Genomic DNA, 115,343 nt, shown 5'->3' with positions numbered 1-115,343 from the left:
CTTCGCTCTACTCCGGATCATACCCCAAGTTAGGCGATAGCCAACGTTCAGCTTCTGCGAGCGTCATATTGGTTCGCTTAGCGTAGTCTTCTACCTGATCCTTTTGCACAGCGGCGACGGCGTAGTATTTAGCCTCAGGGTGTGAAAAGTACCAACCCGAAACAGCAGCACCTGGCCACATGGCGTACGAACTAGTTAGCTGCATACCAATGCGTTTTTCGGTGTCTAATAATTGCCAAATTTTCTTTTTCTCGGTGTGCTCTGGGCACGCTGGGTAACCTGGCGCAGGGCGAATACCTTGGTAGTTTTCGCGTATTAGCTCATCGTTTGCTAGGTTTTCGTTTGGTGCAAAACCCCAATACTCTTTACGTACTTTTTCGTGCAGGTATTCTGCAAACGCTTCTGCGAGCCTGTCGGCAACCGCTTTAATCATTATTTTGTTGTAATCGTCTTGTTGTGCGTCAAACGCATTTGCTAAGTCGTCTTCTTCTAGGCCGCCCGTTACTGCAAACGCGCCAAAGTAATCAGGCGTGCCTTTGGGTGCTATATAGTCGGCTAGGCAGTAGTTAGCAAAGTCGGTTTTTTCGGTTTGCTGACGTAAATGACATGAGGTAGTTAATACTTCTTTGCGTGTTTCGTCGGTGTATATTTCTATGTCGTCCCCAACGCGGTTAGCAGGGAATAAACCAATTACGCCAAGTGGTTGCAAACTGCCTGCTTTTTCAAGGTCGTCGAGCATGTCGTTAGCGTCTTTAAATAAGCTTTGCGCTTGCTCGCCTACTACTTCATCGGTCATTATGCGCGGGTATTTACCAGCGATTGACCACGTCATAAAGTATGGCGTCCAATCTATGTATTTACGCAAAGTGGCGATTGGTACATTTTTAAACTCGGTCACGCCCAGCTTTTTAGGCACTGGTGGTGTGTAGTTATCCCAATCAAGCTTTGCTGCGTTATCGCGTGCGCGCTGGATTGTAACAGGCTTAGAGCGTGGTTTTTTACGCGCTTGTTGCTCGCGTACTTTTACGTATTCAGCTTTAGTTTTAGCTAAAAAGTCAGGTTTAATGTCTTTTGATAATAAATTTGAAACCACACCAACTGCACGGCTTGCGTTATTTACATACACAACGCCTTTGTCATATTGCGGCTCAATTTTTACTGCGGTGTGCGCTTTAGAGGTAGTTGCACCACCAATGAGTAGCGGCAGTTCAAAACCACGGCGTTTCATTTCTTTTGCTACGTGTACCATTTCATCAAGCGATGGGGTAATTAAGCCCGATAACCCAATAATATCGGCTTTTTCATCGATTGCGGTTTGCAGTATTTTATCAGCCGGTACCATTACGCCTAAATCGATTACTTCATAGTTATTACATTGCAGTACAACACCTACAATATTTTTACCTATGTCGTGTACGTCGCCTTTTACGGTCGCCATCACTATTTTACCGTTAGTTGAGCCTTCTTCTTTTTCGGCTTCAATGTATGGGTCTAGGTAGGCTACAGCTCGTTTCATTACGCGCGCCGATTTAACCACTTGTGGTAAAAACATTTTACCTGCGCCAAATAAATCACCTACTACGTTCATGCCGTCCATTAACGGCCCTTCAATTACGTGAATAGGTTTAGCAGCTGCGGCGCGGCATTCTTCGGTATCTTCATCTATAAAGGTAGTAATACCTTTAACAAGCGCGTGCTCAAGGCGTTTTGCAACAGGCCATGTGCGCCACTCTAAATCTTCTACTCGTTCGGCTTGCGCCATGCCCGAGTATTTTGGTGCAAGCTCTACTAAACGCTCGCCTGCGCCTGGGTCTGTGTTAAGTATTACGTCTTCAACGGCTTTACGAAGCTCCTCTGGTATGTCGTCGTAAACGGCGAGTTGCCCTGCATTTACAATCCCCATATCCATACCCGCTTTTATGGCGTGGTATAAAAATACCGAGTGAATAGCTTCACGTACTGGGTTATTACCTCTAAATGAAAACGATACATTTGATACCCCGCCCGACACTTTACAGTGCGGTAAGTTTTGCTTGATACGGCGTGTGCCTTCAATAAATTCTACTGCGTAGTTATCGTGCTCTTCTATACCGGTGGCTACGGCAAATATATTAGGATCGAATATAATATCTTCTGGTGGAAAACCAATGTCTTCTACTAATATTTTGTAGCTGCGGGCACATATTTCATATTTTCGGTCTGCCGTGTCGGCTTGCCCGTCGGTATCAAATGCCATTACAACGGCAGCTGCACCAAAACGTTTTATTATTTTAGCTTGGCGAATAAACGGCTCTTCACCCTCTTTTAGCGATATTGAGTTAACAATGGCCTTACCTTGAATACACTTTAGGCCTGCTTCTATTACTTCCCATTTAGAGGAGTTGACCATAATGGGTACGCGTGAAATATCAGGCTCTGAGGCTATTAAGTTTAAAAACTTAACCATGGCGGCTTTTGAATCCAACATGGCTTCGTCCATGTTTATATCAATAACCTGTGCGCCGTTTTCTACTTGCTCGCGGGCCACTGTTAGCGCGGCCTCAAAGTCTTCTTCCATGATTAAACGTTTAAACATGGCAGAACCTGTTACATTGGTACGTTCGCCGACATTGGTAAATACTGCTATTTGTTGGGTCATGCTGGCTCCTTAATTTAAGTTACAGGCTTCAAGGCCTGATAAACGCATGCGTACTTCAAGCTCTGGCAGTTGGCGTGGTTTAACGCCCGCTAGACCTTTTGCAAAAGCACGAATATGCGCAGGCGTGGTGCCACAACATCCACCTACTATATTAATAAAGCCCGATTTACCCCAATCGATAATTTCGGTTGCCATTTCAGGCGCTTCTAAGTCGTATTCACCAAATTCATTAGGCAAGCCCGCATTAGGGTGTACCGATGTAAAGGTTTCGCACACGCGCGAAAGCTCTTCTACGTATTGGCGCAGTAAATCAGGGCCAAGCGCGCAGTTTAAACCAATCGAAATAGGCTTAATATGGCGAATAGAGTTATAAAATGCTTCGGTTGTTTGCCCAGAAAGCGTACGCCCAGAGGCGTCGGTAATAGTCCCCGAGATCATAACTGGTAATGTACGCCCTGCTTGCTCAAAGGCTTCTTCTACACCAAACGAGGCGGCTTTTGCATTAAGCGTGTCGAATATAGTTTCGATTAGTATTAAATCGGCGCCGCCTTCCATTAATGCAAGGGTAGACTCTACATACGCAGTAACTAGCTTATCAAAGGTAACGTTTCGGTAACCCGGATCGTTTACGTCTGGCGAAATTGAACACGTTTTAGATGTCGGCCCTAAAACACCCGCTACATAGCGTGGCTTTTCTGGCGTTTTAGCTGTAAATTCATCGCAAATTGCGCGTGCTAATTTAGCCGACTCTAGGTTTATTTCACGACTTAGGTTTGCCATGTCGTAATCTTCCATCGAAATAGTGGTCGAGTTAAACGTGTTGGTTTCGATAATATCGGCGCCCGCTGATAAAAAACCACGATGAATATCAGTGATTAAGTCGGGCTTGGTTAGGCTTAATAAATCGTTATTGCCTTTAATTAATACATGCCAGTCTTTAAAACGCTCTGCGCGATAGTCTTCTTCTTCTAGCTTATGATCTTGGATCATGGTGCCCATAGCGCCATCTAAAATTAAAATGCGTTCTTTTAATGCGGCACTTATTTCGGCTTGCTTATTATTTGTAGGCGCGTTATTCGGCATAGTTGTTAGTCCTCACGTCTTGGCTAACTAAATTAATATCATACGGTGTGGTTTGGTACACGTAGTAATTTAACCAGTTCGAAAAAAGTAAAAAAGCATGGCTTTGCCACGTTTTTGAAGGTTGTTTGGTTGCATCATCATCCGGGAAGTAATTTTCGGGTTTTGGTGCATTAGGGCTTTTTTTACAATCGCGCTCGTATTCTGCTTTTAGCGAGTCTGCGTCGTACTCTGGGTGGCCGGTTATAAACACTTGGCTACCCGATTTATTTTTAAGTAAGTAAGCCCCCACTCGCTCAGAACCAGCCAGTACTACTAGCTCATCGCAGGCGTTTATTTTATTTATATCAATGTGACCGTAGCGTGAGTGCGGTACTAAAAAGGTGTCGTCGAATCCGCGAGTCAGTGCGCCGTGATCAAAGTAACACTGGTGAGTAAATACGCCACACAGTTTATCGTCTTTTAAATCGCGCTTTAAATTGTAACGGTGATATAACGCTGCATGCGCTGCCCAACACGAAAATAACGTAGAGGTAACGTGTTGCTCAGCCCAATCAATAATAACCTTTAACTCATCCCAATACGCTACATCGTCGTATTCTAAATGCGCAAGTGGCGCGCCAGTTACTATTAATGCATCGTAATTGTTGTCTTTAACCTCAGAAAAATAACGGTAAAAGGTATCAAGGTGCTCTTCTGAATTACTGCTACTGCGGTGAGTGTCGAGGCGCAGTAGCTCTACGTTTACTTGCAAAGGTGAGTTGGCAAGTAAGCGAATAAACTGAACTTCGGTTTCTACTTTATTAGGCATTAAGTTTAAAATAGCCAAACGCATTGGGCGTATTTCTTGCGTTTTTGCACGACTTTTTGGCATTACAAATACGTTTTCTTGACGTAAACGTGCAATTGCCGGCAACTCGTCTTTTACTGTAATTGGCATACTTTACTCCTGCTCATAAAAACCGAGGCTTAATTATGAACTGAAAGTAAAAAATATCAACCTTTAGATGTATAGATGTCTAAATGAATTTATTCATCATTTGATATCAGTTGCGCAATCATTGAAATTAAAATAATATTCATTAATAAGAATTAATGAAAAGAATTGGGTTCAAACCCTAAACTTCCAGTTAGGTCGTGACCACCGTTAAAAACTGGCTTTAAGAACGAAAGGGTCACGGGTCTTAATTCTATCGCCTAACTCAACAAGAGAACGATAGGACTTTTTAAAAGGAGATGCTCAATGTATCAAAATTTTAAAGGGCAAGACCTGCTATCGCAACGAATGATGGCTTTTGGTGGGCTGTTTACAGCTTTCAGCATTAGTGGTATTGCACCTATACTGGCTGTGCTTCTTGCATTGTTAGTTACTTCTTTCTTAGTAACGATAGCGTAACAAAAGGGATTCCCTACTTCGGTAGGGGCAATCTCATTTAATACATTATAAATTCACTACTTAACTATTCCTATTTGCTTGCACACCTTCTTTAACCTAAAATACGCCCCAACAATCCAGCTAAAATAAAAAAGGTTTCCTCCATGGTTTTACCTGATAAATTTATATTCTCAATGAGTCGAGTATCTAAGGTTGTGCCACCTAAGCGCACTATCTTAAAAGATATTTCGTTGCACTTTTTCCCTGGCGCTAAAATTGGTGTGCTTGGTTTAAACGGTTCTGGTAAATCTACGTTACTACGCATTATGGCCGGTGTTGACCAAGATTTTGAAGGTGAAGCACATCCTCAGCCTGGTACAAAAATTGGTTATTTACCGCAAGAGCCAGTACTGGACGAAAGCAAAACAGTGCGCGAAATTGTCGAAGAAGCCGTTGGCGAAGTTAAACATGCACTTAGCCGTCTTGACGAAGTATACAACGAGTACGCAATGGAAGGTGCTGACTTTGATGCACTTGCAAAAGAGCAAGGCGAGCTTGAAGCGGTTATTCAGGCGCACGATGGTCACAACATCGATAACGTTTTAGAACGGGCTGCTGATGCACTTCGCCTACCAGAATGGGATGCTAAAATTGAGCACCTTTCAGGTGGTGAGCGTCGTCGTGTTGCTATATGTCGATTATTACTTGAAAAACCAGACATGCTTATTCTCGATGAACCTACTAACCACTTGGATGCTGAGTCGGTTGCATGGTTAGAGCGCTTCTTACACGATTACGAAGGCACTGTTGTGGCGGTAACGCATGACCGTTACTTCCTTGATAATGTAGCTGGCTGGATATTAGAGCTTGACCGTGGTGAAGGTATTCCATGGGAAGGTAACTACTCTTCTTGGCTTGAACAAAAAGATGCGCGCTTACAGCAAGAACAAAAATCTGAAAAAGCACGTCAAAAATCAATTGCGCAAGAACTTGAATGGGTTCGTTCAAACCCTAAAGGTCGTCAAGCTAAGTCAAAAGCACGTATGGCTCAGTTTACTGAAATGCAGCAGTCTGATTACCAAAAGCGTAACGAAACTAACGAGATGTTTATTCCACCTGGTCCGCGTTTAGGCGACCAAGTGCTTGAAGTAACTAATCTTCGTAAGAGTTTTGGCGATCGCGTTTTAATTGACGATTTAAGCTTTAGCATGCCAAAAGGTGCCATTGTGGGCATTATTGGCGCGAATGGCGCGGGTAAATCAACGCTGTTTAAAATGATAAGCGGTGAGCAAGAACAAGACAGCGGTAGTATCAGCGTTGGTGAAACAGTACACCTAGCTACTGTTGATCAGTTCCGTGACGGTATGGATGAAAGCAAAACTGTTTTCCAAGAAATATCAGACGGTCAAGACGTATTAAAAATTGGTAACTTTGAGTTTCCAAGCCGAGCGTATGTAAGTCGCTTTAACTTTAAAGGTAACGATCAGCAAAAGTTTGTTAAAGACCTATCTGGTGGTGAGCGTAACCGCTTGCATCTTGCTAAGTTATTAAAAGCGGGCGGCAATGTGTTACTTCTGGATGAGCCAACCAATGATCTGGACGTTGAAACCCTACGTGCACTTGAGAATGCTATTTTAGAGTTCCCTGGTTGTGTAATGTGTATCTCGCATGACCGTTGGTTCCTTGACCGTATTGCAACGCACATTTTAGATTACCGCGACGAAGGTGTAATTAACTTCTTTGATGGTAACTACACTGAATACGAAGAGTGGCTTAAAAAGACACTCGGTGCAGCAGCAGCTCAACCTAAACGTATTAAGTACAAAAAAATTGGCTAATCTTCACTGTAGCTGATTTATTACAGTAACACTAAGCCCTGCATGAGCTATAGTCGTTTCTGGTGTATGAGAAAAAGTCATTGCGATGTAATCTGTTAATTGATCTTGACCAGATCAACAATTAACCAGAGAGACATCGCAATGACTGAAAATGATAATGTTATTTCCATTGAAAAACCAGACAATCCGTTAGAGCAGTTGCTTAAAAGCGGGGCGCAGCAGTTGTTAGCTCAAGCGATTGAGGCTGAGTTGGCTGTTTTATTGGCTCAATACCAGCATGAGACCGTCGAGGGACTTCAGCGGATCGTCAAAAATGGTCACCAGCCTGAGCGTACGATCCAAACAGGCCTTGGTGATATTGAGGTCAAAATACCTAAAGTCAGGGATCGAAAAAAGGAAGGCATTAAATTCAATAGTGCCTTGATCCCGCCTTATCTGAAACGGACAAAAAATATCGAAGAGCTGATCCCATGGCTCTATTTACGAGGAATTTCGACGGGTGATATGCAGCCCGCTTTAGTGTCTCTTTTAGGCGAGCAAGCCAAAGGTTTGTCGGCCAATAGTGTCTCTCGGTTGAAATCCACCTGGGAAACGGAGTATCAGCAGTGGTCTAAACGTTCCTTGGCTAAACGTCGATATGTGTATATCTGGGCCGATGGGATTTACAGTAAAATTCGAATGGATGATAAGCTGTGCTTACTGGTAATTATGGGGGTAGATGAAACGGGCAGAAAGGAGCTATTGGCGGTGGTTGACGGGGTTCGTGAGTCTGAGCAGAGCTGGACTGAAGTGTTAAATCAGTTGCGCTCACAGGGTCTAACAATACCACCAAAATTGGCCATAGGGGATGGTGCGCTGGGGTTTTGGAATGCCCTCACCAAAGTATGGCCAACAACCCAACATCAACGTTGCTGGGTGCATAAAATCGCGAATGTGCTAAACAAAGTGCCGAAATCAATGCAACCTAAAATCAAAGCGAATTTACAAGATATCTGGATGGCAGAGAGTCGAGCTTCTGCTTATAAAGCGTATGATTTATTTGTTAAAAATTACTCAGTCAAATACCCAAAAGCGACGGATTGCTTGATGAAGGATAAAGATGAAATGCTGGCATTTTATGATTATCCTGCTGAGCATTGGATGCACATAAGAACGAGTAATCCGATAGAGTCAACGTTTGCGACGGTAAGGCTGAGAACGCATAAAGTGAAGAGTTGTGGCAGCCGGACAACCACCTTAATGATGGTTTTTAAACTCGCGCAGTCGGCAGAGAAAAAATGGTACCGCTTGCGAGGGTTTAAGTTACTGGCTGAAGTAATTACAGGGGTAAAATTTAAAGACGGCGAAAGAATAACTCAAGATCAAACAGAGCATCAAGATGAGCTCATACACCAGATTTGACAATAACTCGCCCTGCATTTATGCGGGGCTTTTTTATGCCACCAGTATTCTACGCACTTATTTTCTAGCATGTAGAGAATTACCCGCTATGATTAATTTATTATAAAAACAATAAGGCTAAATTAGGATATGCAAAATCGTCGTCAGTTTTCTCGTGTATTATTTTCAACCGATGCACAGGTAATTTTTAATGATCATCAATACCCATGTAAATTGCTTGATATATCTCTACATGGCGCATTGATTAACAAATGCGATGCTTTGACAGGCTGCACCAATAACGATGCAATACTGCGTTTTACACTCCCTCAAAGCGACATAGAAATAAAAATGGAAATAGTTGTGTGTCATATAGAAGCAGATCACATCGGTTTAAAGTGCCGTCATATTGATATAGATAGCATTACTTATCTAAAGCGATTAATTGAATTAAATTTAGCCGATGACGAGCTGCTGCATCGCGAACTCACTATGCTGATTCACGACGCACAATAATAGACTCATTTAGATTAGTTGATTACCATAGGGCAAATTTTTCAACGTGTGAATACATGACTTTAAATCCACACTTACCCTTGGTGTATCATCCTAACTATTCGTTTAGCTTTGATCCAAAGCATCGTTTTGCAATGAGTAAGTTTGCACATTTATATCAGCATGTTGAAGAGCTTGGTTTGATTGGCGATAACCTAGTTGAGCCAATATTAGGCACGCCAGCGTCACTTGAGCTAATACACTGCGAAAATTACATACACGATTTGTGGAACAACCGCTTAGATGAAAAAGCCATGCGCCGCATTGGCCTACCTTGGTCAAAAGAGCTCATGGCGCGCACATTTACAGCCCCTCAAGGCACATTACAAACGGCTCGTTTAGCGCTAAAACATGGCATAGCATGTCACCTTGCTGGTGGGACACACCACGCACATACCGATTTTGGCTCAGGCTACTGCATGGTTAACGACCTTGCCTTTACCACGCAAACTTTAATTGAATCGGGTGAAGTAACTAACGTACTTATTTTTGATTTAGACGTGCACCAAGGTGATGGCACTGCAGCCATGTTGCAGCATCAGGCATACGCTTATACCTGCTCTATACATTGTGAAAAAAATTTTCCGTTTAGAAAATCTGCTAGCGATTTAGACATTGGTTTAACCGACAATATGAAAGACGACGAATACCTCGCTATAGTGGATGAAACCTTCAGTTACTTACTCAAAGAGTTAAATCCGAGCTTGGTACTTTACGATGCTGGCGTTGATATTTGGCAAGGCGATGGTTTGGGTAAATTAGACATTAGCTGGGATGGTATAATTAAACGCGACCATTTAGTGTTAAAACGTTGTCTTGAGCACAACACACCAGTGGCGACAGTAATTGGTGGAGGCTATGATAAAGACCATCTTCGTCTTGCTAAACGCCACGCTATTGTTGTTGAACAAGCGGCTCGCTTTTAGTGTGAAAGAAAAATGTTAAATTCTCGTTCTTATTTAATACATATAATAAAAACGAAAATACTATGAAACAGCTATTTATCGCCATCACACTCATTTTGTTAAGCTTTACAGCGCATGCGCAACAGGAAATAACAAATACCATCCACCCTAAATTACCTACATTAAATTTACAAATGGCCGACGGTTCTATAATTAATACCCACGATTTACTAGGCCAGCCTTATATTTTACATTTTTGGGCCACTTGGTGCCCATACTGTAAAAAGCTGCAACCGGCACTTCAAAAAATTGATGATATGGGCTTAAAGGTCATTGCAGTTAGTTTTAAAGAAGATGAAGATGCTGCTCCCGCCAAAGCTCTTAGCGACAGAGGTTATACTTTTAAAACAGCAATAAAGGCTGATGCGATAGCTAAACAATTAGGGATCAGAGGTACGCCTACTACGTTATTTATTAATAAACAGGGCGATGTGATTTGGCTCACTAACACCTCAAATCCAGAAGATGCAAACTTGCATTTAAATGTACGTACGTTACTTCACTCTATGGAGCTAAAAACAGAGTAATTTACTGCGTTTTTAGCTGACTTGGCGTTAAACCTGTCCAACGCTTAAAAGCACGCCGAAAATTTGGGATGTCATAAAATGCTAGACGCTCAGCAACTTGTTCATTACATTTAGCACGTAAGGTAAGTAGATAAATTGCTTTGTGTTTGTTTTGCTCGTCAATTAGCGCTGAAAAGCCTACTCCGTTAATTTTCAGTTTTCGTTTAAATGTAGCTGAACTCATAGCAAAGTGCTTTGCGGTACACTCTAAATTAGCACTTGGGTGAGAGTATAAATACCTACAAACAGCTTCAATAAAAGTCATGCTAACTAAATTTTTATTATGTAATTGAGACTGCGCTTGCATAAATCGTAATTGACTAGCGCACGGGTTCTTAGCCCTTAACATGGCTTTATTTAATACCCAGCGAGTACATGGCCTATCAAAACTTATCTTTAGCCCTAAATTTTGTTCGTACTCTTGAATATGCCGAGGGCGCTTAAAAGCAAAGTCAAACTGACAATGCGGGTAACTTTCGCTTACTCGTTTGAGTAAACTATAAAAAGCGGTGCTGTATATTTCTAATACGTAGTGGTGCAGCTCTTCATTGAGTCCATGAGCAGGTTGTAAATAAATATAATATTGCCCGCTTTTAATATATGTTTGGCTAAATAATAATGGCGCTAACTGCATTCTTAAATGCGCTAATTGCTTTAGTACTTGCCCTAAATCAGCACTGTACATAAGCGCTTGTACTTCAACTCGCGTATCATTTATTAGCTGGCTACCAAGTAAAAAACCACTGTCGGTACTTTTCATTAACAGTTTAAATTGTGCTAGTAAACGCACCTGCTGAGATAAACTAAACGCATGTTGAAAGTTACATAAATCTTGCTCAAATATTCCCGTACCACGCAATAGTTTATGAAGTTCAATACCTCGACTTTGTGTTAATTCAACAATCGCAATTATAAGCCCTTGTGCACTTACAAACTTATCATCTTGATTAACAAAGGTGTGCACGTTGCGCTACTTTTTGTTGGTGCTTTTTTTGTTGTAACTGACTATGCAATTGGCTTGTTAATGTACCTGTATAATTACGTTCATTACCTTGAATTAAAGCCGTTGTTACATGCTGAAACTTTGCTTTTTTTGAGCCTTCCACTTTAAATGCGCAATATCTCAATGCCCCTTTAATTTGCATCATAAGCTCTTTTGCTTGTTGTTCTGTGGTTTCTGGCATTAACACCATAAAGCAGTCTCCTGCATACCTGCACACAACATCACTTAGTCGGCAGTTCATTAGCAATAACTCGCTCACCTCACGCAGTAACCTATCGCCTTCTTTAAAACCAAATTCGCTATTAAAATGCGAGAAATCGCGTATATCAATAGCACCAAGCCACAAAGGCTGTGTGCTTAAAAGCTGATTTTTTATGGCTAAATCTAAGTACTGCGCTTTATAAAGCCCTGTTACAAAACAGACTTTACTGTGTTCACGCAAGTTAGCTTCACGGCGGCGTAATTGGCAATTTAATACATATTGCTCTTGATGCCAATAATATAACCCCAAGCTAGTTAGTAGCATGCCTATAGGGGCTGGTAAAGACTCAATCCAACTTAGCCATTTGTGTGCTGGGTGCATTAACCACTCATCGAGTAAATCTAAAGTAGCTGAGAACATAAACAACCCTACGCCAATCACTAAATAAGTTGTTACTTTACTGGGGGGCCTTGAAATTAATAACACCGTGATCCATACCAGAGCCATGAGTACAATACCGCCCTCGCCCATAATATCTAGCCATTGAATATCAGCATACGTTTTAAGTACACCTAGATAAACGCTTAAAAAGCAGGCACTGAAAAACATCGCAATAATACAATTAACTAATAATCGGTGGCTGGTAAATGGGTTAAATCGCATTAATTATATCTTCTCTTTGTAGAGTCTATTTTTATGCTAACTCATATCTATATTTGCCAGCAGGGTCATATTAGCTCAACTATATGACAGCAAGATGATCACCATTTTCAAAACCATCTTACACCACATAAAAAACCTCACTTTATAAGGAGTGCTAGTAGCTCATAAAGCCTTTCATAACAGTAAAACACAGCTCACAGTATATGTTTAAAGTAACCCCTGTCACATTTACGTCATAAAATAACTTTAGTTTGCTCGTCATGCCAAAAATCAATGCAGATTTTAACGTTAACAATAAATTAGATATTTCTATATTAGAATCAAAAGCAACTTGAAAGACGGATTTAGACTAGGGGCGAAGCAGCTTTGCTCGGCTTTTACTAAACCTTCTAGGTTACAAGCCTCGCACCGCGATTAAATTGACCATAGATAGAATAAATTTCAATCAAAAAGGTCAGCAGACCCAAGGTCTATAAAGCATGATTTTTAATAAAGAAAAGCTATTTATTACAACACTCGCTTCATGATTTTTTAGAAGAGACTGAGAAAATATAACGCTGTGTTCAGTAAAGGAACCATTATGAATTTTAGATTAAATAAAACACTTAGCTTACTTGCTAGCTGTTTAATGATTAGTGCCATAACCGCCTGTAGTAACGGTGCTGTAAGTGAGAATATAAGCATTGAGAAGCAAATAGTTAGCACTGTAGAGCTTGGTCCAAATCAAAATATGCAAGGCTCACAAGGCGCGTGGCTAAGCAATAATAATTGGTTATTAGCAAGTGAAAGCAAAGGGCTAGTACTTGTAAATAGCCAAACAGATACAAACCAAATAATTGCGCCCGGAAATTTTGAATCTCTTTCAGTTAGGGCTTTATCAAGCAACGCTTTTTTAGTGGCGAGTATTGATAACAACCAAGACAATGTAGCTATTTTTAAACTTAAACATGTAAATAAAACATGGCAGTTATCTGAGCTAACCCGAATCATATCACCACAGGCTCAGCCCGACACAGTTTGTTTATTTGCTAATAATATCACGCAGACAGTTACTGCATTTATAGCCGATGTTCGCGGCTTAATTACCGAAACGGCTATTTTTGATACAGCTAAAAATCAGCCCGTCAATGTCAGTATACGAGAATTTCCTGGCGTAAGTGAAGCTGCGGGTTGTGCTGTAAGTGATATTACAAGCACGTTGTTTATTAGCGAATCCAACGTGGGGATTTGGGCTATAAATGCAAATGCTGAATCGCAAGCGGATAAAAAACCAATTGCGCTTGTTGCACCCTTTGGCGAACTCAAAAATGAACTTGGCGCTCTCTTTGCCTCAAGTGATGGCATGATATGGTTTACAAGCACTGAAAATAGCCTCCTATATGCTTATAACCCAATTAGTAATAAATTAAAACACTGGAGGTTAAATACTAATTTAAACCCTGAATCAGCCGCTATCAAGTACACCAGTAATAATACAGCGACTGCGGTTATTTATAATGATACGACTGGGGCTTATATGCAAAGCCAACTATCCGTGAAAAAAATAGCGGTTCAAAAAAATAGGCAAAACATAACGCAAATACATGCAAATGCACAAACTACACCTGTAAACGCATTTGGTGATGCCGCTGACGATCCTGCCATTTGGGTAAACCCTAGTGATGCTGAAAACAGCCTTATTTTAGGCACTGATAAACGTCGTGGTTTAATGGTTTATAACTTACAAGGCGCATTAATACAGTCGCTTAACATCGGCCGCTTAAATAATGTTGACGTACGTCAAAGTAAAATAATTCATAATAAGACATGGATAACTGCTAGCAACCGGACGCACAACAGCATTAGTGTCTTTACTATTGAGAATAAAAAAACGGTAAAGTACCTGACTGATATTGCTACAAACCTAGATGAAATTTATGGTATGTGTATGTACTCATCACCCACTGGTGATTATGTATTTGTAAATGATAAATCAGGGCTTTTCCAACAATATAAATTACACAACCAAGCCAATAAAATAACGGGTGAACTAGTACGCGAGTTTAATCTGCCAAGCCAACCTGAAGGCTGTAGCACCGATGATGAAACAGCACAGCTATATGCTGGTGAAGAGGATGCGGGTATTTGGTTTATAGGTGCTGAGCCAAGCACCGGAACAACACCTATCATGCTACAACACATTAATAAGCAATTAGTTGATGATGTAGAAGGGATGGAAATTTATCATGCAGATAACGCACGTTATTTAGTTGTTTCAAGTCAAGGCGATAATAGCTATGTGTTATACGAAATAGGTAATATAACTCAAAACACTGAAGTGCCATCACTCAAATTTAGTGGTAAATTTAGCGTCATTGCTGATTTAAACTCAGGTATTGATGGCACATCAGAAACCGATGGACTAACTGTTACAGCAAAACCTTTACCGGGTTACCCTGAGGGTATTTTAATAGTACAAGATGGTTATAATCGAATGCCGCAGCAACCACAAAACTTTAAAATAATTGATTGGCGAGAAGTTAAAAAAGCCATCAGATAACACGCGCTACCTAATCATTTTATAAAGGCTCACTTGAGCCTTTAAATTGATCTTGTAATTAGATAAATATTACATACATTTTTATACTACAATTTAAACTCATAAATTAATTGAGATTATTATGCGCCTACTACTTACTTTATTACTAATTACTATAAGTGGCTTTGTAACAGCGGAAGAAGAGAAAAAAGTAGAACTACCCCCTGTCGATCCTGCTTATAAAGCTAAGCATCCAATGGTGTTAGTTAATAAAGGCTCGTCTATCATCGCGATGAATTTGCCTACCTATAATTCACCTCATGATGTACAAGTTGTTTATAAAATAGGTAACCCCGATGTGGCGTTTTTAGGCTTTGTCAGAAATGCTGAATTAATCACCGTAAAACCACAAGCATTTAATATTCAACATTTAATGCGTGGTGAAGAAATTACGATTATTGCCGATATTTTTGAAGGCGATTACCAACAAGGTGGTAGTTTAATTTACTCACAAAAAGAACTTGTACTAAGTAAACAGTTGTATGCCAGAAAACTAAAGGGGCTAAGTGAATCATCACAATGGCAAGACTACGACATTATTAACCTAGGCGGCACTGAGCGTATTTATATTCATAAAATTCAACAAGCGCCGAGCTATAACCATCTTATTTTTGTCGATTTAGTTAATGCGTGTATGCAAAAGTTCCGCACCTCAAAACGAGTTCCACCTGTAAATGAGCTTACCTATAAATTTGTTAATTGCGGGACACTCAAACCACTTTACTACAATGCAGATGATTTTAAAAAATAGTTACTTATAATCAGTTATAAGCTTAAGCCCCTGCTGCATAACCTCGATTGATTGCCCTGCAAAACCTAAACGAACATGGCTAAGTTGCTCGGGCATTAAACTTCTTACTGAATTAGCAAAATAAAATTCAAATTCTGCTTGTAAATACACGCCCTTACTTTGCATTGCTTGTTTTATATTACTCGTATTTTTATTTAAGTTAACCCACATTGCCATGCCGCCATCAGGCTTTTTATACTCTATTGGTAAACCCTGTGATTGCAGTAACGTTAACGTATTGCCCATTGCTTCATAACGTTGTTTATAGTGCTTAGTCATGCGTTTTAAGTGGCGTTCAAACCCGCCCTCTTGCATAAAATGCGCTACAGCTAACTGCATAACAACATCATTTTTATGATTTACTAACTGCTTCCATGCGATTAACTGTGTTAATACTTCAGGGGCTGCGCAAATGTAGCCAATTCTAGCGCCTGAGAACATAATTTTAGAAAATGTAGATAAGTAAATAATAATCCCAGCGGGATCGTTCCCAGCCATAGGTTGTAATGGCTGACAGCGATAGTGAAATTCGTGATCGTAATCATCCTCTATAATCAGTACGCCATACTCATAACATAATTGATATATTTGCATTCGCCGTGTAGGCGAAAGCGTAACTGTGGTTGGATATTGATGCAGCGGCGTTAAGTACAACATTTTTATTGGATATCGTTTAAGTTGCGCTTTTAAATCATCTACACACAACCCATATTCGTCTTGTTTTATATCTATTAATTGCGCACCACAAGCTGCAAACGCTTTACGTGCTGGCGGATAACCTAAGGTTTCGGCAGCGACAAAATCGCTTTTATTTATAAACGCCTTTGAAATTAAAAATAAAGCTTCTTGTGAGCCATTACATACAAGTAAGTCTGATACTTTTAAACTTCTAGTTTTATGTAGATAATTGCTTATCTGATTTTTTAGCTCACTCACTCCACTTATATCGCCATAATGAAGTTTACTGGTGTCTAAATGATTAAATACATGGCTCATAGAGCGTTTAAATTCTTTATAGGGAAAGCTATTTAAATCAGGAAGTCCACCTGCAAAATTATATACATAATCTTTTAAATTCATTGCCGGAATAGGCATGGCTAATTTTGTAGCAAATTTATAAGGTTTTGGGGTTAAAACTGGCGTGTGCTCACAGTTAGCACTGCTTTGAATTGGCAGTGTTTGAGTGACGCTATACCCAGATCGTTCATGGGACTCTAGCCATCCTTCGTCTACTAGTAACTGCAATGCGTTCATTATTGTATGGCGATTTAACTTATACGCTTGCGCCATAACTCGAGCAGAACTAAGTTTTGCACCAGGTGCAATATCTCCCTTTACGATAGAACCGCGCAGAGCATCTGCAACTTGTAAGTACTTAGCTTTGTTTGAGTTATTAAATTCAATATTAAGCGGTTGCATGTTATCCCTTTATAACTGGTATAGCTAAAAAGCCAATTCTGGTTGTTTTTACCAAACCAAATAAGCGTACATTTGTTGCTCGCAAATAGCAAAGCTTAGAGGCAATATGTTTACTCAACAGGTACATAAAACAAATAAGGTCATACTAGAGCCATTAAATTATGAGCATTTAAACGGCTTATATAAAGCTGGGCAGCATCCAAAAATATGGGAATGGGTATTAAGCAACTATGCAAAAACACCTGAACTGTTAAAGGAATGGTTTACTACTAGTGCACAATTTAATAAAAAAGAACAAATTGTATTTGCCATAATAGACATAGCCAGCAAAGAGGTTGTAGGCACTACACGACTATTTAGATTAGATACACATAACTTAAGTGCTGAAATTGGTCATACATTTATAAGCCATCACTGGCAGCAAACTTATATTAATACTCACACGAAATATTTACTGCTTAGCTATGCTTTTGACGCGTTGAATTTAGTGCGAATAACATTTAATACTCACGAACAAAATCAAAAATCTCGAAATGCAATTACTCGACTAGGCGCCCGATTTGAGGGCGTAGCTTATAAAGACAGACTCCTTAGTGATGGGAGTTACAGAAGCACTGCAAAATTTAGCATTATTGACGAGCATTGGCAGAGTATTAAATTACAGTTAGAGGAGAAGCTTTAATGTACCCACCAATACATTTTCAAGAACATAATATTGAACGTTTACAGGCTTTAGTTAAGCAATTCCCTCTAGCGAGTATTTTAATGCCCTGCTCGCAAAGTGACTTAAATAATATATGCCAAGTACCTGTATTATATGAGCCCTCACGTAATGTATTTATTGCTCACGTAGCAAAAAATAACCCGCTAGCGCAATGTGATAAACAGTCAGTAAAATTACTCTTTAGTGGCGATAACTGTTATCTATCTCCCTCGTATAGTAATAATAAAACACTGCCGAGCTGGCTTTACTCATCAGTACAAGTAACCGCAAAAGTAGATATTATTAAAAGCGATAATGAGAAAGAAAAAATAATGAGGCAATTAACAACCTATTTTGAGCAAGGCTTTACGCCAATGTGGAGTATTGATGAGGTGCCAAAAAATCACCGTGAAGCAATGTATCAACAACTTAGTTTTATAACGTTTACTCCTATTCACTGGCAAGGAAACTTTAAATTAAATCAAAACAAACCAGTCGATGTAAGAGCAGCTATAAAAAACAGCTTAGCAAGTGAAAATAAAGGTAGTATTGCAGCGTTATTTAACTAGCAAAAAACCTTGCTCGCATTCTAATAATTCTTGTTAGGGGCCATTAAAGAGCCCCTTGATTAAAAATCAAACTCAGAAAATTCAAGTAATCTCAGCTAAAATAAGGTTAACTTAAAATTATAATTTACATATCAATTAACCTTTAAACCCGAACTTAATCTAAACAATGAATAGTTAAATAACCCGATTATTAGCAATAGCATTTATTACTCAGGGCCAGACTCTCCATTCAATAGTGGCATTTGATAAGCATCATCCAATTGATAAATATACATACTCACATCAGTAAACACACTATTTCCAGTATCTCTTTGCGGATCAGTTGCAGACTGTGCAGCGTAAACATTGTTGCTCGCTTTCATATAGCCTGACACATTCCAATGTGGTCTTCTGCTATCATAAAAATAATTAGATTCAATAAGTGCTTGCGCCTCATTTGTCGTATTAATCGCGAAATAAGTAATTTCGAGCCAATAATTATTATATAAATGGGCACGTGTTTTACTGCCATCTAATTTAGGATTTCGCCCTGCAGTGTAATTCCAAAAGTTATGATGAAATGTAACTTCTGAATCAGTGACCGCATTAGTATACCAATGCTGGTTACCACATACGAATGGGTTATAGCCGTCAAATTCATTGTGACTTAGCGTAATATTTTTACTGTTTTTGATATCGACATAACCATCAGAAATATTAGAAAAATTAGAAAAATTAACATGGTCAATAACTATATGGCTTGAACTATTCAAACTGATGCCGTCTCCCCCCTCAACCAAATGAGGATTGATATTGTCAATATTGAGGTTTTTAACAATAATGTTTTTACTATTGCTTAGATCTAATGTCGCGCCAATAATTTTAGCATTGTCACCTAAACCGATTAGGGTTTTATTTGATTTAACACTAATGGAAATATCATTACGTACCTTGTTTACGGTCGTATTTGTTGTACCACCTGATGATGTACAACTTTGTCCCGAATTAGGTATACGATAAAATATTTCTCCTGGATCCTGATACTCAGGACACTCAATAGCACATGCTGCTACGGTTGAACCGCCGGTACGACAATCAATGTGTGTATTATTTGGAATTTGGATAATCGTTGTGTTTGACGATACCAATGCTGATTTTAATGCACTACAGCTCGTTACCGTTATTGAAGACCCTCCTGCGCCTCCTGTCGTTGTTGCTAAACCATCACTGCCTGGAAGTGATGCAAAGCCCGTTACATCAATATTTGAATCGTTCGCGCTATCGCAGCTTCCATTGACTGGGTTTAAGTACCAACGTTGCGAACTAACATTTAAATCATCATTTTGATAAATGTTTGCCCCATTATCACTCCCCGCTACCGTAATTGCCTTATCACTAAAAGCGGAACGAATACTAAATGCCCCCGTAGAATCTTGTAACAATCGCCATTGTTGATTTGATTGCCCAGACGCTGCCCACTGAATAATATTGCCACCATTAGCTTGAGAGCGCTCTGATACATCCAAAAACAAGTCACTATGTGAAGCTTTAATTGTCCAAAAACCATTTCCTAAATCATTAAAGATAAATTGCTGATTTGTTCCGCTATTTTTTGCATAAGAGATGATATTAGCACCAGACTCTCTTGATTTTTTATCAACATCAATCGCTTTATCTGAACTAAAGTTAACAATTTGATACCGTTGATTATTTTTTGGTAGAGCTTTACAGTTTTCTGCTTTTGCCTGTGTTGATATTAAACCTAAATTCGGATAATAAGTGCAATTTCTCAGATTAGATGGCCAGCTGTTATAATTCGGCCATTCTCTCGCCAAAGGAAATTGCTTTAATGAAATATAAACAGCTGACACAAGCAGAAAGATACCAGATTTACGCGTTAATAAAAGCAGGAAATAACCAAAAACAGATAGCTGATGAACTCACTCGTTCACCGTCATCTATCTCTAGAGAGTTAAAACGCAATAAAGGGCTTAAAGGCTATCGACCTAACCAAGCCAATAATTTTGCAGAGCAAAGACGCAAGTCATCTTTCAAAGCAAGTAAGTTAACAGATGATGTTACTGACTGGATTAATAAATTGTTGGTTGACGGACTTTCGCCAGAGCAGGTGGCAGGCCGCTTAGCTTTAGAGAAAAAGGTCGTTTTGCATCATGAAACGATTTATCAATATATTTACAGAGACAAGGCTCGTGGTGGTGAACTACATAAGACACTCACTCGTGCATGTAAAAAGTATAAAAAACGCTATGGAAGCTACGATAAACGTGGACAGATAGTTAATCGAGTCAGTATTGATGAACGCCCAAGTATTGTGGATTCAAAGTCTAGGATTGGTGATTGGGAGGGCGATACAGTGATAGGCAAAGGGCGTAAAAATGCCCTTGTTACAATGGTTGAACGTAAAACGTTATATACAGTCGTTCACAGAATTGAAAGCAAGCATGCGAAAATAACAGCCGATGCGCTGATCAAGTGTATGACACCCTATAAAGGTAAGGTTATTACCGTGACTTTAGATAATGGAAAAGAGTTTGCTCACCATGAGCATGTTGCACAAAAATTAGAAGCGGATGTGTATTTCGCTCACCCATATTCATCATGGGAGCGGGGCATAAATGAGAATACCAACGGCTTACTTAGACGCTTCTTCCCCAAGGGAACTGACTTTATGTCGCTAAGTGAAGCAGAAATACAGGCGGCAGTTGATAAGCTCAACCATCGGCCAAGAAAAACAAGAGGGTATAAAACCCCTCATGAGTTATTTACGGGGCAATCAGAAGTTCTGGTGGCTGCATAATGATTGCACTTAATACTTGAATTCAAGATATAAACAAAAACTTAGGCAAAGCAAGAAAATAAAAAAACAATACCACCGGTAGCATAATTGCACAACAAAACCAAACGTCAATATTTTATTAACATTCACTGTCATTATATCTTTTTAAAGTTAGGTTTAAATAGTCAATCTCTACTCAACTATTTTAAACGCTCTTCTTAAATGTGAGTTCTTCCTAACGTGTGTTTTATTTATTCAAACTACGAGGGTCATATTATTTAAAATGGTCTTGAAATCGACTTAAGGTGATACTTGCTCTTAAATTGAAATGATTGAAATAAAGTTCTAGCAAGTTTATTACTAATTACACCTATAAAAACATGCTATAAATATAAAAAAAGGCCCTTTCGAGCCTTTGGATTAACTTTGGAATAGTTAAAAATTTTTAAATTAGGTAAGCGTTAATAGCTGTGGAGCAATACTATGATAGTCAACAGCCATTGCAATACTTAACGCTGTAATATTAATAATTGAAAATGCGAACACTTTACGTGCCCAACTGCTCATATCAATATTACGACGATAACCACGTAGCGCCATTAGCAACCACCAAAAGCTGGTAATACAAGCAACAGCCATAAAAGCAGCACCTGTGTAACCAGTAATTGGCAGTAACATCACCACTAAGGCGTATACAGCAATATAAAGCACAATGTGGCGTTTTGCTTTGTCGATACCTTGCGCTACTGGTAATACAGGAATACCTGCCGCTTGGTAATCTTTAAAGCGAAAAATAGCGATGGCGTAAGAGTGCGGCATTTGCCACAAGCTAAACATGACTAGCAGTATTAATGCGCCCATATCGAACTGTCCTGTTACGGCGCAGTAACCAACTACTGGCGGTACAGCGCCAGAAAGACTACCTACAAAAGTGCCATATACTGAGTTACGTTTCATGTAGAGGCTATAAACCCCTACATAAATTACGTAGCCAAAGGCTGCAAAAAATACCGCGGCTTGAGTGGTGTAAGCAATCAGTAAACCAAAGCCTACAACACCCAATAAAATACCGTGACTAAGTGCAGCAAAGGCCGACATTTCGCCTGTTACTGTTACTCGCGTACGAGTACGCGCCATGGCCACATCTATGTCTCTATCTATAACATTGTTGATAGCACAACCTGATGCAACCACTAGCGACAAACCAATTAATGTGGCAATCATTAACCATGGGTCTATGTCACCGCGCGAGGCAAGTAAAAACCCGCCCGCTACGCTGATCAAATTGCCCATAATAATACCCGGCTTTGTCACTGATAAATAACGACGAAACATCTTCAACTCCTAGTACATCATCATTGCGTTAGATTCATAAATGATCCAAACAGATAACCCAACAACCATTACGATGATCAGGGCACTGAATAGGAATGAGAATGTACTTGCACGACCATCTTCGGTGGTAAAATTAAGGTGTAAAAAGTACTTTAAATGCACCCAAATTTGTACGATTGCTAAAGTAACAATGCTCCAAAGCGTTGTTGCTTTTGAGAAGTCACCTTCCATAACCATATAAAACGGGATAGCAGTTAAAATTACCGATAGTACAAAGCCAATTAAGTAAGTTTTAACACTGCCATGAGATTCATCATGATGATCACTTTGCGTTTGCTTTAACGCATGCGTTTCGCTGTGGCTCATTACATTGCTCCCATCAAATAAACAACGGTAAATACACAAATCCAAACAATGTCTAAGAAGTGCCAAAATAGGCTTAAGCAGCTTAAACGCGTTACGGTTGCTTTACCTAAACCACGTTTAGCAACTTCTATCATCATTATGGTCATCCAAATCAGCCCAGCAGTTACATGTAAACCATGTAAGCCGACCAATGAGAAAAACGATGTTAAAAAGGCACTTTGTTGTGGGCCATTACCATGCACAATTAGGTGATGAAATTCGTATACTTCCATACTAATAAACACTGCACCTAAACAAAACGTAACAAATAACCAAATCAGTGTTAGTGCCTTTTTTTGCCCTTGAGCGGCAATCATGGCAAAACCAAAGGTAATACTACTAATCAGTAGTGCTGCAGTTTCTACTGCTACAAAGTCGAGTTCAAAAATATCTTTACCCGATACACCACCGGCTGTGTTCATAAATAACACAGCGTAAGTGGCAAAAAATGAGGCAAACAGTAGGCAATCGGTCATTAGGTATAACCAAAAACCAAATACGGTATCACCCGAAGTATCGTGGTGCTCATGCGCGTGGGCATGAGCATGAGCATGAGCATCATGCGATACTGATTCTAAATTTGCAGAAAGTGTACTCACGCTTTTAGCTCCTTAATGCCACTTGAATTATACGCAGCTTCAGTGCGTGCAATTTCATCAGGTTGAATATAGTAATCAACATCGCTGGTGTAACAACGTTTGATAAAGATGGCAATTCCACCCACTAGCCCAACAACAGCTAACCACCAAATATGCCAAATCATTGCAAAACAAAATACTGTTAAGCTTGCTGCCATGAACACGCCAGCTGATGTGTTTTTAGGCATATGAATAGGGCTATAGTTTGCTTTACCTTGGTATGCTTGGCCTTTTTCTTTCATGTCGGTCCATGCATCAATATCATCGATGTGTGGAATTGTTGCAAAGTTATAAATTTGCGGAGGTGAACTTGTAGCCCACTCAAGTGTGTGGCCGTTCCACGGATCGCCTGTTGTATCGTCAAGCGCTTCACGGTCTCTAAAGCTCACATATAATTGAATTACTTGGCTAACAATACCAAACATAATAATTACAGCACCGCCTGCGGCAATGTATAACCACATGTTCCAATCTGGATTGTTAGTGTGGTTTAAACGACGTGTCATACCTAAGAAACCAAGTACGTACAACGGCATAAATGCAACGAAGAAACCGATAATCCAACACCAAAATGATGCTTTGCCCCATTTTTCGTTAAGTTTAAAGCCCATTGCTTTAGGGAACCAAAATACAAAACCAGCAAGGTAGCCAAATACAGCACCACCAATAATGGTGTTATGAAAATGTGCAATTAAGAATAAGCTGTTATGCAGTACGTAATCAGCACCAGGAATGGCAAGTAATACACCGGTCATACCGCCTACGGTAAAGGTAACCATAAAGCCAAGTGTCCAAAGTACCGGTATGCTAATACGTAAACGACCTCGGTAAATAGTAAATAACCAGTTAAACAACTTAACCCCAGTTGGTACGGCAATAACCATGGTCATTACCCCAAAGAACGCGTTAACGTTAGCGCTCGACCCCATCGTAAAGAAGTGATGTAACCAAACAATAAAGCCTAGAATTGAGATTGCACCGCTGGCGTAAACCATCGATTTATAACCAAATAAACGTTTACCGGCAAAGGTCGAAATAATTTCAGAAAAAATACCAAACGCTGGTAATACTAATATGTATACCTCAGGATGACCCCATGCCCAAAATAGGTTGATGTACATCATGGCGTTACCGCCCAATTCATTGGTAAAGAAGTGAAAATCGAGGTAACGGTCAAGCGTTAGCATTGCAAGTACAGCCGTTAAAATTGGGAATGATGCTGCAATTAAGATGTTTGCCCACGTACATGTCCATGTGAAAATTGGCATTTTCATTAGGGTCATACCTGGTGCACGCATTTTAAACACGGTTGCTAAAAAGTTTACTGCCGTTAAAAGTGTACCGAGCCCAGATATTTGCAAGGCCCAAATATAATAATCGACCCCCACCCCAGGGCTAAAGGTCAACTCCGAAAGCGGCGGATAAGCCACCCAACCTGTTTTTGCAAACTCACCAAACACAAGTGACAAGTTAATTAAAATTGCACCACTGGCTGTAAACCAAAAACTTAAATTATTTAAAAATGGAAAAGCAACATCGCGAGCACCAATTTGAAGTGGTAATACAATGTTCATTAGACCAATCATAAATGGCATTGCCATAAATATGATCATAATTACGCCGTGGGCAGTAAATATTTGGTCGTAGTGTTCTGGTGGTAAATAACCTGGCGCACCACTGGTAGCAAGTGCCAACTGCGCACGCATCATTATTGCATCAGAAAAACCACGAAACAGCATTATTAGTGCTAAAAGAATATACATTACGCCTAAGCGTTTGTGATCAACAGACGTGATCCAGTCGCGCCAAAGCACGCCCCATTTTTTATACTTTGTAATAAGCCCGGCAATAATAAGCCCAGCTATCGCAATAACCGACATCGTGAACACAAGAATTGGCTCATGAAACGGAATTGCGTCGAGTGAAAGATTACCTAATAACGACATTATTATTCCTCGCCTTGGCTGTGAGATGAAGGCATTGAGTGCTCACTCATTTCATGATGCTTTTTACTCATTTGCCCATGTTCGCCCATTGCATGGTGTTTTTTGTTCATATCGCCATGCGCCTGCATGTATTTCATCACGATGGTATGAAATAAGCCGTCATCAACTTTTCCGTAATATGCTACTGGGTTATTTTCGCTTGCTTTTGCAAGCTCAACATAATTTGCATGAGTCAGGTTATTAGCGCTTGAATTCGCTTTCACATCACTCACCCACTTATCAAAGTCTGCTTGTGTAGGTGTAGCAATGGCATTAAATTTCATGCCAGTGAAACCTGCGCCGCTGTAATTTGCTGAAAAGCCTTTAAACGTACCTGGCTCATTTGCAATTAAGTGAAGCTTGGTTTCCATCCCAGCCATTGAGTATATTTGACTACCCAATTGCGGAATAAAAAATGAATTCATTGTGCTCTCTGAGGTGATTTTATATTCAACAGGTACATTTGCTGGGAACACTAATTCATTAACCGTAGCAATACCTTGCTCAGGATATATAAATAGCCATTTCCAATTTAATGAAACCACTTCAACAGTTAGATGCTTACCTTTACCTTCAATTGGTTTGTAAGGGTCTAGCTCTTGGGTAGACTGCCAGGTAATAACACCTAAAATGATCACAATAACAATAGGAACAGCCCAAACTGCGGCTTCAATTTTATTTGAATGAGCCCATTTTGGCGCATAAATTTCATGAGTTTGTGTGTCTCTATATTTCCATGCGAAATACAAAGTCATCACAATAACGGGAACGACTACAAGCAACATAAGCACGGTTGCGATGATGATTAAATTTTTCTCATCAATGCCTATCTGCCCTTTTGGATCGAGTATCCCGCCTTTACAGCCTGACAACGCCAGCACTGTACTAGCTAAAGCAATATTACAAAGGTTACGAATTAACAAGGGAGTATCCTACAAACCTAGAGTTTCAATTTGCTGCTTAAAATAAAAACCAAAGCAACGATTTTTCAATAAAAACCCAAGTTAACTAGAATTAAATTATAAAAATAAGGGGGCTATTCAAAACCTAGAGCTCATGCCATTAATGACCTAGCAACAAACCCAGCTTTCTAAACGCATTTATATAACGTAATAAAAATTAACTTGGGTGAGTGGTGGTTGGCTGAAATGTGTTTAAAAAACACGGAGCTACTTTGTTTTAGCTAACCTTAATTATTTACAGCAAGAACAAATAATTAAAACCAGCAACAAGATGCAGCGTTACAGGCAACCTGTAAAGCTAGGTGGAGCACGACAACCATGTGAAGAGATCACAGGCTGAAGAACTTTAGCCTCGCTAAAAGCAAAGGCTGCTTTACGGAGGATTATGCCAGCACGACGTGCTGGACAAATATGGAACAATAACCAACAAAGGCCAATAAGTAACTGACTTGATATGATCGGATGAGCTAAAAATTGCGCAAGATTAAGTAACAGTGGCTCTACAATAAACCCATCACTTAATAGCGCTTCAAGCTTGAAGACATCCTCTAATGCACCGCTTAGCAACATTACAGTGTTAAACACTAATAAAGTTATAGCTACACACACGCCCTTGCCTGCTTTATTCAAGCGTTCACACGTCTGCGGCTCGCCAGAGGCAAGTTCCGTAATTGTATGATGCAACGAAAGTGTGTTCAAAGACATTAACCTACTAAAATGACTATAACAAAATTAGAGTAATACAGTTTGCAATGGAGAAATTTAAAAAATATTGCTGTTGTAAACCCTAAAACCAGGTGCTAAATACAATCAAATCCAGCTAGCACATATTTACCTAGCGAAAATTGATCCGTATCAACCGAACTTTCAAAACTTACTGAAAGTTCGAACGTGAGTATAACAAAGAGAATTTTCTGTTCAACTAAAAATCAATTAATTTGAGTTAAGCTTTCGAAGCTATTTTGTTAATAAAAAATAACAATATAAAAAACATTGAGTTAGATTAAATGAAAAACGATTTAAAGAGAAATATTTAATAGAATTATAGGTTTTAGGAGGGAGTAATAATTGTGTCGCACAAATAAAAACAACTCAAGCTAAGTCACCACCGAACTTGAGTTGCCTTTCACACTGACAACATCTTCACACACAATATAAAGATTCTTGGTTTACATTACGTGGCAATTGAAATGAAATAAAAACAACCCAAATTCAGTCACCACCGAACTTGAGTTGCCTTTCACACTGACAACATCTTCACACACAATATAAAGATTCTTGGTTTACACTACGTGGCAATTGTAGGGAATAAAAACAACTCAAACTCGTTCTTTATGGAAGTGAATCCACCGAACTTGAGTTGCCTTTCACACTGACAACATCTTCACACACAATATAAAGATTCTTGGCTTACACTGCGTGGCAATTGAAAGGAAATAAAAACAACCCAAACTCGTTCTTTATGGAAGTGAATCCACCGAACTTGAGTTGCCTTTCACACTAACAACATCTTCACACACAATATAAAGATTCTTTTAAGCGAGGCTAAGTTGCCTCAAGCTTATGACTAGAGCCTTGCTCTGTGTCTATGATTAAACTTTAGAGTGTTAGCTCCAATTTGACAAACGAGAAAAATAAACCTAATAGGTGAAAAAAACTAAACTATATACCTTTATCTAATACATTTAGATTGGATTGCTTTGGAAGCTATGATGTTGAGGCGTTTTACAGACACAAAAAAAGCGCTATAAAGCGCTTTTTAATATTTAAGACAGACTTAAATAATTTGGTTTTCTTTCCAGGCTTGCTCTTTTGCTAAACGGTTTTTGCGTTTATCACATGGATCATCGCAATCACAGGCTTTATCAATACCAACCGAACCTAAACCACCACAGCTGCTTGCCATAGATTTTTTTTGCACGATCATACCAACGGCCATAGCCGAAACTATCAAAATTAGTAAGCCAAAAGTAAGAAGAAAAAGTGACATTGCTTAGCCCCTATTGATCAGCAATAAATTAAGCTCAAAACATTGTTGAGCGACTGCTATTATATACTCAAATAACGTGGAAATAAACAAACCCGCACCATACTATAAATAAGGTTTAAATGCAGGGCTTGAGTAGGTTATTAAACCGTCTTTCGATTTACCTATTAAGTACACGGGTAAATCATGCTGCTCAGCATAAGCTTGCGCTTTATCCATACCCATAACAGTTAATGCTGTCGCAAGACCATCGGCAGTCATAGCACTTGAATGAAGCACGGTTACCGACACTAAGTCGTGCTTAATCGGCATGCCGGTCACGGGATCAATTAAGTGAGTATAAATTTCACCATCCATTTCATAAAAAATACGATAATCACCCGATGTAGCAATACCATTTGTACCTGGCGACAAAATACGGTGTACTTTACGCTCTCCAGGTTGTGCGTCTGGTTGCTCTATAGCAATTACCCAATCTTTATTATTTGGCTTCTCGCCTGCAATTCGTAGCTCACCGCCAATTTCAACCATGTAATTGGTAATATTGTGGCTTTCTAATAACTGCGCCACCTTATCAATACCGTAGCCTTTAGCCGTTGCCGAAAACGATAACTCTAAGCCTGCAACTTTTTTAGCCAAACCTTGAGCTGTTAGCGTAAGCTTATCAACGCCTATATTTTTAATCATACTTACAAGCTCTTCATCGCTAGGACGATTAGTTGGCTTTTTATCTGGGCCAAACCCCCATAAATCAATTAAAGGCCCCATAGTGACATCAAGTGTTTTGGTTGACTCACCCAAGCGAATAGACTCGCTTATAACAGCCCTAAAATCTTCGCTAATTGGCATGACTTGATTTGCAGGTAATCTGTTAAATGTATTTATTTCAGAGTCTTCTATGTAAGTAGACATAGATTGGTTCACATCTTTTAAAACAGCGTCTATTTGCAGCTGTAGTTGTGAAGCCGATAGCTGGGCTTGCTCATCATAATATTTAATATGATAAGTAGTGCCCATAGTCTTACCTTCTAAAAAGGTTTCTTTTAACTCTGGCTTTTCACCACAACCAGACAATAATAAAGTCAGTGTAATTAGTAAAAAGGCCATTATGCCTTGTGAAGTACTTACTCGATTCATAACTGTTCTACTTAATAGATTGATAAAATTAAAGAATAAAAAAGCCTCGTAACACAAGTGCTACGAGGCTGGTATTTTAACCAAAACTAAACTGTTTTGGTATTAGTGTTAGCCACCGAAGTCATCTAGTAAGATATTTTCGTCTTCAACACCTAAATCTTTAAGCATAGTAATAACTGCCGCGTTCATCATTGGAGGACCACACATGTAGTACTCACAATCTTCAGGCGCTTCGTGATCTTTAAGATAATTCTCAAATAACACGTTATGGATAAAGCCAGTGTAGCCTTCCCAGTTATCTTCAGGTTGTGGATCTGAAAGTGCTGTATGCCATACGAAGTTAGGGTTTTCAGCGGCTAAGCCGTCAAAATCTTCTACGTAGAACATTTCACGCTCAGAACGTGCACCATACCAAAAGCTCATCTTACGTTTAGAGTTCAAACGTTTAAGTTGGTCAAAGATATGAGAACGCATTGGCGCCATACCAGCACCACCACCAACAAATACCATCTCTGCATCGGTGTCTTTAGCAAAGAACTCACCAAATGGACCCGAAATAGTTACTTTATCGCCAGCTGTAAGTGACCAAATGTACGAAGACATTTTACCACACGGCAAGCTAAGGTTTCTTGGCGGTGGAGCAGCAATACGCACGTTAAGCATAATGATGCCTTCTTCTTCTGGGTAGTTAGCCATTGAGTAAGCACGAATAGTCTCTTCGTCTACTTTTGACTCCAGATCGAAGAAACCAAAGTGGTTCCAATCACCACGATATTCTTCAGGAACATCGAAATCTGCATATTTAACGTGATGAGGTGGCGCTTCGATTTGGATGTAACCACCCGCACGGAACGGCACTGACTCGCCATCTGGAATTTGCAGCTTAAGTTCTTTAATGAACGTTGCTTTGTTATCGTTAGAGATAACTTCACAATCCCACTTCTTAACACCGAAAATTGACTCTTCAAGCTCAATTTCCATGTCGTTTTTAACATTTACCTGACACGCTAAACGACAGCCTTCACGGGCTTCGCCTTTAGATATGTGATCAAGCTCAGTTGGCAGAATATCGCCACCACCTTCTTTAATGTGTACACGACACTGGCCACAAGAGCCACCGCCACCACATGCAGATGATACAAATATACCTGACTCAGATAGCGCGCCTAAAAGCTTACTACCTGCTGATGTTTTAATGGCTTTATCTGGGTCGCCATTAATGCTAATGATAATATCACCACTTGCAACTAACTGAGATTTAGCACCAATGATGACTAAAACCAGTAGTACAACGATAGCGATAAAAACACCAACGCCTAAGAAAATCTGATAATCCATGATTTATCCTCGCTACCTTTACAGTGAAATACCAGAGAATGACATAAAGCCAAGTCCCATTAAACCAACAGTGATGAAGGTAATACCTAAACCACGTAAGCCGTCTGGCACGTCTGAATACTTCATTTTCTCACGGATACCTGCAAGTAATGTAATTGCAAGTGCCCAACCAACACCAGCGCCAATACCATAAACAACAGACTCACCGAAGTTATAGTTACGCTCAACCATGAAAGATACCGCACCAAAGATTGCACAGTTAACTGTGATCAATGGTAAAAAGATACCTAATGCGTTGTAAAGTACTGGGAAGAACTTATCTAATACCATTTCAAGAATTTGCACTAGCGCTGCTATAACGCCAATGAAAGTTAAGAAACGTAAAAAGCTAAGGTCTGCATCAGGATAACCAAGCCACGTAAGTGAACCTGGTGCTAATACAGCATGGTAAACTAAGTTATTAACAGGTACTGAAATACCTAAAACAACGATAACCGCTACACCTAGGCCAATTGAAGTAGTCACTTTTTTTGATACTGCTAAAAAAGTACACATGCCTAAGAAAAATGATAACGCTAAGTTTTCAATAAAAACGGCTTTTACAAATAAACTAATATAATGTTCCACTGTGTGCCCCTTACGCTTTAGCTTCTACTTGGTCTTTCTTATAAGTACGAAGTACCCATATGAATAAACCAATGATGAAGAATGCACTCGGTGGTAATATCAATAGACCCATAGGTTGATACCAACCGCCATCTTGTACTAATGGGATAATATCAACACCGAATAGTGTTCCTTTACCGAATAGCTCACGAATGAAACCAACAGTAAGTAAAACAACAGAATAGCCTAAACCATTACCAATACCGTCAAGGAATGACATTAGTGGTGGCGACTTCATCGCATATGCTTCAGCACGACCCATTACAATACAGTTAGTAATAATTAGACCAACGAAGACTGAAAGCTCTTTAGCCGTAGCATAAGAAAACGCTTGCAGTACTTGGTCAACAACAATAACTAATGATGCAATAATCGTCATTTGTACAATGATACGTACTGACGATGGGATCTGGTTACGAATAGTCGAGATAAAGAAGCTCGAAAACGCAGTTACCAAGGTCAATGCTATTGACATGATTAACGCATTTTTTAAGCTAGACGTTACCGCTAACGCAGAACAAATACCCAGTACTTGTAGTGCGATTGGGTTGTTAGCTAAAACCGGACCAAATAGGACCGCCTTCATTTCTTTAGTATCAGCCATTATTTCAATGCTCCTTTACGTACTTTCGCAAGGAAAGGGCCAAAGCCGTTTTCGCCAGTCCAAAAGTCAACTGCATGTTCAACACCGTTAGACGTTAATGTAGCACCTGAAAGACCATCGATCTTATGCTCATTATCGCCCGCAGTACCTTTAACAATTTGAATTGGTAGCTCTTTACCTTGCCACGTAGCAGTCCACTGTGGATTTTGAATTTCACCACCTAAGCCAGGCGTTTCATTATGCTTGTAGAAAATAATGTTTTTAACTGTTTCGCCATCGCTTTCAAGCGAGATAAAACCGTACATTAAGCCCCATAAGCCGTAGCCCTGAATAGGAAGAATGATTGCATCAATAGAGCCATCTTCTTTTTTCGAGATATACACCGGAGACTCTTTAGTCACACGTTGAATACCAGCAATGTCTTTAACGCCTTTCTCTTGAAGAGAAACACTTAGCGCTGCATCGTATTTGCTTTTTTCAAAATCAAAGATTGTTGGGTCTGTGTCTACAAACTCACCTGTGGTCATATTTACAACGCGCGCTTCAATTTTAGCATTAAATGTATCAGATACATTTTCAACTTTATCGATGCCTGCCGCTGCTAAGATATTGCTTTGAATATCTTTATTTTTATTAGCTTGCTGTAAAGGACGAAGCTGTACAGAAGCAAACGATACAATGATTGCACACACTAAACATAGTGCTACAACAACTGCTAACGTTTTACCGATTGATTCGTTATTACTAGACATTACGTGCCAACCTCCGCTTGATATTAGCTTGCACTACAAAGTGATCGAACAGTGGAGCAAATAAGTTAGCAAATAAAATTGCTAGCATCATACCTTCTGGGAAAGCAGGATTCACAACACGGATAAGAACCACCATAAGACCAATTAGTAAACCGTATGCAAATTTACCTTTATTAGTAAATGCAGCTGATACAGGGTCTGTAGCCATAAAGAACATACCAAACGCAAAACCACCAAGCACTAAATGCCAATACCAAGGCATTGCAAATACAGGGTTAGTTTCTGAGCCAACAGCATTTAGTAAGAATGCCGTTGCTACCATACCAAGGAATACACCTAGTACGATACGCCAAGAAGCGATGCGAACGTAAATTAAGAATAAACCACCTACAAGTAATGCAAGTGTCGATGTCTCACCAACAGAACCTTGAATGAAACCGTAAAATGCATTCCACCATAATTCCATGTTTGAAAAATCAAGTGTGCCAACAAAAGCTTGGCCTAGCATAGTCGCACCAGAGAAAGAATCTACTGCAGTCCATACTGTGTCACCCGAAATTTGTGCCGGGTATGCGAAGAATAAGAACGCACGGCCAGCCAAAGCAGGGTTTAAGAAGTTACGACCAGTACCACCAAAAATTTCTTTAGCGATTACTACACCGAACGTGATACCCAGTGCAACTTGCCATAAAGGAATTGTTGCAGGTAAAATAAGTGCAAATAATACAGAAGTAACGAAGAAACCTTCATTAATTTCATGCTTACGCACAGAAGCAAAAATCACTTCCCAAAAACCACCTACAGCAAACGTGACTGCGTAAATTGGTAGGAAGAAACATGCTCCGTAGAACATTTTAGCGCCCCAGCCTGCATTAGCGGTTAATTCACCACCAAAGAACTGAAACAGACCAACCTGCCACGAATTTGCTAGTTCAAAACCTTGTGCTAAAGCACCTGCGGCCTGGTGACCGATGTTGAACATACCAAAAAACATAGCTGGGAACGTCGCCATCCACACTAAAATCATCATACGTTTTAGGTCGATATTATCGCGTACGTGTGTTTTGCCTTTATTTACATAGCCTGGTGTATAAAAAATAGTTGCAGCTGCTTCATACAGTGCATAAAATTTTTCATATTTTCCACCGGCTTCAAAATTCGGCTCGATATCTTCTAGATATTTTTTTAAACCCATCTCTCTAGCCTTCCTTCTCGATCGTAGTTAAGCAATCGCGCAGGATAGAACCATACTCGTATTTGCCAGGACAAACGAAGGTACATAACGCTAAATCTTCTTCATCAAGTTCAAGCGCGCCCAGTGAAATTGCACTATCTAAATCGCGTGCAATTAAGTCACGTAATAATAGTGTAGGCAAAATATCTAACGGCATCACGCGCTCGTAGCTACCAATTGGAACCATGGCACGTTTTGAACCACCTGTAGACGTTGTCATTTTAAATAAACGACTCGGTGTAAGGTGAGAAAGGAATGTACGCGTTACAGAGAATTTATCACTACCTGGTGCAATCCAGCCAAATAGTTCTTTTTCGCGACCTTCAAGTAATACAGATACTTGAACGTGGTAACGACCTAAGAACGCATTAACACCGTTTGAAGTAGCGCCAGATAAAACAGAACCAGAAATAACACGGTTATCACCGTCTTCTAATTCTCCAGCAACTAAATCATCCAATGAAGCACCTAATTGTGTTTTCACTAAACGTGGGTTTTTAACACGAGGACCTGCAAGCGAAACAACACGGTTTGTGTAAATTTCACCCGTAAGGAATAAGTGACCATACGCAATAACGTCTTGGTAACCAATATGCCAAACTTGTTTACTAGCAGATACAGGGTCAAGATTATGGATATGAGTGCCTACAAGGCCAGCAGGGTGCACACCACCAAACTCATGTACTTCTACTTGAGCGATAGATGAGCTAGGAACTTGACTGCCAACTTGCTTACAAACAAATACTTTTCCATCAGTCAAACGCGATATAACGGCTAAACCCGCTTCGAATGCTTGCGCATTATCAGCAATAACTACCGCAGGATCTGCAGCAAGAGGATTAGTGTCAATAGCGGTCACAAAGATAGAGCTAGGATTTGCATCCACAGCCGCAACTTTGCTGAATGGGCGAGCACGAAGTGCCGTCCACTGACCAGACTGGATAAGTACTTCTTTAGCTTTTTCACGATCTAAGCTCGTAAGCTCAGTGTCAGAGAAAGAGTCAAAGGTGATTTGCTCACTGCCGTCTACTTCAATAACAACAGATTGCAGCACACGCTTAGCACCACGATTTATTTCTTTTACAACACCAGAAGCTGGTGCGGTAAATAGGACGCCGGGGTTCTTTTTATCTTCAAAAAGTACCTGGCCTTTTTTAACTTGGTCATCCATACGGATATGCATGGTTGGACGCATACCAATAAACTCTTCACCTAGCACAGCTACACGTTTGACGGGAGAACCGTCGTGAATAACTTGCTGAGGTGCGCCCTCTATGGGTAAATCCAGACCTTTTTTTATGTTGATCATACGCACTTGCACTACATTAACGGAAAGAAACTGAAAAATCGTACCAACCACGTCGCCATTTGAGCTATCCCAAGTTATATCTATGTATACAAAGAACAACTTGCTATGAATACTAAACAAGCAACGCGGTAAAAACTCTTCACATATTGCCTTAATTTTAACATCATTGTGGGCGACTATGCGAGTCTAATTATGAAAATTATACGACAGAAACACTTATTTAGTTTTGTTATGTGTATTTAATAAAATTTAAGTTAGACCAAAGTGGTAGCTTAAGCAAAGAATGACATTTTTTAATCACAATTGTTCAAAAAAGCCCGCAAAACAAAAAAGTCGCACTCAGCGACTTTTTAATTACATATTTGCAAATATGGTTAATCAATCATATTTGCAATTGGTTTGACCGAATCCACATCTTGATCGTAATCAACTCCGTCAATACCAAAGCCAAATAAACGTAAAAATTCGTTATGGTAACCAACATAATCGGTTAACTCATCAATTGAGCTTGTATCTACGCTATCCCAAACAGCTTGAACACGTGCTTGCACATCGTCTTCTAATTCTTTGTAGTTTTGAAATAAGTGGCCACCTTCATCAAAGCGTGGGTTATCACCATATAAGTTCTCACTAAATAAAGCCTGAATTTGCTCAATTGTACCTTCATAAGTACCATCTGCTTTCATTACTTTAAATAATGCTGAAATGTATAAAGGCATAATAGGAATAGCCGAGCTTGCTTGTGTTACCACAGCATTAAGAGACGATACATAGGCTTCGCCATTTAAATCTTTTGTAGATTCTTTAATTGCAGCAGTTGCTCGGTCTAAATCTTCTTTAGCCTTACCAATAGTAGCGTGTCCGTATATTGGCCATGTTAGCTCTTTACCAATATAAGTGTAGGCCGTAGTTTTAAAGTTATCAGCTAATACGTCGGCTTCTTTTAATGCGTCAATCCACATTTCCCAATCTTCACCGCCCATTACTTTAATGGTGTTGTCGATATCGTCCTGGTTTGCCGCTTCAACAGTAATTTCATCAATTTCACGCTTTGACGTATTAAGGTTTTTAGTTGTAACTGCGTTACCAATCGGCTTAAGTGTAGAGGAGAACACTTCACCCGTATTTGGATCAGTACGACGAGGAGACGCCAAGCTATAAATAATACAATCTACTTTGCCCAAATCTGCTTTAATAGTGTCGATTGCTTTTTGTTTGATTTCGTTAGAAAACGCATCACCATTAATATTTTTAGACCAAAGACCCGCTTCGTCAGCTGCTTCTTGAAATGCTGCAGTATTGTACCAACCAGCAGAACCTGTTTTACGTTCAGTGCCTTCTTTTTCAAAGAAAATACCGAGTGTTTTAGCGCCGCCACCAAATGCAGCTGTGATACGCGACGCCAAGCCGTAGCCTGTAGATGCGCCAATAACTAATACATTTTTTGGTGCGTTCTTTAACACGCCTTGTTGTTTTACATAGTTAATTTGTTCTTGAACATGCTCGCTACATCCCGTTGGGTGTGCGTTGGTACAGATAAATCCACGAATTTTAGGCTTAATGACCATTGATGATCCTATATCTTTTACAATAAAAATTAGCGCTAGTTTAAAGGCTAATACTAAAAACACTGATCTGATCAGTTAATCACTAATCAGATACTTCAAAAAATACTTAGCTAATTTTAGAGCCGCCCATACAATTAGGCGAATCAGGTGCTTCTCCGCCCTGCTCGGTATACTCATCCGGTGTATAAGTATGGATAGCGAGTGCATGAATATGATTTGCTAACTCATCTTTTAATATTTCATTAATTTCACGATGGCGTTGTAATAGGCGTTTGCCGGCAAATTCTTCACTTACCACAATAACTTTAAAATGTGACTCGGTGCCTTTGCTGTGCATGTGACTTTCGTTAATTACATTTAAATGCTTACAGGCAATTGCGCTGCTGATTTTTTCTTGAATTTGTTGCTGCATTGACATAAAAACCATTTTTGTAGTTAAGTTATGTTGTTATCATAACAACTAGCCAAGCCTATTGGCTAACTAAAATTGAGCTTGCTTGATTTGCTTTATGCATCTAAACGTTAAGCTAATTCGTGGGTGAGCCAATGTAGTTTGCTTTGGGATTGCATGTTGATAATCACGCTGACTGTCGCCACTCATGACTAAACAGCTACCACTTTGCAGCTTTAAATCGGTTACTTTATTTGTCGATTTTTGTTTAAGCTTTAAAACACGCTCTGCTCCAAGTGATACACACACAATAGTAGGTTGATGGCCCAGCTCTATTTCGTCATCACTGTGCCAGCCCATAGTATCGTTACCATCTCGGTAATAATTAACTAATAAAGAATTTAATGGCTGATTTAAATGTTTTTCTAAGCGCTTACGCATTGCTAATAAAATATCAGGCCAAGGCTCTACTATTAGCTTACTATGCGAATAACCATATTCAAAATTATGCTCGCTAATAAAGCATTGAAGTCGGGGAATTGGGCCTGTTTTAGAATAAACGGTGACGTCGGGTTGCTGCCAAACTAGGTTTTTTTGTAAATAATAAAATAAATCGAGGCTTTTTTGCGCGCTAAGTGCCCTACTTTGATAAGAAAAGCCATTTGGTAACTGTTGGGGGTTGGCGTTTTGCCGTTGCATGTTAGAATTTACCTACATTAGTTTACTGATCAAATACCATTATGACGACGCAAGCCCAGCTAGGCGATAAAACCTTTATTCTTGAACGCTTTCCTTTGGATCAAAAAAACCGCAGTTTACAAGCGTGGGATTCAGCCGATGAGTACCTTATCAATTATGTTAACGAACATCACCCTGATTGTCGCTCACTGCTTATTTTAAACGATAGCTTTGGTGCACTTGCTTGTAGTTTTAATCAATTAACGGTTTGTTCAGTTAATGATTCTTATATTAGCCATCAAGCAGTGGCATATAACTTACAAATAAACAAACTATCCACGGCGCAATTTAGCCAAATAGATAGCCTGTCTGCATTGCCTGAAGACATAGATTTAGTGCTAATAAAAATACCGCGTAACGTAGGTTTTTTGCAATTTCAACTAAGTGAATTAAGCGAAATACTTGCACCTGGTACACCCGTAATTGCAGCCGGTAAAACAAAAGAAATTCATAATTCAACAATAAAATCGTTTGAGCAATTTATTGGTGAAACAAAAACAAGTTTAGCGGTTAAAAAATCACGTCTTATATTAAGCACTGCAAAAGGTGGGTATAAAGCAGCTGATTTCCCTATTACTTGGCCACTTGAAGGCACTGAATTTAATATAACAAATCATGCAAATGTGTTTTCACGTGATTCGTTAGATATAGGTGCTCGATTCTTTTTCAACTATTTACCAGAAACCAAGAAAGAAACTAGCATAATCGATTTAGGTTGTGGTAATGGTGTTGTAGGTGTTATGGCGCTTGCTCGTTGCCCTAAAGCATCTGTCACATTTGTTGATGAATCATACATGGCGGTTGAGTCTGCACGTTTAAATGTAGAACAAAACATGCCTGAGCAGTTTGATAATTGCCAATTTATTGAAAACGATTGCTTGACCGACTTTGATCAAGACAGTGTGGATATGGTGCTATGTAACCCACCATTTCATCAAGCGCAAGCTGTAACAGACCACATAGCATGGCAAATGTTTAAACAAGCAAAAGAAACCTTAAAACAAGGTGGCGAATTACGTATTATTGGTAACCGTCATTTAGATTATCACGACAAACTAAATCGTATGTTTGGCAACTGTAAACTACTTGGCTCCAACAAGAAATTTGTAGTACTAAGTGCCACTAAAAATTATTAGGAATTTAATGATTAAAATTACTTTTAACCTATGTGCGTTACTTGTACTAGCTGGCTGTGCTAGTCAGCCTAATCAAGTGATCCTTAACCCTGTTTATAAAAATGGCCAAATTAGTAAAATTAACAGCAGTTTAAGTACCAGCGTAATTGATTTACGTGGTGACACTGCAACGCTTAAGCTGATTGAATCTGATAAAACTAAAACGTTTGCAAGTCAAGGTATTACAGAGTCAGTTAAAAGCGTTTTAGATAGCGCGCTGAGTCGAAACGGAGCAAGTATTTCAAACCTAGCGACTGTGCGTTTTGAAGTAGATATTCATGCACTGCAAGCTGTGGTAACCGAAAAACTAGTAAGCCACACCAGTGAAGCTCAGATAGAGCTTGGTGTTCGTGTTATTCGCGCTTCAAGCAATTTTAGTAAGGTGTACCGAGGTAGTGCTAATTTAGAAGGCCCATTTAGTCACGAGCGAGCAAAAGTAGAAGGCCAGCTCAATAAGTTGACTGAGCAAATGATTACCCGCATTGTATCAGATCCTGAATTAATAGAATTTTTAGAAGGTTAAACATGAAACGACTTTTTTTAATCTGTTTCGGCCTATTTTTTAGCGCAAGTAGCTTAGCAGCCCAAGAAGGCCGCTTTGTGCAAAAAGATAATATTTTTCCGCGCGTCGAAATCGTAACCTCAATGGGCAGTATCGTAGTCGAGCTTGATCGCTCAAGAGCCCCTATTACAGTCAATAACTTTTTAACGTACGTGTCAGATAAAAGTTACCAGGGGAGTGTTTTCCACCGTATTGAGCGTGATGTAGAAAATGATCGCGATTTTGTTATTCAAGGTGGCGGGTACGACAAAGACTACGATGGTTTACATGAAAACGATCCTATTTTTAACGAAAGTGGTAATGGCTTAAAAAATGACATGTACAGTATAGCCATGGCATATCAGGACAGAGAGCCGCATTCTGGTACTCGTCAGTTCTTTTTTAATATGGACAATAACGACCATTTAAATCCAGATAAAGACTGGGGATTTGCCGTATTTGGTAATGTAATGGATGGCTACGACACACTTGATAAAATAATGGTTGTCGAAACAGGCTTTAACGAAAAAATTGGTTACGATTTCGTGCCAAAAGTACCTGTTGTTATCTTAAATATAAAAGTCCTTGAGCAAGTACCATTATAATTAATGAGCTGTAGTTTAACTACACCAATCGCCAATGAAGGCCCTATGAGCAAAACTCTCTCTATTAGCGAATATTTTTCTTACTTTAAAGACAAACGCTTAATCAATATTTTTATATTTGGTATGAGCAGTGGTTTTCCTTGGGTTTTAATTGGCTCAGTGCTGTCGGCTTGGTTAAAGGATGAAGGCCTAAGTCGCAGTATGATTGGCCTATTTGGCATTGTATTTGGGGCTTACAGCATAAACTTTTTATGGTCGCCACTCATTGACCGGACCAAGCTCCCTATTTTATATAAATGGCTTGGCCAACGTCGTAGCTGGATACTATTATGCCAAAGCTTTATCTTAATTGGCACGTTACTATTAGCTGGACTTGATTTAAAAACTAACTTAGCGCTTGTTGCCGTAATTTGCTTATTAATCGCCATTGCTTCTGCTACGCAAGATATTGCAATTGACGCATTTAGAATTGACACTCTCAGTGAAAACGAATCTCATAAAGCTACGGCAGCCGCCGCAATGGCAACATCTGGTTGGTGGACAGGTTATGCGCTTTTAGGTGCTATTCCATTTTATATGGCTGATATCCCCTCGCTTGACTGGCCCCAAATATATTATTTTTTAGCCGCTATAATTTTGCTGTTAATGGGTGGAGCTTTGTTCGCAAAAGAGCCTAAGTCAAACAGAGAAGCTGTGCATGCTGAACTTGAGCGTGTATACCTTGAAAAACTTTCATCAACAAAACAAACCCCACTTACAAAAACAGTTGCGTGGCTCGCGGTAACCGTTATTGATCCCTTTAGAGCCTTTTTCACTAAAAACGGCGTTAAAACTGCACTCGCGTTACTTGCATTTATTTTCTTATTTAAGATAGGTGAAGCGTTTTTGGGCCGCATGTCTATTGTGTTTTATAAAGAAATTGGTTTTAGTAATAGCGATATTGCTACATTTTCAAAAGTAGGCACTGCCGTACTTACCATTATATTTACCTTTGTTGGCAGCTTATTTAATCAAAAATATGGCATTGTTAAAGGTTTATTTATAAGTGGTATTGCAATGGCAGCATCAAACTTAGCATTTTCATGGATTGCTTTAGTTGGACCTGACTTAAGGCTGTATGCCTTTGCTATTGTTATTGATGGATTTACACAAGCGTGGTCGTTAGTGGCAATGGTCGCGTTTATATCAATGCTTTGTGATAGGGCATTTAGCGCAACTCACTATGCGTTGCTAGCATCATTAGGGAACTTAGGAAGAACGTTGCTTTCAAGTTATAGTGGTGTAGTAATAGATGATTGGTTGGCAGGTAATTGGTCGCTATTTTTTATTCTTACAGCGTTAATGGTTTTACCATCGTTACTATTTTTGTACTTAATTAGGCACAAGCTGTATGAACTTGAGCGAAATTATCATCAAAAAAATTAAGAAATATAATGCATCCCTGCATTAATTTACTGCCTAGAACATTTATATAACTCATAAATGAACTAAACAATCACATAATTAATCTACTTTCAGCAAATTTAATGCTTCATGTGGATCAACGTCTAGTGCAGTACAATAGCGAACAAATTCAATAACATCTAAACGGCGCTCTTGATTTTCAATTTTACCGATAAACGAATGAGGTGTACCTAGCACTTGTGCAAGGCTGCGCATTGTATGCCCTTTTTCATGGCGCTTACTCTTAAGCCACTTTGTTAGCTTTGCGTTTTCTTCTGAAGAAACGGTTTTGCCCATCATTTTACATCTCCTACTCGATGATTTGACATACCCATTAAAGCAGTAGCCTATCAATAGCTGTAGGTAAGTAAGCAGCGCTACTTAATTTCACTTCAATAGCAAGGTGTTGCAGTTAAGCACTGTTGCCACTTACTTCTACCCACTTAGCTAAAAGCTACGCTAAAAATGTGGTATAAGTTTGTTTTTATTGAGAATGAAATTTTGCCCGTCTCATTCTTGGATACATTATATACTATTAATACTTTGGTTGAATGATTAATTGCGTTGTTCGGTACAAAATTAACTTGAGCGAATGTTTATAAACACTGAATACCCATCCATTTTCATCAAAAATTGAATTTTTTATGATTTTGTTTCATTTTAATGCGACATGTTTATTATTGAGTCTTATTAATTTTAAAAAGGTTGAGTCATGTTCAGGATACTATTTTTATTGCCAATTTTACTGTGCTTAGGTTGGTATCTTTTTTTGCGCAATAACGGGGTTCCAATTAAACAAGGTAAAAAAGGCTTTATGTATATTTTAGCTTTTTCTGCGTTTGTGCTCGGCTTTTTTATATTTATTATGCAAATAACCGAATACGCACCAACTGATTTATAGGCATTAAAAAAGCCGCAAAAGCGGCTTTAATCTATTTAGCGTTTGGCTGTTAAACGCTAAAGCTTGCACCACAACCACAGGTTGTTGTTGCATTTGGATTAGATACAAAAAAGCGTGCGCCTTCTAATCCTTCAGTGTAATCAACCTCACCATCAACCAAATATTGAATACTCATAGGATCAACAACTAGGGTTACACCATTTTTTACTATTTCTAAATCGCCGGGGTTTGCTTTTTCATCAAAAGTAAAACCATATTGAAAACCTGAACAACCACCGCCTGTGACATAAACACGCAGTTTTAGCTCTGGATTTTCTTCTTCGTCGATTAACTGTTTAACGCGAACAGCTGCTGCATCGCTGAACTTAATTGGTAATTCTTCTGACATTTTAAAACCCTCAATATCGTAATGGCGTGATTATCTAATACCCGAGTGTTTTAATCAAGTATAGTAAAACAACTCTTTACCCTAATCTAATGTCGCATGTATTATGAACTTGGCGTAGCTTTAACCAAGTTAAAAAAATTGATACAAAACTGAGCTCTAAAAAGATCTAATAGACTGATTGATTTGGATTTTAGGAGCATTTTGACTTTTCCGAATTATAATTAGTTCAATTTACGAACAATTTAATTACAACTTAAAACTTCTGCTAATCAATACAGCTTAGAAAGGGCTGCACATATTTGATATTTATGCGTCATGATCTCCTATTTATGGAAATAACCACACTACATATGTTCTACTCAGCCTAAAAATTAAACATACTGCTAAAAAGTCGATCATAACAGCTGCTATGATCGACTCCGTATTTTCAATGCTAATGCCTGTGTGCTACTTATTGAAATAGTATGATCTTTTATAAGCTATAAACATACCTAGCAAGATAAGTAGCATCGCTAATGAACCGCCACCACTACCGCTATCTGAATTAGCTTTTGTTGGAGTGATGATAGCTTTTACATTAACTTCCACCAGCTGTTCAGCTTGATCTTCACCATCAGAAACAATAAGTTTAAACACCAAAGTAGTATCTTGAGCTACGTCTGGTGCTGTAAAGTTAAGCTTATTTGTAGTTACCGAGTCTAGTTGAGTAAGGGCTCCCTGAACTTGCACCCATGAGTAGCTTAAGTCGCTAGACTCTTTGTCTGTAGCTTCAGCGATAATAACAACGTTATCACCTTCATTTACAGAATATGTACTCGCGAGTGTAATCTCTGGCAATTGGTTGATATGTAAAAACTTAACATTGTGCGTATACGTAAACTCTTCATAGCCATCATCAATAATAAGTGTAATTACACTATCAACACTTTGCGTTAATTCACCTACCGTAAGTGTCGCTATATCGAGTTCCGGTGTATTAATTGTCACGGCTTCGTTTGCAACAGACCAACTGTAGCTAAGTATATCTCCGTCAGGGTCAATTGTGCTTGATGCATCTAAATTAAACGTTTCGAGTTCATTCATTTGATCCGGTAATTCAAGCGCTAAAACAGGTGCCTGATTCAAACTTTCTTGTGCAAGTTTTGCAACTAATTCCACAAATCCATTCTTTTGACCATCTAAATCAAATTCGCCACCATCAAGTACTTCAAAAGCTGTGCATTGCGAGCATATTTCTTGATAAACATTCCCTGTTAACTTAGGCACCGTTTTCCAACCAGAGATTGAAAGTAACCTAACTTGTAAATCCGAGCTCAATAACGCGTTATCTAACTGTGGTAGAGCAATTTCAACATAATCGGCTTCATTTGCTAATTTTACGTTTAGATTAACTAAGTCACTTTTAGCTTGAAAATGTGGCTCAAAAATATCTAAATCAGATAAGTGATTTTCAAGTTGTTGCTCATCAATTGTCAAACTATGGATAACATCACTGTTGCTCAAACGAGCAATAGTGCCAACACGAATTGAATTGAACTCATTGACGCTATGGAGTACTTTACCCGATTCTAAAATACCGATATTCATTATTGATGAATTATCTAAATAATCAGGGATCCCATCTCTGTCAGCGTCACTCATACCCTCTTCTATATCGGGAATACCATCACCATCAGTATCTATTAGTGGATCATTAAATACTACTTCATCAATAACAGGGATTGTTTGTGTAGTTGTCGCAACAACATCATCGTTTATCGTCGCTGAAAATGACAACTCAAATACATCCGAGCTAATACTTTTTGAATCAAAAGTCATTTCCCAACTCGTATCACTCAGCCTATAAAAATCTAAGTCACTGCCAGTGTTTTCGTTCAGCTGCGCGTATTCAGGTGTAGTCCCCATTAACTTTACAACCACTGAAGTAGGCGAGTTACTTCGCTCTATCGATGTTACTACTTTATTATTTTGTTTATAAAGTAAAGAAATATAAGGCTCAATCAACTCATCATGAAATAAAATTTTGCTTTGAGCTTTGTCGGTAACAAAAACGCTATAATTAGGCTCAAGCTCTAGCTGGGTTGAATTACCAATGAAGCTAGGATCTAGTTCAACTTCAATAGAGCCAGATTCATCTATACTAAATGATTTATAATTATTACCTGCTCGTAACTGAAAGCGAGCATAGCCTGTGGGGCTTTCGCCTGATATGTAAAGTTTAACAACTATTTTATGAATCGAATCAGAAAGCGTAAATGGTTGAATCGCGATCTCTGGGTATATTTGCACATTCACAACCCCGGATGCTTTATTTCCAGCTCCATCTTCAGCCGTAACAGCAACGTTAACTAAACCAGTACGAAAAACAAAATCATTATCTATTGTTACTGAACTCAGACCAGATACATTCTCACGAATGACATAACCGTTTAGTAGCTCATTTTTAATTCCATCAATTGTATTACCATAAAAATGAAGTGTACTATTTGCTTCAAAAGTCGGTGCAACGGTGTCAACAATGAAGACGGTTTGCACAGCTTGAGTTTCATTCCCAGCCCTATCACGCGCAATCCATGTAACTTGATGTTCACCTACATCAAACCTGCTTCCATTCGAAATGTAAACCTCTGGCGTAAAATAGCCATTGTCCACTACATCGGGTCTATAGAGATCAAGCAAATATGTGTATTCACGTTCAGCCTCAATCGTAACAGCGGATAAATCTGTAAAAGTAGGAGCTTGGTTCTCACCCTGAGTAGGGTCTGTTGGGACACTATCTTCATTATCAATAACACCATCGCTGTCTGTGTCATTTGATTGAGGGTTTGTATTTAACTCAAACTCGATTAAATTAGTTAAGCCGTCGTAATCGTTATCATTGGATGCATCATAGCTATCAAGTACATTTAAACCATGCTCAAACTCCCAGTAATCGGGAATGCCATCATTATCGGTGTCTAGCGTCGGATCAACTTCAGAAATCCATTGCAATTGGTCTACAGCTAAAGCGAATTGTATATCGTAGTTTGGAATAAATGAGACTTTAATTATATTGAAACCGGCATTAATCGGAATTAGAAGTCTTGATTCATTAGTGAATAAATCGAGCTTATTACCATTGACAATAACTGCAAAGACGCCAGAGTAAGAGTAAGAATAATCTAAATTCAAATAGCCTTGTTCAAACACACCAGCGAGTGCAAACCCAACTTGCTCACCTTGTTTTACGTCTATGATTGAAATGCTTTGAGCGCCGTCAGTAAACCAATTTTGATAAGCACTCCACTCCTTTTGACTATTCGCAAGGGGTGTTAAATAACTTGGTAATGAATTACCTTCAAAACTTTCACTTAAATTAGAGAATGTCGAAGGAATTGATTGTGAACTATCTGCTCGACTTTGTGCATAAAACTCTTGGTAATTTGAGTAACCATCATTATCGGTGTCGAGTAATGCATCCGTTGAATCTAGAGGTAATAATCCATTATCTACTTCGTAACCATCACTTAGCTCATCGTTATCTGTATCACCAAGATTAGGGTTTGTGCCTAATTCATACTCTTGCAAAGCACTTAAACCATCGTTATCTAAATCTAATTGCGCATCAGTACTGTCAAGGCGATCTAAAGCATATTTGACCTCCCAAACATCGGGTAACAGATCACCGTCTGAATCACGCATATCATCTAATGGTAAATATACAAAATTATCAATCCATACAGTATCCTGACCATAACTAGCAGAGCCGTCTTTACTATATTTGAAGCTAATATTTTGAACCCCCTCTTCAATCTCTAACAGCAGTGGGCCTTCTTTTAAAGAGGAATCTGATGCAAATATTCGTTGTTCATTTACATACACATGTAAATTATCACAGCAACTTTCAGATTCTATTTTAAAATCAAACAGTAAGTAACCCGACTTAAATAACCCCGTCACATCAAATTGGCTAATTTCATTATCAGATAATACTCCTGACCGAATACTTTGCGCACCATCAGTCGCAAAAGTTGTATCAATATACCATGGTGAATTACTCTGTTCATTATCCACTAGCCATGATGGTAGTTCGCTGCCTTCAAATGAATCCGTAATATCTAAATGCAAAGGGAAAGAGCTTATATCTTGTGGGTTTGTACCACTTATAAATTCGATTAAATTACTAAAACCATCGCCATCGTGATCGCTCGTCGCATCACTAGGATCTGTTAGAGATAAACCATTGTAAAACTCCCAACCGTCCGGCATTTTATCGCCATCAGTATCTGCGTTATTCGGTAAGCCTTGGTTTTCAAATTCCTGTAAATTTGACAGCCCGTCTTCATCATTATCGAGTAATGCATCACTTGAGTCATTAATATTTAAACCGTGTTGCAATTCCCAATAATCAGCGATACCGTCTGCGTCAATGTCAGAAAACTCGTCGCCAATATAAATATTATCTATAAATACGGCATCTGAATCAGTTGATACGGACATATCTTTACTGTAAACAAAAGTTAACTTATTCAAACCAGCAGAAATTGGATGAGTAAATGTTTCCCATTGCAGTGAAACACCTGATTTATTTAAAACCAATTCATCGTTAATATAAACAGTGAAAAAATCAAAGTTTTCTTCTGAATTAATGTTGTAGTTAAAGTTTAAAAATTTGTCACTATCAATAAGTACTGAATATTCAACACTCGTTTGCTGGGAGTCGCCTATATCATTATTAGTTAATACAAAACTATTGGTCTCAACATCCTGCACTACTAACCAAGGAGTACTAGGTACAGATGAAATAAAGTTTTCTGGTACAAGTCCGTCATCAAAATTTATCGTGGTAGTGGATGGAACATCTGGTGTTGAGCTAGCATCAGATGGGTCAGAACCGGCTAAATATTCAATCAGGTTGCTTATTCCATCCCCATCTAAATCTAGTTGGCTATCACTCCCATCTAACGGATTAAGCTGATATGTAAGCTCCCAGTTGTCAGGCATCGTATCTAAATCTGAATCTGAACTTATAGGATTAGTATTGTGTTCATTTAATTCAGCAAAATCAGTTAACGTATCACCATCGGAATCTTCGTTGTTAGGAAGAGTATTTGCATTGTATTCTTCCAAATTAGTTAGACCATCATTATCTAAATCAAGATCTGCATCACCTGCTGAGCTGGGGTCTAAATTGTAAACACGCTCCCAGTTATCATCCATTCCATCTAAATCACTATCGATGAACTGAATGTTATTACAGATAACACCAACAGCATTAAATGCATTAACAACATCACCTGCATTATAGCGAAGGTCTATTGCTGTATTTATTGCACCACATGCGGCATCAATATAATCCGATGAAGAAATCCAATAGTTTTGATTGGCTTTAAGCATAATTTCAAATGCTTTTTTTGGATCCCAACCTTCACTTGTCGCTAGTAAGAAAAAAGCACGATTAAATACGCCACTACTAAAGTGCACATCCATTCCGTAGTAAAAATCATTAGCATGATCAATAGAGACACCATCATTAGAAGGTGTTTCAAAGTAACGTAAAGCAGTCGCTTGTTTCGTTATATCTGCGCCAGATAACCAATCAGTTTCGCCTCGAACAAAAAACTCAGCTGTTTCTCCTGCCATATCAGAAAATGACTCATTAATACCACCCGACTGATCAAAATACATCAAGTCTGAATTTTGATTTGTGAAACCATGGCTTACTTCATGAGAAACAATATCTAATGACACTAAAGGGTGAAATCGATCTGCCCCATCGCCAAATGTCATCGCATAGCCATTCCAAGTGGCATTTTCCCAGCCATTATCTTGATGAACACGCATTAACAATTTAAATGTTAATGGGGCCGTGTTATACCATTGCTCATACATATCAAAAACAGCGGTACCAAACGCGTGCGCATCATTCAAAGGAGAATATGCACCATTTATTTCTTTATGAGTATTTCTATCACAAAGGAACGAAAATGCATCGACAGGTTCTTGGCCTGACTCCATTGTCACCGTCTTTACTTTGTCGTTTTCTAAAAAGCATGTTGTGCCATTTTGAGTAACTTCTAGCGCAGGGAAATCTGTCCCATATTCATACTGGCCAGTCTTCGTATTACCACCAGGTCCTGAAGCTTGCGCTTGTTGAATATTATTCCATACTTTAATTAGAGAATAATCTGACTCATCAATTAACGCTGCTGGTTGGCTCTCCAATGACTGATCATTAACAAGCAATTCTATAAGTCGAACATAGCGCGCTTTACCATTATTTATGTAGATGTAACGATCATTACTCGTGATATCAAAACGCGAAGCTATATTTAGTTTTGACTTTGCTAATATTGCTTTAGCAGCATCTTCAGGCTTGAACTGATTATTTATTGTTTTTTTAAGCTGTTCATCGCTGATGTTCTTAGCAAAAAAACCACTGATATGGTTTGTTTTATTTTGTACACTAATCTGCTGCCCCCAAATAGGAACCCCAGCGTAATACTGTTGCATCTTTTTAGATTTTTTAGAGCCATTAATCCCTTGAGATAACATACTGTTATTTTTTGATATTTCAGAGAAATAAACTGGATTTATATTTTTTGAATTGCTTGTAGATGAATTATTAAGAAGTGCCGTCAATTCCACTTTATTTACAGGTGTAATTCTTTCAACAACAGCGCTATGGGCTACCATCGAGTTAAAAACACATAACGCAGTAATCCCTGCAGTTAGTCCTTTATACATAAATTTCCTATGCTTAACGCATTATAATTAGTTGTTAATACCTTATATTAACAAAAGTAAACCATTTAAAAAATAAAAACGACTCATTTTAAGTTTATAAATAGTATCAACGAACACCACCATAAATATTAAAACTAATTTAACCTGAGTACTGTTCAAGTGACACACTAAAAAATTGAATTATATGATATTTTAATTTATTTTCCCTAGCCAGAGACTTTCATTGCGAGTAGATTCTACGCAGTCAGCGCTAAAAGTAACCGCTTGAGATAGATTTATTATCCAAAGTGCAGGTTAATTTACATGTCAAAATATTTTTTCAGGCAAATTTTTGAAGGAAATAAAGTTAATTTAGTAGCAACTTCCTTATCAGTTATGTGAATCTATTTATGTTATTAATTTTACAAAATCACAAGGACTTAGTGGTTAGCATTTGCTAAACTGCTCGCTGAAAAATATGACGAGGAAATAATGCATGTGGCTTGAGCAACTCAGGCGTCGGCTGGCAAAACCTAAAACATCTGTACAATTATGCTTATTAGGCGTAGTTGCCGGATTGATTGCTGCATTTTTTATTATTTTATTTCGTTTAACTATTTTATTTTTCCAAAGCTTATTTTTAGAAACCCCTGACGACTTTACTACCCTACCCACTCTTGAACGTGTTTTAATGCCGCTAATAGCCGCACTATTAATTGCGTGTTTTGCTGCGTTTACTGGCTTTAAACATTACCGTTTAGGCATTCCTTTTGTTATTCACCGTATTAAGCGCCATTATGGACAAATGCCTCTTTATAATACGGTAAATCAGTTTGTTGGTGGTGCATTAGCACTTATAAGTGGTTTTTCGGTCGGCCGCGAAGGCCCTTCTGTTCATATGGGCGCCACTGGTGCAAGCATTTTAGCCGACAAGCTCCACTTACCTCATAACGCGATGCGTACATTAACGGGTTGTGGTGTTGCAGCTGGGATTGCTGCTTCATTTAATACCCCACTGGCAGCCGTTATCTTCGTAATGGAAGTAGTACTTAGGGAATATAAAGTGCATATATTTGTGCCCATTATGCTTGCTGCGGTTACCGGTGCACTCGCTACTCAATTTGTTTTTGGTGAAGGCTCTGAACTTGCTCTTATTACAATAGCGCCACTTAGCGGTTGGCACTACCCATATTTAATATTATGCGGCATGGCGCTGGGTGCTATTGCATTTAGCTTTAATCAAAATTTAATGTTAATTATTAAAACATTTAAGCCTTTGAGTATGTTCCCTCGCCTATTGATTGCAGGCTGTATTGCCAGTTTAATTGCATACGCAGTACCACAAGCAATGGGGTCAGGTATGAGTGCAATTACCATTGCGGTAGAATCCCCTGAGAACGTAAAATTACTTACCACCATTTTAATTGCCAAATTACTTGCCACTTTATTTGCGATTGGTTTGGGTATTCCTGGTGGGTTAATTGGCCCAGTGATCGGACTTGGCGTATTAATTGGTACTCTTATGGCCTTTTGCGCACAATTTATTAGTCCTGGAACTGATATAGCAGGTACTTATGGGGTTTTAGGAATGGCGGGATTAATGGCTGCAACGTTGCATGCCCCATTAGCTGCTTTAACAACCGTTATGGAGCTAACATCATCGCCTGAGATTATTGTGCCTGCCATGCTTGTTATAACGACAGCCTATGTAACTGCATTACAATTTTTTGGAAATCGCTCCATATTTTTACAGCAATTAGATTTTCAGGGACTTCCCTATCATGTATCTCCAGCCACAGAAGCGCTACAAAAAGTAGGGATAATGGATGACATGGACGAAAATTTCAAATTGCTATATTCAGATGATAAAGAGCAAATAAAAAATACCCTTGATGCTATGGATAGCCAAACACCACTTATTGTATTTGATGAGGAGAATGGCTACAGGCTTGCTGAATACGATTTAAGTCTAATGTCTGATCAGGCCATCAATTTAAACTACATTAGCCTGCAGGGAATTAGTAGCCAAGCAACACTAGCCGATGCATTCGATATGTTAAAAGACAAAAGAAGTGGCGCACTGTACGTTTACAACCTTTTAGATAATCAACAAATTATGGGGCTTTTACGTTGGGACCAAATTCATCATATTTTGACCATTCGTAACAGCTTACTTTAAACAATAAGGATTATTATGAGCGCATTATTGATTTATAAAACACTCCACATATTTTTTATGATTGCGTGGTTTGCCGGTATTTTTTACTTACCTCGATTATTTGTATATCACGCCATGAGCGAAGAAAAGTCGTGTAACTCTATGCTTAAAGTTATGGAGCGCAGACTACTTTATTTTGTCACCCCATTTGCTGTTTTAACGGCTGTATTTGGAGTACTAACCATTGTTGAGTATGGTCGTGATTGGTTTAGATACAGCATGTGGCTACATTACAAACTTGTACTCGTTATTATTTTGTATATATACCACGGCTACTGTTTTAAATTATTGAGCGACTTTAAGCATGACCGAAATACTAAAACGGATCGTTTTTACCGAATTTTTAACGAGCTACCTGTTATTGCGCTACTCATAATTGTGGCATTAGCAGTAATAAAGCCTAGCTTGTGAAAACCTCTGGCTAGAGATGAATAAATTTAAATATTATTACTTATCAATGCATTAGTGAGCAACCCAACCAGAATTCAGGTTAAGTCACATTTTAATTTTGTTTTAATACGCGCGATTGCGTGCCCCATTTTTTGGATTATCGCGCCCTTTTGAAAAACTAGGAATAACCCCATGTTAAGTTTCCAAGGTGAAAATATACTGTCTGTTAGTCAACTAGACAGGGACTGTATTGAACGCATTTTTGCAGTTGCTAAAAAAATGGAGCCTTATGCTAAAAAACAAAAACGTACCAACGTACTTGAAGGCGCTATTTTAGCTAACTTGTTTTTTGAGCCAAGCACACGAACACGTGTAAGCTTTGGTACAGCCTTTAACTTACTCGGTGGTTTAGTTCGTGAAACAACCGGTATGCAAAGCTCAGCCCTTGCAAAAGGGGAATCACTTTACGATACCGCACGTGTTATTTCAGCTTATGCTGATGCTGTCGCTATGCGTCACCCAGATTCAGGCTCGGTCAGTGAGTTTGCTACGGGCTGTAGCGTACCAGTAATTAATGGTGGCGATGGCCCAAATGAGCACCCCACTCAAGCCTTACTTGACTTACTCACTATTGAACGTGAACTCAGCCGTTTTGATCAAAACATTGATGGTATGCATATAGCTTTGGTGGGCGATTTAAAATATGGTCGCACCGTACACTCGCTTTCAAAACTATTATGCCATTATAAAAATGTAAAATTTTCGATGGTTGCTCCCGATGGCTTACAAATGCCTGACTACATCTTAGACGCCGTAGATAACGCGGGTCACAAAATTGAATTGGTAGACAAGATGGAAGGCAATTTAGCGGCCGACATCGTTTATCAAACACGTATTCAAGAAGAGCGTTTTCCTTCACAAGAAGAAGCAAATAAATACCGAGGTGGATTTAGAATTAGCCAATCAATTTACAGCGCACACTGTAAACCTAACTCTGTTCTTATGCATCCACTTCCGCGTGACAGTCGTATTGAAGCCAACGAGCTCGATAATGACTTAAACGCTAACGACAATTTAGCTATATTTCGCCAAGTACAAAATGGTGTATTAATTCGTATGGCACTGTTTGCTTTAACACTCGGCGTAGAAAACAAAGTTGAGAAGTATGAAGTAGACGTACCTTGGTTTAGCCGCAAACGCGATAGCTAAGCCCCTTTTAAGTGACAATTTATAGGATTTTTCATGACAATTAGCCAAGACTTATTTGAACGCGCTCAAGCCTCTATTCCAGGTGGCGTAAATTCGCCAGTTCGTGCTTTTAATGGTGTAGGCGGTACGCCGCTATTTATTACAAAAGCAGAAGGTGCGTTTACATTTGACGCTGATGGTAATCGTTACATTGATTACGTTGGCTCTTGGGGGCCAATGATTATGGGGCATAATCACCCTGCGATTAAACAAGCCGTTCACGAAGCAGTAGAAAACGGCCTTAGTTATGGCGCGCCAACTGAAGCCGAAATTTTAATGGCTGAAAAAGTAAAAGAGCTAGTCCCATCAATCGAAAAAGTACGTATGGTCAGCTCAGGTACTGAAGCAACTATGAGTGCAATTCGTTTGGCACGTGGTTTTACGGGTCGCGATAAAATATTAAAGTTTGAAGGGTGTTACCACGGCCATGCAGATTCGTTATTAGTTAAAGCAGGCTCTGGTGCACTAACAATGGGCGTACCGAACTCTCCAGGTATTCCAGAAGACTTTGCAAAGCATACGCTTACGGTATCGTTTAATAACTTAGATGAAGTAAAGGCTATTTTTGCAAAATACGCAGACGAAATTGCTTGTATTATTGTAGAGCCAGTAGCCGGTAACATGAACTGCATACCACCTGTGCCAGGCTTTTTAGAAGGTTTACGCGATGTGTGTGACGAATATAAATCAGTACTTATTTTTGATGAAGTAATGACGGGTTTTCGAGTGGCACTTGGCGGCGCACAAGCTTATTACAACATTAAACCAGATCTTACGTGTTTAGGTAAAGTAATTGGCGGCGGCATGCCCGTTGGCGCGTTTGGTGGTAAAACAGAAATAATGGATTACATTGCACCTGTTGGCCCTGTATATCAAGCGGGCACTCTTTCTGGTAACCCTATCGCAATGGCTGCTGGTTTAAAATCACTGGAGCTATTAAGTGAGCTAGGCCTGCACGATAAGCTAGAAGCAATTTCAAAAGCAATTTGTGAAGGATTTGAAGCTGGCGCTAAAAAAGCAGGTATTGCGTTAACGACTAATTACGCAGGCGGGATGTATGGATTCTTTTTTACCGATGCGGAAAAAGTAACAACCTACAAACAAGCAACTGAATGTGACTTAGAGCGTTTTAAACGTTTTTTCCACCTTATGCTTGAAGAAGGCGTTTACCTTGCCCCATCAGCATTTGAGGCCGGTTTTGTATGTGCTGCACACTCTGTTCAGGAAGTAAAAGAGACCATCGCAGCTGCCGAACGCTCATTTGCCAAACTGTAACTTAAAAATTACTTTTGTATTAATTAAACGCCTGTTTTTAATACGTATAATTAATATAAATGATTAAAAAAAGCCCAAAAGGGCTTTTTTTATTTGTAAAGTAATTTAAATGAATGATAATTAACCTTAACAAGGTCTAGTTAGCATTAATTCCCTATTCAATAATACAAGAGAGTCTTATGTCAGGATTACGACAATTCACAGCACCTGCCACCAGGCTAATGGCTAATTTAAAGTACAAAACAAAAATTAGCCTTACATTTGGTATATTGTTAGTTCCTCTTGCTATTAGTTTGTTTTTTCTAGTGTCGCTATTAAGTGATAGCATTAACGTATCTAAAATGCAGCAGCAAGGCTTAAAAGGTTATCAAGCAATACTTAATAATCAAATGCTTGGAACAAGCAGTAAAAATATAAAAGTTGCTCGCGAACTAGGCTTCACAATAAAAGATGCTCAAGCTGATGATGTGCTAGAACTTGTTTCAATTGAGTCTAATTTAGCACTTGATAGCCAACTTGCCAGTGCTTATGTAAATCGCGCATTAGTCACCCCGATCCCTGCACTTATAATGCAAATAAATTTAACGACCGAAAGCGCAAATACAGTACTAACCAGTAACCGATTTACACCCGATACATTTATTGCTCTCTCCAATCTTAGTAAGTCATTGCCTCTGTATGAAAAGCAATTAGAAAAAACTTTAACCGTAGCAACTGCAGCAGACAAATCAGCTAGTAAAATACTTACCCCTGCTCTACAGCAACTACAAGAAACTGTGTATGCATTCAAAAATGCTATAGACAAAAAGTTACTTGAGCCAGATGATATAGAACTAAGTAAAAGTAAATTTGAACAGCTAACAAATGATGTTAATAACAGTATCAGTACATTAATAAATAAGAGTATTCCAACTCTAGAATCTTTAGTTGAAAATAAACTTAAAACGCAACAATGGACACGTAACATTGTATTAGCTGCTTCAGTTTGTAGCTTAATTTTTGCCTTTTATTTAATGGTCGGCTTCTACTTTGCTGTGGTTGATACTATAAACCGCTTCGCTGAAGCCGCAAATAAAGCTGCTAATGGGGATTTAAAAGCAATTCTTCACTCAACTGGTAGTGATGAAATGAGTATTATTGCTTCGAGATATAATGCTTTGTTAAATGCATTCTCGCATTTATTGTCAGATGTAAAGGCAAGTACGGTAGAACTGTGTGATGCCACAAAATCACTATCGCATGCAAGTAGCCAAACAAGTGACGATGTTACTAAACAACAAACACGTGTAAATGCTATCCATAATGCTTTAAGTGATATGGCACAAACTGCACATACTGTTGAAGAGTCAGCTCACCAAGCGACACTGACAGCTCAAGATGCCGCTTCACATGTAAAACAAGGCTCAGACAATACAATGGAGCTGGCTAAATATATGCAAGACTTGCAAATTGAATTTGCAGAAAGCCAGCAAGCACTCGACAGATTAGCGCAAGATAGCCAAGAAATAAGTAAAGTAAGTAAAGGGATTAGTGAAATCGCCGATCAAACTAATTTATTAGCCCTTAATGCCGCTATTGAAGCAGCTAGAGCTGGTGAACATGGTCGAGGATTTGCTGTTGTAGCTGATGAAGTAAGAACCTTAGCGCAGCGCACACAAACACAAACCCAAGAAATTCATCAAATTATTAGCTCATTGCAACAAGCTTCTGACGACACACAACAGAAAATGCGTTCAAGTGTTGAGAAGATGGAACAATCAGTAAAAGCAGCCAACCAAACCAATGAAGTATTGCAAAGTGCAGAACAAAGCATGGGTGATATTAAACATCAGGGCGAAGTTATTGCAGAACGAGTTAAACAGCAATCAAATGCAACTACACAGGCATTAAATGATTCGCAAGAAGTGAGTAATTTAGCAGATCAAACGCTAACATCGGCTCAATCAACGCTACAAGATGCACAGCAATTAAGTCGCTTATCTAATGATTTAACCAAATCAATGCAGTTTTTTAAATCTTAAGCGTTAAAAAACAAGTAATTTTAAAATAAAAAACCCTTCTATTCAGAAGGGTTTTTAGTAGAGATAATTAGTAATATCAGAAGCGAGCTTCGATACCTAATCGAACATAACGCGGGGTTTGCCAAGAGTACGCAGCATCATGATAAGCATTTACTTCGCCTTCATTTTGCTCATAGTGCTCATTCAACGACGACTCAGTTTGTGAGTTGAAAATGTTAAAGACATTAACAGATGCTCTCATATCAATATCTGAGATAGTAAAGTCATAAGCGGCAGATAAATCTAAGTTAAATACCCAAGGTGTACGACCATTCGTGCCACGGCTGTGCTTCTCATAGATTTTTTCATCTTGCTCACACTCGCCATTGCTGTTTGTATCAGGACATTCGTTAGTGTAGATGTAAAAAGTATCTCCCCAACCACCGTTTAAATTTGGATCATTTGACGGATAACCTTGACCAAATAAGCTTTTAGGACGACCACTTTGTAAGGTTGCATTCCAGCCAACGGTTAGATCCTCCATAGGCTCCCAGCTACCAAAGAACTTAAATGTATGGCGTCTATCATTAGGTTGATAGCCTTGTGAACCATCCATAACAGCAGGGAAGTCAAAGTCTTGAGTAATACCAGCATCTGCTTGACCAATATCTGATTTAACAGCGCCTTCAAAGTTACCAACACTTCTAGCCCATGTATAGCCAAACTGGTAACGAATAGTATCAGCCTTGTAATCTAAGCTAAACTCAACTGCTGTATACTCATTATTTGCTTTAGGTAAGCCTATCGTATCCGCCGAATAAGTAGTTAACGAACCACTATCTGGAACTCCGTCATTATCAAAAGATGAATCCCCCCAGTCTGTACCATTCCAATAGTAACCATCGCTGTACCAACTAGAAGAGTCACCTGGGTTTATCATTACACAGTATGGGTATGCATATCGTCCACAGTAATCATCTAGTGCAGTTGCAACTTCACGGTAAATACCTTTTACACCAACTGTATATTCATCATTTAAGGCTTGCTGTATACCTATAATATATTCATCTTTAGAAAATGGTTCCGCTTCTTGAGCTTGGAAAATATCTTTTTCAGGTATTACAGGCACGCCACTTACTTGCTGTGAATTTTGAGCTCCACCACTTCCAAGCGTGTCCGCAAGTGGTGATAGTCCTGTAGGGGCACCAGTTTGTGAATCAACACCAGTATAAGTATAAGCTGTCGTGATATCACTAACACCAGATGCAGCTCTAAAAATAGTGTTATTAGCAACTGGTAAGTAATAACGCCCATATGTACCATATACCTTAGTATCGCCAGTACCCGTAGGATCCCATGTAAAACCTAATCTAGGAGCTATATCCGTTTCAAAACTAGTTAATAGTTTACCGGTAGTACCCCAGCTATCAAATTCATCAATACGTAAGCCAACTTTTACAGAGAAATCATCAGTTACTTGCCACTGATCTTCAATGTAGTAAGCGGTTAATTCTGATTCAAAACTACCACCACCATCGAAGATACGATCCTCTACATAATCAAGCGCAGCTCCTGTATTATTTGTCAATGCACCGTTATCAGCTTGCCAACTACCATTATCCGCTAAAGTTCTGTAGTCATAACTATGCCCGCCAATTGGGCTACTTACATTTTCTGACTTACGCTCTTGATAATCTATACCAAATGTTATTTCATGATCATTCCAGACATACTCGACATCTAAGCGGTATTGTGTGTTTTCATCATTATTAGCACCAAAACTACCACCTGCGCCACAACCTGTAATTGGGTTAGCTGTGCCGCGTGAATCTGTAATTGAAGGACAAACTAAGTTCTCAGATTGTGTTTCATACTCTGTCTTAATATTACCAGCCATTGCCGTCACTACTAAGTTTTCAGTTAACACACCTGTGTAGCTTAAACTTTGCGCTTCACCATCACGCTTGAGAAGAGCGCCATCAATACGATCTCCAACTGTCCCATTATCATATTCATAAACAGAGCGCTCAATATCACGACGGTTAGAGTACGCAAAGTAGCTTAATCTGTGGTTTTCATTAATATCCCAATCAAGCTTACCACCCCAGAATAAATTATCACCACCAGAAGCTGATTCGTTGCGGTATTGATCATTTGGCGAGAACTCATCTCCACCCCAAGTATATGTAGATTCTGTATCCCTTGGGTTTATCAAGCCGTAGAAAAACAGTGTATCTTCGATTAGTGGACCACCAGCAGAAAACGTTACATCAGTTTTGCTATCTGAATCTAGGCTTTCATCTCTGAAAATTTGGCCAGCGCCATTATTACCACGAGAGATGCTGCCCTCTTCTTGTAAAGAGTCAGGTTGAAATTGTACGACTGCCGCAAATTCCCGCTCATTTGTACCACTTTTAGTAGTTGTATTAATAGTACCACCGGTTGCACGACCAAACTTCGCGGAATAACCGCCTGTTTTAACTTGAAATTGGTCGTAAAACTCGAAAGGTACTTCACCACAACCAAGACCTTGGCGAGTATTAGTAACTTCTAACCCGTTTATATAACATGCATTTTCAGCAACCGATGAACCACCAAAAGAAGCGGTGTTTCCAAATGCACTATCACCTTTAACCGCTCCTGGCGCTAATAGCGCAACAGATGTAAGGTCTCTGTTTATAGAGTTATTGTCAAATCTGGTGTATGAGCTCATCTTGATGCTCTGTTTGATCTTGAGTTATTCTTTCGCCGTCTTTAAATTTTACCCCTGTAATTACTTCAGCCAGTAGCTTAAACCCTCGCAAGCGGTACCATTTTTTCTCTGCCGACTGCGCGAGTTTAAAAACCATCATTAAGGTGGTTGTCCGGCTGCCACAACTCTTCACTTTATGCGTTCTCAGCCTTACCGTCGCAAACGTTGACTCTATCGGATTACTCGTTCTTATGTGCATCCAATGCTCAGCAGGATAATCATAAAATGCCAGCATTTCATCTTTATCCTTCATCAAGCAATCCGTCGCTTTTGGGTATTTGACTGAGTAATTTTTAACAAATAAATCATACGCTTTATAAGCAGAAGCTCGACTCTCTGCCATCCAGATATCTTGTAAATTCGCTTTGATTTTAGGTTGCATTGATTTCGGCACTTTGTTTAGCACATTCGCGATTTTATGCACCCAGCAACGTTGATGTTGGGTTGTTGGCCATACTTTGGTGAGGGCATTCCAAAACCCCAGCGCACCATCCCCTATGGCCAATTTTGGTGGTATTGTTAGACCCTGTGAGCGCAACTGATTTAACACTTCAGTCCAGCTCTGCTCAGACTCACGAACCCCGTCAACCACCGCCAATAGCTCCTTTCTGCCCGTTTCATCTACCCCCATAATTACCAGTAAGCACAGCTTATCATCCATTCGAATTTTACTGTAAATCCCATCGGCCCAGATATACACATATCGACGTTTAGCCAAGGAACGTTTAGACCACTGCTGATACTCCGTTTCCCAGGTGGATTTCAACCGAGAGACACTATTGGCCGACAAACCTTTGGCTTGCTCGCCTAAAAGAGACACTAAAGCGGGCTGCATATCACCCGTCGAAATTCCTCGTAAATAGAGCCATGGGATCAGCTCTTCGATATTTTTTGTCCGTTTCAGATAAGGCGGGATCAAGGCACTATTGAATTTAATGCCTTCCTTTTTTCGATCCCTGACTTTAGGTATTTTGACCTCAATATCACCAAAGCCTGTTTGGATCGTACGCTCAGGCTGGTGACCATTTTTGACGATCCGCTGAAGTCCCTCGACGGTCTCATGCTGGTATTGAGCCAATAAAACAGCCAACTCAGCCTCAATCGCTTGAGCTAACAACTGCTGCGCCCCGCTTTTAAGCAACTGCTCTAACGGATTGTCTGGTTTTTCAATGGAAATAACATTATCATTTTCAGTCATTGCGATGTCTCTCTGGTTAATTGTTGATCTGGTCAAGATCAATTAACAGATTACATCGCAATGACTTTTTCTCATACACCAGAAACGACTATAGCTCCTGTTTATAGGCATACGGTCTATTTCAGCATCAGTAATTACTAACCCCGAATCAGCTGTAGTTAAATCAATTGAAGATATACGAGCACCTAATACTTGGATTACTTCAGGCCCAGAGTCACTAACTTGAGCTAAATCAAAACTGGCTCTTGCATTTGCTCCTAACGAAACTCGAACGTTATCTTCTGCAACAACAGCACCATTTTTTATAATTTGTATTTGATAACTACCAGAAGGTAAAGATGCAAACCGAAAAGATCCATCATCAGAAATACTTAGTGTTCTTTCTAACCCTGTTGCTGGGTTTTTGACTTTTACTGTATACCCTGCAGTAGTAGAAATATTATTAATAGACCCTACAACATCAGATGCAGCTGCTGGGAGAGTAACCCCAGGGCAAGAGCATGAAAAAAGTCTATGCGTTCAGTACCTTTTCAAGGTAGGCTGTACTGCGCATAGCTTTTTTCTGTTTTGCGGGCATGCCTTTACTAAAGCTTTTTTCTGCTTTTAGCTGATTAAATGCGATGTGTCTCAGCCCCGCAAATACAGGTGCTGCACCTTCGCGCCTAATTCGACACTCATCTTCTTTAAATCCTACATCTAAACGCCAATGTAATCCATTTTCTATTTGCCAATGTTGTCGTGCTCCTCTCGCGAGTTCTTCCGCTGTTAAATTCGCTGAACTAATATAGTATCTATAGCATAACTCATTGCTTAATTTACCTTTTTCTTTTCTATAAGAAACAATAACACCCACTGTTTTTACACCTTCCCAGTGTATCGTTTCTGATAAACCGCTCACGTTATGGCTCACTGCACAGCACCTAAATTCTTTTCTATTTTTTTTGATAATCGGCTTCGTTAAACAAGAGCCCATCAGATGCTTGTCGTGCTACCTCAGGTAATAACACATCTTCTATTTGTGACAGTAGCCTTTTATGGTTTGCTTTTACCGCAAGTAAGTAATCGGCTTCTTTACCAACTATTTTTTTTGCAATTGATTTTTGACACCCCATAGCGTCAATCGTTACTAAGCAGCCTTTTATCTCTAATAATTCAAGCAGCTCTGGCAACGCTTTTATTTCATTCGACTTTTTATCAACAGGGCATTGTGCCAAAACAACACCATTTTCGCATGCAAATGCACTGATCATATAAAGCGCATCGCGTCTATCTGACTGATTAAATGAACCTTTCAATCGTTTACCGTCAATAGCAACTACACCGCCTTGAGTTAATTTGGAGCAGGCTTTCATCCAAGAAGAAAAGGAATCTTGGAATTGCGTCATGTCAATACGGCTCATTACACGAGCAATTGTGTCATGGCGAGGGATCCCTTGTTCAAGAAGAACATATTTTCTGAGCCAATCTAGTCTATCATGACCAAAATCTTCAATCTCTTCCCAGCCCTGACAGCCTGAAACAACAGCGCTAACAGCTAAGAATATGATATCAAATAGTTTATGAACAACTTTACCTTGTTGGCGAGGGTCGTCGATTGATTCGAAATATTTAAATAGCTGAATGTTAGACATGGGGATGCTCCTTAAAAAAGGAGTATAAGATCATACTTTTAAGTCAAGGTAAAGTTCGTGATCTTGCCCTGAGAGTAACCCCGAGAGAAGCAAGAACCGCTATTGCTGTAAGATTTTTTTTGAATATATTTTTCATATTCTTATCCCTGTAAAGTTTATAATTATTTTAGCACTTTAAATAAAATGCATACAGAGAGTAACAAAAGAGTACAAATTGTAAATATATTAATTAATCTAAGATAAAATTAAAAACAAATAAAAACAAAAACTTAAAACGATTTGAGCGTGCTTATTTGTATAATATAAAATTTAAAGTGTTAATTTAAAGAAACAAAATAGAATATCAACCGGCAATAATTTAAATAACCGCAACGTCAACAAATTATTTACAAAAGTTTTTTTAATCTCGAATAATGCTATTTTTATTTTAGTTATACTCACTAATTTTTAAATAATTTCTAAAAAACATGGCCTAGATTCAAATTGTAAGTGCATAACTTGTTTTGACTAGATTAAGTGGTCAGTTGCTCATAAGCTAACTGCTTTTTCTCCGGCAAGAGATTTTACAATGAGACATTACAAACAACTGACCTATGAGCAAAGATGCCAGATCGCTGTTCTAAAGAAAAGCGGTTTTACGCAACAAAGTATTGCTGAGCTAACTAATTTATCGCAATCTACGATTTCAAGATAGCTTTCTAGAAATACAGGCAAGCGAGGTTACAGATACAAACAAGCTCATGAGCGGGCTTTGTCTCGCCGAAGAAGTGCAAGAAAACCACTTAAGATGACACTTGAAATGATGGCTTTAATTACCCAGAAGCTTAATGAGAAGTGGAGTCCTGAACAAATAACGGGATGGTTGCGCAAGGAAAATAAACAATCTGTCAGTCATGAATGCATTTATCTATATATCTGGGAAAATAAAAAAGCAGGTGGTGAGTTATACCTACATCTACGCCGACACGGTAAGAAATATCACAAGCGCAGTCATGGTAAGACAAACCGAGGGCAGGCAAAACAGCACAAGCCGTCACTGCGGCGACGATAGAACGATTAAGGCCATATAGGTCAGCGCTTCATACCATCACGGCTGACAATGGAAAAGAGTTCGCTTATCACGAGCAAATCACAGAGGCTTTAAGTGTTCCTGTTTATTTTGCTCACCCTTATCACTCATGGGAGCGCGGATTGAATGAAAACACGAATGGATTACTACGTCAGTATTGGCCGAAGAGCACAGATTTTAAAGCGGTAACACCAGCGCAAATTATACCAGTACTTGAGCAACTTAATAATCGTCCGAGGAAGACACTTGGATTTGAAACGCCTGCAAAATTGATGCAGGATAACTTGGCGCTAAAGCCGCCTAAACGTTATGCACTTCAGATTTGAATCCGCATATTTAATTGCTGATTCGAACTGCTAGATAGTTAAGCTAAATATAATAAAAACCGCTGAGTTAGCGGTTTTATTATTAAGGGCTCTGTTTTATTAACGTATGCATTGCGGCCTAGGCTCGAACTCGCTCGCTCTAAGCGGTAGCTGAATCACCTTGCCACATCCTGGTGGTGCCTGCTTACCCGTTTGCTCATTTACAAATGCCCAGCGTATTGATGGTGGACGAGTATCAGCTATTGCTTGTGGGTTAAGTGGTTTTAAGTAACGAATATACGCTTCTAATGCGCCTACGCTGCCTGTTAAACCTGTGCTTTTGTTGTCATCTCGACCAAGCCACGCAACAGTCACTGTATTTTGATCAAAGCCTGCAAACCAACTATCACGTAAATCGTTACTGGTCCCTGTTTTACCAGCGAGCTGGATTGACGGAAAGTGTAAATTTAAGCGTTTAGCAGTGCCATCTTTCGTTACGCGTTTCATCGCGTATTTGGTCATATACATTGCAGATTTATCAAAACGAGGCTCTGCATTTACTTTATGCTTATAAAGTACTTTACCAACCGAGTCAGTTAATGCCGAAATTGCAGTGAGCTTTTTATATTCGCCATCAGCAGCAATAGTTGTATAAAGCTGAGCGACTTCAAGACTCGACATTTCAACAGCTCCTAAAAGCAGAGACGGGTACTCGTCTATAGACCCGGTAGCACCTAACCCTTTTAATGTTTTTGCCACTTGATCAACACCTATATCAAGCCCTAAATTTACTGCAGGAATATTAATACTGTTACTAAATGCTTTGTAAAGAGGGATTGCACCACGGTATTGATGATCAAAGTTCTCAGGCTGCCACACTTTCCCTTGCTCATTTGTTACTTGCAACGGTGAATCATCAAGCAGTGTTGATAAATTATAATGTGGTAACTGAAGCGCCGTTAAATACACGGCAGGTTTTACCAGCGAGCCTATATTACGTTTTGTATCTAAAACACGATTAAACCCTGAGTAACGTACATCACGCCCAGCAATAAGTGCAGAAACACCGCCTTTTTCTACATTAACAGAGATCATGGCTGCTTCTAGTTTTTCAGTTCTAGGGCGATTTTCCAAGTACGGTAAGCTCTTTTCAATAGATTCTTCCATTGCTGTTTGTTTTTGCAAGTCAAAATAAGTAAATACTCTTACGCCTGCATCAAGTGTTTGCTGATCAGGCAACAATTTATTTAACTCTCTGTTTACTAACTCTAAATAGCCCGGATATGATTTTTGTAAACTAGCTTTCATTGGTGCAATATCAATTGGACGTTTAAGTGATGCACGGTACTCTTTTGTGCTAAGTAGCTTGTTTTCAACCATAAGGCGAAGCACTAAATCACGGCGCTCCATTGTGCGCTCTTTGTAACGACGAGGATTATAATAAGAAGGGCCTTTAACCATTGCCACCAGTAAAGCAATTTGATCGTACTCAAGCTCGTCTACAGGCTTTGAAAAGTAAAAGTCAGAGGCAAGCCCCATACCATGGATGCCTTGGTTGTATGACTGCCCTAAATAGACTTCATTTAAATAAGCTTCAAGAATCTGATCTTTTGAATAGCGATAATCTAAAATAAGGGCAATGAATGCCTCATTTATTTTTCGCATTAAAGAACGCTCACGCGTTAGGTAAATATTTTTAGCTAACTGCTGGGTAAGTGTGCTACCTCCTTGCACTGTACGCCCAGCTCTAATATTAGTATAAAGTGCACGTAAAATAGAAAAAACAGATACACCATGGTGTTCATAAAAATTACGGTCTTCAACAACGAGTAAAGTATCTTTTAACATTGCCGGAAACTTATCCAATGGCACAAATTCTCTATCTTGTTTAGAATCGTTACCAATGCGGGCTATTTGCACCGGTTCTAAGCGAGCACTATTTAAACGCCTACCAAACTTATCTTTAATAGTAGCTACTTTTTGCCCTGAAAAACGAAGTTCAATAATATGGGATTCTTCAAGGCCATCATAAAATTCAAAATCACGGCGATAAATCTTGATGCTATCTGCTGTTTTAACAAACTGCCCTGTTCGGCTCAGCCTATTAACAGATGAATAATGTAAACGCTCTAATTCAAACACAACTTCTTGGCTTGATAAAAATTGCCCCGGATAAAACTCCATTGAACGAGCATACACTTGCGCTGGAAGTTGCCATTTATTACCTTCAAATATACGTGTTGTTTTTGAATCTAGATAAATGAAATACATTGCCATTGCAATAAAAACAGCCAAGCTGAATTTCCAAAACACTGACCATGTTTTTCGCATAAAAGAGCGCTTAACAGTGGATTTAACTGTTTTTTTACGCCCCTTTGAGGTGCTTTTTTTTGTCGTGCTTGATGATTTTCTTGCACGTTTAGCTGCAGGTTTGCTGGTAGGTGTTTTGTTATTGTCGGCCATTTAAGTGTAATTTATTCCAAGGGTTATTCACGAGTGTGAGCTTAGCATATTGGGCATATCCTAACATCCGAAAAGTTAACCCCCCCTGAAACAAAAAAAGCCCTACCGAAGTAGGGCTTTGTGTAAACACACTATTATTTAAATAAACTATTAGCTATTTCGAACAGAAACAAACTCTGGGTAGGCTTCAATACCACAATCGTGTTGATCCATACCGTTTAGTTCTTCCTCTTCAGTTACTCGTATACCCATTACTTTGTTAAGCACAGTCCAAACAATAAATGATGCTACAAATACAAATGCAAGAATACATACTAGACCTATTAGCTGATTAACATAGCTTGCGTCAGCATTGGTTAGCGGTACTAACATAATGCCTAATGCACCACACACACCGTGTACAGAGATAGCACCTACTGGATCGTCAATCTTAACTTTATCAAGTGCTATAATGCTAAACACAACTAATGAGCCACCAAGTAAACCTAGTAAACATGCCATTAATGGAGAAGGTGAAAGTGGGTCAGCAGTAATTACAACTAAACCTGCTAATGCACCGTTTAATACCATGGTTAAATCTGATTTACCCCAAAGTATCTTACATACAAACAGTGCAGCAATAGCACCCATTGCAGCAGCTGCATTAGTATTAAGTAATATTTGACCTACCGCAGTTGCGTTTTCTTTATCCGAAAGTAGTAATTGAGAACCACCGTTAAAGCCAAACCAACCCATCCATAAAATAAATGTACCGAGTGTAGCAAGTGGTAAGTTTGAGCCTGGAATTGGGTATATTTCACCGTTTTTACCATATTTGCCTTTACGAGCACCTAGGATTAATACACCAGCTAGTGCAGCAGCTGCACCTGCGCCATGTACAATTGCAGAACCTGCAAAATCTACAAAGCCCATTTCAGATAAGAAACCACCACCCCATGTCCAGTAACCTTCAATAGGGTAAATAAAACCAGTTAGTACTACAGCAAAGCCAAGGAAAGCCCATAGTTTCATACGCTCAGCAACTGCACCCGATACAATCGACATAGCCGTTGCAACAAATACTACTTGGAAGAAAAAGTCAGATTCTAAAGAATGGTCAGCATCAGCAGCTTGTGTGCCAATTAAAGCGCCTATTGAAGGAATAAAACCACCTTCGGCATTGTCTACATACATAATGTTGTAGCCAACTAATAAAAACATCGTACATGCAATTGAATACAGCGCGACATTTTTAGTTAAAATTTCAGCTGTGTTTTTAGAGCGAACTAAGCCCGCTTCTAACATGGCAAAACCTGCTGCCATCCACATTACTAATATACCTGATATTAAAAAATAGAAGGTATCGAGTGAAAACTTTAGTTCTATTATTGTATTTTCCATGAGACCTCCTTAAATTGCTTCTTCGTCAAGTTCGCCAGTACGGATACGGACAATTTGATCTAAGTCGTATACAAAAATCTTACCATCACCGATTTTACCTGTTGATGCAATTTTAGTAATTGCTTCAACAACGCGTTGACAATTTTCAGTACGAGTTGCAATTTCAAGTTTGATCTTAGGAATAAAATCTACTTGGTATTCAGCTCCACGATACAATTCTGTATGACCTCGTTGACGTCCAAAACCTTTAACATCAACTACTGTCATCCCCTCAATTCCTAAATCAGCGAGTGCTTCACGCACGTCGTCTAATTTAAATGGTTTTATGATTGCACTAATCATTTTCATAGCGGCCCCCTCGGACTCTTTATTGTTATCCTGTTAGCCAATACAATCCAACCTTTGTGCCACTATTTTATAGTATTATTAAACAATAACTTAACTACAAAACCCAAAAAAAAGACAAAAAAAACGCACCATTTAGGTGCGTTTTTTTAACAAGCCAGCTACATTGGTGCATTAGATGATTCTGCACCAATTAAAAGCAATAATGCATTTATACAATACAGTTGCGTCCTCTATTTTTAGCTTCGTATAAAGCAGTGTCTGCAACGCGCATTGCATCGCTTAAGCTGGTGTTTTGAAATTCGGCTAAACCAATACTAGTAGTAATAGTGAATGACCGATCGCTGATAGAAAAATCATACATTGCCATTTTCTTTCTAAATGCTTCGAGATATTCGCGCCCTCTAGCTAGCCCTATATCAGGTAAAATAATGGCAAATTCCTCCCCCCCAACTCTCGCAACAGTAAAGTTAGCAAATGCAGAACGAATCAGTGCTCCTACTTGCTTTAACGCTTGATCACCACCTTCGTGTCCTAATGTATCGTTTATGTTTTTGAAAAGATCGATATCAAGTAAAGCTAAGGTGTTATTTTGATTTTTAGTTTTTAATAATTTTTCTGCATATTGATAAAAATAACGTCGATTATAAAGACCCGTTAAATGATCTCTAAAAGCACTCTCTTTGATATCTGCAATTAACGAAAGCTGTTCCATTGTTTGTAACACCCGACAATGAAACTCTTCATTCATAAACGGTTTTGTTAAAAAATCGTTCGCGCCATATTTGATAAAGCGGGCTGATAAACCATGTTTTCCAGCCCCCGATAATCCTATAATCGCTAAATCATCACGGCCTCTAAAATTTCGCACCGCTTTAACTAGTTCAAAACCGTCCATTGTAGGCATTGCATAGTCAGTCATCAGTAACTTAATGTCAGGGTCTGCCTTTAAGATATCAAGCGCTTGTTGACCATCGTGTGCCGCTGTTACATCAAATAATTGCTTTTCGAGCATTTGCTTCATCAAGGAACGACTCAATACAGAATCATCTGCGATTAATGCTTTACACCCTTGGTTTCGCAGAAGCTGTGCTACCAACTTCACCGCGTAGTGATATGAATCGCGATTATCTTTTATTACGTAATCGACAACCCCTAACTCAAGCATTTGCTGGCGTTTATATTCATCAATTTTTGACGTCAGTACAACGGTTGGGATTTTTTTAGATAAGGTATATTTTGCAACTTCCCCGTTCGGTGCATCAGGCAACGTTAAGTCTACAAGAGCAAGTGAGTATTTATGTTTTTCAACATTCGCTTCACATTCAGCTAAAGACCAAGCGAAATCGACAGTAACGTCTAAATAATGTGCAGTTAAGTGGCGTAGAACCTGCTGTACTACTTTACTGTCTTCGACCACTAATACTCTTTGCATAGACCCTTCTCTTAACTTCTGATTAATTTTGCGGTATAGCCGCAAGTACAAAATATCACCACTTCATTCTCACGGTATAAAATCATACAAAAGAGTCAATAATAAGCTGGCACGTAAATATACCGGATTTTTATAAGTAGCTAAATAAATAAATTATAAATTAACCTAAAAGCACATTATTACTTATTCAACCAAAAATATCGGTCACTAGTCTCAATACTTTTGTTATTTAGCTAGTAATTGCTTTTAATAGCCTATCAACAATAATAAGGATACCTCATGACGCTTTGTCGGATTATCAGTTTACCAATCGCTATTATCACCTTAGTCCTCAGTACTGCCTCACTTGCAGATAACCAACGCCGTATAGATGTTGACAGTAAAGTAATTACTCAACACAAAGCCAAAATTAACGGCCAACGTTTTGGCTATACAGTTGCCACAGGTACGCAACCTGTGTGGGATGATAAAGGCGATGCGATTGCAACGCTTCAATATACCTACTATACCCGTGACAAAGTAGACGACAGAACAACTCGCCCACTACTCATTTCTTTTAATGGTGGTCCCGGCTCTGCATCAGTATGGATGCACCTTGCCTATACTGGGCCTAGAGTATTAAAAATTGATGACGAAGGTTACCCTATTCAGCCTTATGGCGTAAAAGATAATCCTTACTCAGTGCTTGATATTGCCGATATTGTTTATGTAAACCCGGTAAATACCGGTTATTCTCGCGTACTTGAAAATGAGAAAGGCGAACTCCTTTCTAAAGCAAAGCAAAAAGAGCTATTTTTTGGTGTAAATGCCGATATTAAATACCTTGCTGAATGGTTAAATACTTTTGTAAATAGAGCAGAGCGCTGGCGCTCGCCTAAATTTTTAATTGGCGAAAGCTATGGCACAACACGTGTATCGGGTTTAGCTCATGAGCTTCAAAACAGTCAGTGGATGTATATTAACGGTGTTGTACTCGTATCACCTACCGATATTGGTATTAAGCGCGATGGCCCAATAAAAGCTGCCAACCGCCTACCTTACTTCGCTGCAACTGCTTGGTATCACAAAGCACTTAAAGCCGATTTACAAGCTAAAGACTTAGACGAGCTATTACCAGAAGTTGAGCTATTTACTGTAAATGAGTTAATCCCAGCCCTTGCTAAAGGTGGCTTTATTAATGCAGATGAAAAACGTCGTATAATTACAAAAATGGCGCACTATACTGGCTTATCAGAAAAATTTGTTGAGCAAAATAACTTAGATATTCCAACCCAGTTTTTCTGGAAAGAATTACTACGTGAACGTGGTCAAACTTTAGGGCGTCTAGACTCTCGCTATTTGGGGATGGATAAACGAGGCGCAGGTGAGTCTCCTGATTACTGGGCTGAACTTACGTCATGGTTACACTCTTTTACCCCTGCAATTAATTACTACTTACGTGAAGAGTTAAACTATAAAACAGATGTAAAATATAACTTATTCGGTAATGTTCACCCTTGGGATAGAACGGGTAACAATACTGGCGAAAACCTTCGTTTGGCAATGGCGCAAAACCCTTATTTAAACGTTATGATCCAATCAGGGTACTTTGATGGCGCAACCAATTACTTTGATGCTAAATACACGTTATGGCAGTTAGATCCTAGCGGAAAAATGAGGGAACGTTTGAGTTTTAAGGGCTATAGAAGCGGGCACATGATGTACCTTCGCCATGCTGATCTAGAAAGCTCTAATAATGACCTGCGTAACTTTATTAAAAATGCCTTGCCTAAAGAAGGCCAAGCCGCAAAATACTAATCTCTAAATTTACTAGAGGTGGCTCTTATTGAGCCACCTATTTATTTTCATATTGCTGGCAATAATGACTTAACTGAGCTATCACAGCGTTAAAACATAACTCTAACTCTTTAATTAAGTTGCCTTGGACACTTTTATTTTCTGCCAAAGTTTCAACTTCCTGACATATATCTGCAAGTCGTATCGTCGCCACTGATTTTGATGATGATTTTAAGCCATGGGCCTGAAATGCTATGCCAGTAAAGTCATCGCAGCTTGCATACTCACGTATCAACTTAACTTGCTCCCCTGCTGTTTGCAAAAATGCATTAAATACCATGCAATGTACTGCGGGATCATCTCCGAGCATTGCACGCAACACGGATAAGTCGAGTTGATCAAACGAATGAGTCGCTGTTTCAGGCTTTTGATTGGTTTTAACCTCAGAATTAACCACTGTTTTCGTGTGCTTAATTAAAAGTGATTTAAGTTTCACTAACTCAACAGGCTTAGTTAAAAAACCATTCATACCTACTTTATGGCAATCGTCTAAATTCTTTTTAACAATATTGGCTGTAATGGCAATAATGATCAAAAGTTCGAAACGACTATCTTTTCGTATTCTTGTCGTTAGCTCAAAACCATCTAAAAGAGGCATTTGGATATCCGTAAGTAAAACATCAAAGTGCTTGTTTTGTAATGTTTGCCAAGCCTGCTCTCCATTACTTACAAAAGTTGAGCGCACACCGAGTATTGTTAATTGCTGCTTTAATACTTGTTGATTGGTAATCTGATCCTCAGCAACTAATACATCTAAAATAGGCAAAGAATTTGCTGAAAAGTTTTTATCTTTGATTACGCAAGCATCTGAATTAGAAGAAAAACCAGCCTGTTCAAAAGTATTAAACGTCAAACTGAAGCACGATCCTTTATTTAATTCACTTTGTACTGATATTTTTCCTTGCATGCGCTCAACCAACTCCTTGGTAATGACCAGTCCAATACCTGTGCCATGGACCTTGCTCGTTTCTGCACCTAATCGATCGAAAGGTTTAAACAATCGAGAAATATCATCATTTGCAAAGCCACACCCTGTGTCAGCAACGCTAATTTCACACTGCTGATTATTTAAAATTTTACAACTTATGTAAATCTCACCATTTCGTTTATTATATTTAATCGCATTAGAGAGTAAATTTAACATTACTTGTTTAAAGCGACGTTTATCAATATAAAAATTTAGTCCTTTAAGTAAATCGAACCCTTCAGTGTACAGAGTCATTGACTGTGCTTTTGCTAATTCACTTACAAGCTCCACAGAATCTTCGATAAGTGGTTTGATAGGCACATAATCAAAATTAAATTGCATATTTCCAGACTCGATAGCCGTTAAATCAAGCACATCATTAATCAATAATAGTAAGTGTTCACCAGCTCGGTAAATACTTTTGGCGTTACCTTTTTGTATATTATTAGCAAATTCGTCATATTCATATAACTGAGCGAAACCTAAAATAGCATTTAACGGAGTGCGTAATTCATGGCTCATACTTGCCATAAAATCAGACTTTGCTTTACTTGCCGATTCAGCCTCAATGCGCAGCCTATTCAATTTTTGATGATTACTTTGAACTTCAATAGCCATTTTATTAAATGCATTGATAACACTGCCAATTTCATTCTTTTGTTGCCTATCAACATGACAATTAAAATCGCCTTTTGCGAGCTTTGAAAAAGCAAATTCCAGTCTGCGCAAAGGCGTTGTGATTCGATAATCAACTAACCAAGCAAGTGCCATGAAAAAAATAACGAGTATGGTAAATTGACTGTATATTAGTGTGTAATGCAGCTTTGAGGATTCATTTATTTCGTTAGTGAAATTAGCGACTAAAATAATTTTTGCTAGAGGTTTATCTAAAAATAAAACCTGCTGACTTAGTACAACATCACTACGCTCAATTGTGCCCTGCCAAGTGTCCAATGGATACAATTGGTTTTTTGTTACCTCATCTATAACTTGGATTCTTTTCCAATTCGGTTGAATTTCTAGCTGGCTATCAATCTGCTCGTAAAGTTCGGCATATTGGCGAGTAAGCAAAGGAGTTGTTACTGAAGTAGAGAGTTGTTGCAGTGACCGTTGTGCGGTTTTAGAAAGTCCTTCGTTAACCCAACGAGCTTGCTCTGGTAGTGCGTAAAAAATAAAAAGACAAACCAATAAAAAACCAAATGTTATTACAGCAACAAAGCTTTGTACTCGCAGACTACGCCACCAATTAATTCTCAACATAAAATGCGCTTAGCCCCCATTCAGTTAATTGTTGATACTCCGCTAAGGTCGCAATACTGGGCTCTATAATTGGGATCCCTGCAAATAAGTGTTTATACTCATCACTTTCGCCTATATTTAAAAAAGCACGCTGTACCTTAAGTTGTATTTCACTTGCAACTCTCGGGTGAGCAACAATTGGATGGCGGCTAATTTCACGAGTTTTATAAATAACTTTGAGCTTTTGTTGTAAATTTTTAGGTTGCTGTTTTAATGTACCTAAAACTCCACCTCCCGCTTTAGTCGAGTTCAGTGCTACGTTTAAGTACACAGAAGAGTGTGTTTGTACATAAACGGGCTTAATTTTTAGTCCATACAGTAAAGCTAAATCGGCACGCATTAACAATGAAGCACCTAGTGCATTTGGTGCAGGAAACGCAATTTCAGCTCCCTCTAACTGGCTTAAATTATCTATACCACTTTTTTTATTAACAACTAAAACACCTTGGAGTGATCGCCCTGCATCTTTTATTAAGGGTAAATAACCTTGTTTTTCATGTGCTACAACACTGTGCCAAGGGTTCATATAAGCAAAATCATATTCTCCATTAGCAAAAGCCTGTTCAAAAATAGGTATAGACTTAACCGTAATTAACTCAATTTTTACACCTGTTTGCTCACTCACTTGTTTGAGTAAAGGCTGCCAAATAGCATTCAATTTTTGAGATTCATACTGAGGTACAACACCAAAAGTATATTCTTGAGAAAACAACCATGAACTTTGCAATAAACATAACATAGCAACGACATACTTCATCAGCTCTCCTAATATGAGTGTGTTATTACTATTAGCTTAGTTAAAGACTGAGTAAGTCACCATAAAATTCTTATCTGTCAGCATTTACCAGCTTTAATCAGAGGCGCTTTTATTTGATACCTCTGATGAATAAGAATGTCATGTAGATTGAGCAGGGTTTTGTAGGTACTTTTCAGACCTACTTTATTATTAAGCCAAGTAGGGATCATGCCTGCGGATAAAGCATAAACTTGATAAGCAATGCTTAAATTGTTGCCTTGCTGAGTTAATAACCACTTTGCATTTAAAGTTTTAATTCTGACCACATTTTTATAAAGTGGCAGCTCTTTTGGGCGCGCTTTAATAACTAGCTGGCTTTGATTTGGTGTTAATTGTGAATAACACGAATACGTGACTGCGTCTCTATTTGCAACAGGCCAAGGGGCTGACGAATCCCCAAAACGTGACAGGCACAGCAATTTATGATCTTATGTAAATCACCACAACCCACATAAGTCACAACTGCTATGCCTGACACATCAGTTTGCCATAAGTACTTTAAACATGCATTAGCGCCATTCAATAATGCCAGAGTAAAAACATTACTAAGCTGCAGTAATGCATTAATTTCGGGCAATAAACTTACCTTAACTGAAATCGGCAGAAATTTGTCTGGCGCTGTGGATGTAAAACATAAAATAAAACGCGTTGATCGCTTCTTAAAAAATACTCACCTCTACAATGAAAGGGTCGCTATCTATAAAGCATTAGCTCATCCTATTATCGACTCTTTACCAATGCTTGCAATTGCCGTTGACTGGAGCGGTGCCTGTGGTCACGACTATCACTTACTGCGAGCAAGCTTACTTGTGGATGGGCGCTCTATCGTGATTTATAACATGATTGTTGAGCAGAAGAATTTTGATAGCCCAGCAACCAACAGCCTGTTTTTAGATGAACTTTATGAAGTGCTTGGACGACATCCTAGTGTCTATATTGTAACAGACGGCGGCTTTCTTACGCCTTGGTATAGTAAAGTACGCGAACTTGGTTGGCATATGATAGGTCGATTAAGAGGCTCAATGAAGTGTAAACTAGCCATGCAATCACAATGGCATACATTAAAACAACTTAGGGCTGGTGCCAGCGATATACCAAAGGCGTTAGGTCAAGCAAGACTAACTCAGTCCAGCCCGACAGCATGCGATGCATTTTTACACGTATATCATGGAAAAAATAAAGGAAGAAAAGGAAAAAGCAGATTTACGAAAGATACAAAAATGTATCAAAACTTAGCGAAAGAGCCATGGTTACTCGCGACATCAGACAATACAATGACGAGTAAGCGAGTAGTTGGTTTATATAGCAAAAGAATGCAAATAGAGCAAAATTTCCGCGATGACAAAAGTTTGAGATATGGTTTTTCGTGGCGTTTTAGTAAAAGCACCGGCATAAATAGAATAGGAATATTATGCTTGATAGCCACAATAGCGAGCACTGCGTTATGGTTTATAGGGTGTGAAGCAGAAAAAAGAAAGTGGCATATAAAATTTCAAGCAAATAGTGTTAAGAATCGCCGAGTTCTTTCATTTTTAACCTTAGCCAAGCAAGTCATAAAGCTATGTAAGAGACGTATTACACAAAGCTATATAGAAAAAAGTTTAAAAAACTTTATTTCTAATTATCAAAAAGAGGCCGCTGGATAAAGTGGGGATCCCTCAGGCCAAGGGGAGTCAAAATAGCTGTAAACGAGGTTTTCTGAGGGGCTCAGTATTTTAATAACACTAACTTTCGAGGCGTTCTCTATCCACTTTTGCGCCACTTGCGTATCACTAAGTAACGCTAAAAAATCCTCGGTGGTGACACCATTTACAACTAGCTCGCCTTTAACTTCAAACGTATCATCATCATGAATTTGATAATATACGCTTACCCCTTTCTCATTTTTGTACAAATGCCAAATCGGATTAGCATACGCATTAAAGGCTTGCATTAAAAAAAAGAAGCAAGTGCACTTTTGAATAAAGTTTGGCTTACAAAAGTGCCTTGTTATTATTTTTGCCAATACGGTTCTATATCAAATGACGCAAGCCGGCTTTGCTCCATCGCATTTACCAAATACTCAGATTTTTGCTCAAGCCACAACTGAATTTTAGCGAGTTGCTCATCTTCTTGCCCAGCACATAACTGCTTTAAATACTCCAACGTACTTAACTCATACATTCCATGGGAAATATCCAACCAAGGCAACCTAAATTCCAATCGCTCCTCTTTATCAAATAGAGCACCTAAGCAATTGCCACTTAGTAGGCTATTTTCAAGCTGTGTACGCAAGCTTAAATAATCAGTAATACTGAGAGTTTGCTCTTTTGGGAGCATATGATGTAAGTTTTTCCAATCTTTATTAAACAGACGATTAGCAATCGATGAAACTGGCTTTTCTGCAGCTTGAAGTTCAACCTGCCCCCAATCTTTACGCCAGTGCTTATCAATTAACCAAGTTGTTAACGATAATAGTAATCGATTATAGCGCGCACTATGAAACAGCGCATTGATATCATCAATACTGGGTTGAAGCTCTTTTAAGTCATTAATAACTTGTGCAAGTGCCGGCGCTGCATTTATTTTTCTATAAAAAGCATGGCGTTTAGAGGTATAGGTTTTAAGCTGAATTGCATTTTCAACCCATGCTAACTCACTTAATAGCCATTTAAGTTCAGTGCGAAGATGGTCTGTGCTTTCTTTAGATACAATATCGTCATACAACCAAAAAGTATGCCGAATTAAACTAATACCATCTGTTACTCTTTTCAGTGTCTTTAAACTTGGTTTATCGAAATAACATTGCTCATGTTTTTGTACAAACCGGATACCAAAATTCATTGCTGCAACTAATGCATTTTCTTGACTTGGTGAACTAGGCAATTGCACAAAGCCAATGGATTTACTTGGTTTTAATGGTTTTTCATCAGCCAGACGATAGCCACGTGCCGCTTTAGAATATAAACCTAAACGAATACAGTTTTGACTCACCAACTTATCAGCTAAAGCAAAGAGTTCGTTGCGACTGCCTTCAACCAGCTCAATCTCAAGTTCGCTAATAATCTCTATTTTACCAGCCGCTGCAATTTCGCCTTTATCAAGTACGACTTCAATTTTGGCCCCTGTTTCAGTCTCTATTAACCAAGTACGGCGAATAAAGTTAGTACTGAAAATGGGGTATAAATTTTGTGAAATTGAATCAACTTGCATACCATGAGGCCAGATGTTGGCGTTAAATGCCATCAAATTAGGTCGATTTGATTCAAGTGGTAAATTATATTCAGGGCGTTGATGCAGCCCACCAACAACTTCACCTGCAAGTTTTATAGTTTGCTCACATTGGGTATCCGCACAACGCGTTCTAAACCCGATATCAAGCGCTCTAAGTTCACGGTTCGGTGTATCATAGTATGAGTTTTGCAAACTGCGTGAAGGCTTGTTTATAACCGTTTTTGCAAATTGAGTAATTAAAGAGGGGATCAGTGGAACTACGGCATCTGATACCAAAAACTTCAGTTCTATTTCAGTATCCATTTGGTCTGCGGATTACCTTTAAAATAAATAAGTGCTCAAAATAAACAAAGCGCATCCACAATGCAAATTTTTTAGTCTTATTTATGCCTAAAATCATGACTGGGTTACAATATCAGTCTTGCTATTAAGCGCTTAAATCCATACTATCTGGCTACTTATGTGAAATAAAAATCACGTTCATCATGGACGCAGTTAGATTAACAAGGTAGATAAATGCTAAAACACTGCTTATTAGGGCTACTTTTAACAGCCACCACATTTATGAGCCATGCAGAAGAAGCCCAAGCGGCAAATTCCACTGATGCAAAAACCGCTTATATCATCGATAATTTATATACTTTTATGCGCTCTGGAGCAAGTACAAATTATCGCCTTCTTGGCTCTGTAGATGCAGGAACAAAGTTAACTTTATTATCAGCTGAAGAAAATGGTTTTATCAAAATTAAAGACGATAAAGATCGCGAAGGCTGGATAGAAACCAAGTTTGTTACCCAAACTGCTGGTTTACATCAACAATACCAAACACTGAGTAGTGAAATGGGCACAATGCAAGAAAAGTTACGCCTAGCTCAAATAGAATTACCGCAGCTGCAAGAGCAGAATCAAAAATTAACAGATCAAAACCAACAACTTTCTGAGCAAATAACTAAATTAAAGAGCACACTGGAGATAGAGCGGACTCAAAAAGAAGCTGCCAGCTCTAAAGAAAAACGCCAGCTACTTACTTATGGTGGCGCAATTGCATTTTTAGGACTGTTTTTTGGTATTATTTTAACTATTGTGCTGTCGCGTCGTAAACGCTACGAAGGTTGGGCATAAACTCACAGCTGAATGTATACAAAAAAGCCGCTTTATAGCGGCTTTTTGTTCTCTGTATTTTCATGCAGTTCAAGCTTAGGTGCGCTCATACCTTTGAGTAATCGACCAAATATATCTGCGCCAGTAATAATACGCTTTTCATCACTCCACACTAATACAACGTCGTGATCAATGGCACCATCAAACGATTTATCAAGTGAATGGTTTGCTCTTATTTTTAAAATAACTTCACTCAAACGCATGGTTTCATCTGTAACAATGATTGGCCTGTGGCAATAGTGATATGGGTCAAAAGCCTCTGATTCAAACAATGCTGAACGTAAAAAGCCATCTGCATCAACCACCAATAACGGCCAACCATCTTCATTAGTAATAATCACCCAGTTATAACCTGATTTATGTAACTTACGTAAAAATTCGTTATCGGCAGTCAACGTAAGTTCAGGAAATATCGGTAAATCTAGTTTTGTTGGCAATGCAATTATAGAATCAGGGTCAATCACCTCACCTTCTTTGGTTACACTGATCTCATCTAAACTAAAAAAGTTAAGTGCGCCAATCCCTTCCACATGCTGAACATCAGCCTCTTCAGCTTCAATGTGTTTACGAATAATGCCTCTTAATTCGCTTTCAGCAAAGTACGTAATACCTTCTTTTCCAAGCCATGCATCAAGCACCAAAGCAGTTGGTTTAGCTACAACGTAAAACAGTATCTGGTAAAATTTTATAAGTGGTGACAACATACTCGCCATTTTAAGCGCATTACGCGAAAAATAAGCTTGGGGCGTAATTTCACCAATGATAGTAATTGCGATAGTTGAGAACAAAAATGAGCTTGCCCCCATTAACACCGAATCAGAAAGCAAAGTAAGTAATACGTTTATACCTACGTTACCCCACAAAATAGTTGACAATAAAAAATTTGAATCATTACGCAGCGCCATTATTTTTATAGCGGCTTCGTTACCTTTCGTACTTTCCATTTCAAGTTGTAATCGGCTTAGCGAAAAAAACGCCAAATTCAAACCAGAAAACATTGCGGACTGTGAAATACACAGTCCAATTGCACACCAAATCATGACATCAAAAGTCATTGTATTTTCCTATTAAAAAAGCTTATAGCAACAACAAGCTGCCTAAACCTAAAAAGGTTACAAACCCTACAATATCAGTAACGGTTGTTAAAATTACCGACCCCGACAATGCTGGATCTATTTTCATTTTGTCTAAAATAGACGGAATAACAACACCCGCTAACGACGCTGCAACTAAGTTTAATAATATTGCGACTGTAATCGTAATACTTAGCATAATGTCGCTAAACCATAAATAAGTAAGTGCACCAATAACAAACGCCCACACCAACCCATTTACAGCCCCCACGCGCAGCTCTTTTTTAAGTAACGCTTTACGGTTGGAGTCGGTAACCTGGCCCAGTGCCAAGCCGCGAACAATAACGGTCAATGTTTGACTTCCTGCAATCCCTCCCATAGAAGCCACTACTGGCATTAACACCGCTAACGCAACCACTTGCTCTATCGTTGCCCCAAATAATCCTATAAACCACGATGCTAAAAACGCCGTTGCTAGATTAATGCCTAACCAAATACCTCGGTTTTTAGCACTTTTTCGCACACTTGCGAACAAATCTTCGTCTTCTCTTAAACCACCCGCTTTAGCTGCCGCTTCATCGGTAATTTCTTGGCGCAATTCGTACGCTGAGGCAATCGTTAATCTGCCAAGTAACTTGTTATCTGCGTTTACGACTGGCATTGCCATTTTCTCTGAGTGAATAACGACTTCTGCCGCTTCATATAAATCATCATCTGCATGTAATGATGAGAAATCATGATTAGCCAAAGCTATTAAACTGTCAGTGTCACTCGCTTTTATTAAATCGTTAACAGCAACCTCACCTATTAAGCTGCCTTTTCTACTTACTAAATAGATAACTTCACTGTATTGTGGCAAACCTTTATGCAACAGCTTTTTAGCCCCACCAGCGGTTAATTTCTCTGATACTTTTAAGAAATCAAACCCCAACCAATGACCTAGTTGTTCAGGTGGGTATTGCTGTGCTAATTCGTATTGTTTAATCTGCGCTTCGTCGAGTTGTTTTTTAGCGTACTCAACAAAGCGTTCTGGAATAACTTCTTCTAGTTCAAGCAGCTCTTCTACATTAACTTCATCTAATAATTTAAATGCATCGTTATCATCTAACGTTTGCAGTAACCATAGACAGCTATCCTCACTTAAATTTACAAAAATTTCATGTTGCGTGTCTTCATCAAGCAATAGCCAAATTTCAAGGCGTTGCTCTTTTGGTATCGCCTCAAAGAGTAAAGATAAATGCTCAGTAGAGAGTGTTACCTGCGCATCAGCTAATAATTTATTTTTGCGTTCTGTTGTATCGCATTGAAGTAAATCATTTATTAGTTGTGGAAGTTGATCAACCGGATACTCAATCATTTTAAAACCTTAAAATTTAAAAATGCACGTTACTTACAGTTTATCCTGACAACAAAAATTTGCTGAGAAAACTTGAGTTTATTAAGCATGTACAGGCTATTTTTGCGCATTGTATGGGCAAAATAAAAACGGTACTAATGTTTATTTTAAAAAATTAAAAAAACAGTAAAAGGGATTATTTTTGAGGAGAGAGTCAACACAATAAGCAATCCAAATAGATTGCTTTTGCTACAAAAAAAGGCCCATATTAAAAACTAATATAGGCAAACAAGAATGAAATAGGTGCGTACATTTAAAGGCGGTCGGTAATGCTGCGTACAAGTTCAGAATCTAAGAATTGAGTTACCAAGGCAGCTCCCCAGGCATACGTCCGTTGAATTGGGTAACCTTTAAAAATCCAGCGTTTACGTACATGATTAAAATGCTCCAGATAATCTTGCTTAGCTTGGGGCATAGGGTGTTCAGCAAGTTTACTCCACGCCTTGTAGACACCCGACATATCTGAGCCTCGCATAAAGCGCTGTAGCCATCGAGGAAAACGAGCGAAACTAATAGTTGACTGAAAGTCGATAAAATAAGGTTTACCGTCAGCACCACATAAAATATTACCCATATTACGTAAATCTAAATGCACTATCCCTTTGCGATGCATTTTTGCGACTTGACGCTCAAGCTCGCTAAAAAAATCAACTGGAAGCTTTTTACCTTGATGAATTAAAGAACGAAGTGACGTGCCCTCTATATAGTTATAAGCCACTGCAATCGGCGATAAACGGCAAAAACGATTTGCTACCGCGTCCAACTCAGATAATCGACTCAAACCTTTATATTCTTGGTTAACCGAAATACGTGCAAACGATTTACGAATAAACCAAGGACTTTGGCTAAAGTCTTTTATTATTAAATCAAATCCATCATCTTTATATCGATAAACAATAGCATTAGCAAAACGTCCTTTATGAACAACACTTAAACAATGTTGCACAAAAGTGTGCTCTGGAAATTGTTGCTGTAATTGCGCTAACAAATCATTTTCAATCATAACAAACCTCACAAGATAACAATCTTGATTGCCTAGGCAACTATATTATCAAAGTTCGATTTTACCTACAACGGAATCACATGTTTAGGGTCTTGATTTTCTATTGAAACAGTATCGCTATTTTATTGATAATCTATTTTTTAGAGACTGTTTGAGGCAGTGATTCTAGGTTATTTATTGCTTTGAACAGCAAATCCATTAACTGTTTTTTTTCAGATTCTAAAAAACCAGTTAATGCCTGAGTATATACTTCGTTTACTACTGGCATTATTTCTGGGTAAAGTGCTTTTCCTTTTTCACTTAAACATAAAATGGTTGAGCGTTTATCAAACTCACATTGTGTTTTAGCTATTAAGCCTTTTTCTTCAAGACGGCTTAATAGTTGACTCATTGCACCTCGGTCATAAACCATATGCTCACAAAGCCCAGCAAGCGTATTAACAGACTCTTTAGCTAGCAACACAACAACTATGTACTGCGCAGAAGTTAAATCCATAGGAAGTAATTTGGTATCAATATGCGTAACCAGCGTTGAGCGTAAAAAAGATACCAAACGTCCTAGGTCTTTTTCAGGGACCAATTCATCGCGAGTACAGCGTTTAATTGATGTCATACTTTGCATTAAAATCCACTCAATTTAGTCTATTTACGATCTACTTTAAAAAATTGTAAAACTTACCAATAAGGTTAAGCCGCAGTTAGCGGCTTTAATAACGGTAAATACATAAGTACTAAATTTTAAACTGCCCAACTAATTGCCCTAAACTTTCACCTCTTCCGGCTAAGTGTTCACTAACTGATGACGTTGTTTTACTCGACACTGTAAGCTCATTAACTATTTCTTGGATAGCATATACATTGCGATTTATTTCTTCTGTTACACTACTTTGTTCCGTAGCGGCTGTCGCAATTTGCGTACTCATATCGTTAATTGATGTCACTGAATTGGTAACCGATCCTAAACTATCGGATATAGCTCGTGATGACTCAACTGAACGATTACAGCTTTGTTGGCTTGCTTGCATTGCACCTACCGCTGAGGACACTAGATTATGTAGTTCACTCAGCATTTCATTAATTTCAAGTGTGCTCACTTGCGTACGACTCGCCAAGCTTCTAACTTCATCTGCAACAACAGCAAACCCTCTACCATATTCACCAGCACGAGCGGCCTCTATTGCGGCATTAAGTGCTAATAGGTTTGTCTGTTCTGCAATACCGCCGATAACACTCAGCACACTATTAATTTTTTTAGACTGCTCGCTCAGTGAATCAACCTGTTCAGCAGCGACGTTTATTTCATCCATTAATTTTGATACTTCGCTGAGTGAAATATCAACACACTCTTGTGCTTTAGCAACTTCCTGTGTTGCAGCCTGAGTTGATACAGCAACTTGCGTAGTATTTTGTGCAACTTCATGTGATGTGGCAGACATTTCAGTAATTGCGGTCGCAACTAACTCTGTTTCATGATTATGATTGAGTAGCTTGCCCTCAATTAGTCGTGTTTGTTTATTTATATCACTGGATGCTGATTTCACATCATGTGTAACATCAACCACATTCGCAATAATACCGTGTAGCTTACTGACAAAAACATTAAATGCCTCACCTAATTGACCAATTTCATCATTCGTGTCTATCTCTAGGCGCTTAGTTAAATCGCCTTCACCTTTTGCTATGTCGTCAAGGCTCTGCACCATTCTTTGAATTGGCTTAACCATGGTATTCGCCGCAACCAATGCACATGCAATCGTTAAAACAACCCAAAATAAAGCAATTAGCAATAATGTAATTACTCTATCATTCATATGCTCTTGCATCGTTACTTCGTATTTAATTAGCTCTGCTTCTATATCATCCATATATGCGCCAGTGCCAACCATCCAATTAGTTCCTGGGATCATGGCAGAATAGCTCATTTTCTCTACTAGGCCTGTCGTATTAGGTTTTTGAAAGTGGTAGTTAAATATGCCACCACCTTTTTGAGCCTGTTCGAGTAACCCGACTATAATTTTTTTACCATTGGGGTCTGTCATCCCTATTTTATTTTGCCCTTCACTGGCATCACCTAATAACGCATGAAAAATACTAACGCCGTTTGTATCATAGATGAAAAAGTAACCCCCTTGACCAAAGGTTAAGTTTCTAAGCGCATTTTTAGCATCTTGGGCAGAGCCAGTATCTAATTGATGACGAACAATTTTGCTCGCAATTTCGATTTCTGTACTTAATAAATTCTGTTTATCTTTGATCAATTTAGTCTTAAATGAATCAAAATTTTGCTGCTGATTTTTAGACTCTAAATAATAAGAACTCAGCATTAAGCTAGTTAAAAGTAACATCAGTGGTAAAATAGCTAATAACAACAATTTGTTTTTTAAGCTTAAATTACTCATTATTTCTCCAAATCTAAGGCAGTAAATTTAAACAGCAACAACATAAAATAACAAAAGATACTTTTTATTTTATGCTCACTGATAAAGGTAAATTAGTTTATTTACATACAACTTAATATTTACGAAGCGTGTAAATATTAAAGGTAAAAGTCGAGGTAAGAGCCAAACCAACCTTGGCGATTTTGTGCATATTATAGTTGTAAGGCATACATTTCAACACCTAAAATATTGCGACCTTAGTATTAAGCAAAGTAATAGACCTAACCAATTACTCCCACCAACAAGTAAAACAACGAAAACAAAGATGAAACTTAGGGACAATCATGTAGTCTTTTTATTTTTATTAACATATAATCACCCTATCTTACTAATACGAATTACCTATCACAAAATCGGAACGCACGTCATTTCTTATCTCTGTTTAATCCCAACCAAAATGAAACATCAATGAAGTACATTCTATATTTTACGCTTTTAATTTCTGCTCATGTATTCGCCAAGCCAATAAACAACAGCACTGCTTTTTATTATTCAGCACCGATGCCTCTTGCTGAAATGACATTTTATTCTCGTGTTGTAGTGCAACCAGAATTAATCACAGAGCATGAGCTTAATTGGCTTACGCAGCGTAACATTGCTGTTTATGCTTATCTTAGTGTGGGTGAGTCATTCGAAAAAAACACGTCATCACTTGTTGTTAATCCCAATTGGAATAGCCATATTTCCGATTTAACTTCTACGTATTGGCATAAACACATAAAAAACAGCGCTAATGATTTAAAAGACCGTGGTTTCACTGGCTTATTCTTAGATACACTAGATAGCTATCAGCTATTAGATACAACAAGCAATAAAGCAGACCAACAAGCTGGGCTAATTTCAATTATTGAGGACCTCTCAAGCTCATTTGATAAACATTTAATACTCAATCGTGGGTTTGAACTACTTCCCAAGTTAAAAGGGTTCGCAACTGATTTAGTAGCGGAGGGGTTATATAGCCATTACAATCCTCTTGATAATAGCTACAAACTCACTGCCGAAAGTGATCAAACATGGCTAATTGCACAATTAAATACAGCAAAAAACTTGGGCTTTAATGTACAAGTGATTGATTATGCAAAGCCCAAAAATCGCCTTGCTATGGCTCAAAAAATAATAAAAAACGGTTATGCACCTTGGATAACTGACGGACACCTACAAACATGGGGAACGTCAAATATCACACCAATAGCTAGGCGTATTCTAATTCCTTACAATAGTGATATTAAGCCACTTATCTATACTACGGTGCACTTAAAACTTGCAACCATGATTGAGTATTTGGGGTATATCCCTGATTACATTGATGTAGCAAAAAGAGCGCTTCCTCTCATAGATCCAAGTTTACATGCTGGCGTTATTGCATGGACTACCAGTGATGCTTTTTATACCCCGGCGATAACTAATTGGCTAGAAACAAATTTAGGCGCTGTCCCTTTGTTAGTTATGGGAGAATTACCGCTTTCGACTACACTACTAATCAAACTAGGTGTAGAAGCACTCAATGTATTACCCCCTGCTCCTTATGAATTAAATTACTTTGCCCCATGGTTCAAAGGCGAAGCCGCGACACCACCACCAATAGTAAAACCATATTTACTGAAACTAGCGCCAAATGCCACTGCGCTTATTAATATAAAAGCGGCTGATGGCAGCATTGTTGTGCAAAGTGCAAAAACAAAATATGGTGCTGTGGTGGTTGCCCCTTGGCTAATTGATACTTTTCCGATGGAAGGTAGTAAGTGGGTTATCGACCCTCGTACATTGCTGACAAAGGCGATGGAGCTCCCGCCTATCTTAGTCCCCGATACAACAACTGAAAGTGGTAGGCGCATGCTTACTCTACATATTGATGGTGATGGTTTTTCAAGTATTGCAAATTTTACAGGTAGACCTTATTCGGCAGAAGTGATCCGCGATGAAATAATTAAACACTATAAACTCCCTTTAACATCATCAATTATTCAAGCAGATATTGAAGCGACTGGACTTCACTCAAAAGCGAGTCCTAAATTAGAACGTATTGCGCGCAGTATTTTCGATTTACCCTATGTTGAAATTGCATCTCATACTTATAGTCACCCTTATTTTTGGACCGCACTCTCTGGTCGGAAAAAAATAGATGAGGATAACACCGACTATGGTTTTCATCTTGATGTGCCAGGATACGACACTATAAGTTTAAAAAAAGAAATTACGGGCTCTATAAAATACATTGACGAAAAGCTGGCACCAAAAAATAAAAAAACAGTATTAATGCTGTGGTCTGGTGACGCAACACCTGGGCCAAAAGCACTTGAACTTGCCCGTAACGCGGGTGTATTAAACATTAATGGCGGCAACACCGATGCAAATGCCGATAACCCTAGCCTGTCTCATATATCGCCAATTGGGCGACCTGAGCGCGACCTGTTATATCAAATTTATGCTCCTATCTTGAATGAAAATGTATTCACTAATTTATGGCACGGGCCTTATTATGGGTTTAAACGTTTAACCGAAACATTTGAAATAACAGAAAAACCATACAGATTAAAGCCTTACACTATTTATTATCACTTTTATTCGGGGGAAATACCTGCTGGTCTCGATGCCTTAAAACACAATATAGACTATGTTTTAGCACGGCCAAATACACCTGTACATTTGAGTCATTTTGCAAAAATCGCAAAAGATTTTTATTTCTCTGCATTAGCAAAAAATAATGACGATGAATGGCTATTTAGCTCAAAACATATTCGTACTTTACGAATACCTAGCGATTTTGATATACCAAATATAGCCCAAAGTGAAGGGATATCTGGTGTAACTCAAAAAGGCGACTACGTACATATTATCAATAATATTGCCCGCCTTAGCTTTGATCACAGCCAAAATAATAGTAAGCCTTATTTAGCTTCTGCTAATGTGGTTATCGATAATTGGCAGGTAAATGGCGCAGTAAGCTTTAAAGCTTGGGTACCCGCTTCACTTGATTTAATGAATGGACGTGAATGTCAATTTACATCTCATTTGGGAGAGCACTTTAAAGGTATCACTCACGGTAAATTAACGCATTTCAAAATACCTATGGGTGACTTTTATGGCTACCTTAACTGTGCTGGGACTGCCCCATAATGAATTCTAAAAAACGCCCTCAGTTAGTATCTATAAAAACAATATTAACGATATTAGCCGTAAGTTGCTTTGCACTTTATGCGTTATTTCCGCATACCTTATTTTTTGAAGATGATACGCTTTCACAAGATTATACTTTTGAAACATCGTACCTAAATGCAGCGCTTAATACTGACCCTGACAATGAAAAACTACGCGCTAAGCTAATTGAGCTACACATAGAGCTAAGCGAATACGCACAAGCGACAATTGAGCTTGCAAAGTTACCTAAAAGTGAGCGCAAAGCGACACTTGAAATCAAACTACTTTACTCATTATGGTTAGCAAGTGGTGCAAATATAGATGATAGATTTGAAGAGTTATCTTTAAAAATAAAGGCCCATAAAAATTGGAATGAACAAGTGCTAAGCATAGCTAAAGCGCTTGGCTTAAATATAAGTGTTGCACAGTACTACCAGCTAAAAAACAAGCCATTACTCGCCGCTGATTACTGGTTAAGTGCAGGCGAACCAGTTAAAGCATTAGTCATTTATAAAGCAGGTATACACGCAAATATAGCTGAAAAAGCAATTGAAACAGCGCTTGGCGCAAATGACCCTGTGCAAGCCTATATTTGGTGGAAAAAGTATGGTGACCAAGCTAACACTGAACGTACTCTTTATTTAGCTGACTTAGCCGGCAATACAGAAGATGCTGCAGATGCGGTAGAAGCTCTACTAAAAGCTACCCCTAATAATACACACTATTTAACTAAGGCAATGTATTTACGCTTAGCCAATGGTAATGCAAAAGGTGCCGAACAATTACTCGCAAAATTACTAATAAAAAGTCCAAATAACAAAGAACTCCATTTACTAAATTGGAAAGTAAAACGTTGGCAAAATAAACCCAGCGAAGCACTTAATGAATTTAAGTGGTTAATGGCAAACCATGCAGTAACACCAGCCATGCTTAGTGATAGCATAAACGATGCAACCTCTCTTTATTTGTATCAAGATGCAAATGATATTTACGAATACAAAGCGCAAAATAGGCAGTTAAAAGGCAATGGTTTTGCTAAATGGATGCAAACCAATGAGTTCATCGGCAATGCAAAAAAAGAGCTAAATCATATTGAACGATTTGAACAAATTAGTGGTAAAAGTGTGTTATCACAATACTGGAAGGCTAAAGTACTGCACGATACTGGTAACTTAAAAGGCTTAAGATCACTATGGCCAACATACCAAGGTCCAAAAAATGAAGAAGATCTATTATGGCTTGCCCGATCATTTTGGCTTATCGATGATTTTTCAACCGCACTTACCATTTTAAAGCAAAAACAACAAAGTACAGACACTGAATTTTGGACTGCACGCGTTGATATGGCATTACGAGTTCAAAATAAAAAAGAAGAGCTTTATGCGCTCGAACAATTAATGACCATTAGTGAGCTCAGTGTAGGTGATATGTTGCACTATCAACAACTGCGCTTTGAGAACAATCCTCAAGGCCTTCTCAATTACCTATGGCAGCAACCATCGCTTACAATTAGACAATTAATCCAAGTTGCATTATTGAGTTCACACGTTGATGATGAAGAATCGATAAAACGTATCCACCAAGAACTCGAAAAGCAGCGCTATAATAAAGCACTTTATCCTGCTTGGTTAATACTCTCAAACTGGTATCAAAAAAAAAGCGATTTAAATTCAGCCTATACCACTTTAAACCGCGCAGCAAAACTAAGTGAGTACAATCCAGACGTGGTGCTTGCACAAGGTTGGTTAGCACTGCAAATGCACGATACAGTAATGATAAAACGTATTATAGATAATCATTCAGAAGATGAGACTACTCACGGCTGGACGCAACTGTTAGCTAGCTTATCGATTCATGAAAAATCATATAATAGCGCTTACTTTTACTTACGAAAGTTAGCACTGGCTGATCCAAACGACTTAACAACCCTGGTTAACTTAGCTGATGTGATGAAACAGCTTGGTTATTACGCAAATGCCACCGAACTTAATCATTATTTATTACAACATTTACCTAAAGATAAATACGCCTACCGAGGCTTAATGTACCGCTGGGCAGGTGCGATGGCTATTCCACATTTAATGCAACTTAACTCAATGGATGAACTAGCACCCGAGACAATTGGCGAGCCTCAAACAAACTGGTGGTTAGCACGACGAGCAGCACAAAAGTTAGCTCCTTGGCAAAAACTACAACTTTACATGACTAATGGCGAGTTTAATAAAATTAAACAGCTCATAACGCAAAATGCACTAACCGAAGAAGATAAGTTAAATGCACTTCTCTACCTCAGACAACCCTACGCAACAATGCAGCGTTGGTACGAAGAACTAACAACTGAGCCGAGCGAATTACAATTAAGTTTGGTTCGTAATGCCCGAGGCTCATACTTTAGAGCACTTGAAATTAATTTATCGCCTGAGGCCGGATTAAACAGTAGCCAATACGATGTAAGTGTTTACTTTCCTTATGCCAATGGCCAGTGGAAACTAAGCCTAAGTAATCAGAAAAACTTTAATAATAATGGATTACTGTTTGCTGTAGAAAATAAAATGACATGGGGTCGCTGGTATTTCGATGCAAAAATTGATTCCCACCAAGGTCGTTTAGCAAATCGTCAGGGTATTAGCTTAGATTCTCGCTATCAATGGGATTCTCGTACACAAGTTGGTTTAAAGCTTGAACACAATGTTGAAAATCGCCAGTCAGAGGCCTTACTTAGTTTTGCGCAACTTAACAAAGCTACGGCCTATGTAAACTATAATATTGATGGTCAACAAAACATGCAATTATCGGCCGCTATAATGTCTTTTTTACGACGAGATAGTGGAAGTTCACTCATCAACGGGCAAGAGTATAACGCCCGATACCAATACCGTATTTTAAAAGATAGGCCAATTTGGACTGCTTATTTTAGCGCGCAGTGGCAAGATTTTGAACAAGTGAACACGCTTATAAATACAGGTAACGATGCCCCATTAAATATAGAACTTCAGCCATTTAGACGCTTTGCGCTCGGTACCTCATTTTCCTCAACCAGCTCACTAGAACCGCCCTATTTAGGTACTAGCCCATCATGGCTATTTGATATAAGCACCGGTTACCAAACTATCAACGATGATATTGATGTGTCTGTTTCAAGTGGCGCTGGTTGGTCTATTTTAGGTGATGATTTATTTAAATTACAGCTGGGTTACCAAAGTAGTAATAAGGTTGGTAATTCAGATACACAGTTACAATTAGGATATTACGTACATTTTTAATGTTAGGAGAAAATATGTTTCGCTTAGTTATACCATGTCTAGTTTTATTACTATCAGCCTGTACAACGAGTAGAGTTGCTGATGATGTAGAAATAAACCCATCAACAACAGTTGCCTTATTACCGCTAGTAAATCATGCTCAAACACCTCTCGCTGGTGAGCGTGCTGAAGACATTTTAACAAGTATTTGGCAACAAAATAAATTACCAACGCTTCTTCGCGCACCCAGAAATAGCAATAAGGAGCTACCACCACTTGACGATCAATATCGTTTAGATAACGCCATGCAATGGCTAAGCACTCAACAAGCGGATTATCTACTCACCGGTAGCATTGAAGAGTGGCGCTACAAAGCTGGTCTTGATGGCGAACCCGTTGTTGCTCTTACTTTATCGTTAACTGCGAACGGCCAAACCACACCGATATGGACAGGAACAATTGCAAAAAGTGGTTGGGGACGCGATAGCATTGCAGCAACGGCACAAGATGTAATTGCCGACTTAATTTCTTATATAGAGGTTAGTGAGTGAAAACACATTTCTTTCGCCCAAGAGAAGTCCCTGAACTACAGACATGGGCTGAGGTAATTATATTTACCACATTGGCTTTAGGCCTGCCTGTTCTGTTTAATGCCGAGGATCCTTTTTGGACGCAAGAAGGGTTTTCTTGGCCTGTATTAGGGCCTTTACTGGTTGCTTTGCGTTATGGGTCCTCTAAAGGTTTTATCAGCATTTTAACTTTACTCGTAGGCCAATTACTGTTGTTGCAAAGCGATATATTAGCACCTCAAAGCGAATTCAATATCAACGCCATGATTGGCTATACTATTGTAATTATGATCGCGGGTGAATTTAGGGATGTTTGGGAGCGTACTAATCAACAACAGACTATTCAACTAGAGTATGTGTCTGATCGGCTTGAAAAATTCACTCGTCAATATCATTTAATTAGCTCCTCACACGATCGAATAGAACAAATGTTAGCTGGGCATACATTGAGTTTAAGGGAGTCATTGCAAGCTGTAAGAGCATCTATAGGCCAACTTAAAGAAAGACGTTTAGATAGTGCAGCGCAAGTGATTATCAATTTATTTGTAGAGTATGGAGCATTAGAAAAGGCCGGACTATATAAAGTGGAAAACAATAATATAGTGGAGCCCCCTCTTGCTGTTATTGGTAAAATGACTTCGCCAATAACATCTGACCCACTAATCCTTGCTATGTTTGAAGAAAAAGAACTGGTGTCGGTTAAAAGCTCTAAAGTTTATTTAGGTAGCAGTAAATACCATATCGCAATTCCACTTATTGATGTAAACGATACCATTTATGGCGCTATTTTAGTCGAAAAAGTACAGTTTTTTGCGCTCAAAGAAAACACGCTTACTTTACTTGCCGTAATGGCCGGACACGTTGGAGACTTACTTCGACATGAGATAACCAACCCGATAATGACTAGCGAAGAATCTCCGTACTTTGTTCGCCAAGTAAAACGAGCTAACAAAGAAGCTAAACGCTACAAAATTCCTGCACATTTATTAAAAGTTAAAACATTAAATATTACCAACGAATCCCGTCAACTTATGGAGTATTTAACGGAAGCCCGTCGAGGCTTAGATATTTACTTATATGATGATGAGAAGCAAACTCTGTTAATACTTATGCCACTTACTGATGAATTAGAAAAAGACGGTTTTATAACGCGTATAAATGGGTGGAGTAAAGAACGTACAGGTAAAAATTTAGCTGAATTAGATATCGTTATTGAACAACAAATTGCTTTACCAATTAGTAAAGATGCGATTAAGCCACTGGTAACACTTCATGATTAGAATTGTCATTTCTGTAATAGTGGGATTTATATGTGAATATTTTGCTTTAATAGAAACACTTGATACACCCAATTGGCTTATCGCTATTTTATTACATGCTATAGCAAGTATGCTTTTTACTTTTGTAAGCTATATTGTCATTCCAGCTAAATACAAAAGTACATTATTTGGTGCCCTATTACTGTTATTTTCACTACTGTTTACGCTTCCTCTATTTGGTATTTTAGGCGTTATGTTCGCACTCACGTTTGCTTTGTGTAAACCGCTTAAAAATAATGATATTGAAATACAAGAACACAAAATCCCAGGTCTCCCTTTTGAAGTTCGTAGTATTTCAGCTAATCCAACCTATTCGATGGGTGGATTGAAAGCGATCCTCAAGTATGCAAGTGAGCCAAACAAACGTCTTAGTGCAGTAATGGCTGCACGTCACATGAGTGATACGCAGGCAATTCCTATTTTAAAACTCGCCCTTAAAGACTTAGAAGATGATATTCGTCTGCTTGCTTACTCCACTCTCGATGCTAAAGAAACTAAGTTAAACGAAAAAATAGGCCTATATCAGCAAGAGATATTGTTAACGACTCAGCAACCAAAACTGAGTAACTTGCAACAACAATTAGCTGAAATATATTGGGAACTTAGTTACTTAGGATTGGCACAAGGTGCATTGCGAGAATACGTGTTAAAAAAAGCAGAAACACTTTCCTTGCAAAGCATCGAATATATGAAAAAGCCTGCAACCTTTGTATTTTTGGGCCGGCTTTGTTTAGCTCTTGGAAAATATGAACTTGCACTTAGTCATTTAGCACAAGCCACAGACCTTGGTATGGCACGTCGTCATGTTTTGCCCTATAAAGCTGAAGTTGCTTTTTGTATGAATAAATTCGATGACTGTAAACGTTATTTAAAAGAACTACCAGAGCAACCAAAGGGTAGCGAGTTACGCCATTTACAGGAGTATTGGAATGCCTAAACCAAGCGCTGATGTATTACTGCTTTTAGAAGGCACTTACCCCTATGTCCGAGGCGGCGTATCGAGCTGGGTCCATCAAATTATTGAAGGCTTACCACACTATAACTTTGAGCTGGTTTTTTTGGGCGGTGCACCTGAGCATTATGGTGAAATTCAATATACATTACCTAAAAATGTAACCAAATTACATGTTCATTATTTAGTTGAAAACAACGCCTCTGAAATAAAAGCAAAATATGGCATAAAGTATAAAAAAGAGTTGTTCGAATTTTGGCAACAACTGCAAAACTATTTCCGAGACTCTAAAGAACCGATCCCTAGCGAGTTACTAAAGTTTGCTTTTAAAAAGCTTGCCCAAAAAGACGGCATAAACGAAGCCGACTTTTTGTATAGTGAATCCTCATGGCAAGTTCTCGCAAAATATTATTTAACCTACTGTGATGAATCATCATTTATCGATTTCTTTTGGTCGTATCGTAACTTATACAAACCGCTGTTTAAAATAGCAGAGATAGCTCGCGAATTACCTAATGTTAAACTTATACATTCAATATCAACAGGCTATGCGGGATTCCTAGGTTCTGGTGCAAGCGCAATTAGCAACACTGCGTATTTACTAACCGAACATGGTATTTATACCAAAGAGCGTAAAATAGACCTTATTCAAGCCAGCTGGATCAAAGAGTCCGAGCAAGTATTAGGTAAAAATTTAAATACCGAAATGGGCTTTATTCGCAGAATGTGGATTAGTTTCTTTGAGCAGATCGGCAGAACATCTTATCAAGAAGCCGATAAAATAATTTCTTTGTATGATGGTAATAGACAACGACAAATAAAAGATGGCGCCGCACCAGAAAAAACACGCGTGGTGCCAAATGGTATTAAAACATCGCGTTTTATTGAAGCACTTGCACAGCGTCCAAAAACGATTCCACTCACGGTAGGCTTAATTGGTCGTGTAGTGCCTATAAAAGATATTAAAACTTTTATCCGTGCAATCAAAGAGGTTCAGTCTAGTATACCTAAAATTGAAGGCTGGATTATTGGCCCATACGAAGAAGACCCTCAATATTACAAAGAATGTCAATTACTTGTCAGCAGTTTAGATTTAGAAAATAACGTTACGTTTTTAGGTATGCAAAATATAGCTGAAATACTGCCTAAATTAGGTATCGTTGCACTAACCTCTATTTCTGAAGCACAACCTTTAGTACTACTAGAAGCGATGGCAGCTGGCGTTCCAGTCCTTGCAAGTGATGTTGGTTCGTGCCGAGAGATTATTGAAGGCGCAACTGACGAAGACAAAGCACTTGGCAAAGCCGGAGACGTTGTATCAATCGCCTCTCCTAGCGAAACAGCAAAGCAAATATCAAATATCTTAAATAACGACGAAAAGTGGCATGAGTATCAAGCGAGTGGTCTTAAGCGCGTAAAAGCGTTTTATGACGAAAGCCATATGTTTGCGCAATACGACACACTTTATAAGGATGCAATGTCATGGCCGGAATAGGTTTTGAGATACGAAAAATTCTCAAAAAAAACACCTTACTTTCAGTATTTGAAGCTTATAGTTACGCTGGGTTAATTGGTTCTGGCCCGTGGCTACTGTCAATTATCGCGCTTATGCTGATTGGCATTTTAAGTTTAGGTATTGTGCTACCGAAAGTGTTGATCATTCAGTTCTTAACGCTTGTAACCTATATGATGGCCGCATCGCTTATTTTAACGGGTGGTCTGCAATTGATGCTAACCCGTTTCATTGCCGATTTATTTTTTACAAAAGATAATGGATTAGTGCTACCAAACCTACTTGGCGCACAACTAATTACTACAATTGGCGCCCTATTGGTCGGTCTTGCTGTTTGGCCATTTTTACCTTTACCCATTATGACTAAAGTGATTATTTTAAGTGCCTTTATTAGCTTATGTAATCAGTGGCTTGGCGCAATATTTTTATCAGGCATGAAAGAATACAGGCTGATTTTAGTCACGATGCTGAGCGGCTATGCTTTCATGGTATTACTGGCTTACTTGCTTAGGGACTGGCAGTTAGACGGGTTGTTTTTTGCCTTTTTTGCTGGTGAAGCCTTATTATTTTTCAGTTTTCTATTTATGATTATTCGCCGCTACCCAGGTGAAAAACTTATAAGCTTTGACTTTTTAAGCAATAAAAAAGTGTATTACAGCCTATTTTTATGCGGCCTGTTTTATAACATCGCTGTATGGGCCGATAAAATCATTTTTTGGTATTCACCAAGTACATCAATCCAAATTATTGGAACTCTCAGAGCCAGCCCTATTTATGATTTACCTATATTTTTAGCCTACCTATCTATTATCCCAGGTATGGCCGTATTTTTAGTAAGGATGGAAACTGACTTTGTTGAAGAATATGACCGTTTTTACTCTGCAATTCGCGACGGCTCAACGTTACAAGAAATTTATCATTTGAAAGATAATATGATCCGCACTGCGCGCAGTGGTCTTTACGACATATTTAAAATTCAAGGAATTACTGTCGCTTGCTTATTATTATGGGGAGAGCAAATACTAACTTTTATTGGTATTGATCCAAACTATAAAACCCTCTTATTTATAGATGTTGTAGGCGTTGGTGTACAAGTTATCTTTCTATCAATTCTTAATATTTTATTCTATTTAGATAAACGTATTACGGTAATGATACTGGCGGGTCTGTTTTTATTCACTAATATTGTTTTAACTTACTTATCAATTGCATTTGGGCCACAATTTTACGGTTATGGTTTTGCTTTAGCGACCATAATTAGCTCCGTTATTGGTCTATTTTGGTTGTCGAGACAATTTGAAAACTTAGAATACGAAACTTTCATGCTGCAGTAATACGACAACAATTGCATTAAATTAGCAATCTATTATGGCGATAAAGAAATAGCTTAATAACGAGCTAAAATTATGATGCTGGTTATTATGTAAAGAACTCCCAACGAAAATAGTAAGTTATTTAATTCAATAAAGGGCTCATGCTTTTAGTAAAATTGGTATAAACACAAAGGCTGCACGGTGCAGCCTTTGTGTTTGAGTAAAAATTCAAAAGTGCTATCCATAGCTCACCTGAGCCAAAATAGATATATATCCAACACCAATTTACAACAGGCCAATTTTTGACAAAAAATCATTTACCCCTACAAAACCACTTCTTAAACCAAATTAACTTAATCTGTATAAAAGTATATTTCAAATCATAGAATATTACGCTTTAAAATAACATTAAACTGAACGACTTTATTGATATATAATCAAAAATAGAGCAAAGATAAAAATACTTTACCTGTATTAATTATTTTAATTACGCTTATATCCCTTTAATTGGGCATGCTGTTTAAAAGGAGCATTCAATGGCTTTTGATTATGGATCGATTGATCTTGGACTAAAAAACCCCTTCAAACTGGAAGGTAAAGCAACAGCATTAAGAGGACTCATTGAGTCTATAGCAGGTATTAGTTTACTTGTTATTGCTGCAGGCTCTGTGAAAGAAGATACAACCGCAGGTTGGATTTTAATGGTGTTTGGCATGCTTATTTTAGCATTCGGCATTCGCTCACGAGTTATTGTCAAATCTGGTGTATGAGCTCATCTTGATGCTCTGTTTGATCTTGAGTTATTCTTTCGCCGTCTTTAAATTTTACCCCTGTAATTACTTCAGCCAGTAACTTAAACCCTCGCAAGCGGTACCATTTTTTCTCTGCCGACTGCGCGAGTTTAAAAACCATCATTAAGGTGGTTGTCCGGCTGCCACAACTCTTCACTTTATGCGTTCTCAGCCTTACCGTCGCAAACGTTGACTCTATCGGATTACTCGTTCTTATGTGCATCCAATGCTCAGCAGGATAATCATAAAATGCCAGCATTTCATCTTTATCCTTCATCAAGCAATCCGTCGCTTTTGGGTATTTGACTGAGTAATTTTTAACAAATAAATCATACGCTTTATAAGCAGAAGCTCGACTCTCTGCCATCCAGATATCTTGTAAATTCGCTTTGATTTTAGGTTGCATTGATTTCGGCACTTTGTTTAGCACATTCGCGATTTTATGCACCCAGCAACGTTGATGTTGGGTTGTTGGCCATACTTTGGTGAGGGCATTCCAAAACCCCAGCGCACCATCCCCTATGGCCAATTTTGGTGGTATTGTTAGACCCTGTGAGCGCAGTTGATTTAACACTTCAGTCCAGCTCTGCTCAGACTCACGAACCCCGTCAACCACCGCCAATAGCTCCTTTCTGCCCGTTTCATCTACCCCCATAATTACCAGTAAGCACAGCTTATCATCCATTCGAATTTTACTGTAAATCCCATCGGCCCAGATATACACATATCGACGTTTAGCCAAGGAACGTTTAGACCACTGCTGATACTCCGTTTCCCAGGTGGATTTCAACCGAGAGACACTATTGGCCGACAAACCTTTGGCTTGCTCGCCTAAAAGAGACACTAAAGCGGGCTGCATATCACCCGTCGAAATTCCTCGTAAATAGAGCCATGGGATCAGCTCTTCGATATTTTTTGTCCGTTTCAGATAAGGCGGGATCAAGGCACTATTGAATTTAATGCCTTCCTTTTTTCGATCCCTGACTTTAGGTATTTTGACCTCAATATCACCAAGGCCTGTTTGGATCGTACGCTCAGGCTGGTGACCATTTTTGACGATCCGCTGAAGTCCCTCGACGGTCTCATGCTGGTATTGAGCCAATAAAACAGCCAACTCAGCCTCAATCGCTTGAGCTAACAACTGCTGCGCCCCGCTTTTAAGCAACTGCTCTAACGGATTGTCTGGTTTTTCAATGGAAATAACATTATCATTTTCAGTCATTGCGATGTCTCTCTGGTTAATTGTTGATCTGGTCAAGATCAATTAACAGATTACATCGCAATGACTTTTTCTCATACACCAGAAACGACTATAGCTCTTCGCTCACTATCGGCAGGTATTTATGCAACACTTAAATACTTTGTAGGTAGAAACCACCCAACTTCACTTGCTTATAACTACAGTAAATCGCAAGCATCAACCGCTCAAGAAGAACAAAAAGAAGTAGCCTACACAGCGCAATCACTTGAAGAAATGCTGGTTGGTCGTAAAAACAGTACATTTAAAGAGCCTAATGGTTTTTTATCACGCTTACTTCACAGCTTAATCCCTAAGTTATTGTTTCTACCATATCCTATTCGAAATGTTGCCCAGCGATTATTTGGCTCATGGATAAGCACCTTTGTCGCCCTTATTGCTTATGGCCTTGTTGCATTTGTGTCTTTGTCGGGCTTTACCGGTGAAGCTGGGGAATTAGCATTTCCGGTTTATAGTGCAATATTAATGTTTTACGTGCTTTTTTCTTGGCGCTCTACAGGTAAACCTATCTCTCGAAATGCAGAAAAAAATATTGAAGCACTTGGTACTGGTGCACTCGCTAAAATTATTTCGTTATCTTTTATTTTACCCATCGCTATTGGTCTTTCTATGTCATGGTTGATGAAAGAGCAGCACATTAGTAAACAAGAAATAGATAGCTGGCTTGAGCAACTACCTAGTCTTCATGCTGGAATGTACTTAATTGCAATTATTATATTAGCGACTCTAAGCTGTGCGCTTGCTTTTATCATGATTAAAGCGCGTTTAAATTCAGTTACCCCTTCAGCTGAAGTTTCTGAACTACGTGAAAACTGGCAAGAGTCTGTTCATCCAGACGAGATTTTCATAAACCTCGATAACCTAGTAATGGCTAATCGTCGTTATAAAGAAGTACCTAACAGAGTTTACAGAGAATTAGACCCTAAGCTTCAAGAACAAATAGAGGGCAAAGGCGGTTTCAAGGGTGAAATGATCCAAGAGATTCAGCCTAAACTGCATTCAATGGACTTAGGTAAAAACTTCACACTCGCGAGATTACTTGCTTTGGTGAGCGGTAACTTACTTTATATTGTAGCGTTAGCATTTACTGTGTTTTTAGCGTATTCGTTTATCAATATTTACCATTACATTGATGCGGCAAATATTAATAGCTTTAAACAAGCATTTAATAACCAGCATGTTATTCAATTTAGTGAGCTATTAATGACAAGCTTTCACTTATTGCTAATAGGTATACTTATTAAAGCATTTGCACAATTGCTAACAAACACGGCTCATCTGTTTTTTGCCGAAATGCAATTTGAATCACTGCTTGTGTACTTTAAATGCGAAGGTACCTTTACTGAGTCTAAAATATCAACAGGTACTGGTATTCACGATAGTACCCGCTCAGAAAATACTTTAGTACGCAGTAGCATAACGCCTTGGATTATTGTTTCTCGTGTTATTTCTACTACGTTTGCTGCAACAGGTATGAAAAACCTTGAACATCCTCGCCATATTATGGAAATGCATAAAGACGAAGGACAATTACAAGCAATCAAAAAAGACGTTATTGCGTTCTTGAAAGACCGCGAATCTATCGCCTCAATCACCAGTGAGCGCGATTTAGGTAATGCGTCACAGATACATCAATTAAACCAACAAACGCGCGCTATACCTACTCAGCAAGCGATAGCGAAAGATGATGAAGAAGCTGCCGGATATTTAAGACAAGAAGAAAACTTATCTCCCGAGCCCAAGAGTTAATTAACCTGAAACCTAGATAATTTTTATTAATGCCACCTTGTTAACTTAGGTGGCATTTTTTTAACCTCTATTCAAGACTTTTTAACTTTATTACCTCTTTTGCACTCAACAACATGATTAATATTGGATTAGTTCACAAAGCCCTTGCTTTATGTGCCAAAACACAAATAATGAAAGGATTAATTACAGGGTAAGAATGAGGACAATGAGCTATATACTAACCACCCAATGTGCTGATGATGTAGGCTTAATAGCTAAAATCACAGGGCTTTGCCATAAAAATAATTTAAACATTACGCGTAACAACGAATTTGTAGATAAAGACGCGCAGCGATTTTTTATGCGTACAGAGCTTACAGGCGAGCCACAAAGCGACTTTTTAGATCAACTACGCGCATTGTTGCCAGATGGGGCTAAACTTGCGCTACATTGCGGCGCAAAAACTAAAGTAGTTTTATTGGCAACTAAAGAAGCTCATTGTTTAGGTGGTATGCTGTTAAAGCAATTTGAACAAACTCTTAATATTGAAGTACTCGCTGTAATTGCTAACTATGCTGATTTAGAGCCGCTAGCTAAAGGGTTTGGTGTGCCATTTCATGTTGTATCGCACGAAGGGTTAACCCGTAGCGAGCATGATGAAAAGGTAGGCGATTTAATTGCCAGCTACAACCCTGACATTATTGGCCTTGCCAAATACATGCGTATTTTAAGTCCTGAATTTGTGGGTCGATTTGAAGGTAAAATAATTAATATTCATCACTCATTTTTGCCAGCATTTATAGGTGCTAAACCTTATCATCAAGCATTTGAGCGTGGCGTAAAAATTATTGGTGCTACCGCTCACTTTGTTAATAATGAGCTTGATGAAGGTCCTATTATTTTGCAAGATGTAACCAGCGTTACACATGCGAATACCGCTGAAATGATGGCTAAAATGGGCAAAGATGTTGAAAAGACTGTGTTTTGTAAAGCACTTCAACTTGCCTCAGAACATAAGCTATTTATTAATGGTAATAAAACCGTGGTGTTTTCTTAGCATTATTCCAACTGCTTAATTATTCTACATATAAAAAATGCCAGCATTGTTGCTTAATGCCAGTCAGTTAACAGTTGACTGGCGTTTTTTATTGGGGTATTTACTGGGTTTTGGTTTCACACATCTCGGATACGCCCGCTCCTGTTTTATCGGTAATATGTGATGTTCAACTTGAGCTTGTAATTGCTCTATTGATTTAGGTATCCGTCCTGCATTTTCTATAAACATTGTATGAATAAGGTTAATAATACTAATAGCACACGTCGTAAAACTCAGGTGTTTTGCATATATTCCAGACTTTTTCTGCGCCATTTTCACCATCTGATATCGGAGCAAGTTATAGCTCAACATTACGCCCCATAATTCTTGCGCTATCATCTCAGGTTTCTTGCTGCGTAGCGTGAAGTGACTATTCAGTAACGTTTGTTTCATTTCTCGATAACCAAGTTCAATTTCCCACCGTTCACTATAGAGGTCAACAATGTCAGCCTTAGGGAAACGCATTGGATCAGTCAGTGAAGTGAGTATATTCACCTCTTTCCCCTTAACCGTTTTTGTGACTAGCCTGACTTCAATGCTCTGTGGTAAATCGTCGAACTTTTTTCTCGCTTGTGCTGTTGCTTTTAGCTTGATAAGTTTGTCTTGACGACCTAAAGAGCGAACAATTTCATATTGCGTGCCTTTTCTCATCGGTTGAAGCCAATGCCTATTTTCCCCAGCATGATGCCAACGATTGAGTAAGCCTAGAGAATAGAAGCCTCTATCAAATAACGTCAGTGAGTTATCGGGTGTTGCCTCGATTAAGTCTTCAGCCAACACCATTTCACTAGTACGACAACTATCAAAGGCGCTCCCCATTAATAAATGGCTAGTTAACTCCATCAAACACACCATGCGAACCTGAGGGAAAGCCGTGTCACCATGCTGATTTTTCCACACGGAGAATGCATGTTGATTTTCAGCAGTATCCGGTGTGCGCCAAATAACACCATCAACACCCAGTAGTGATAGCCCGCACCATGTGGGATGGTTCGCATCAGCATTCCACATTTGCTGACTTTTCTCAAAAACCTGTTTAACGGCATCAGCCCCAAGCCGCTGCCTAGCCTGTACAACCGCACTGGGTGCAACGAGTTCTTTTTTACCTGGTAAAGCGAGCCCTAATTTACTGACAATACTCCACAGTGGGTCTTCACGATAAAACGACATACAAATGACTGTCCAAACGGCCATCTCAACAGGAAGCCTTCTTTTCCTTATCGTCGCGACACCAGCGGTTTCAGCGCATTGTTTGATAAACTCAGGACATAAAAAATCACTCAGTTGACCTAAGCCTTCTGAATTGGGTGCGTAGCTATTGGCAAGAGAAAGTGCGGTAGTGAGTTGCAAAATAAAAGGCTCCTGAATAAATTCAGAAGCCTTTATAAACTAACCAGAAGATCGGTCAATGGATCGTCAAATATTTCTTAACTGATCGGCATTAAGCATTGTTGCTGGCATTTTTTTGCTCATAAATAAGCTAATAACTTTTTAAATGTAAATTATGCCTGCTCTATTGGTTCGAGCTTTAATTTAGCGGCAATTAAAACGGCTTGGGTACGATTGTACACACCAAGTTTTCTAAATATGGCTGTAATGTGTGCTTTTACTGTCGCTTCTGATATGTGTAGTTCATAAGCAATTTGCTTATTAAGTAAACCTTCGTGCAGATATTGCAGCACTCGGTATTGTTGAGGCGTTAATGAGGCAACTTGCGCTGCTATTTCTCTATCTTCACCTTCAATTTCAGCTACTTTGTTTTTTAACTCTTTTGGTAGCCATGTATCGCCTTCAAGTATTTGGTTAATTGCACTGGCAATATCATCAGACGATGACGATTTAGGAATAAAACCCATAGCGCCGTAACCCATTACTTTTGAAACGATATTCACGTCTTCACTACCCGAAACAACGGCTATAGGTAAGCTTGGGTATTCTTCTCGAATACGAATAAGGCCATATAAATCACCATTACCCGGCATGTGAAGGTCTAGCAGTAATATATCAAGATCCTCTTGCTCGCTTAACACTTGCAATGTGCTGTCAAAATCGGATGATTCAAAAACGGCTAAACCTTCAAATTTTGCGCTCAGTGCGCCTTTTAGTGCTTCACGAAATAACGGATGGTCGTCCGCTATTAAAAACTGACTCATGGTTCACTCCTAATAAATTCGGCTGCCAGTTAGGTTTAAAACCCTTACTGACAGCCGATATACTACGTTTAGAATCAACTTGTAATCAAGTTTTTAACGCACATTTAACGATTTAATCTGTTCTCGATTAGTTCATCGACAACTGAAGGATCCGCAAGCGTTGACGTATCACCGAGTTGTTGGTGCTCATTTGCAGCGATTTTACGTAAAATACGACGCATAATCTTGCCTGAGCGTGTTTTTGGCAAACCCGGTGACCATTGAATCATATCTGGAGATGCTATTGGGCTTAGCTCTTTACGAACCCAGTTACGTACCTCTTTGGTTAACTCATCGCTTACAGTTACACCTTCGTTAGGCGTAATATATACATAAATACCTTGGCCTTTAATATCATGCGGGTAACCCACTACAGCTGCTTCAGCTACAGCTTCATGCGATACAAGTGCACTTTCAATTTCGGCAGTCCCTAAGCGATGACCCGATACGTTTAATACATCGTCCACACGACCTGTGATCCAGTAATAACCATCCTCATCACGACGACAACCATCGCCTGTAAAGTACACTCCTGGGTAGGCGCTAAAATAAGTTTGTTCAAAACGTTCATGGTCGCCATAAACAGTTCGCGCTTGCGATGGCCAGCTATCTAAAATAACTAAATTACCATCTACAGCACCTTCGAGTGTATTACCTTCGGCATCAAATAATGCAGGCGCAATACCAAAAAATGGATGTGTTGCAGAACCTGGTTTTGTATCAGTAGCGCCTGGAAGTGGTGTGATCATTATGCCACCGGTTTCTGTTTGCCACCATGTATCAACAATCGGGCAATTAGATTTACCAATACTCTCGTAATACCATGTCCACGCTTCTGGATTAATTGGCTCACCTACTGAACCTAAAATACGTAAACTATCGCGATTTGACGAAGCTGTTGGCTCATCACCTTTGGCCATTAGCGCTCTAATTGCTGTAGGAGCGGTATATAAAATAGTCACACCGTGTTTATCAACTACTTCGCCCATACGCCCTGCAGTTGGATAAGTGGGTACACCTTCAAATACAACTTGAGTACAACCGTTTACTAATGGCCCGTACGCTATGTAACTGTGGCCTGTGATCCAACCTACATCGGCACTACACCAATACACATCATCTTCTTTTAAATCAAATACGTATTCATGTGTCATTGATGAGTAAACTAAGTAACCACCGGTGGTATGCACCACCCCTTTTGGCTGACCAGTAGAACCTGATGTATACAATATAAACAAAGGATCTTCAGCATTCATTGGTTCTGGCTCACACTGTGCTGGTAAGTCAGCAACTAGCTCGTGCCACCATATATCGTGCTTATTCCAATCAACTTCACCACCGGTTAATTGGTGCACAATAACGTGTTCAATTGTGGTTACAGAATCTTGCGCTACCGCTTCATCAACGTTTGCTTTTAATGGTACGCAATTACCTGCACGTCAACCTTCATCTGAAGTAATAACGACTTTAGCGCCCGAATCCCTTATACGGTCGGCAATCGCTGATGGTGAAAAGCCACCAAATACAACTGAGTGAATAGCACCAATTCGTGCACAAGCTTGCATTGCGTAAATGGCCTGAGGCGTCATTGGCATATAAATAGCTACACGGTCACCTTTTTGAACACCCAGTTTTTTTAAACCATTGGCAAATTTAGCCACTTCGTCATGAAGTTTTTGATAAGTAATGTGCTCACTTTGAGAAGGATCATCACCTTCCCAAATAAGCGCAATTTTGTCTGCTTTCGTTTTTAAGTGGCGGTCAATACAGTTATAAGAAGCGTTAAGGTAGCCATCTTCATACCATTTAATGCTGATATGGCCTTTATCAAATGAGGTGTTTTTAACTTTAGTGTAAGGAGTAGACCAATCGAGGCGTTTGCCGTGCTCATCCCAAAAACTTTCTGGATCGTCAATAGATTGCTTATAAAGCGTATTATATTTATTTTTATCAATGAGTGTTGCGTCTTTAATGTGCGCAGGAACTGGATAGATACTTTGTGACATCTTAGTCTCCATTAAAATTACTTGCCTTGGGCTCTTATCAAGGATTACTCAGCAGTGCTTTATTAAGTATTAGACCTTAGTTGTACACACCTTTAAATTCTTCAGTTGTAGTTTATAATTGGCTTGGTTTAATTATTTTACATAAATAATACAAGATGTTAAATGTAAGTAAATACAAACTACTCATACCTTAAACCTTAGTCTTATAGACCAATAGGTAATTGAGTATATCTCGTACATATTTAACAGTGTTGCCGTACAATAATAAAACAATTTTGCTAAAACTTAACTAATCTATTATTTAACAAATAAAAATAGAATGTGTATTAGTAATGACAAGTCACGCAAAAAAGCACTTTTTATTCGTAAGTAATACCTTTAGCAAGTAATACAAAATAAATGAATAAAAAGTAATAAACAAGTAGCCTATAAAGGACACCAAAATGAAATTTACTCCATTAAAAACACTCGCAGCAAGTGCTGTTCTTTGCGCGCTTTCAAGCGCAACATACGCAGCAACTGTTGCAAAGGTTGGTGATACCGAATTTACTTACGGCGGATACATTAAACTTGACTCTATGTGGAGTGATTATTCAGCCGGTGCACCAGCAGGCACAAGTGTTGGTCGTGATTTTTACGTACCAAGTACACTTACAGTTGGCGATGATAATAGCTCTGATGCAGTTTTTGATATGCACGCACGTCAATCTCGTTTTAATTTTGGTACAGCCACGTTATTAGATAACGGTAAAACGGTAAAAACTAAAATTGAAATTGACTTTTTAGCGTCTGCAGCCGGTGGAAACGAGCGCGTTTCAAATTCATACGCACCACGCATTAGACATGCATTCATCACTTATGACGGTTGGTTATTTGGTCAAACTTGGTCAAACTTTCAAAACGTAGGTGCTCTTGCAGAAACACTCGACTTTGTAGGCCCAGCTGAAGGCACTGTGTTTGTGCGTCAATCTCAAATTAAATACACAACTGGCGCATGGTCTTTTTCATTAGAAAATCCAGAAAGTACAATTACGACAGCGGGCGGCACACGTGTTGCCACTGATGATGCATCACTACCTGATTTTACAGCACGTTATACGCACAAAGCTGATTGGGGTAACATCGTTGTTGCAGCACTAGCACGTCAACTTACTTATAAAGCCGGTGAAATTGACGCTGATGAAACATCATTTGGCATTAGCGCATCAGGTATGGTTAAGTTAGGTGAAGACAACCTTAAATTTATGCTTACCCAAGGGCAAGGTTTAGGCCGTTATGTAGGCTTAAACGTAGCACATGGCGCTGTTCTTGATGGTGATGATCTTGATGCTATTGATTCTACATCAGGTTTTGTAGCTTACCAGCATAAATGGAACAGTCAGTGGCGTTCAACGTTCTTATACTCTTTCTTCTCTGCTGATAACAATACCGATTTACTCGCTATCTCTGGTGATCCTACAGAATCAAGCCAAAGCTACAGCGCAAATATCTTATACTCCCCCGTTAAACGCTTAACATTTGGCGCTGAACTAAAGCATGCTGAGCGAGAAACTGAAAGCGGCGTTGATGGTGATTTAGACCGTTTACAATTTTCTGTTAAATACTCTTTTTAATAGCTAAAAATCTAATTACTTCCTTAAGCGGCCTTGGCCGCTTTTTTAATAATTCAATTTAAGTTAAAAACAAAGCATATTTTTATAAGCTGTATCGTTTATCCTAATCATAATATTATTTACAGACTAAGTAATTTACCCTAAAAAAATGTTAACGCGCCTGCAAATGATAATGGTTTTTGTTTGAGTTTTTTAATTCTAACTAGTAGAATGCCCTAATTATTTATATAAATTCAAATAATATTGAATATTAATTAAGGGAAAACATGAAACTCAATCGCACTTTTGCACTTTCTTCTTTAGTTTTAGCCATGGGTTTTTCAGCTCAAGCGCAAGAAACATCAACTAAGAATACAGTTGAAAATAATAATGAAAAAATGGAAGAAATATTAATAGTAGGTGTACGCCAAGATCGCGTTAGCAAAGGTGCTACCGGTTTAACAATGGAGCTTAACGAAACACCACAATCGATTAGTGTAATTGGCGCAGAGCAACTTCAAAACTTTGCAGCAAATAGTATTAATGATGCATTGAAAATGGCCACGGGTATTACTGTTGAACAAGGTGAAACTAACCGCACACGATATACTTCTCGCGGTTTTGATATTAAAAGTACTCAAGTTGATGGTGTTGGTCTACCTAATAATTGGGGTCTTGTTACTGGTGCTATGGAAAGCTATGGTTATGAGAAAATAGAAGTTATTCGTGGTGCTAATGGGCAATTAACAGGTGTAGGTAATGCTGCGGGCACTATTAACTATGTTCGAAAGCGCCCAACAAATGAAAATGAAGGTGAAGTAGGTATCTCTGTAGGTACTTATGGTTTAAAGCGCTTACAAGCTGATTATTCATTTTTGTTAACAGATTCTGGTAGCTGGGCTGCACGTGCTATTGGTGCTGTAGAAGGATCAGATTCATACCTTGATGGTTTAGAAAATGATCGTACTTACTTCTCTGCTGTAGTTGATGGGCAACTTACTGGTAATTCGACACTTTCATTTGGTGCTTCACATCAAGATGCAAATACAGATGGAACAATGTGGGGAGGATTACCGCTTTCATATGCCGATGGTACACAAGCAGAGTGGGACGTAAGTGCGAGCCCAACTCAAGAATGGACTAAATGGGACACTCTTAATACCACTGCTTTTATTGAATATACTTATGTACTTGATAATAACTGGGAAATTAAAACAACTTATAATTACCAAGACTCAGAAGATCAAAGCAAATTACTTTATCTTTATGACCCTTATGGAATGTTTGATAGTGAAACTAATTTAGGTTTAGTCAGTCTTCCAGGACGATATGATACAGAATTCTCAGCTGATTTATTTGATATAACAGCTAAGGGTGAGTACAGCTTGTTTGGTCAAGAACATGAGTTAATGCTTGGTGGAAGTATTTCGCAAAGCACATCTTACTCTTTTACCAACTCTTACGATGCAGCAACAACTGAAGCTTATGGCTTGGCGCCTGCTTTTCCATACGCATTAGATGCGATAGCTGAACCTATTTGGGGTGAAAAAACCAAGTATGCTGATATTGATGTTACTTTGAAGCGTTTTTTTGGTTCTACTAAATTAAACCTAACAAGTGACTTATTTGTTATTGCGGGCTTTAACGCTATCGATTATGAGCGTACAGGCTTTAGCCAAGGCGTTGATATAGATAATGATGAAAGTGAGATAAGCCCTTACCTTGCAACAACGTATGCAATTAATGATGATGTTAATGTATATGTGAGCTATTCCGATATTTATCAGCCACAAGAGCAGTACGATTACGATGGTAACTTTTTAGATCCAAGCAAAGGTGTTAATTACGAAGTTGGAGTGAAAACTCAATGGTTTGATGATCAACTACTTGCAACCTTTGCAGTATTTAGTGCCAAACAAGATAATATTGCAACTTATGCAGGGCTAAACGCATCTGGATTTACTTACTATAAAGGAGCTGATCAAGATACCCAAGGCTTTGAATTAGAATTAACCGGACATATAACTGATGATCTAAATGCTGTATTTGCATATACATACTTAGATATAAATGATGACGCAGGCGATAGTTCTCACGAATGGGAGCCTGAAAATGTTGTTAATTTTTCATTGGATTATACGCTGCCTCAACTACCTGAGTTTCAGTTTGGTTTAGCCGGCAAATGGCAATCAAAAACAGAAAATATAGCCAGTAATGTTAAGCAGGATTCTTATTTACTTATGAACGCATTTGCTCGATGGGATGCGAGCGAAGACTTATCAATTCAAGCTAACATTGATAACATCACAGATGAAAAACATATTACTAGCTTAGCCAATGTTGGTTTTTATGGCTCCCCTATTAGCGGAAAAGTTAGCTTAACTTATCGCTTCTAAAGTTCTATTTTAATTAAGGCCCATTCTTTAACTATTAGAGAATGCTTTTACCTGATTAAAACGTATAGCGTATGATCGCTCTGCTCTTCATTTAGTATAGTAATTACTAATGCAGTGCCTACTCATGCGCGATTTAACCGTAGATTTTATAGGTTAAATTACAAACAACACATTTCTATGTGTCGTTTTTATCTTATCTACTTTAAGTTTTTAACAATAAAAAGCGCCAACCATTACTGGTTAGCGCTTTTTTAAAGCTCGGGTCAAATCAAGCTTAGAAACTCATTTTGATACAGCTTAAAGGTCTGCGTCGTCGCCTAACTTATCTTCACCATCTTCTGGTTCAATAGTTGCTTTTAATAAAAGCATTTCGCGTAACTTACCTTCAATCTCATCTGCAATTTCTGGATTTTCTTTCAAAAATTTAATTGAGTTAGATTTACCTTGGCCTACTTTGTTGCCACAGTAACTATACCAAGCACCTGCTTTTTCAACAATTTTGTGTTTAACACCTAAGTCAATTAACTCGCCTTGCTTAGAAATACCTTCACCGTACATGATGATAAATTCAGCTTGTTTAAATGGCGGCGCTACTTTGTTTTTAACAATTTTAACGCGGGTTTCGTTACCAACAACTTCATCACCTTCTTTCACAGAACCAATACGACGAATATCAACACGTACCGATGCGTAAAACTTAAGTGCATTACCACCCGTTGTTGTTTCTGGGTTACCAAACATAACACCAATTTTCATACGAATTTGGTTAATGAAAATACATAACGTATTAGAGCGTTTAATGTTACCAGTAAGCTTACGTAATGCTTGTGACATCAAACGTGCTTGTAGGCCCATGTGCGAGTCGCCCATGTCGCCTTCAATCTCAGCTTTGGGTGTAAGTGCAGCAACCGAGTCAATAATAACAACGTCTACCGCGCTTGAACGTACTAACATGTCACAAATCTCTAGCGCTTGTTCACCTGTATCTGGTTGCGATACAAAAAGATCGTCAATGTTAACACCAAGTTTTTGTGCATAAATTGGATCTAGAGCATGCTCAGCATCGATAAAGGCACATGTTTTGCCTTCTTTTTGAGCTTCTGCGATAACTTGTAAAGTAAGCGTTGTTTTACCAGATGACTCAGGACCGTACACTTCAACAATACGTCCCATAGGTAAACCACCTATGCCTAAGGCAATATCAATACCTAATGAGCCTGTAGATACAGATTCAATGTTTAACGCTTTGTTATCACCCAATTTCATAATTGAGCCTTTACCAAATTGACGTTCAATTTGTGATAGTGCTGCGTCTAACGCTTTTTGTTTGTTATCGTTCATTTTGTTCTCCAAATCCAGCTAATGGAACCAAGTATACTGTATGAAATCACAGTATCAAGCTAATTTTTTTATTTTATCTCATCTATTACATTTTTTAATGTAAATACAATAGCTTGTAACCTAACCTGAGCTCTATCACCAATAAATACTTGTTTAAATGTAAGCAACTTATCATTAATTTGTATGCCAAACCACACAAGTCCAACAGGTTTACCTTCAGTTGCACCACCAGGCCCGGCAATACCCGATACAGCTATAGCAATATTAGCGTTTGTTGCTTTAATAGCACCTACTGCCATTTCTCGCACTGTTTGTTCGCTTACAGCACCATACTTTGCTAATGTACTTGCACTTACATTGAGCAAATCTTGCTTTGCTTGATTGCTATAAATTACAAATGCACGGTCAATATAAGCCGAGCTCCCTGGGGCATCGGTAAGCGCATAACTAACTCCGCCACCAGTACATGACTCAGCAGTAGTGATCCATAAGCATTTATCCGTTAAAATAGCGCCTAATTGCGCAGCAAGTGTTTTAATCTCTTGATGTAATTCCATATTCAGCCTTTGGGTAAATACATGTCGTTTGATCTTTATGCACCACACACTATAAAACAACAAACCCCTATGATGCAGCAGTATCTAAAAATAAAATCAGAGCATCGCGATATTTTATTGTTTTATCGCATGGGCGATTTTTACGAACTCTTTTTTGATGACGCTAAACGCGCCGCTCAATTACTTGATATTTCGCAAACTCATCGCGGCAAAGCCGGTGGCGACCCTATTCCCATGGCTGGCGTGCCTTATCATGCGGTAGAAAACTACTTAGCACGCCTAGTCCAAATGGGCGAATCAGTCGCTATTTGCGAACAAGTTGGCGACCCTGCAACCAGTAAAGGTCCCGTTGATCGTAAAGTTGTACGCATAGTTACACCCGGTACAATTTCTGACGAAGCGCTTTTACAAGAACGACAAGACAACCTTCTTACCAGCGTTTGGCAAAGTAAAAAAGGCTTATACGGTATTGCCTACCTTGATATTAATTCAGGTCGTTTCAACATAGTTGAAGTAAACACCGACGAAGCCTTTAGCTCAACTATTCAGCGCCTATCACCAGCAGAACTTCTGTATAGCGAAAGCTTTGAAAACTTTCATTTAATTGAGCATATAAAAGGCGCTCGTCGTCGCCCTGAGTGGGAATTCGACTTAGATACGGCCCAACACTTATTATGCGATCAGTTTGGTACTAAAGATTTAGTCGGCTTTGGTGTTGATAAAGCCCACAGCGCACTTGTTGCTGCAGGTTGCCTAATGCAATACGTAAAAGATACACAACGTATTGCATTGCCGCATATTCGTGCAATTACGCTTGAGCACAACGAACATGCCGTTATTTTAGATGCCGCAACACGTAAAAATTTAGAGCTTACCGTTAATCTATCGGGCGGGTTTGAAAACACACTTGCCCAAGTACTTGATAAAACAGCAACGCCAATGGGTTCTCGCTTACTTAAGCGTCGTATTCATACACCAATTCGTAATAAAGATGAGCTTAATTCTCGCTTAAATGCAATTAGCGCTATTTTAGATGTACAACTTTGTGGTGAATTGCACGAATCATTAAAAGAGATTGGTGATGTAGAGCGTGTTATTGCCCGCCTAGCTTTATGTACTGCTCGCCCACGCGATTTAACGCGTCTGCGCAGTGCACTACAAGCACTTGTACCACTGCATACTTTGTTAGGTGATGCTAATGATCCTCGTATAACAGATATTATCAAGCACTCGCCTGAACTCCCTGATTTAAAAGCATTGTTAGAACGTGCAGTGATAGAAAACCCACCTGTTCTTATTCGCGATGGTGGCGTTATTGCCCCGGGTTACAACAGTGAACTTGATGAATGGCGTAACTTAAGTAAAGGTGCAACCGATGTTCTTGATCAACTAGAACTGCGAGAACGAGAACGTACGGGTATTAGTACGCTTAAAATTGGTTACAACCGCGTACATGGCTTTTTTATTGAAGTAAGCCGCGCCAACGCGCACTTAGTACCAGCCGACTACATTCGTCGCCAAACGCTTAAAAATAATGAACGTTACATTATTCCAGAGCTTAAGGAACACGAGGATAAAGTACTCGGTAGCCAATCAAAAGCTCTCGCGCTTGAAAAGCAATTATATGAAGAGCTATATAGATTTATTGCTCCACATATTGAGCAATTACAAATTATGGCTGCAGCACTGGCTGATCTGGACGTTTTAAACAATTTAGCTGAGCGTGCATTTGCACTCAATTATGCAAAACCACAATTGTGCGATAACGACAATATAAGCATTAAACAAGGTCGTCACCCTGTTGTTGAGCAAGTAATGAAAGAACCGTTTATTGCCAACCCTGTAGAGTTAAATTCTCAGCGTAAAATGCTAATTATTACCGGTCCAAACATGGGCGGTAAATCAACTTATATGCGCCAAACAGCACTTATTGTTCTAATGGCTCACATTGGCAGTTATGTGCCCGCTGACAGCGCTAAAATTGGTAATATCGACCGTATATTTACACGTATTGGTGCAAGCGATGATTTAGCATCAGGGCGTTCAACCTTCATGGTAGAAATGACCGAAACAGCAACCATTTTAAATAATGCGACTGCGCAGTCTTTAGTATTAATGGATGAAATTGGTCGTGGTACAAGTACCTACGATGGGCTTTCGCTTGCGTATGCAACAGCCGATCATTTAGCATCAAAAATATCTGCTAAAACATTGTTTGCTACGCACTACTTTGAATTAACAGAACTTGCTGAGCAAACCACGGGCCTTGTAAACGTGCATCTTGATGCAATAGAACATAACGACACGATTGCATTTATGCATACAGTTCTCGACGGTGCAGCAAGCAAAAGCTTTGGTTTACAAGTAGCCGCTCTTGCAGGTGTGCCAAAAGCTGTGATTGCACAAGCAAAGCAAAAACTTAAGTTGCTTGAAAATCACCAAAGCGTCACTGCACCAAATACAGAACAACAAGCCTTTACTTTTAATAACGAAATTGCACAAAGTACACCTTCAGAAGTTGAAGAGCAGTTAAGCGCAATCGACCCTGATAACTTATCGCCACGCCAAGCACACGATTTGTTATATAAACTAAAAGCATTGTTGTAATTTATGTCATCTAATTTACAAGCATAAAAAAAGCCGAAGAATAAATTCTTCGGCTTTTTAACACACATAATAGTCTCTTAAACTATTTAACTAGCTACGAAAACTGATTAAATAAGCTGTCTGTACTTAAACCTTCTTGTTGCAAAATGTCTTTTAAACGACGTAATGCTTCTACCTGAATTTGTCTTACACGTTCACGTGTTAAGCCTATTTCGCGGCCTACATCTTCAAGTGTAGATGGCTCATAGCCAAGCAGTCCAAATCGACGTGCTAACACTTCGCGTTGTTTAGGGTTTAATTCTCCTAACCAATCTACAATATGTTTATTAATATCATTATTTTGTACTTCGCCTTCAGGACCAGCACTTTTTTCATCAGGGATGATATCAAGTAGTACACTGTCGTTTTCGCCACCAATAGGCATGTCTACTGATGCAATTCTTTCGTTTAAACGTAGCATTTTAGTAACGTCTTCAACGGGTCTGTCTAGGCAAGCTGCAATTTCGTCAGCTGTTGGCTCATGGTCAAGCTTTTGAGTTAACTCACGCGCTGTACGTAAATAAACATTAAGCTCTTTAACTACATGGATAGGTAAACGTATCGTACGTGTTTGATTCATAATGGCACGTTCAATCGTTTGACGTATCCACCATGTCGCGTAAGTTGAGAATCTAAAGCCACGTTCAGGATCAAATTTTTCAACAGCGCGGATTAAACCTAAATTACCCTCTTCAATTAAATCAAGTAAGGCAAGGCCACGGTTATTATATCGGCGAGCTATTTTAACAACCAAGCGTAAATTGCTTTCAATCATGCGTTTACGAGAGGCGTCACAACCTTTAAGTGATTTTCGTGCAAAAAATACTTCTTCTTCTGCGCTTAATAGTGGAGAGAAGCCAATTTCGCCTAAATAAAGTTGTGTGGCATCTAAGTTT

87 protein-coding genes and 5 pseudogenes (1 of these 92 running past the window's edge) are annotated in these 115,343 nt (G+C 38.8%); 39 read left to right on the top strand and 53 right to left on the bottom strand.

Features of this window, described 5'->3' with window-relative positions:
* Positions 1-7: 7 nt before the first annotated feature.
* The 3 genes from metH to metA are packed head-to-tail and all read right to left on the bottom strand — an operon-like array spanning position 8 to position 4,658.
* Positions 8-2,638 carry a methionine synthase gene (gene metH / locus AC0VZ4_RS05345; protein ID WP_475441125.1) on the bottom strand — a complete coding sequence of 877 codons (2,631 nt, stop codon included), beginning with the start codon at positions 2,636-2,638 and terminating at the stop codon, positions 8-10.
* 9 nt (positions 2,639-2,647) lie between these two features.
* Positions 2,648-3,721 carry a homocysteine S-methyltransferase family protein gene (locus tag AC0VZ4_RS05340; protein ID WP_475441124.1) on the bottom strand — a complete coding sequence of 358 codons (1,074 nt, stop codon included), beginning with the start codon at positions 3,719-3,721 and terminating at the stop codon, positions 2,648-2,650.
* Positions 3,711-4,658, bottom strand: a complete 948-nt coding sequence (gene metA, locus AC0VZ4_RS05335; RefSeq protein ID WP_024608777.1) for a homoserine O-acetyltransferase MetA — start codon at positions 4,656-4,658, stop codon at positions 3,711-3,713. The genes AC0VZ4_RS05340 and metA overlap by 11 nt, the downstream gene beginning before the upstream one ends.
* 303 nt (positions 4,659-4,961) lie before the next feature.
* On the opposite strand from metA, the gene AC0VZ4_RS05330 reads away from it, so the two are divergent.
* The 6 genes from AC0VZ4_RS05330 to AC0VZ4_RS05305 all read left to right on the top strand — a co-directional run bounded on the left by AC0VZ4_RS05330 (position 4,962) and on the right by AC0VZ4_RS05305 (position 10,358).
* Complete coding sequence (locus AC0VZ4_RS05330; RefSeq protein ID WP_475441123.1) at positions 4,962-5,114, top strand: hypothetical protein; 153 nt, start codon at positions 4,962-4,964, stop codon at positions 5,112-5,114.
* A 143-nt stretch (positions 5,115-5,257) separates the two neighbouring features.
* The gene (gene ettA, locus AC0VZ4_RS05325) at positions 5,258-6,931 is read left to right on the top strand and encodes an energy-dependent translational throttle protein EttA (RefSeq protein WP_007376155.1); all 1,674 of its coding nucleotides are present in this window, start codon (positions 5,258-5,260) and stop codon (positions 6,929-6,931) included.
* A 141-nt stretch (positions 6,932-7,072) separates the two neighbouring features.
* The gene (locus AC0VZ4_RS05320) at positions 7,073-8,332 is read left to right on the top strand and encodes an IS256 family transposase (protein ID WP_475439694.1); all 1,260 of its coding nucleotides are present in this window, start codon (positions 7,073-7,075) and stop codon (positions 8,330-8,332) included.
* A 129-nt stretch (positions 8,333-8,461) separates the two neighbouring features.
* The gene (locus tag AC0VZ4_RS05315) at positions 8,462-8,827 is read left to right on the top strand and encodes a PilZ domain-containing protein (protein WP_475441122.1); all 366 of its coding nucleotides are present in this window, start codon (positions 8,462-8,464) and stop codon (positions 8,825-8,827) included.
* Between the two features lie 56 nt (positions 8,828-8,883).
* Positions 8,884-9,792, top strand: coding sequence for a histone deacetylase family protein (locus tag AC0VZ4_RS05310; RefSeq protein ID WP_475441121.1), 909 nt, complete (start codon positions 8,884-8,886; stop codon positions 9,790-9,792).
* Positions 9,793-9,854: 62 nt separating this feature from the next.
* The gene (locus AC0VZ4_RS05305) at positions 9,855-10,358 is read left to right on the top strand and encodes a TlpA family protein disulfide reductase (RefSeq protein WP_475441120.1); all 504 of its coding nucleotides are present in this window, start codon (positions 9,855-9,857) and stop codon (positions 10,356-10,358) included.
* Position 10,359: 1 nt separating this feature from the next.
* Here the strand turns inward: AC0VZ4_RS05305 and AC0VZ4_RS05300 are convergent, their stop codons facing one another.
* Together AC0VZ4_RS05300 and AC0VZ4_RS05295 are read right to left on the bottom strand one after the other, a co-directional pair.
* On the bottom strand, positions 10,360-11,361 hold the full coding sequence (locus AC0VZ4_RS05300; protein ID WP_475441119.1) for a helix-turn-helix transcriptional regulator: 1,002 nt from the start codon (positions 11,359-11,361) through the stop codon (positions 10,360-10,362).
* Positions 11,345-12,265, bottom strand: a complete 921-nt coding sequence (locus AC0VZ4_RS05295; RefSeq protein WP_475441118.1) for a GGDEF domain-containing protein — start codon at positions 12,263-12,265, stop codon at positions 11,345-11,347. The genes AC0VZ4_RS05300 and AC0VZ4_RS05295 overlap by 17 nt, the downstream gene beginning before the upstream one ends.
* Before the next feature lie 580 nt (positions 12,266-12,845).
* Here AC0VZ4_RS05295 and AC0VZ4_RS05290 point away from each other — a divergent pair.
* Together AC0VZ4_RS05290 and AC0VZ4_RS05285 are read left to right on the top strand one after the other, a co-directional pair.
* The gene (locus AC0VZ4_RS05290; protein ID WP_475441117.1) at positions 12,846-14,804 is read left to right on the top strand and encodes a phytase; all 1,959 of its coding nucleotides are present in this window, start codon (positions 12,846-12,848) and stop codon (positions 14,802-14,804) included.
* Between the two features lie 121 nt (positions 14,805-14,925).
* Positions 14,926-15,594, top strand: a complete 669-nt coding sequence (locus tag AC0VZ4_RS05285) for a hypothetical protein (RefSeq protein WP_475441116.1) — start codon at positions 14,926-14,928, stop codon at positions 15,592-15,594.
* On the opposite strand, the gene pdxR is transcribed toward AC0VZ4_RS05285, so the two are convergent.
* A complete protein-coding gene (pdxR, locus tag AC0VZ4_RS05280; RefSeq protein ID WP_475441115.1) occupies positions 15,595-17,052 on the bottom strand; it encodes a MocR-like pyridoxine biosynthesis transcription factor PdxR in 1,458 nt (485 codons plus the stop codon).
* 106 nt (positions 17,053-17,158) lie between these two features.
* Between pdxR and AC0VZ4_RS05275 the strand changes: the two genes are divergently transcribed.
* Entirely contained in the window at positions 17,159-17,734 is a 576-nt protein-coding gene (locus AC0VZ4_RS05275; protein WP_475441114.1) for a GNAT family N-acetyltransferase, read from the top strand.
* Entirely contained in the window at positions 17,734-18,324 is a 591-nt protein-coding gene (locus AC0VZ4_RS05270; RefSeq protein WP_475441113.1) for an FMN-binding negative transcriptional regulator, read from the top strand. The genes AC0VZ4_RS05275 and AC0VZ4_RS05270 overlap by 1 nt, the downstream gene beginning before the upstream one ends.
* A 206-nt stretch (positions 18,325-18,530) precedes the next feature.
* On the opposite strand, the gene AC0VZ4_RS05265 is transcribed toward AC0VZ4_RS05270, so the two are convergent.
* Positions 18,531-20,138 (bottom strand): RICIN domain-containing protein, encoded by a 1,608-nt coding sequence (locus AC0VZ4_RS05265; protein WP_475441112.1) that lies wholly within the window; start codon positions 20,136-20,138, stop codon positions 18,531-18,533.
* Positions 20,139-20,152: 14 nt separating this feature from the next.
* On the opposite strand from AC0VZ4_RS05265, the gene AC0VZ4_RS05260 reads away from it, so the two are divergent.
* Complete coding sequence (locus tag AC0VZ4_RS05260) at positions 20,153-21,121, top strand: IS30 family transposase (RefSeq protein WP_475439697.1); 969 nt, start codon at positions 20,153-20,155, stop codon at positions 21,119-21,121.
* Between the two features lie 429 nt (positions 21,122-21,550).
* Here AC0VZ4_RS05260 and cyoE read toward each other — a convergent pair whose 3' ends face one another.
* From cyoE to AC0VZ4_RS05175, 17 genes are all read right to left on the bottom strand, one after another.
* Positions 21,551-22,435 carry a heme o synthase gene (gene cyoE / locus AC0VZ4_RS05255; RefSeq protein WP_475441111.1) on the bottom strand — a complete coding sequence of 295 codons (885 nt, stop codon included), beginning with the start codon at positions 22,433-22,435 and terminating at the stop codon, positions 21,551-21,553.
* A 9-nt stretch (positions 22,436-22,444) separates the two neighbouring features.
* Entirely contained in the window at positions 22,445-22,801 is a 357-nt protein-coding gene (gene cyoD / locus AC0VZ4_RS05250) for a cytochrome o ubiquinol oxidase subunit IV (RefSeq protein WP_002958101.1), read from the bottom strand.
* Positions 22,801-23,439: a cytochrome o ubiquinol oxidase subunit III gene (gene cyoC, locus AC0VZ4_RS05245; protein ID WP_475441110.1), complete on the bottom strand. Its 639-nt coding sequence runs from the start codon at positions 23,437-23,439 to the stop codon at positions 22,801-22,803. Before cyoC ends, cyoD begins: the two co-directional genes overlap by 1 nt.
* Positions 23,436-25,424 carry a cytochrome o ubiquinol oxidase subunit I gene (cyoB, locus tag AC0VZ4_RS05240; protein ID WP_475441109.1) on the bottom strand — a complete coding sequence of 663 codons (1,989 nt, stop codon included), beginning with the start codon at positions 25,422-25,424 and terminating at the stop codon, positions 23,436-23,438. Before cyoB ends, cyoC begins: the two co-directional genes overlap by 4 nt.
* A 2-nt stretch (positions 25,425-25,426) precedes the next feature.
* Entirely contained in the window at positions 25,427-26,386 is a 960-nt protein-coding gene (gene cyoA / locus AC0VZ4_RS05235; protein WP_337151545.1) for a ubiquinol oxidase subunit II, read from the bottom strand.
* 318 nt (positions 26,387-26,704) lie between these two features.
* Positions 26,705-27,124, bottom strand: a complete 420-nt coding sequence (locus AC0VZ4_RS05230; protein ID WP_475441619.1) for a hypothetical protein — start codon at positions 27,122-27,124, stop codon at positions 26,705-26,707.
* A 1,078-nt stretch (positions 27,125-28,202) separates the two neighbouring features.
* Positions 28,203-28,415, bottom strand: coding sequence for a (Na+)-NQR maturation NqrM (gene nqrM, locus AC0VZ4_RS05225; RefSeq protein WP_007376137.1), 213 nt, complete (start codon positions 28,413-28,415; stop codon positions 28,203-28,205).
* A 102-nt stretch (positions 28,416-28,517) separates the two neighbouring features.
* Positions 28,518-29,549 (bottom strand): FAD:protein FMN transferase, encoded by a 1,032-nt coding sequence (locus AC0VZ4_RS05220; RefSeq protein WP_475441108.1) that lies wholly within the window; start codon positions 29,547-29,549, stop codon positions 28,518-28,520.
* A gap of 108 nt (positions 29,550-29,657) precedes the next feature.
* Positions 29,658-30,887, bottom strand: coding sequence for an NADH:ubiquinone reductase (Na(+)-transporting) subunit F (gene nqrF, locus AC0VZ4_RS05215; protein ID WP_007376135.1), 1,230 nt, complete (start codon positions 30,885-30,887; stop codon positions 29,658-29,660).
* An 18-nt stretch (positions 30,888-30,905) separates the two neighbouring features.
* Positions 30,906-31,514, bottom strand: coding sequence for an NADH:ubiquinone reductase (Na(+)-transporting) subunit E (gene nqrE, locus AC0VZ4_RS05210; RefSeq protein WP_007376134.1), 609 nt, complete (start codon positions 31,512-31,514; stop codon positions 30,906-30,908).
* A gap of 10 nt (positions 31,515-31,524) precedes the next feature.
* The gene (locus tag AC0VZ4_RS05205; protein WP_007376133.1) at positions 31,525-32,157 is read right to left on the bottom strand and encodes an NADH:ubiquinone reductase (Na(+)-transporting) subunit D; all 633 of its coding nucleotides are present in this window, start codon (positions 32,155-32,157) and stop codon (positions 31,525-31,527) included.
* Positions 32,157-32,909, bottom strand: coding sequence for a Na(+)-translocating NADH-quinone reductase subunit C (locus AC0VZ4_RS05200; protein ID WP_007376132.1), 753 nt, complete (start codon positions 32,907-32,909; stop codon positions 32,157-32,159). Before AC0VZ4_RS05200 ends, AC0VZ4_RS05205 begins: the two co-directional genes overlap by 1 nt.
* Entirely contained in the window at positions 32,902-34,104 is a 1,203-nt protein-coding gene (locus AC0VZ4_RS05195) for an NADH:ubiquinone reductase (Na(+)-transporting) subunit B (protein ID WP_007376131.1), read from the bottom strand. Before AC0VZ4_RS05195 ends, AC0VZ4_RS05200 begins: the two co-directional genes overlap by 8 nt.
* A gap of 4 nt (positions 34,105-34,108) precedes the next feature.
* Positions 34,109-35,452 carry a Na(+)-translocating NADH-quinone reductase subunit A gene (locus AC0VZ4_RS05190; protein ID WP_149606597.1) on the bottom strand — a complete coding sequence of 448 codons (1,344 nt, stop codon included), beginning with the start codon at positions 35,450-35,452 and terminating at the stop codon, positions 34,109-34,111.
* Positions 35,453-35,826: 374 nt separating this feature from the next.
* Positions 35,827-37,020, bottom strand: a complete 1,194-nt coding sequence (gene fabV / locus AC0VZ4_RS05185) for an enoyl-ACP reductase FabV (RefSeq protein WP_007376129.1) — start codon at positions 37,018-37,020, stop codon at positions 35,827-35,829.
* Positions 37,021-37,126: 106 nt separating this feature from the next.
* Positions 37,127-37,438, bottom strand: a complete 312-nt coding sequence (locus tag AC0VZ4_RS05180) for a BolA family protein (RefSeq protein ID WP_033015006.1) — start codon at positions 37,436-37,438, stop codon at positions 37,127-37,129.
* A 63-nt stretch (positions 37,439-37,501) separates the two neighbouring features.
* Positions 37,502-38,110, bottom strand: coding sequence for an alpha-ketoglutarate-dependent dioxygenase AlkB family protein (locus tag AC0VZ4_RS05175; protein ID WP_008133956.1), 609 nt, complete (start codon positions 38,108-38,110; stop codon positions 37,502-37,504).
* A gap of 41 nt (positions 38,111-38,151) precedes the next feature.
* On the opposite strand from AC0VZ4_RS05175, the gene AC0VZ4_RS05170 reads away from it, so the two are divergent.
* The 4 genes from AC0VZ4_RS05170 to AC0VZ4_RS05155 are packed head-to-tail and all read left to right on the top strand — an operon-like array spanning position 38,152 to position 41,895.
* Positions 38,152-39,285, top strand: a complete 1,134-nt coding sequence (locus AC0VZ4_RS05170; RefSeq protein WP_475441107.1) for a methyltransferase — start codon at positions 38,152-38,154, stop codon at positions 39,283-39,285.
* 7 nt (positions 39,286-39,292) lie between these two features.
* The gene (locus AC0VZ4_RS05165; RefSeq protein ID WP_475441106.1) at positions 39,293-39,847 is read left to right on the top strand and encodes a YajG family lipoprotein; all 555 of its coding nucleotides are present in this window, start codon (positions 39,293-39,295) and stop codon (positions 39,845-39,847) included.
* 2 nt (positions 39,848-39,849) lie between these two features.
* Positions 39,850-40,470 (top strand): peptidylprolyl isomerase, encoded by a 621-nt coding sequence (locus AC0VZ4_RS05160; protein ID WP_007376123.1) that lies wholly within the window; start codon positions 39,850-39,852, stop codon positions 40,468-40,470.
* A 45-nt stretch (positions 40,471-40,515) separates the two neighbouring features.
* Positions 40,516-41,895, top strand: coding sequence for an AmpG family muropeptide MFS transporter (locus tag AC0VZ4_RS05155; protein WP_007376122.1), 1,380 nt, complete (start codon positions 40,516-40,518; stop codon positions 41,893-41,895).
* A gap of 78 nt (positions 41,896-41,973) precedes the next feature.
* Here the strand turns inward: AC0VZ4_RS05155 and AC0VZ4_RS05150 are convergent, their stop codons facing one another.
* Positions 41,974-42,213, bottom strand: a complete 240-nt coding sequence (locus AC0VZ4_RS05150; protein WP_007376121.1) for a helix-turn-helix domain-containing protein — start codon at positions 42,211-42,213, stop codon at positions 41,974-41,976.
* Positions 42,214-42,625: 412 nt separating this feature from the next.
* Between AC0VZ4_RS05150 and AC0VZ4_RS05145 the strand changes: the two genes are divergently transcribed.
* Complete coding sequence (locus AC0VZ4_RS05145; protein WP_033014996.1) at positions 42,626-42,814, top strand: hypothetical protein; 189 nt, start codon at positions 42,626-42,628, stop codon at positions 42,812-42,814.
* Between the two features lie 49 nt (positions 42,815-42,863).
* Here AC0VZ4_RS05145 and erpA read toward each other — a convergent pair whose 3' ends face one another.
* Both erpA and AC0VZ4_RS05135 read right to left on the bottom strand, forming a co-directional pair.
* Entirely contained in the window at positions 42,864-43,202 is a 339-nt protein-coding gene (erpA, locus tag AC0VZ4_RS05140) for an iron-sulfur cluster insertion protein ErpA (protein ID WP_007376119.1), read from the bottom strand.
* Positions 43,203-43,649: 447 nt separating this feature from the next.
* Positions 43,650-49,928, bottom strand: coding sequence for a M4 family metallopeptidase (locus tag AC0VZ4_RS05135; protein ID WP_475441105.1), 6,279 nt, complete (start codon positions 49,926-49,928; stop codon positions 43,650-43,652).
* 475 nt (positions 49,929-50,403) lie between these two features.
* On the opposite strand from AC0VZ4_RS05135, the gene AC0VZ4_RS05130 reads away from it, so the two are divergent.
* The 5 genes from AC0VZ4_RS05130 to AC0VZ4_RS05110 all read left to right on the top strand — a co-directional run bounded on the left by AC0VZ4_RS05130 (position 50,404) and on the right by AC0VZ4_RS05110 (position 57,059).
* Positions 50,404-52,086, top strand: a complete 1,683-nt coding sequence (locus AC0VZ4_RS05130; RefSeq protein ID WP_007376117.1) for a chloride channel protein — start codon at positions 50,404-50,406, stop codon at positions 52,084-52,086.
* 15 nt (positions 52,087-52,101) lie between these two features.
* Positions 52,102-52,536, top strand: a complete 435-nt coding sequence (locus AC0VZ4_RS05125; protein ID WP_007376116.1) for a CopD family protein — start codon at positions 52,102-52,104, stop codon at positions 52,534-52,536.
* Between the two features lie 171 nt (positions 52,537-52,707).
* Positions 52,708-53,724 carry an aspartate carbamoyltransferase gene (locus AC0VZ4_RS05120; protein ID WP_007376115.1) on the top strand — a complete coding sequence of 339 codons (1,017 nt, stop codon included), beginning with the start codon at positions 52,708-52,710 and terminating at the stop codon, positions 53,722-53,724.
* A 33-nt stretch (positions 53,725-53,757) separates the two neighbouring features.
* Positions 53,758-55,038, top strand: a complete 1,281-nt coding sequence (gene hemL / locus AC0VZ4_RS05115) for a glutamate-1-semialdehyde 2,1-aminomutase (RefSeq protein ID WP_475441104.1) — start codon at positions 53,758-53,760, stop codon at positions 55,036-55,038.
* Between the two features lie 179 nt (positions 55,039-55,217).
* A complete protein-coding gene (locus AC0VZ4_RS05110) occupies positions 55,218-57,059 on the top strand; it encodes a methyl-accepting chemotaxis protein (RefSeq protein ID WP_475441103.1) in 1,842 nt (613 codons plus the stop codon).
* Between the two features lie 76 nt (positions 57,060-57,135).
* On the opposite strand, the gene AC0VZ4_RS05105 is transcribed toward AC0VZ4_RS05110, so the two are convergent.
* From AC0VZ4_RS05105 to AC0VZ4_RS05085, 5 genes are all read right to left on the bottom strand, one after another.
* Complete coding sequence (locus AC0VZ4_RS05105; RefSeq protein ID WP_475441102.1) at positions 57,136-59,751, bottom strand: TonB-dependent receptor plug domain-containing protein; 2,616 nt, start codon at positions 59,749-59,751, stop codon at positions 57,136-57,138.
* Positions 59,729-60,988: an IS256 family transposase gene (locus tag AC0VZ4_RS05100; RefSeq protein ID WP_475441101.1), complete on the bottom strand. Its 1,260-nt coding sequence runs from the start codon at positions 60,986-60,988 to the stop codon at positions 59,729-59,731. The genes AC0VZ4_RS05105 and AC0VZ4_RS05100 overlap by 23 nt, the downstream gene beginning before the upstream one ends.
* A 42-nt stretch (positions 60,989-61,030) precedes the next feature.
* A complete protein-coding gene (locus AC0VZ4_RS05095; RefSeq protein WP_475441618.1) occupies positions 61,031-61,426 on the bottom strand; it encodes a carboxypeptidase-like regulatory domain-containing protein in 396 nt (131 codons plus the stop codon).
* 73 nt (positions 61,427-61,499) lie between these two features.
* Complete coding sequence (locus AC0VZ4_RS05090) at positions 61,500-61,961, bottom strand: ISAs1 family transposase (RefSeq protein WP_475440893.1); 462 nt, start codon at positions 61,959-61,961, stop codon at positions 61,500-61,502.
* Positions 61,921-62,619: an ISAs1 family transposase gene (locus AC0VZ4_RS05085; RefSeq protein WP_475440894.1), complete on the bottom strand. Its 699-nt coding sequence runs from the start codon at positions 62,617-62,619 to the stop codon at positions 61,921-61,923. The genes AC0VZ4_RS05090 and AC0VZ4_RS05085 overlap by 41 nt, the downstream gene beginning before the upstream one ends.
* A 568-nt stretch (positions 62,620-63,187) precedes the next feature.
* Between AC0VZ4_RS05085 and AC0VZ4_RS05080 the strand changes: the two are divergent.
* A pseudogene (locus AC0VZ4_RS05080) lies at positions 63,188-64,014 on the top strand (IS30 family transposase).
* A gap of 99 nt (positions 64,015-64,113) precedes the next feature.
* On the opposite strand, the gene mrcB reads toward AC0VZ4_RS05080, so the two are convergent.
* Positions 64,114-66,324: a penicillin-binding protein 1B gene (gene mrcB, locus AC0VZ4_RS05075; RefSeq protein WP_475441100.1), complete on the bottom strand. Its 2,211-nt coding sequence runs from the start codon at positions 66,322-66,324 to the stop codon at positions 64,114-64,116.
* Between mrcB and AC0VZ4_RS05070 the strand changes: the two genes are divergently transcribed.
* On the top strand, positions 66,254-66,460 hold the full coding sequence (locus AC0VZ4_RS05070; protein WP_475441688.1) for a hypothetical protein: 207 nt from the start codon (positions 66,254-66,256) through the stop codon (positions 66,458-66,460). The two genes, mrcB and AC0VZ4_RS05070, sit on opposite strands and share 71 nt — an antisense overlap.
* A gap of 146 nt (positions 66,461-66,606) precedes the next feature.
* Here AC0VZ4_RS05070 and AC0VZ4_RS05065 read toward each other — a convergent pair whose 3' ends face one another.
* The 3 genes from AC0VZ4_RS05065 to AC0VZ4_RS05055 all read right to left on the bottom strand — a co-directional run bounded on the left by AC0VZ4_RS05065 (position 66,607) and on the right by AC0VZ4_RS05055 (position 69,616).
* Positions 66,607-67,836: an ammonium transporter gene (locus tag AC0VZ4_RS05065; protein ID WP_475441099.1), complete on the bottom strand. Its 1,230-nt coding sequence runs from the start codon at positions 67,834-67,836 to the stop codon at positions 66,607-66,609.
* 9 nt (positions 67,837-67,845) lie between these two features.
* A complete protein-coding gene (locus tag AC0VZ4_RS05060) occupies positions 67,846-68,184 on the bottom strand; it encodes a P-II family nitrogen regulator (RefSeq protein WP_004587162.1) in 339 nt (112 codons plus the stop codon).
* Positions 68,185-68,392: 208 nt separating this feature from the next.
* Entirely contained in the window at positions 68,393-69,616 is a 1,224-nt protein-coding gene (locus AC0VZ4_RS05055) for a response regulator (RefSeq protein WP_007376108.1), read from the bottom strand.
* 279 nt (positions 69,617-69,895) lie between these two features.
* Between AC0VZ4_RS05055 and AC0VZ4_RS05050 the strand changes: the two genes are divergently transcribed.
* Positions 69,896-71,413, top strand: coding sequence for a S10 family peptidase (locus tag AC0VZ4_RS05050; RefSeq protein ID WP_475441098.1), 1,518 nt, complete (start codon positions 69,896-69,898; stop codon positions 71,411-71,413).
* Between the two features lie 37 nt (positions 71,414-71,450).
* Here AC0VZ4_RS05050 and AC0VZ4_RS05045 read toward each other — a convergent pair whose 3' ends face one another.
* The 3 genes and pseudogenes from AC0VZ4_RS05045 to AC0VZ4_RS05035 all read right to left on the bottom strand — a co-directional run.
* A complete protein-coding gene (locus tag AC0VZ4_RS05045) occupies positions 71,451-73,679 on the bottom strand; it encodes an ATP-binding protein (protein WP_475441097.1) in 2,229 nt (742 codons plus the stop codon).
* Positions 73,666-74,475: a phosphate/phosphite/phosphonate ABC transporter substrate-binding protein gene (locus tag AC0VZ4_RS05040; protein WP_475441096.1), complete on the bottom strand. Its 810-nt coding sequence runs from the start codon at positions 74,473-74,475 to the stop codon at positions 73,666-73,668. The genes AC0VZ4_RS05045 and AC0VZ4_RS05040 overlap by 14 nt, the downstream gene beginning before the upstream one ends.
* A 77-nt stretch (positions 74,476-74,552) precedes the next feature.
* A pseudogene (locus AC0VZ4_RS05035) lies at positions 74,553-74,900 on the bottom strand (SRPBCC family protein); the annotation flags it as partial.
* Between the two features lie 81 nt (positions 74,901-74,981).
* On the opposite strand from AC0VZ4_RS05035, the gene AC0VZ4_RS05030 reads away from it, so the two are divergent.
* Entirely contained in the window at positions 74,982-76,160 is a 1,179-nt protein-coding gene (locus AC0VZ4_RS05030) for an IS4 family transposase (protein WP_050484169.1), read from the top strand.
* On the opposite strand, the gene AC0VZ4_RS05025 is transcribed toward AC0VZ4_RS05030, so the two are convergent.
* Both AC0VZ4_RS05025 and AC0VZ4_RS05020 read right to left on the bottom strand, forming a co-directional pair.
* Positions 76,139-76,447, bottom strand: a complete 309-nt coding sequence (locus AC0VZ4_RS05025; protein WP_475441095.1) for an SRPBCC family protein — start codon at positions 76,445-76,447, stop codon at positions 76,139-76,141. The two genes, AC0VZ4_RS05030 and AC0VZ4_RS05025, sit on opposite strands and share 22 nt — an antisense overlap.
* A 59-nt stretch (positions 76,448-76,506) precedes the next feature.
* Positions 76,507-78,030 (bottom strand): CYTH and CHAD domain-containing protein, encoded by a 1,524-nt coding sequence (locus AC0VZ4_RS05020; RefSeq protein WP_475441094.1) that lies wholly within the window; start codon positions 78,028-78,030, stop codon positions 76,507-76,509.
* 213 nt (positions 78,031-78,243) lie between these two features.
* Here AC0VZ4_RS05020 and AC0VZ4_RS05015 point away from each other — a divergent pair, with 213 nt between their 5' ends.
* Positions 78,244-78,849, top strand: a complete 606-nt coding sequence (locus AC0VZ4_RS05015) for a TIGR04211 family SH3 domain-containing protein (protein WP_008134564.1) — start codon at positions 78,244-78,246, stop codon at positions 78,847-78,849.
* A gap of 32 nt (positions 78,850-78,881) precedes the next feature.
* On the opposite strand, the gene AC0VZ4_RS05010 is transcribed toward AC0VZ4_RS05015, so the two are convergent.
* From AC0VZ4_RS05010 to AC0VZ4_RS04990, 5 genes are all read right to left on the bottom strand, one after another.
* Positions 78,882-79,943, bottom strand: coding sequence for a DUF21 domain-containing protein (locus AC0VZ4_RS05010; RefSeq protein ID WP_475441093.1), 1,062 nt, complete (start codon positions 79,941-79,943; stop codon positions 78,882-78,884).
* 22 nt (positions 79,944-79,965) lie between these two features.
* Positions 79,966-81,318 carry a magnesium transporter gene (locus AC0VZ4_RS05005; protein WP_008134566.1) on the bottom strand — a complete coding sequence of 451 codons (1,353 nt, stop codon included), beginning with the start codon at positions 81,316-81,318 and terminating at the stop codon, positions 79,966-79,968.
* A 292-nt stretch (positions 81,319-81,610) separates the two neighbouring features.
* Positions 81,611-82,360: an RIO1 family regulatory kinase/ATPase domain-containing protein gene (locus AC0VZ4_RS05000; protein ID WP_475441092.1), complete on the bottom strand. Its 750-nt coding sequence runs from the start codon at positions 82,358-82,360 to the stop codon at positions 81,611-81,613.
* A 133-nt stretch (positions 82,361-82,493) separates the two neighbouring features.
* Positions 82,494-82,982, bottom strand: a complete 489-nt coding sequence (locus AC0VZ4_RS04995) for a MarR family winged helix-turn-helix transcriptional regulator (RefSeq protein WP_475441091.1) — start codon at positions 82,980-82,982, stop codon at positions 82,494-82,496.
* A 109-nt stretch (positions 82,983-83,091) separates the two neighbouring features.
* A complete protein-coding gene (locus tag AC0VZ4_RS04990; RefSeq protein ID WP_475441090.1) occupies positions 83,092-84,759 on the bottom strand; it encodes a methyl-accepting chemotaxis protein in 1,668 nt (555 codons plus the stop codon).
* A 447-nt stretch (positions 84,760-85,206) separates the two neighbouring features.
* Between AC0VZ4_RS04990 and AC0VZ4_RS04985 the strand changes: the two genes are divergently transcribed.
* The 8 genes and pseudogenes from AC0VZ4_RS04985 to AC0VZ4_RS04950 form a co-directional block, all read left to right on the top strand.
* Entirely contained in the window at positions 85,207-87,915 is a 2,709-nt protein-coding gene (locus AC0VZ4_RS04985) for a bifunctional glycoside hydrolase/polysaccharide deacetylase family protein (RefSeq protein ID WP_475441089.1), read from the top strand.
* Positions 87,915-91,199, top strand: a complete 3,285-nt coding sequence (locus AC0VZ4_RS04980) for a tetratricopeptide repeat protein (protein ID WP_475441088.1) — start codon at positions 87,915-87,917, stop codon at positions 91,197-91,199. The genes AC0VZ4_RS04985 and AC0VZ4_RS04980 overlap by 1 nt, the downstream gene beginning before the upstream one ends.
* 14 nt (positions 91,200-91,213) lie before the next feature.
* Positions 91,214-91,729, top strand: a complete 516-nt coding sequence (locus tag AC0VZ4_RS04975) for a hypothetical protein (protein WP_008134575.1) — start codon at positions 91,214-91,216, stop codon at positions 91,727-91,729.
* Positions 91,726-93,027, top strand: a complete 1,302-nt coding sequence (locus tag AC0VZ4_RS04970; protein WP_475441087.1) for a PelD GGDEF domain-containing protein — start codon at positions 91,726-91,728, stop codon at positions 93,025-93,027. Before AC0VZ4_RS04975 ends, AC0VZ4_RS04970 begins: the two co-directional genes overlap by 4 nt.
* The gene (locus tag AC0VZ4_RS04965) at positions 93,020-94,003 is read left to right on the top strand and encodes a protein PelE (RefSeq protein ID WP_475441086.1); all 984 of its coding nucleotides are present in this window, start codon (positions 93,020-93,022) and stop codon (positions 94,001-94,003) included. Before AC0VZ4_RS04970 ends, AC0VZ4_RS04965 begins: the two co-directional genes overlap by 8 nt.
* On the top strand, positions 93,996-95,513 hold the full coding sequence (pelF, locus tag AC0VZ4_RS04960; protein ID WP_475441085.1) for a GT4 family glycosyltransferase PelF: 1,518 nt from the start codon (positions 93,996-93,998) through the stop codon (positions 95,511-95,513). Before AC0VZ4_RS04965 ends, pelF begins: the two co-directional genes overlap by 8 nt.
* Positions 95,501-96,865, top strand: coding sequence for an exopolysaccharide Pel transporter PelG (gene pelG, locus AC0VZ4_RS04955; protein WP_475441084.1), 1,365 nt, complete (start codon positions 95,501-95,503; stop codon positions 96,863-96,865). The genes pelF and pelG overlap by 13 nt, the downstream gene beginning before the upstream one ends.
* 515 nt (positions 96,866-97,380) lie before the next feature.
* Positions 97,381-97,587, top strand: a pseudogene (locus AC0VZ4_RS04950) (hypothetical protein); the annotation flags it as partial.
* A gap of 10 nt (positions 97,588-97,597) precedes the next feature.
* Here AC0VZ4_RS04950 and AC0VZ4_RS04945 read toward each other — a convergent pair.
* Positions 97,598-98,857 (bottom strand): IS256 family transposase, encoded by a 1,260-nt coding sequence (locus AC0VZ4_RS04945; RefSeq protein WP_475439694.1) that lies wholly within the window; start codon positions 98,855-98,857, stop codon positions 97,598-97,600.
* Positions 98,858-98,953: 96 nt separating this feature from the next.
* On the opposite strand from AC0VZ4_RS04945, the pseudogene AC0VZ4_RS04940 reads away from it, so the two are divergent.
* Together AC0VZ4_RS04940 and purU are read left to right on the top strand one after the other, a co-directional pair.
* A pseudogene (locus AC0VZ4_RS04940) lies at positions 98,954-100,642 on the top strand (hypothetical protein); the annotation flags it as partial.
* Between the two features lie 205 nt (positions 100,643-100,847).
* Entirely contained in the window at positions 100,848-101,678 is an 831-nt protein-coding gene (gene purU, locus AC0VZ4_RS04935; protein ID WP_007376083.1) for a formyltetrahydrofolate deformylase, read from the top strand.
* A 63-nt stretch (positions 101,679-101,741) separates the two neighbouring features.
* Here the strand turns inward: purU and AC0VZ4_RS04930 are convergent, their stop codons facing one another.
* The 3 genes and pseudogenes from AC0VZ4_RS04930 to acs form a co-directional block, all read right to left on the bottom strand.
* Positions 101,742-103,067, bottom strand: coding sequence for an IS4 family transposase (locus AC0VZ4_RS04930; protein ID WP_475441083.1), 1,326 nt, complete (start codon positions 103,065-103,067; stop codon positions 101,742-101,744).
* A 152-nt stretch (positions 103,068-103,219) separates the two neighbouring features.
* On the bottom strand, positions 103,220-103,870 hold the full coding sequence (locus tag AC0VZ4_RS04925; protein ID WP_007376082.1) for a response regulator transcription factor: 651 nt from the start codon (positions 103,868-103,870) through the stop codon (positions 103,220-103,222).
* A 104-nt stretch (positions 103,871-103,974) separates the two neighbouring features.
* A pseudogene (gene acs / locus AC0VZ4_RS04920) lies at positions 103,975-105,915 on the bottom strand (acetate--CoA ligase).
* A 443-nt stretch (positions 105,916-106,358) separates the two neighbouring features.
* Here acs and AC0VZ4_RS04915 point away from each other — a divergent pair.
* Together AC0VZ4_RS04915 and AC0VZ4_RS04910 are read left to right on the top strand one after the other, a co-directional pair.
* Complete coding sequence (locus AC0VZ4_RS04915) at positions 106,359-107,528, top strand: DcaP family trimeric outer membrane transporter (RefSeq protein ID WP_007376080.1); 1,170 nt, start codon at positions 106,359-106,361, stop codon at positions 107,526-107,528.
* Positions 107,529-107,794: 266 nt separating this feature from the next.
* On the top strand, positions 107,795-109,903 hold the full coding sequence (locus AC0VZ4_RS04910) for a TonB-dependent siderophore receptor (RefSeq protein ID WP_475441082.1): 2,109 nt from the start codon (positions 107,795-107,797) through the stop codon (positions 109,901-109,903).
* 297 nt (positions 109,904-110,200) lie between these two features.
* Here the strand turns inward: AC0VZ4_RS04910 and recA are convergent, their stop codons facing one another.
* A complete protein-coding gene (gene recA, locus AC0VZ4_RS04905) occupies positions 110,201-111,244 on the bottom strand; it encodes a recombinase RecA (RefSeq protein ID WP_475441081.1) in 1,044 nt (347 codons plus the stop codon).
* 68 nt (positions 111,245-111,312) lie between these two features.
* The gene (locus AC0VZ4_RS04900; protein WP_475441080.1) at positions 111,313-111,801 is read right to left on the bottom strand and encodes a CinA family protein; all 489 of its coding nucleotides are present in this window, start codon (positions 111,799-111,801) and stop codon (positions 111,313-111,315) included.
* Between the two features lie 21 nt (positions 111,802-111,822).
* Here AC0VZ4_RS04900 and mutS point away from each other — a divergent pair, with 21 nt between their 5' ends.
* Positions 111,823-114,408, top strand: a complete 2,586-nt coding sequence (gene mutS, locus AC0VZ4_RS04895) for a DNA mismatch repair protein MutS (protein ID WP_475441079.1) — start codon at positions 111,823-111,825, stop codon at positions 114,406-114,408.
* Positions 114,409-114,502: 94 nt separating this feature from the next.
* On the opposite strand, the gene rpoS is transcribed toward mutS, so the two are convergent.
* Positions 114,503-115,343 carry the 3' portion of an RNA polymerase sigma factor RpoS gene (gene rpoS, locus AC0VZ4_RS04890; RefSeq protein WP_475441078.1) on the bottom strand. The gene runs 134 nt beyond the window's last position, so only the last 841 of its 975 coding nucleotides appear in the window; its start codon lies beyond the right edge, outside the window; the stop codon is at positions 114,503-114,505.

The sequence above is a fragment of the Pseudoalteromonas sp. QJM3NY_22 genome (genome assembly GCF_056173065.1).
Note: the sequence above shows the minus strand (reverse complement) of the source record. Positions and strands in the feature narration are given on the sequence as shown.

Coding starts and splice junctions, on each gene's coding strand:
- metH (WP_475441125.1), bottom strand. CDS start 2,638: ATGACCCAACAAATAGCAGTATTTACCAATGTCGGCGAACGTACCAAT.
- AC0VZ4_RS05340 (WP_475441124.1), bottom strand. CDS start 3,721: ATGCCGAATAACGCGCCTACAAATAATAAGCAAGCCGAAATAAGTGCC.
- metA (WP_024608777.1), bottom strand. CDS start 4,658: ATGCCAATTACAGTAAAAGACGAGTTGCCGGCAATTGCACGTTTACGT.
- AC0VZ4_RS05330 (WP_475441123.1), top strand. CDS start 4,962: ATGTATCAAAATTTTAAAGGGCAAGACCTGCTATCGCAACGAATGATG.
- ettA (WP_007376155.1), top strand. CDS start 5,258: ATGGTTTTACCTGATAAATTTATATTCTCAATGAGTCGAGTATCTAAG.
- AC0VZ4_RS05320 (WP_475439694.1), top strand. CDS start 7,073: ATGACTGAAAATGATAATGTTATTTCCATTGAAAAACCAGACAATCCG.
- AC0VZ4_RS05315 (WP_475441122.1), top strand. CDS start 8,462: ATGCAAAATCGTCGTCAGTTTTCTCGTGTATTATTTTCAACCGATGCA.
- AC0VZ4_RS05310 (WP_475441121.1), top strand. CDS start 8,884: ATGACTTTAAATCCACACTTACCCTTGGTGTATCATCCTAACTATTCG.
- AC0VZ4_RS05305 (WP_475441120.1), top strand. CDS start 9,855: ATGAAACAGCTATTTATCGCCATCACACTCATTTTGTTAAGCTTTACA.
- AC0VZ4_RS05295 (WP_475441118.1), bottom strand. CDS start 12,265: ATGCGATTTAACCCATTTACCAGCCACCGATTATTAGTTAATTGTATT.
- AC0VZ4_RS05290 (WP_475441117.1), top strand. CDS start 12,846: ATGAATTTTAGATTAAATAAAACACTTAGCTTACTTGCTAGCTGTTTA.
- AC0VZ4_RS05285 (WP_475441116.1), top strand. CDS start 14,926: ATGCGCCTACTACTTACTTTATTACTAATTACTATAAGTGGCTTTGTA.
- pdxR (WP_475441115.1), bottom strand. CDS start 17,052: ATGCAACCGCTTAATATTGAATTTAATAACTCAAACAAAGCTAAGTAC.
- AC0VZ4_RS05275 (WP_475441114.1), top strand. CDS start 17,159: ATGTTTACTCAACAGGTACATAAAACAAATAAGGTCATACTAGAGCCA.
- AC0VZ4_RS05270 (WP_475441113.1), top strand. CDS start 17,734: ATGTACCCACCAATACATTTTCAAGAACATAATATTGAACGTTTACAG.
- AC0VZ4_RS05260 (WP_475439697.1), top strand. CDS start 20,153: ATGAAATATAAACAGCTGACACAAGCAGAAAGATACCAGATTTACGCG.
- cyoE (WP_475441111.1), bottom strand. CDS start 22,435: ATGTTTCGTCGTTATTTATCAGTGACAAAGCCGGGTATTATTATGGGC.
- cyoD (WP_002958101.1), bottom strand. CDS start 22,801: ATGAGCCACAGCGAAACGCATGCGTTAAAGCAAACGCAAAGTGATCAT.
- cyoB (WP_475441109.1), bottom strand. CDS start 25,424: ATGTCGTTATTAGGTAATCTTTCACTCGACGCAATTCCGTTTCATGAG.
- nqrM (WP_007376137.1), bottom strand. CDS start 28,415: ATGTCACTTTTTCTTCTTACTTTTGGCTTACTAATTTTGATAGTTTCG.
- AC0VZ4_RS05220 (WP_475441108.1), bottom strand. CDS start 29,549: ATGAATCGAGTAAGTACTTCACAAGGCATAATGGCCTTTTTACTAATT.
- nqrF (WP_007376135.1), bottom strand. CDS start 30,887: ATGGATTATCAGATTTTCTTAGGCGTTGGTGTTTTTATCGCTATCGTT.
- AC0VZ4_RS05205 (WP_007376133.1), bottom strand. CDS start 32,157: ATGGCTGATACTAAAGAAATGAAGGCGGTCCTATTTGGTCCGGTTTTA.
- AC0VZ4_RS05200 (WP_007376132.1), bottom strand. CDS start 32,909: ATGTCTAGTAATAACGAATCAATCGGTAAAACGTTAGCAGTTGTTGTA.
- AC0VZ4_RS05195 (WP_007376131.1), bottom strand. CDS start 34,104: ATGGGTTTAAAAAAATATCTAGAAGATATCGAGCCGAATTTTGAAGCC.
- AC0VZ4_RS05190 (WP_149606597.1), bottom strand. CDS start 35,452: ATGATCAACATAAAAAAAGGTCTGGATTTACCCATAGAGGGCGCACCT.
- fabV (WP_007376129.1), bottom strand. CDS start 37,020: ATGGTCATTAAGCCTAAAATTCGTGGATTTATCTGTACCAACGCACAC.
- AC0VZ4_RS05180 (WP_033015006.1), bottom strand. CDS start 37,438: ATGTCAATGCAGCAACAAATTCAAGAAAAAATCAGCAGCGCAATTGCC.
- AC0VZ4_RS05175 (WP_008133956.1), bottom strand. CDS start 38,110: ATGCAACGGCAAAACGCCAACCCCCAACAGTTACCAAATGGCTTTTCT.
- AC0VZ4_RS05170 (WP_475441107.1), top strand. CDS start 38,152: ATGACGACGCAAGCCCAGCTAGGCGATAAAACCTTTATTCTTGAACGC.
- AC0VZ4_RS05165 (WP_475441106.1), top strand. CDS start 39,293: ATGATTAAAATTACTTTTAACCTATGTGCGTTACTTGTACTAGCTGGC.
- AC0VZ4_RS05160 (WP_007376123.1), top strand. CDS start 39,850: ATGAAACGACTTTTTTTAATCTGTTTCGGCCTATTTTTTAGCGCAAGT.
- AC0VZ4_RS05155 (WP_007376122.1), top strand. CDS start 40,516: ATGAGCAAAACTCTCTCTATTAGCGAATATTTTTCTTACTTTAAAGAC.
- AC0VZ4_RS05150 (WP_007376121.1), bottom strand. CDS start 42,213: ATGATGGGCAAAACCGTTTCTTCAGAAGAAAACGCAAAGCTAACAAAG.
- AC0VZ4_RS05145 (WP_033014996.1), top strand. CDS start 42,626: ATGTTCAGGATACTATTTTTATTGCCAATTTTACTGTGCTTAGGTTGG.
- erpA (WP_007376119.1), bottom strand. CDS start 43,202: ATGTCAGAAGAATTACCAATTAAGTTCAGCGATGCAGCAGCTGTTCGC.
- AC0VZ4_RS05135 (WP_475441105.1), bottom strand. CDS start 49,928: ATGTATAAAGGACTAACTGCAGGGATTACTGCGTTATGTGTTTTTAAC.
- AC0VZ4_RS05130 (WP_007376117.1), top strand. CDS start 50,404: ATGTGGCTTGAGCAACTCAGGCGTCGGCTGGCAAAACCTAAAACATCT.
- AC0VZ4_RS05125 (WP_007376116.1), top strand. CDS start 52,102: ATGAGCGCATTATTGATTTATAAAACACTCCACATATTTTTTATGATT.
- AC0VZ4_RS05120 (WP_007376115.1), top strand. CDS start 52,708: ATGTTAAGTTTCCAAGGTGAAAATATACTGTCTGTTAGTCAACTAGAC.
- hemL (WP_475441104.1), top strand. CDS start 53,758: ATGACAATTAGCCAAGACTTATTTGAACGCGCTCAAGCCTCTATTCCA.
- AC0VZ4_RS05110 (WP_475441103.1), top strand. CDS start 55,218: ATGTCAGGATTACGACAATTCACAGCACCTGCCACCAGGCTAATGGCT.
- AC0VZ4_RS05105 (WP_475441102.1), bottom strand. CDS start 59,751: ATGAGCTCATACACCAGATTTGACAATAACTCTATAAACAGAGACCTT.
- AC0VZ4_RS05100 (WP_475441101.1), bottom strand. CDS start 60,988: ATGACTGAAAATGATAATGTTATTTCCATTGAAAAACCAGACAATCCG.
- AC0VZ4_RS05090 (WP_475440893.1), bottom strand. CDS start 61,961: ATGGGCTCTTGTTTAACGAAGCCGATTATCAAAAAAAATAGAAAAGAA.
- AC0VZ4_RS05085 (WP_475440894.1), bottom strand. CDS start 62,619: ATGTCTAACATTCAGCTATTTAAATATTTCGAATCAATCGACGACCCT.
- AC0VZ4_RS05070 (WP_475441688.1), top strand. CDS start 66,254: ATGAAATACATTGCCATTGCAATAAAAACAGCCAAGCTGAATTTCCAA.
- mrcB (WP_475441100.1), bottom strand. CDS start 66,324: ATGCGAAAAACATGGTCAGTGTTTTGGAAATTCAGCTTGGCTGTTTTT.
- AC0VZ4_RS05065 (WP_475441099.1), bottom strand. CDS start 67,836: ATGGAAAATACAATAATAGAACTAAAGTTTTCACTCGATACCTTCTAT.
- AC0VZ4_RS05060 (WP_004587162.1), bottom strand. CDS start 68,184: ATGAAAATGATTAGTGCAATCATAAAACCATTTAAATTAGACGACGTG.
- AC0VZ4_RS05055 (WP_007376108.1), bottom strand. CDS start 69,616: ATGCAAAGAGTATTAGTGGTCGAAGACAGTAAAGTAGTACAGCAGGTT.
- AC0VZ4_RS05050 (WP_475441098.1), top strand. CDS start 69,896: ATGACGCTTTGTCGGATTATCAGTTTACCAATCGCTATTATCACCTTA.
- AC0VZ4_RS05045 (WP_475441097.1), bottom strand. CDS start 73,679: ATGTTGAGAATTAATTGGTGGCGTAGTCTGCGAGTACAAAGCTTTGTT.
- AC0VZ4_RS05040 (WP_475441096.1), bottom strand. CDS start 74,475: ATGAAGTATGTCGTTGCTATGTTATGTTTATTGCAAAGTTCATGGTTG.
- AC0VZ4_RS05030 (WP_050484169.1), top strand. CDS start 74,982: ATGCCTGACACATCAGTTTGCCATAAGTACTTTAAACATGCATTAGCG.
- AC0VZ4_RS05025 (WP_475441095.1), bottom strand. CDS start 76,447: ATGCAAGCCTTTAATGCGTATGCTAATCCGATTTGGCATTTGTACAAA.
- AC0VZ4_RS05020 (WP_475441094.1), bottom strand. CDS start 78,030: ATGGATACTGAAATAGAACTGAAGTTTTTGGTATCAGATGCCGTAGTT.
- AC0VZ4_RS05015 (WP_008134564.1), top strand. CDS start 78,244: ATGCTAAAACACTGCTTATTAGGGCTACTTTTAACAGCCACCACATTT.
- AC0VZ4_RS05010 (WP_475441093.1), bottom strand. CDS start 79,943: ATGACTTTTGATGTCATGATTTGGTGTGCAATTGGACTGTGTATTTCA.
- AC0VZ4_RS05005 (WP_008134566.1), bottom strand. CDS start 81,318: ATGATTGAGTATCCGGTTGATCAACTTCCACAACTAATAAATGATTTA.
- AC0VZ4_RS05000 (WP_475441092.1), bottom strand. CDS start 82,360: ATGATTGAAAATGATTTGTTAGCGCAATTACAGCAACAATTTCCAGAG.
- AC0VZ4_RS04995 (WP_475441091.1), bottom strand. CDS start 82,982: ATGCAAAGTATGACATCAATTAAACGCTGTACTCGCGATGAATTGGTC.
- AC0VZ4_RS04990 (WP_475441090.1), bottom strand. CDS start 84,759: ATGAGTAATTTAAGCTTAAAAAACAAATTGTTGTTATTAGCTATTTTA.
- AC0VZ4_RS04985 (WP_475441089.1), top strand. CDS start 85,207: ATGAAGTACATTCTATATTTTACGCTTTTAATTTCTGCTCATGTATTC.
- AC0VZ4_RS04980 (WP_475441088.1), top strand. CDS start 87,915: ATGAATTCTAAAAAACGCCCTCAGTTAGTATCTATAAAAACAATATTA.
- AC0VZ4_RS04975 (WP_008134575.1), top strand. CDS start 91,214: ATGTTTCGCTTAGTTATACCATGTCTAGTTTTATTACTATCAGCCTGT.
- AC0VZ4_RS04965 (WP_475441086.1), top strand. CDS start 93,020: ATGATTAGAATTGTCATTTCTGTAATAGTGGGATTTATATGTGAATAT.
- pelF (WP_475441085.1), top strand. CDS start 93,996: ATGCCTAAACCAAGCGCTGATGTATTACTGCTTTTAGAAGGCACTTAC.
- pelG (WP_475441084.1), top strand. CDS start 95,501: ATGGCCGGAATAGGTTTTGAGATACGAAAAATTCTCAAAAAAAACACC.
- AC0VZ4_RS04945 (WP_475439694.1), bottom strand. CDS start 98,857: ATGACTGAAAATGATAATGTTATTTCCATTGAAAAACCAGACAATCCG.
- purU (WP_007376083.1), top strand. CDS start 100,848: ATGAGCTATATACTAACCACCCAATGTGCTGATGATGTAGGCTTAATA.
- AC0VZ4_RS04925 (WP_007376082.1), bottom strand. CDS start 103,870: ATGAGTCAGTTTTTAATAGCGGACGACCATCCGTTATTTCGTGAAGCA.
- AC0VZ4_RS04915 (WP_007376080.1), top strand. CDS start 106,359: ATGAAATTTACTCCATTAAAAACACTCGCAGCAAGTGCTGTTCTTTGC.
- AC0VZ4_RS04910 (WP_475441082.1), top strand. CDS start 107,795: ATGAAACTCAATCGCACTTTTGCACTTTCTTCTTTAGTTTTAGCCATG.
- recA (WP_475441081.1), bottom strand. CDS start 111,244: ATGAACGATAACAAACAAAAAGCGTTAGACGCAGCACTATCACAAATT.
- AC0VZ4_RS04900 (WP_475441080.1), bottom strand. CDS start 111,801: ATGGAATTACATCAAGAGATTAAAACACTTGCTGCGCAATTAGGCGCT.
- mutS (WP_475441079.1), top strand. CDS start 111,823: ATGTCGTTTGATCTTTATGCACCACACACTATAAAACAACAAACCCCT.